The organism is Chroococcus sp. FPU101 (assembly GCF_017312365.1).
Classification (GTDB): Bacteria; Cyanobacteriota; Cyanobacteriia; order Cyanobacteriales; family Microcystaceae; genus Chroococcus.
The window spans coordinates 1-104,630 of sequence record NZ_BLJI01000015.1; the positions used below are offsets into that span (position 1 = coordinate 1).

At 38.0% G+C, this 104,630-nt stretch carries 90 protein-coding genes, 2 tRNA genes and 3 pseudogenes; 38 read left to right on the forward strand and 57 right to left on the reverse strand.

The window, feature by feature from the left end; translation table 11 throughout:
- Positions 1–410: 410 nt before the first annotated feature.
- Positions 411–608 (forward strand): hypothetical protein, encoded by a 198-nt coding sequence (locus CFPU101_RS14060; RefSeq protein WP_206815977.1) that lies wholly within the window; start codon positions 411–413, stop codon positions 606–608.
- 45 nt (positions 609–653) lie between these two features.
- Here CFPU101_RS14060 and CFPU101_RS14065 read toward each other — a convergent pair whose 3' ends face one another.
- From CFPU101_RS14065 to CFPU101_RS14120, 12 genes are all read right to left on the reverse strand, one after another.
- On the reverse strand, positions 654–833 hold the full coding sequence (locus CFPU101_RS14065) for a hypothetical protein (protein WP_206815978.1): 180 nt from the start codon (positions 831–833) through the stop codon (positions 654–656).
- A gap of 57 nt (positions 834–890) precedes the next feature.
- Positions 891–1,862 (reverse strand): Arm DNA-binding domain-containing protein, encoded by a 972-nt coding sequence (locus CFPU101_RS14070; RefSeq protein ID WP_206815979.1) that lies wholly within the window; start codon positions 1,860–1,862, stop codon positions 891–893.
- 175 nt (positions 1,863–2,037) lie between these two features.
- Positions 2,038–2,110: transfer RNA gene (locus tag CFPU101_RS14075), tRNA-Phe, on the reverse strand.
- Positions 2,111–2,173: 63 nt separating this feature from the next.
- A complete protein-coding gene (locus tag CFPU101_RS14080; RefSeq protein WP_206815980.1) occupies positions 2,174–3,415 on the reverse strand; it encodes a lipid-A-disaccharide synthase-related protein in 1,242 nt (413 codons plus the stop codon).
- 303 nt (positions 3,416–3,718) lie between these two features.
- Entirely contained in the window at positions 3,719–4,705 is a 987-nt protein-coding gene (holA, locus tag CFPU101_RS14085) for a DNA polymerase III subunit delta (protein WP_206815981.1), read from the reverse strand.
- A gap of 4 nt (positions 4,706–4,709) precedes the next feature.
- Positions 4,710–5,834 (reverse strand): hybrid sensor histidine kinase/response regulator, encoded by a 1,125-nt coding sequence (locus CFPU101_RS14090; protein WP_206815982.1) that lies wholly within the window; start codon positions 5,832–5,834, stop codon positions 4,710–4,712.
- Positions 5,835–5,839: 5 nt separating this feature from the next.
- Positions 5,840–8,248, reverse strand: a complete 2,409-nt coding sequence (locus CFPU101_RS14095; RefSeq protein WP_206815983.1) for an ATP-binding protein — start codon at positions 8,246–8,248, stop codon at positions 5,840–5,842.
- Between the two features lie 36 nt (positions 8,249–8,284).
- On the reverse strand, positions 8,285–9,634 hold the full coding sequence (locus tag CFPU101_RS14100) for a BamA/TamA family outer membrane protein (RefSeq protein ID WP_206815984.1): 1,350 nt from the start codon (positions 9,632–9,634) through the stop codon (positions 8,285–8,287).
- 59 nt (positions 9,635–9,693) lie between these two features.
- Positions 9,694–10,038, reverse strand: coding sequence for a helix-turn-helix domain-containing protein (locus CFPU101_RS14105; protein WP_206815985.1), 345 nt, complete (start codon positions 10,036–10,038; stop codon positions 9,694–9,696).
- Complete coding sequence (locus CFPU101_RS14110; RefSeq protein ID WP_206815986.1) at positions 10,035–10,613, reverse strand: flavodoxin family protein; 579 nt, start codon at positions 10,611–10,613, stop codon at positions 10,035–10,037. The genes CFPU101_RS14105 and CFPU101_RS14110 overlap by 4 nt, the downstream gene beginning before the upstream one ends.
- 60 nt (positions 10,614–10,673) lie before the next feature.
- Positions 10,674–13,151, reverse strand: a complete 2,478-nt coding sequence (locus CFPU101_RS14115) for a type II CAAX prenyl endopeptidase Rce1 family protein (protein ID WP_206815987.1) — start codon at positions 13,149–13,151, stop codon at positions 10,674–10,676.
- A gap of 358 nt (positions 13,152–13,509) precedes the next feature.
- A complete protein-coding gene (locus CFPU101_RS14120; RefSeq protein ID WP_206815988.1) occupies positions 13,510–13,737 on the reverse strand; it encodes a hypothetical protein in 228 nt (75 codons plus the stop codon).
- A 346-nt stretch (positions 13,738–14,083) separates the two neighbouring features.
- On the opposite strand from CFPU101_RS14120, the gene CFPU101_RS14125 reads away from it, so the two are divergent.
- The 5 genes from CFPU101_RS14125 (at position 14,084) to CFPU101_RS14145 (ending at position 20,137) form a co-directional block, all read left to right on the forward strand.
- A complete protein-coding gene (locus tag CFPU101_RS14125; protein WP_206815989.1) occupies positions 14,084–15,934 on the forward strand; it encodes an NAD(P)H-quinone oxidoreductase subunit F in 1,851 nt (616 codons plus the stop codon).
- Between the two features lie 58 nt (positions 15,935–15,992).
- Positions 15,993–16,727 (forward strand): carbonic anhydrase, encoded by a 735-nt coding sequence (locus tag CFPU101_RS14130; RefSeq protein ID WP_206815990.1) that lies wholly within the window; start codon positions 15,993–15,995, stop codon positions 16,725–16,727.
- Positions 16,728–16,820: 93 nt separating this feature from the next.
- Complete coding sequence (locus tag CFPU101_RS14135) at positions 16,821–18,311, forward strand: NADH-quinone oxidoreductase subunit M (protein WP_206815991.1); 1,491 nt, start codon at positions 16,821–16,823, stop codon at positions 18,309–18,311.
- Positions 18,312–18,452: 141 nt separating this feature from the next.
- A complete protein-coding gene (locus tag CFPU101_RS14140) occupies positions 18,453–18,791 on the forward strand; it encodes a NirD/YgiW/YdeI family stress tolerance protein (protein WP_242577985.1) in 339 nt (112 codons plus the stop codon).
- A 44-nt stretch (positions 18,792–18,835) separates the two neighbouring features.
- Positions 18,836–20,137, forward strand: a complete 1,302-nt coding sequence (locus tag CFPU101_RS14145; RefSeq protein ID WP_206815992.1) for a CO2 hydration protein — start codon at positions 18,836–18,838, stop codon at positions 20,135–20,137.
- A 90-nt stretch (positions 20,138–20,227) separates the two neighbouring features.
- Here CFPU101_RS14145 and moaA read toward each other — a convergent pair whose 3' ends face one another.
- Both moaA and CFPU101_RS14155 read right to left on the reverse strand, forming a co-directional pair.
- Positions 20,228–21,217 (reverse strand): GTP 3',8-cyclase MoaA, encoded by a 990-nt coding sequence (gene moaA, locus CFPU101_RS14150; RefSeq protein ID WP_206815993.1) that lies wholly within the window; start codon positions 21,215–21,217, stop codon positions 20,228–20,230.
- Positions 21,218–21,277: 60 nt separating this feature from the next.
- Positions 21,278–21,562 (reverse strand): ribbon-helix-helix domain-containing protein, encoded by a 285-nt coding sequence (locus tag CFPU101_RS14155; protein WP_206815994.1) that lies wholly within the window; start codon positions 21,560–21,562, stop codon positions 21,278–21,280.
- 102 nt (positions 21,563–21,664) lie between these two features.
- Here CFPU101_RS14155 and CFPU101_RS14160 point away from each other — a divergent pair, with 102 nt between their 5' ends.
- From CFPU101_RS14160 to CFPU101_RS14170, 3 genes and pseudogenes are all read left to right on the forward strand, one after another.
- Positions 21,665–22,573, forward strand: a complete 909-nt coding sequence (locus tag CFPU101_RS14160) for an alpha/beta fold hydrolase (protein WP_206815995.1) — start codon at positions 21,665–21,667, stop codon at positions 22,571–22,573.
- 23 nt (positions 22,574–22,596) lie between these two features.
- Positions 22,597–22,935: pseudogene (locus CFPU101_RS14165) on the forward strand (type II toxin-antitoxin system RelE/ParE family toxin).
- Complete coding sequence (locus tag CFPU101_RS14170; RefSeq protein WP_206815996.1) at positions 22,928–23,209, forward strand: DNA-binding protein; 282 nt, start codon at positions 22,928–22,930, stop codon at positions 23,207–23,209. Before CFPU101_RS14165 ends, CFPU101_RS14170 begins: the two are co-directional and overlap by 8 nt.
- 84 nt (positions 23,210–23,293) lie before the next feature.
- Here CFPU101_RS14170 and cimA read toward each other — a convergent pair whose 3' ends face one another.
- Complete coding sequence (gene cimA / locus CFPU101_RS14175) at positions 23,294–24,922, reverse strand: citramalate synthase (RefSeq protein WP_206815997.1); 1,629 nt, start codon at positions 24,920–24,922, stop codon at positions 23,294–23,296.
- A 227-nt stretch (positions 24,923–25,149) separates the two neighbouring features.
- Here cimA and CFPU101_RS14180 point away from each other — a divergent pair, with 227 nt between their 5' ends.
- A complete protein-coding gene (locus CFPU101_RS14180) occupies positions 25,150–27,501 on the forward strand; it encodes an ATP-dependent Clp protease ATP-binding subunit (protein WP_206815998.1) in 2,352 nt (783 codons plus the stop codon).
- Positions 27,502–27,630: 129 nt separating this feature from the next.
- Here the strand turns inward: CFPU101_RS14180 and CFPU101_RS14185 are convergent, their stop codons facing one another.
- The 4 genes from CFPU101_RS14185 to CFPU101_RS14200 all read right to left on the reverse strand — a co-directional run bounded on the left by CFPU101_RS14185 (position 27,631) and on the right by CFPU101_RS14200 (position 31,624).
- Entirely contained in the window at positions 27,631–27,822 is a 192-nt protein-coding gene (locus CFPU101_RS14185; protein WP_206815999.1) for a DUF2949 domain-containing protein, read from the reverse strand.
- A 378-nt stretch (positions 27,823–28,200) separates the two neighbouring features.
- A complete protein-coding gene (locus CFPU101_RS14190; RefSeq protein ID WP_206816000.1) occupies positions 28,201–28,683 on the reverse strand; it encodes a DUF192 domain-containing protein in 483 nt (160 codons plus the stop codon).
- Positions 28,684–28,763: 80 nt separating this feature from the next.
- Complete coding sequence (locus tag CFPU101_RS14195) at positions 28,764–29,882, reverse strand: acyltransferase (RefSeq protein WP_206816001.1); 1,119 nt, start codon at positions 29,880–29,882, stop codon at positions 28,764–28,766.
- Positions 29,883–29,950: 68 nt separating this feature from the next.
- On the reverse strand, positions 29,951–31,624 hold the full coding sequence (locus CFPU101_RS14200; protein WP_206816002.1) for a transglutaminase domain-containing protein: 1,674 nt from the start codon (positions 31,622–31,624) through the stop codon (positions 29,951–29,953).
- A gap of 446 nt (positions 31,625–32,070) precedes the next feature.
- Here CFPU101_RS14200 and CFPU101_RS14205 point away from each other — a divergent pair, with 446 nt between their 5' ends.
- Both CFPU101_RS14205 and recF read left to right on the forward strand, forming a co-directional pair.
- On the forward strand, positions 32,071–32,658 hold the full coding sequence (locus CFPU101_RS14205; protein WP_206816003.1) for a PRC-barrel domain-containing protein: 588 nt from the start codon (positions 32,071–32,073) through the stop codon (positions 32,656–32,658).
- A 254-nt stretch (positions 32,659–32,912) separates the two neighbouring features.
- Entirely contained in the window at positions 32,913–34,064 is a 1,152-nt protein-coding gene (recF, locus tag CFPU101_RS14210) for a DNA replication/repair protein RecF (RefSeq protein WP_206816004.1), read from the forward strand.
- Between the two features lie 21 nt (positions 34,065–34,085).
- On the opposite strand, the gene CFPU101_RS14215 is transcribed toward recF, so the two are convergent.
- A complete protein-coding gene (locus tag CFPU101_RS14215; protein ID WP_206816005.1) occupies positions 34,086–36,125 on the reverse strand; it encodes an ABC transporter ATP-binding protein in 2,040 nt (679 codons plus the stop codon).
- Between the two features lie 41 nt (positions 36,126–36,166).
- Positions 36,167–37,375, reverse strand: coding sequence for a glycosyltransferase family 4 protein (locus tag CFPU101_RS14220; RefSeq protein WP_206816006.1), 1,209 nt, complete (start codon positions 37,373–37,375; stop codon positions 36,167–36,169).
- An 81-nt stretch (positions 37,376–37,456) separates the two neighbouring features.
- On the opposite strand from CFPU101_RS14220, the gene gloB reads away from it, so the two are divergent.
- Positions 37,457–38,230 (forward strand): hydroxyacylglutathione hydrolase, encoded by a 774-nt coding sequence (gloB, locus tag CFPU101_RS14225; RefSeq protein ID WP_206816007.1) that lies wholly within the window; start codon positions 37,457–37,459, stop codon positions 38,228–38,230.
- A gap of 85 nt (positions 38,231–38,315) precedes the next feature.
- On the forward strand, positions 38,316–38,774 hold the full coding sequence (gene rplI, locus CFPU101_RS14230; RefSeq protein WP_206816008.1) for a 50S ribosomal protein L9: 459 nt from the start codon (positions 38,316–38,318) through the stop codon (positions 38,772–38,774).
- A 42-nt stretch (positions 38,775–38,816) separates the two neighbouring features.
- On the opposite strand, the gene cysH is transcribed toward rplI, so the two are convergent.
- The gene (cysH, locus tag CFPU101_RS14235) at positions 38,817–39,686 is read right to left on the reverse strand and encodes a phosphoadenosine phosphosulfate reductase (protein ID WP_206816009.1); all 870 of its coding nucleotides are present in this window, start codon (positions 39,684–39,686) and stop codon (positions 38,817–38,819) included.
- A 132-nt stretch (positions 39,687–39,818) separates the two neighbouring features.
- Positions 39,819–41,462 (reverse strand): alpha/beta hydrolase, encoded by a 1,644-nt coding sequence (locus tag CFPU101_RS14240; RefSeq protein ID WP_206816059.1) that lies wholly within the window; start codon positions 41,460–41,462, stop codon positions 39,819–39,821.
- Between the two features lie 219 nt (positions 41,463–41,681).
- Here CFPU101_RS14240 and CFPU101_RS14245 point away from each other — a divergent pair, with 219 nt between their 5' ends.
- Together CFPU101_RS14245 and CFPU101_RS14250 are read left to right on the forward strand one after the other, a co-directional pair.
- A complete protein-coding gene (locus tag CFPU101_RS14245) occupies positions 41,682–42,503 on the forward strand; it encodes a Cof-type HAD-IIB family hydrolase (protein ID WP_206816060.1) in 822 nt (273 codons plus the stop codon).
- Positions 42,504–42,573: 70 nt separating this feature from the next.
- The gene (locus CFPU101_RS14250) at positions 42,574–43,026 is read left to right on the forward strand and encodes a PPC domain-containing protein (RefSeq protein WP_206816010.1); all 453 of its coding nucleotides are present in this window, start codon (positions 42,574–42,576) and stop codon (positions 43,024–43,026) included.
- Between the two features lie 11 nt (positions 43,027–43,037).
- On the opposite strand, the gene cobS is transcribed toward CFPU101_RS14250, so the two are convergent.
- Complete coding sequence (gene cobS / locus CFPU101_RS14255; RefSeq protein WP_206816011.1) at positions 43,038–43,829, reverse strand: adenosylcobinamide-GDP ribazoletransferase; 792 nt, start codon at positions 43,827–43,829, stop codon at positions 43,038–43,040.
- Between the two features lie 142 nt (positions 43,830–43,971).
- Between cobS and CFPU101_RS14260 the strand changes: the two genes are divergently transcribed.
- Genes CFPU101_RS14260 through CFPU101_RS14270 form a run of 3 tightly spaced genes read left to right on the forward strand, consistent with a single transcriptional unit; the run spans position 43,972 to position 45,741 of the window.
- Positions 43,972–44,430: a hypothetical protein gene (locus CFPU101_RS14260; RefSeq protein WP_206816012.1), complete on the forward strand. Its 459-nt coding sequence runs from the start codon at positions 43,972–43,974 to the stop codon at positions 44,428–44,430.
- Positions 44,431–44,433: 3 nt separating this feature from the next.
- Complete coding sequence (tgt, locus tag CFPU101_RS14265) at positions 44,434–45,552, forward strand: tRNA guanosine(34) transglycosylase Tgt (RefSeq protein ID WP_206816013.1); 1,119 nt, start codon at positions 44,434–44,436, stop codon at positions 45,550–45,552.
- A 51-nt stretch (positions 45,553–45,603) separates the two neighbouring features.
- Positions 45,604–45,741 (forward strand): photosystem II reaction center protein K, encoded by a 138-nt coding sequence (locus CFPU101_RS14270; protein ID WP_206816014.1) that lies wholly within the window; start codon positions 45,604–45,606, stop codon positions 45,739–45,741.
- Between the two features lie 76 nt (positions 45,742–45,817).
- Here the strand turns inward: CFPU101_RS14270 and CFPU101_RS14275 are convergent, their stop codons facing one another.
- From CFPU101_RS14275 to CFPU101_RS14295, 5 genes are all read right to left on the reverse strand, one after another.
- Positions 45,818–46,885, reverse strand: coding sequence for a linear amide C-N hydrolase (locus tag CFPU101_RS14275; RefSeq protein WP_206816015.1), 1,068 nt, complete (start codon positions 46,883–46,885; stop codon positions 45,818–45,820).
- A 205-nt stretch (positions 46,886–47,090) separates the two neighbouring features.
- Complete coding sequence (locus tag CFPU101_RS14280; RefSeq protein WP_206816016.1) at positions 47,091–47,684, reverse strand: GNAT family N-acetyltransferase; 594 nt, start codon at positions 47,682–47,684, stop codon at positions 47,091–47,093.
- Between the two features lie 155 nt (positions 47,685–47,839).
- On the reverse strand, positions 47,840–48,898 hold the full coding sequence (locus CFPU101_RS14285) for a TrkA family potassium uptake protein (RefSeq protein WP_206816017.1): 1,059 nt from the start codon (positions 48,896–48,898) through the stop codon (positions 47,840–47,842).
- 78 nt (positions 48,899–48,976) lie between these two features.
- A complete protein-coding gene (locus CFPU101_RS14290) occupies positions 48,977–50,194 on the reverse strand; it encodes an ATP phosphoribosyltransferase regulatory subunit (RefSeq protein WP_206816018.1) in 1,218 nt (405 codons plus the stop codon).
- Positions 50,195–50,405: 211 nt separating this feature from the next.
- Positions 50,406–50,477: transfer RNA gene (locus CFPU101_RS14295), tRNA-Thr, on the reverse strand.
- Between the two features lie 56 nt (positions 50,478–50,533).
- Here CFPU101_RS14295 and CFPU101_RS14300 point away from each other — a divergent pair.
- Positions 50,534–50,794: a DUF3493 domain-containing protein gene (locus CFPU101_RS14300; protein WP_206816019.1), complete on the forward strand. Its 261-nt coding sequence runs from the start codon at positions 50,534–50,536 to the stop codon at positions 50,792–50,794.
- Here CFPU101_RS14300 and CFPU101_RS14305 read toward each other — a convergent pair.
- Positions 50,762–51,271: a TIGR00725 family protein gene (locus tag CFPU101_RS14305; RefSeq protein WP_206816020.1), complete on the reverse strand. Its 510-nt coding sequence runs from the start codon at positions 51,269–51,271 to the stop codon at positions 50,762–50,764. The two genes, CFPU101_RS14300 and CFPU101_RS14305, sit on opposite strands and share 33 nt — an antisense overlap.
- Positions 51,272–51,284: 13 nt before the next feature.
- Positions 51,285–52,130: a helix-turn-helix domain-containing protein gene (locus tag CFPU101_RS14310; RefSeq protein WP_206816021.1), complete on the reverse strand. Its 846-nt coding sequence runs from the start codon at positions 52,128–52,130 to the stop codon at positions 51,285–51,287.
- A gap of 155 nt (positions 52,131–52,285) precedes the next feature.
- Here CFPU101_RS14310 and CFPU101_RS14315 point away from each other — a divergent pair, with 155 nt between their 5' ends.
- A complete protein-coding gene (locus CFPU101_RS14315; protein ID WP_206816022.1) occupies positions 52,286–52,915 on the forward strand; it encodes an FMN-dependent NADH-azoreductase in 630 nt (209 codons plus the stop codon).
- A 62-nt stretch (positions 52,916–52,977) separates the two neighbouring features.
- On the opposite strand, the gene rnc is transcribed toward CFPU101_RS14315, so the two are convergent.
- Together rnc and CFPU101_RS14325 are read right to left on the reverse strand one after the other, a co-directional pair.
- Positions 52,978–53,679 (reverse strand): ribonuclease III, encoded by a 702-nt coding sequence (gene rnc / locus CFPU101_RS14320; protein ID WP_206816023.1) that lies wholly within the window; start codon positions 53,677–53,679, stop codon positions 52,978–52,980.
- Between the two features lie 5 nt (positions 53,680–53,684).
- Positions 53,685–54,491 (reverse strand): carbohydrate ABC transporter permease, encoded by an 807-nt coding sequence (locus CFPU101_RS14325; protein ID WP_206816024.1) that lies wholly within the window; start codon positions 54,489–54,491, stop codon positions 53,685–53,687.
- A gap of 349 nt (positions 54,492–54,840) precedes the next feature.
- On the opposite strand from CFPU101_RS14325, the gene CFPU101_RS14330 reads away from it, so the two are divergent.
- Positions 54,841–56,466 carry an alpha/beta hydrolase gene (locus tag CFPU101_RS14330; RefSeq protein ID WP_206816025.1) on the forward strand — a complete coding sequence of 542 codons (1,626 nt, stop codon included), beginning with the start codon at positions 54,841–54,843 and terminating at the stop codon, positions 56,464–56,466.
- Position 56,467: 1 nt separating this feature from the next.
- Here CFPU101_RS14330 and CFPU101_RS14335 read toward each other — a convergent pair whose 3' ends face one another.
- Positions 56,468–58,198, reverse strand: coding sequence for a mechanosensitive ion channel family protein (locus CFPU101_RS14335; RefSeq protein WP_206816026.1), 1,731 nt, complete (start codon positions 58,196–58,198; stop codon positions 56,468–56,470).
- A 158-nt stretch (positions 58,199–58,356) separates the two neighbouring features.
- The gene (locus CFPU101_RS14340) at positions 58,357–59,142 is read right to left on the reverse strand and encodes a DUF4198 domain-containing protein (RefSeq protein WP_206816027.1); all 786 of its coding nucleotides are present in this window, start codon (positions 59,140–59,142) and stop codon (positions 58,357–58,359) included.
- Positions 59,143–59,785: 643 nt separating this feature from the next.
- Here CFPU101_RS14340 and CFPU101_RS26290 point away from each other — a divergent pair.
- Positions 59,786–62,509, forward strand: a pseudogene (locus CFPU101_RS26290) (beta-ketoacyl synthase N-terminal-like domain-containing protein); the annotation flags it as partial.
- Positions 62,510–62,532: 23 nt separating this feature from the next.
- Positions 62,533–68,118 (forward strand): annotated as a pseudogene (locus CFPU101_RS26295) (alpha/beta fold hydrolase).
- A gap of 123 nt (positions 68,119–68,241) precedes the next feature.
- Here CFPU101_RS26295 and CFPU101_RS14350 read toward each other — a convergent pair.
- The gene (locus CFPU101_RS14350) at positions 68,242–69,531 is read right to left on the reverse strand and encodes a DUF917 domain-containing protein (protein ID WP_206816028.1); all 1,290 of its coding nucleotides are present in this window, start codon (positions 69,529–69,531) and stop codon (positions 68,242–68,244) included.
- Positions 69,532–69,641: 110 nt separating this feature from the next.
- Between CFPU101_RS14350 and CFPU101_RS14355 the strand changes: the two genes are divergently transcribed.
- From CFPU101_RS14355 to CFPU101_RS14375, 5 genes are all read left to right on the forward strand, one after another.
- A complete protein-coding gene (locus CFPU101_RS14355) occupies positions 69,642–69,866 on the forward strand; it encodes a Nif11-like leader peptide family natural product precursor (protein WP_206816029.1) in 225 nt (74 codons plus the stop codon).
- Between the two features lie 40 nt (positions 69,867–69,906).
- Complete coding sequence (locus CFPU101_RS14360; protein WP_206816030.1) at positions 69,907–70,944, forward strand: hypothetical protein; 1,038 nt, start codon at positions 69,907–69,909, stop codon at positions 70,942–70,944.
- Positions 70,945–70,992: 48 nt separating this feature from the next.
- Positions 70,993–71,790: a class I SAM-dependent methyltransferase gene (locus tag CFPU101_RS14365; RefSeq protein WP_206816031.1), complete on the forward strand. Its 798-nt coding sequence runs from the start codon at positions 70,993–70,995 to the stop codon at positions 71,788–71,790.
- Positions 71,791–71,832: 42 nt separating this feature from the next.
- A complete protein-coding gene (locus CFPU101_RS14370) occupies positions 71,833–74,313 on the forward strand; it encodes a filamentous hemagglutinin N-terminal domain-containing protein (RefSeq protein ID WP_206816032.1) in 2,481 nt (826 codons plus the stop codon).
- A 62-nt stretch (positions 74,314–74,375) separates the two neighbouring features.
- Positions 74,376–75,320, forward strand: coding sequence for a DUF6208 family protein (locus CFPU101_RS14375; protein WP_206816033.1), 945 nt, complete (start codon positions 74,376–74,378; stop codon positions 75,318–75,320).
- Between the two features lie 33 nt (positions 75,321–75,353).
- On the opposite strand, the gene CFPU101_RS14380 is transcribed toward CFPU101_RS14375, so the two are convergent.
- A complete protein-coding gene (locus tag CFPU101_RS14380; RefSeq protein ID WP_206816061.1) occupies positions 75,354–79,997 on the reverse strand; it encodes a glutamate synthase-related protein in 4,644 nt (1,547 codons plus the stop codon).
- 676 nt (positions 79,998–80,673) lie between these two features.
- Between CFPU101_RS14380 and CFPU101_RS14385 the strand changes: the two genes are divergently transcribed.
- Both CFPU101_RS14385 and CFPU101_RS14390 read left to right on the forward strand, forming a co-directional pair.
- Complete coding sequence (locus tag CFPU101_RS14385; RefSeq protein ID WP_206816034.1) at positions 80,674–81,159, forward strand: molybdenum cofactor biosynthesis protein MoaE; 486 nt, start codon at positions 80,674–80,676, stop codon at positions 81,157–81,159.
- Between the two features lie 158 nt (positions 81,160–81,317).
- Positions 81,318–81,953, forward strand: coding sequence for a DUF1003 domain-containing protein (locus CFPU101_RS14390; protein WP_206816035.1), 636 nt, complete (start codon positions 81,318–81,320; stop codon positions 81,951–81,953).
- A 34-nt stretch (positions 81,954–81,987) separates the two neighbouring features.
- Here the strand turns inward: CFPU101_RS14390 and CFPU101_RS14395 are convergent, their stop codons facing one another.
- On the reverse strand, positions 81,988–82,506 hold the full coding sequence (locus CFPU101_RS14395) for a DUF2996 domain-containing protein (RefSeq protein ID WP_206816036.1): 519 nt from the start codon (positions 82,504–82,506) through the stop codon (positions 81,988–81,990).
- 148 nt (positions 82,507–82,654) lie between these two features.
- On the opposite strand from CFPU101_RS14395, the gene CFPU101_RS14400 reads away from it, so the two are divergent.
- Positions 82,655–83,521 (forward strand): phosphodiester glycosidase family protein, encoded by an 867-nt coding sequence (locus CFPU101_RS14400; RefSeq protein ID WP_206816037.1) that lies wholly within the window; start codon positions 82,655–82,657, stop codon positions 83,519–83,521.
- On the opposite strand, the gene CFPU101_RS14405 is transcribed toward CFPU101_RS14400, so the two are convergent.
- The 3 genes from CFPU101_RS14405 to CFPU101_RS14415 form a co-directional block, all read right to left on the reverse strand.
- Positions 83,507–84,511: a zinc-dependent alcohol dehydrogenase family protein gene (locus CFPU101_RS14405; RefSeq protein WP_206816038.1), complete on the reverse strand. Its 1,005-nt coding sequence runs from the start codon at positions 84,509–84,511 to the stop codon at positions 83,507–83,509. The two genes, CFPU101_RS14400 and CFPU101_RS14405, sit on opposite strands and share 15 nt — an antisense overlap.
- Positions 84,512–84,654: 143 nt before the next feature.
- On the reverse strand, positions 84,655–86,145 hold the full coding sequence (locus tag CFPU101_RS14410) for a UDP-N-acetylmuramoyl-L-alanyl-D-glutamate--2,6-diaminopimelate ligase (RefSeq protein WP_206816039.1): 1,491 nt from the start codon (positions 86,143–86,145) through the stop codon (positions 84,655–84,657).
- A 140-nt stretch (positions 86,146–86,285) separates the two neighbouring features.
- A complete protein-coding gene (locus CFPU101_RS14415) occupies positions 86,286–86,462 on the reverse strand; it encodes a hypothetical protein (protein WP_242577987.1) in 177 nt (58 codons plus the stop codon).
- 238 nt (positions 86,463–86,700) lie between these two features.
- On the opposite strand from CFPU101_RS14415, the gene CFPU101_RS14420 reads away from it, so the two are divergent.
- From CFPU101_RS14420 to CFPU101_RS14440, 5 genes are all read left to right on the forward strand, one after another.
- Positions 86,701–87,501, forward strand: coding sequence for an SIMPL domain-containing protein (locus CFPU101_RS14420; RefSeq protein WP_206816040.1), 801 nt, complete (start codon positions 86,701–86,703; stop codon positions 87,499–87,501).
- A gap of 152 nt (positions 87,502–87,653) precedes the next feature.
- Positions 87,654–88,997 carry a nicotinate phosphoribosyltransferase gene (locus CFPU101_RS14425; protein WP_206816041.1) on the forward strand — a complete coding sequence of 448 codons (1,344 nt, stop codon included), beginning with the start codon at positions 87,654–87,656 and terminating at the stop codon, positions 88,995–88,997.
- Positions 88,990–89,556, forward strand: a complete 567-nt coding sequence (locus CFPU101_RS14430; protein WP_206816042.1) for a nicotinate-nucleotide adenylyltransferase — start codon at positions 88,990–88,992, stop codon at positions 89,554–89,556. Before CFPU101_RS14425 ends, CFPU101_RS14430 begins: the two co-directional genes overlap by 8 nt.
- On the forward strand, positions 89,553–90,269 hold the full coding sequence (locus CFPU101_RS14435; RefSeq protein WP_206816043.1) for an NUDIX domain-containing protein: 717 nt from the start codon (positions 89,553–89,555) through the stop codon (positions 90,267–90,269). The genes CFPU101_RS14430 and CFPU101_RS14435 overlap by 4 nt, the downstream gene beginning before the upstream one ends.
- Positions 90,270–90,273: 4 nt before the next feature.
- A complete protein-coding gene (locus CFPU101_RS14440) occupies positions 90,274–91,968 on the forward strand; it encodes an NAD+ synthase (protein WP_206816044.1) in 1,695 nt (564 codons plus the stop codon).
- Here CFPU101_RS14440 and CFPU101_RS14445 read toward each other — a convergent pair.
- The 12 genes from CFPU101_RS14445 to CFPU101_RS14495 all read right to left on the reverse strand — a co-directional run bounded on the left by CFPU101_RS14445 (position 91,961) and on the right by CFPU101_RS14495 (position 98,780).
- Positions 91,961–92,308: a 4a-hydroxytetrahydrobiopterin dehydratase gene (locus CFPU101_RS14445; protein ID WP_206816045.1), complete on the reverse strand. Its 348-nt coding sequence runs from the start codon at positions 92,306–92,308 to the stop codon at positions 91,961–91,963. The two genes, CFPU101_RS14440 and CFPU101_RS14445, sit on opposite strands and share 8 nt — an antisense overlap.
- A 34-nt stretch (positions 92,309–92,342) precedes the next feature.
- On the reverse strand, positions 92,343–92,597 hold the full coding sequence (locus CFPU101_RS14450; protein WP_242577989.1) for a hypothetical protein: 255 nt from the start codon (positions 92,595–92,597) through the stop codon (positions 92,343–92,345).
- A gap of 203 nt (positions 92,598–92,800) precedes the next feature.
- Positions 92,801–93,364, reverse strand: a complete 564-nt coding sequence (locus tag CFPU101_RS14455) for a Uma2 family endonuclease (protein WP_206816047.1) — start codon at positions 93,362–93,364, stop codon at positions 92,801–92,803.
- A gap of 17 nt (positions 93,365–93,381) precedes the next feature.
- The gene (locus CFPU101_RS25625; protein ID WP_242577991.1) at positions 93,382–93,639 is read right to left on the reverse strand and encodes a hypothetical protein; all 258 of its coding nucleotides are present in this window, start codon (positions 93,637–93,639) and stop codon (positions 93,382–93,384) included.
- A gap of 9 nt (positions 93,640–93,648) precedes the next feature.
- Positions 93,649–93,909 (reverse strand): hypothetical protein, encoded by a 261-nt coding sequence (locus CFPU101_RS25630; RefSeq protein WP_242577993.1) that lies wholly within the window; start codon positions 93,907–93,909, stop codon positions 93,649–93,651.
- Positions 93,910–93,937: 28 nt separating this feature from the next.
- Positions 93,938–94,816: a DNA-formamidopyrimidine glycosylase gene (locus tag CFPU101_RS14465; RefSeq protein WP_206816048.1), complete on the reverse strand. Its 879-nt coding sequence runs from the start codon at positions 94,814–94,816 to the stop codon at positions 93,938–93,940.
- 38 nt (positions 94,817–94,854) lie between these two features.
- Entirely contained in the window at positions 94,855–95,094 is a 240-nt protein-coding gene (locus tag CFPU101_RS14470; RefSeq protein WP_206816049.1) for a photosystem I reaction center subunit IV, read from the reverse strand.
- Positions 95,095–95,173: 79 nt separating this feature from the next.
- Positions 95,174–95,815, reverse strand: coding sequence for a DUF6391 domain-containing protein (locus tag CFPU101_RS14475; RefSeq protein ID WP_206816050.1), 642 nt, complete (start codon positions 95,813–95,815; stop codon positions 95,174–95,176).
- A 105-nt stretch (positions 95,816–95,920) separates the two neighbouring features.
- Positions 95,921–96,415: a DUF29 domain-containing protein gene (locus tag CFPU101_RS14480; RefSeq protein ID WP_206816051.1), complete on the reverse strand. Its 495-nt coding sequence runs from the start codon at positions 96,413–96,415 to the stop codon at positions 95,921–95,923.
- 11 nt (positions 96,416–96,426) lie between these two features.
- The gene (locus CFPU101_RS14485) at positions 96,427–97,527 is read right to left on the reverse strand and encodes a tetratricopeptide repeat protein (protein WP_206816052.1); all 1,101 of its coding nucleotides are present in this window, start codon (positions 97,525–97,527) and stop codon (positions 96,427–96,429) included.
- A gap of 5 nt (positions 97,528–97,532) precedes the next feature.
- The gene (locus tag CFPU101_RS14490; RefSeq protein WP_307730452.1) at positions 97,533–98,165 is read right to left on the reverse strand and encodes a 16S rRNA (uracil(1498)-N(3))-methyltransferase; all 633 of its coding nucleotides are present in this window, start codon (positions 98,163–98,165) and stop codon (positions 97,533–97,535) included.
- A gap of 174 nt (positions 98,166–98,339) precedes the next feature.
- Entirely contained in the window at positions 98,340–98,780 is a 441-nt protein-coding gene (locus CFPU101_RS14495; protein ID WP_206816053.1) for a hypothetical protein, read from the reverse strand.
- Positions 98,781–98,921: 141 nt separating this feature from the next.
- On the opposite strand from CFPU101_RS14495, the gene CFPU101_RS14500 reads away from it, so the two are divergent.
- The gene (locus CFPU101_RS14500; RefSeq protein WP_206816054.1) at positions 98,922–99,332 is read left to right on the forward strand and encodes a hypothetical protein; all 411 of its coding nucleotides are present in this window, start codon (positions 98,922–98,924) and stop codon (positions 99,330–99,332) included.
- A 30-nt stretch (positions 99,333–99,362) separates the two neighbouring features.
- Here the strand turns inward: CFPU101_RS14500 and CFPU101_RS14505 are convergent, their stop codons facing one another.
- The 4 genes from CFPU101_RS14505 to psbC all read right to left on the reverse strand — a co-directional run bounded on the left by CFPU101_RS14505 (position 99,363) and on the right by psbC (position 104,594).
- Positions 99,363–100,001: a Uma2 family endonuclease gene (locus CFPU101_RS14505; RefSeq protein ID WP_206816055.1), complete on the reverse strand. Its 639-nt coding sequence runs from the start codon at positions 99,999–100,001 to the stop codon at positions 99,363–99,365.
- The gene (locus tag CFPU101_RS14510; protein WP_206816056.1) at positions 99,998–102,661 is read right to left on the reverse strand and encodes an efflux RND transporter permease subunit; all 2,664 of its coding nucleotides are present in this window, start codon (positions 102,659–102,661) and stop codon (positions 99,998–100,000) included. The genes CFPU101_RS14505 and CFPU101_RS14510 overlap by 4 nt, the downstream gene beginning before the upstream one ends.
- 79 nt (positions 102,662–102,740) lie before the next feature.
- Positions 102,741–103,058, reverse strand: coding sequence for a hypothetical protein (locus CFPU101_RS14515; RefSeq protein WP_206816057.1), 318 nt, complete (start codon positions 103,056–103,058; stop codon positions 102,741–102,743).
- 153 nt (positions 103,059–103,211) lie between these two features.
- A complete protein-coding gene (psbC, locus tag CFPU101_RS14520) occupies positions 103,212–104,594 on the reverse strand; it encodes a photosystem II reaction center protein CP43 (protein WP_206816063.1) in 1,383 nt (460 codons plus the stop codon).
- Between the last annotated feature and the right edge of the window lie 36 nt (positions 104,595–104,630).

A 104,630-nucleotide genomic window follows, 5' to 3' on the forward strand; every position in this document is an offset into this window, starting at 1 on the left:
TTCAATAATTGGTATAAGATGAGTTGCGATCTTTGTTGCAAGTTCGGTTGGCACAGATGACTCAAGAGGTGATTGCTTCCCTTGTTGGATGGCAGTACATTCTGGAGGCTTTATCTGTAGCCAACATTTAATGAATTGGTATTACATCCTGATAGGTAATGACTAAAGCAAGTCTCCTAAAACTTCTTTTAAGATAGAAATTGTATAACTATAACTAATAATAAACTTGCTCACTCGACTGGTAGACTACATAGTTGAGAAAAAATTTTTGAGCTAAAATTCAAATTTTTTGTACCTCGCTTGCGATGGCTTGCTTAGATCAAACGAAAGACTGAAGACTGTTTTTTATCTTGATTGAAGAAGCTATAATAATCGGTTACAGTAGCGATCAGTTTTCCGATCCACGTTGAATGATCAGAACAATTGAAATTCTTCCAGAAATTACAAATGAGCGAACGATTTATCGGGCGATTTGTGGTTCGGTTCAAACTACAGGTTTAACGCCAGGTCAAGCATTAGATTCAACGCTACAAAAACTCTCCGCTTCTGAGGATACGATCGTCATCCTACAACGCTTTAGCTCTGATGACCTGTTTACCGAAAGATAGCAAACAAGATTACAGGATTGATCAGCCAATGTCAAGAATCTGTCGCTACCGATAATGTACTGTCTCCTCAACGGGAACAAGAGTTAGAAAACTTAATTGAAGCGGAATGGGAAGCGGTCTGAGATTTGTAAAATTAGTAGCACCATAATGTTTATCGATCATTTTAGCGGATGTTCCTGTCCATCGTCTGATCGCTGTACTATTAATGTTTGCTTCTACGCACAAAGTGATAAAAGTATGTCGCGTCTGATAGCTTTTTCGATAAGGAACGCCGCATTTAGCTCAAATTGTTTTCCAAGCGCGGGTAGAAAAGTTGTGATGATCGATTAATTTCCCTTTAGGACTGACAAAAACGAATGATTCAGGATTTACGATTTCTGGTCGAATATCCTTCAAAAAAGTTTGCAATTCTGAATTTATGGGAAAATCTCTTTTTTTCTGAGTTTTCAGCCCTTCTTTTACCACCAATCCATCTTCAGAGATGACAGCCGATTCTCGAAATTGAATGACACTATCTCTAATATGTTTCCATTTTAAAGCGATAGCCTCAGATGGCCTACACCCTGTAAAGAATAAAAAGCGGACATAGTTGGTGTAATGCTTGTAATAGCGATCATTGGCAAAAGTGTTAATAATTAAATCTCGTTCTTCTTTACTAAAAGGATTAATGTCTAACTCCTCAGAGGAACTTTGTGAGGTTTGAAATTTCATTGATGCAAAAGGATTCACATCGATTAGTTTTCTTTCTACTGCCCAGTTGCAGCAAGCCTTAATCTGGGTCAAACAACGTTTAGCGGCATTATGGGTTAAATTATTCAATAACCAATCTTGAATAGCTGATGCCTCGTTTAGTGAGCGTGTTGGTAATTTAGCAATATGATTACGGTGTTTGATAAAGTCTTTGGCAAAAGTACTGGGGCTGATCTGAGGTTTTTTAAATTCACTGTACTTACTCCATAGTTCATCTAAGTCAGGTTTCTGTTTCTGAATTGGTGTAATTGGTGTAATGGTACTCAGACTAGCTTTTGGTTTATATTTCTGTAGAGTTTCGTCAAAGCGTTCGTAAAGAATATCTTTCTCAATCTCTGATGCTTTTAGTTCTGCGAGTTTTCGATTCGTAGAAGTATTTGCCAATCCTAATGAGAGGTAATGACGTTTTCCACCATAGCTAAATCGTAACTGTAAGCGATCATTAGAGCTAATAACAGATACCGAACCTTTGGTTAACCGACCTGTGGGAGTTGTAGAGAGCATGAGAGTTGATGGTGTAATGACTCCTCTAGTTTAGATTTTTTACACCATCTTTACACCACTTTTTTGTCTAAACACCTCTAAAAATATCCAAAGTTTGAGACATAGGAGTAAGAATTAAACCTGTAGCAATGCCTTGAAAAGCTTTCTAGGACTTAAAAGTGTTGATGATTGAAGATGCCAGGACGGAGATTTGAACTCCGGACACGAGGATTTTCAGTCCTCTGCTCTACCAACTGAGCTATCCCGGCGAGAATTTATTTTTCACGTTTTACCACCATAGCAAAAAAAAATAAATAATACAAGCCCTATTTTTAAAATAATTTTTCGAGGACTAAACGAGCGATCCGTAAAGCGGCCCCTGGTTTTCCCATGCGACGCTTACCTACGATGTCGATTTCTTGCCAACGATCAGGATCATTTAAAATGGCTTTTAGGGTTTGCCCGGCTTGTTGAGGTTGCGGGACTAAAATCACAGAACAACCGAGTAAACGGGTTTGATTTTGGGCGAATTGCAGGGTAAATTGTGGCCCCTCACCAGGTATAGTCATGGCAGGTTTACCCAGTCCAACAAACTGTTCTGTAGCGGTTCCAGCCATAGCGATCGCTATATTAGCCACACTCAAACACTTCGAGTAAGCATTTTGTGAGAGGATCAAATTGATCTTATGATTGTATTTAAAGGCTAAAGCTTGAGGATCATCGAGAGCAATGGGGAACATATCTAACGGTTTTGGGTGCCAGTGATGGGCTAGAAGTGGAACTTGAAACGAATCAATAGATAAGGATGGAGCGATCGCAGCTAAAAAAGTAATACGATAACTTTTGAGTGCTAAAATAACTCCTTCAAGAGATTGTAAAATAATTTGCCAGTTACGATAAGCTTCGGGCGCACGAGAACCGGGTAATAAAACAACGGTGAGAGATTCCTTGTTTAGATTCGTCGTCAAACTCGCGTTATTGTCTAATCCATCCATCATCGGATTACCCACATCATAAACGGGAATTGACCACTGTTGTAAGATCTTAGAAGTTAGGGTATCTCTAGGAAAAACTGCTTTACAGCGAGAACGACTCATCAACCATCGTTCCCAAGGAAAATAATAAGATCCGAAACGACGTTCTAAACTCGATGCTTGAGGTAACCATCCTTGTTCATCACGCAAGTAATATTCAGATTTAGCGGTTCCAACAAAGGCATAATCAGTATGACTTAACCAAGCTAACAAAACGGGTAAAATATCGCCAACTGCTAGAATTTTTCCGCCTTCATTCCCCCAGCGACGGACTGTTTGATGTTGTGCTAAAGTCAGTTTCAGTAAACCTTTTTGGACATCTCCTAATAATTGTCGTCCATCCATGTAAATAAATCCACCCGATGGCATGGGTTTAACAGGGCCGATGATAGGAATTTTTCGAGAATGATAAGCTTTTCCTGTACCGACTAGGGGTAAAGCGGCTAATTGAAGCTCATTTGACAATAATTGTAATTGTTCGGCAATACGGGCGGCAATGATATCCTCACCGTGACCATTGCTCAAAATCAATAATTTCATCGCTCTATAGGGAACTTGGAATAAGGCTATTTTAAAGAAAAACTTATTAATCTAACAGCTTTCTTTGCTTAAGATCCTAAACTTCGGTTGTACTGCTCTAAAATTTTTACGAGAATGATGGATGGTTAGGGAACAATCAAAAAAACAGTTAGCCATCCTAGCAGAAGATAGACTGGTCTAACAGTGGAGTCTCAAACAAATTTGTTTGATCCTGTAATTCGTTTGCCTTTCAAACTATTGCAGTGAAAACAGAGCAACCCCTGTAAGCTAAGTCTATCGACAAAAAAGCTAACTGTCTTTTTTTTAGTTTTTTTTAAAAAGATGACACAGTTCAATGACGAAGGTTTGTAAGGTAGCTAAAGGTTCGGCACCTCGTTTTAAGTTCAGTTCTAGTGTTAATAATACTGATAAACTGTCTAATAATTTTTGACATGAGATCGCTTGTACTTCTTTTTTGAGAAAATAGATTCGTTTTGGGTTATTAATTTCGGCTGTTTTTGCAATGACGGTATCATCTTTTTCATCTGCTTCTATCATCAGCTTAATAATTGTCCAAGTCCGAAACTGTCCTACTAATGTCGCTACAATTCTTAATGGTGCTTCGTTACAGTTAATTAAGTCAGAAACTAATAAGAGTGCTTTTCCTGCGTCTCCTTGGCGAATGGTCGTCGCTAATTGTAAACTACTCTGGGTTGCGATATTGATTAGAGAAATAAGTTCATTTTTCTTGAGTGGTTTAGAAAAAGACTGACTATAGAGTGATAGCTTTTCTAATTCTTGATAAATTTGTCGAGTATTATTACCAATGGCTTCGGCTAAAAATTGAAAGGCATCAGGGGTTAATTTTACACCCACCTCTTGAGCGATTTTTTGGATTTGTTGATTAATTTCTTCGACTTGCCAAGGTGGAATTAAAGAAAATTCACGAACTTCTGCATAGTCTTGTACCAGTTTAGTCGATTTAATCCGTCCATCAGGTTTTTTACTGGTGGTAAACAGTAAATGTGATGTTACAGGAAGATTGACTAAAGTTCTTTGTAATTCTTTTAATAAATCTTCTGAGCAATTTTGAAAAATCGTTGTTTCCACTAACCAAATTAAACGCTCACCCATCCCAAAAACAGGTGTCATCGCTTGATTGAGTGCTTGGAATAAACTATCTGTTTGATGTCCAGAAATTTGATCGTAATTAAATTGTATCCAATTGGGATCGAGAACTTTTAAGCGCAGTTGTTGTACAGCTTTATTTAAACTAAAGTCATCTTCGCCCCAATATAAATAAATCGGCATTTTTTTAATTAGCTACAGGTAAAGTAAACCAAAATTGTGTCCCTTGTTGCGGTTGTGTAATTACTTCAATTGTACCGCCATGAGCTTTAATAATTTGATGGCATAAATATAAACCTAAACCTAAACTTAAGTTACCTTGTGTACCTTCTCCTCGATTATAGGGAGTAAATAAAGTTTTTGCTTGTTCGACGGTCATTCCTACACCATTATCGGAGACTATACAGCATATCATTTGAGGGGTATCTATTAAATTATTTTGAATTATTTCAGCGTTAAATGTAATTTCTAAGTTTGATAAATTATATTTGAGTGCATTGGCTAATAAATTTTCATAAACTCGCCAAATTTGAGATAAATCAGCTTGAACTAAAGGTAAATCTGGAGGAATATTGTTAATTAATGTTGCTTGTTTTTCTTGAAGCCTTGGCAACCAAACTATACTAATTTCTTGCGCTAGTAAATAGAGATTTAAAGCTTGACATTGGAGGGTAATTCCCCAGATTTCATGTTGTTGAGTTTCAACTAATGAGTTAATTAATTGTATTTGACGATCGCAACTATTTTCCATACGTTCTACTACCGAACGTAAAATTGAGATTGTTAATGATTGATCTTGTTGTAAAATATTCTTAAAAATCATCGATAGTCCAATAACAGGATTGCGTAAATCATGGGAAACTGCATGGAGATAAAATTTTAAACGTTCTTCTGTTTTTTGTCGTTGCTTGATTTCAGCTTCGAGTTGTTTTTGTTGTGATCTAATCGTTAGTTGATTTTCTACTCTGGCGATGACTTCTTCTTTTTGAAAAGGTTTAGTAATATAATCTAATCCCCCAAGTTGAAAAGCTTTTACTTTATCTATAACATCATCCAATGCACTAACAAAAATAATGGGAATATTTTGAGTTTCGAGATCAACTTTGAGGATTTTACAGACTTCATAACCATTGATTTCAGGCATATTAATATCTAATAAAATTAAATCTGGTGGTTTAAATTTTATAGTATCAATTGCCATTTTGCCGTTAATCGCTTTTCTAACTTTGTAGCCTTTTTCTGTGAGAATAGCTGATAAAATTCTAATATTATCAGCTTGATCATCGACAATTAAAAGACTTTCCTTTAACATAAATTTTATTTTTTTGCAACTAATTCAAGGATTAAATCAAAGCGAAAATTATCAGCTAGTTCTTGTAGATAATTTGATAGATCTGTAGAATCTAAAGGGATTTGCGGGAGCAGTTGCAAAATACTATCATCACTACATTCTTGAGTAGCTATCTTAACTTTATTTTGCCATTCATCAGGCATTAATTTAAGTTGAGATAAGACTTTGTCTTGTTGAACTACAGTAAAATTTTGTTGTTTTTGGTTCTCATAAATATACTCTACTTTTAAATATTGAGCGATTTTTTGTAACAGTACATCTTCTTGAAATGGTTTAAGCATAAAATCATCATACTCAATCGCTAAAAATTGCTTCATATCCTCTTGAAAAATATTAGCCGTTAAAGCAATAATAAAAGTTATTTGACTATGGTCAAAATTTCTAATCTGCTGAATTGCTTCATAACCATTCATAATCGGCATTTTTAAATCCATAAAAATTAAATGAGGTTTCCAACTTTTCCAGAGCGCGATCGCTTCTTTCCCATTAGTTGCTTGTTCAACTAAAAAGCCAACTGAACTTAATAATTTAACCAACAAAAGACGACTTTCTAAGACATCATCGACGACCAAAATACGATAGATGGGTTGATTGGGTGCTAAACGAATAATTCTACTCGATAAATTGTGATGAGCGATTTGTTTTGGTTGAACAACTTTAGCAACAATATCAAATCTAAATAAACTGCCTTCTCCTAAACTACTTTGAACTTTAATTTGTCCTCCCATCAATTGAACAAATTTTTGGCTAATAGATAAACCTAAACCTGTTCCTTCTTGAGAGTTTAAACCCGCTAAGGTTTGAGTAAATGGCTCAAATAATTGGTCTTTTTCACTTAAATCAATGCCAATCCCTGTATCTTCTATTTCAAAAGATAAAATAATTTCTTGATATTTTTTCCTAATCTCTAATTGTTTCACTCGTAGTGTGACTTTTCCTTTTTCTGTAAATTTAATCGCATTACTCAATAAATTAATAATAATTTGACGCAATTTTCCTTCATCGGTCGAGATATATTGAGGAACATCAATCGATTTTTCAAAGATTAACTGTAAATGTTTTGTCTTAGCTTTAAGACTAAACATATCTTGTAAACTTTCTAATAAAGCATATAAATCAAAAATAGTCGGATGAAAAGTTACGCGACCTGCTTCAATTTTAGACATTTCTAAAATGTCATTAATTAAAACTAATAAATGTTCCCCACTTCGATTAATTATCTTTAAGTTTTCTCGTTGTTCTTGACTGAGTGATGTGTCTCTATTCATCACCTGAGTAAACCCCAGAATAGCATTTAAAGGCGTTCTTAATTCATGACTCATATTGGCCAAAAATTTACTTTTAGCTTGATTAGCGAGATCAGCGTTTTCTTTAGCAGTCAATAGTGCCTTTTCTGCTTCTAATCTTGCTTGTGCAATAGCAATAAATTCACCTACTAATTTTAGCCAGTTAACATCTTCGGTTGTCCAATATTTAATAGAATTAGCTTCTAAACCCAAATAACCAACAATTTTTTTAGAACTGATCATTGGAACAATCAGCAAATGGGGTGTTATACTTTTGCTAAAAAACTCTTTTTCTATAATGGCTTGCTCAGGAAAATCATCGTTACTATTAATGATAATCGGTTGTCCCTTTAATAACTGATCAGCAAACCAGGGAAATCGATTAACCGTTTGATTTTGATAGTGTTCTAAACTAGATTTTAGCTGCTCATTTCGCGGATTACACCATTCATAAAACATACTCCATTCTTCTTGATTGTCGGAATAACGAATGATATAACTTTGCTCACTTTCGGTAAACTTACCAATTTTTTGTAAAATAAACTGAATCACACTCTCAAAATCTTGATCCAATAATTGTCTTGCAATATCACTGAGTAGATGTTCTCTTTTTGCCAAATTCTGTAGCATTTTTTCACGATGCTTTCTTTCAGTAATATCGGTATGAGAACCTGCCATCCGTACTGGTTTTCCATTTTTATCCCAGACGGCTTTACCTCGCGATAAAATCCATTTATAGTCACCATTTTTGCAGCGTAGGCGAAATTCTAGACGAAAGGGTGTAACTTTGCGTTCTAAATAAGATTGTAGAAAATGAACTGCATAATTACGATCGTTCTCATGGAGTAAATTAACCCACGTTTCGTATTGATTGGTTAAATCCTCCTCAGCATAGCCTAACATTTCTTTCCAGCGCGGCGAAAAAAAGAGTTTATTGTTTTGCAAATTCCAATCCCAAATCCCATCATTATTAGCATTGAGGATTAAAGAAAAACGTTCTTGACTCTCTTTTAATTCATCTCGAATTTGACTCAGCTTTTTGAGTTCTGCGGTTAAAACTTCGATATCTGTGCGTTGTGTTGCATCCATCGTCAGACATAACTCAGGCTAATTAGTAATTATATTTTAAAAGCGATCGCCTACTTTAACCACAAAAGCATAATCCCCACAATTCCCCCAACCTGATTCTAAGCGAAATAAACCAATAGAACTTTGTATATGTAATCCAAAACCATAACCGATACCCCAACCTGGTTTATCACGAACTACACCAGGGCGACCGATTACACTATACTGTGATCCTAAATCAGTTCCGTAATCTAGAAAAACAATTCCTCTAGTATCAATGGTTTGCTTAAAAATATTAAAAGACAAAAACACGGGTGAACGATATTCTACTGTACCTTGAATAAAACTACGACCTGAACTAATTTGACCATCACTATAACCTCGAATTGATTCACCTCCTCCTAAACTAAAGGAATCATAGGGAGGAACATCACCTAAATAGGTTCCTGCTTGCACATTGAGAACTAAAGTATCTGAAGTTTGACGATTCTTAAAAATATTGAGTGGAATAAATTGGGAAACATTACCCGCAACTCGTGTATAAGCAATACTCCCCTCTCCAATAGGGATCGCTTGTTCTACTCCGACTCGAATTCTAGTCCCTGAAGTTGGATAGGCTTCATCATTAACAGTAGAATATAAACCAGCAAGATTAAATGTTACTAAATCATCTTGTCCTTCTCCACTGACGGTCATGCGATTTCCGAATTCATCCCTAGCAAAAACTTGATTAGAAAACATAGCATCATGAATCGAAATGCGTTCATAGTTAATCGCCACCGCTAGATTAATATTATCAATGAGTTGAGCATATTCAACACCACCGCCATAACGATGAACCCAAGCATTATCATTATTAGGTAAATCTACATTCCTTTTACCTTCATCAAAAACAGTAGAACGTCCGCGCTGAGTTTGAATATTAATAGAATAAATCCCTTGTGAACCAATAGGCGCAATGCTATAACTTAGATCACCGCCTAATGATCTTGTCTCTCCTCTTCCTTCAAAGACAATTCTTTGATTTTCTGCTAATCGATATCCAATAAAACCAATAATTGGGAATGCACTTTGATAAGTAGACAAGGACTGTACAACAGGTTCACGTGTTCGTCCTTTGAGTGCGGTATTATCGGGAAGAGTACGACCAAAACCAAATAAAAAATTTCCTGTTTCCTGATTACCAAATATAGAAAATCTCAGTCTTGTTGGATTAGGAAGAATGATTTCTCGGCGCGTATCTGATGGCTGTTCTGGAATTATTTCAGTTGGTTGAAGACAATTTGCAGTCGTACAGGTGGGAGATTCTGGTTCTTTTTCTTCGATGGTTTGTCCCTCTGAAGACGCAATTAAAACCAGATTTAGAACTGAGTAAACATAGAAAAATAGAATTTTTTTGATAAACATTGATATAAAAAATCAATCATTAAACTGTACCCTAATTTAATCATTGATTTTTTTTAAATTCAAGCGTTATCGTCTGGAATCCTTGTATTAGGTAAATGTTTAAGTCCCCATGCAACCATCGTTTTAATAAGTGGGCGCAGGCTTTGACCTTTTTCGGTGAGATAATAATTCATGCGACGAGAATGATTACTGTAGGGTTGTTTCTCAATTAACCCATATTCTTCAAGTAGCTTCAGACGGTTGGCTAGAATATTGGTCGAAATTCCTTCAGCCGATTCTAGAAATTCCTCAAAACGCTGTTTATTGAAAAACATCATATCTCGGATGATCAGAAGCGTCCAACGATCGCCAATTAGATCCAGTGTAGCAGCGATCGGACAGCTAGAGCGTCGCAGTTGGGTCATTTGTTAAAACGTTGCGTGAGTTCTGCAATACGTTGTCCATAGAGTTCAGATGTTTTGAGATCACCTGGGTCTACTTCAACGGGTTTAGTTCCAGTAAAATCAATATCAGCTTGTCCCATCACTCCTAGATAAGATCCTAAACGGTTTGTCCCGTCGCTTTGTCGCATCTCCCCAGCACCAATCCAGATCATACTATGTTGAGCCGCATTAGTGACTAAATAAAGTAACGTTCCTTGTTTATCACCGCTAGGGGAACTCGAATGCGTAAAACCCCCTGCTATTTTATTTTTCCAGCCCTGACGCGCCCAAATGCTACTCGCTGCATCAATAAAAGCTTTCAACTGTGCTGCCACACCTCCCATATAAGTCGGTGAACCAAAAATGATGGCATCTGCTTGATTGATCTTTTCCATCATTGCATCATCTTTCCACCGTCCATTAACAATCTGTTCACCAGTAATACGATGTACTTCCACTGTAGTTTCCGAAACCTTTTTTGCCCCTGCTGCAACCGCTTCAGCCATGAGATGAGTATGTCCTGAACCTGAAAAGTATACGACTGCTACTGTTGACATGATTTTCCTTTTTTGAATAATTGGGAACGTTCTTTCAACCTACAATATACTATCTGTTTATTACTGTTGTCTTGGGATGAATTTGGAATGACCGTTCAAAAAAAGCAACCAAACCACGACAATAACCCAATGAACGATCGCAATTGTCCACAAAGAACCCGTCAGTAAGTAGACGACTGTACAGGTTAAGCCCAATAATGCAGTCAAAACCAAAAAGACGGGATTAAAAAAAGTGGGATTTGCAGCATGATAAAAAACAAGGGCATTGAGGGGATGATACAGAATAAAAAGGATTAAACTGATTATCACCAAGCCAGAGGTCATCGTCAAAGAATTGAGTCGATCAGGATAGGGTAACAGCATAACGCGAAAAACCACTTCTTCCCATAAGGCTGGTGACAAAAATAGAAAAAATAGGGTTTGAATCAACTGAAACGGTTTTTGTTTAATCGGTTGCCATTGTAAAAATCTTGATTTTAAACCGATGGGAATAGCGATCGCTGCATATGCACATAATAACAAAATTGTCAATCCCCACTCCCAAGACTGAGGAATAAAAATAATAGAAGCGAGAATACGACGTAGAACACCAGAAATAATCGGCATTTCTCCAAAAAGATTAGTCGGGGCGATGGGTAAAATCTCTGGCATGAAACCGCCAACTTGATTAGTACGCATGAACCAGAGCATTGCACCCTGTTCGAGAAAAATCCGACTAATGACATCATGAGAAACGCGAGGTAGCATCGATGTCCAACTTAAAAGGGCATTAGCGAGGGTATCTTGATTAGTAAACGTATAATTCTCGCGTCCTTGTACACCTGCTAGAATTTCGGCATTTTTTCGCCAATCTGGACGTATGACACCTCTAGGAACTAAAAGTTGTTTAAGACGCTCACTCAGTTGCCCTAATCTTTGAAAGCGTTGAGTTTCGGGGTCATCGGGATGATTTTTCAACCAGTCTACGATTGCGGAATTGGTGACTATCTGATTTTTGAGAACTTCGATCGTAATATATAGTGCTTGGTTAGAGTCTTGCACACAAGAGGCCGCAGGAGTAACACTTGCATTTCCTGTACCGTCTCCAGTACGATAGCGGGCCATCATGACTTCGAGTTGCCGTTTAAATTCGGTGATAGGTGATACAAGAATACTACCAAAATGATAATCTTGCAGTAGATCTGATTTAATGATTACATTGGACGTTGGACGCGAATTAAGCCAACCTCGTTGTAAATTCCCCTGATAATTTTCCCAACTTTGGTGTCCTGCAAGAATGCCTTGGGGATTGTGGGCATATACCTGATCGTAGGAAATATCCCATTGTAATTCATTGGTAAAAGGATCGCGCACTACTTTATATAAGAAATAAGAAAAATGTCCTGTTACTGTACCACCTTGAATCGATTCACCGTTTTTACCGCCAATTCCGCCAAATAAATGTATTCCTAAACCAGAATCGCCTTCTTTCCAGTTTGCTAGGGCGACTTTGGGGGAATCGCTACGAGGATCGACTAAAACTTGTTGGGCGGTTCCTCTGCGATCGGGGGTATTTTTCCAGTTATCATGAGTAATATAATTTAATCCAGAATTTAATCCGAATACGTTTTCTATCGGTTTGAGTTGAAATAGCGATCGCGGTCGGATCGCCTGTACTGTAAATAAGCCGTCTTTCCCCTGTGCGCCATAAATATACCAACCTGCTTTACCTTCGCTTGAATTGGCTATCTGACGGGGTGTAGAAATAAAGCGATTTCCTGATATTCTCGGTTGTTGAGGTATCCGAATTATTTCTGTAATACCATCAAATTGTTTTGTTTTAGAGTTATAGTGTTGAACACGCAGTAATTCACTTGGACAAGGTGGCGAACCTGGACAAGTGAGAGGAATATCGGTTTTAGATTTGGCTGGGGCTTCTGATAGAATTTTTACTAAACCCACAAAACGACCTGTTACCATTAAAGGCATTTGCTCAATTAAAAGACTTGTTTGATCAGTTTCCGTCGTGATTTGAGCTTTTTTAAAACTGACGATGACATCATCATTCGGTCTTGCACCTGCTAATGCTTGTAACGGCCCCACCTGTGAACGACCATTGAGACGAACGGGTACTACATTTCCTTGTTTTTCACTTTTTTGGGCGGCTTCGGTGAATTTAATATCAGTTGTAACCAGTTGTAAGTATCTATCTAATGATGGTGAGTGCTGCCAGCCTAATTTTATCTTTTTACCGATTAAATTTTGTTGGTCTGGGGGAGTTTGATAGATTTCTAACCAAGTCCAATCAGCTTGTTGCAATTCTTCTAATTTAGGTAGAATAAGACGACCGACCCAATTATTGATTGGTCGATACAAATTAGGGTCAAGGGTTTGTTTAATGGGATAAAAACTCGGTTGATTAGCGGCTAATTGACTGGTGATGGTATAATCTGAGACTCTTGGAACGGGCGGCTTTGTCGGGGTAAACAGGATAGCAGCAGTAGCAACCCCAACAGCTAGAAAAAGTAAAATGAGAATTCTAAGTATTGTCTTTTTCATAAAACCGCCTAAACCCTGATCAAGAATCGAAGTCGTTTTAATCTTAAACCGACACGTGTATGTCTACAGTATTTAGGCATTTAGAAATTTTTAAAAGAAATCTAAAAAGCCAACAGCCATGAAAGATGAATGTTGGCTAAAACTCTAAAAATAGGCACGAATCCCGCATTTATCGTCAAAATACTTTAAATTTTCTAGAGTGGGAAATTCGCGAATTTTTTCGCCATATTCTCGGTAAAATGCCTCTGCTGAAGCAGGGACTAACATTTTCACACTAGGTGATCAAACTTTGAAGGTATGGGGTACATTTCACGGAACAAACATCATACATCTTGTTTTGGCGGGGGTTTTGACTTGGTTAACTTGAACTTCCATTTCCCCTTCTGTGAATATATAAAGTTTCATCCCAAGGATGAGAATGAAGTGGGGGTTCATGTCCAGCAGGGGTTACAATTTCATACAGGAGCCATTGTCCCTCTGTTTCTTGTCCAAAAATCTTGATCGTGAATGTACTGTCTAAAACCTTGTATGATTCACCTTCATGGGATGAGAGAAATTTAGGGGCTGACATTAGTTGGGAGGTCATCACAGTTCTCCGATTTTTATCTTAAAGTGAATTTCTTTTTCTAAGAATAAGAATAGCCATCAACCCTTGAAGAACTAGGTAACCTTCATCGTTTGACGGTTAAGCTAAACTTATATATTATTTATTCTATGTTGATTGATTTAACTATTGACTCTTGTCTATTAAGACGGTAGGATAAAAATTAATCTAAAGCTACCAAAAGCCTAGACTATCCTTGTGAGGGGTTCCATCATCTTTTTAAGTAGGCTACCAGTCAGGTCTATAAAAAAGGCAAGGATTAGGCCAATAAAGTTTTATCTCTATCATCTGGACTCGTTTATCCATCACATCAAAGTGAGGTCGTTTTATGCTGGATACATTTAGCCAGAGTATCTGGTTAGTACCTTGTTACGCCCTTATCGGGGCGGTTTTAGCGATTCCTTGGTCACCAGGCATCATTCGCCAAACGGGGCCTCGTCCATCAGGGTATATTAATCTTCTGATGACACTGATTGCTTTTGTCCATAGTTTATTAGCTCTATTGGCAGTTTGGCAACAACCGATTCAAAATCTCTCATTTAACTGGCTTCATGCGACTAATTTAACTATTTCCTACGAAATACAACTTTCTGTAGTTAATATCGGCGCATTACTGGTGATCACTGGTTTAAATTTTGCTGCCCAAGTCTACGCGGTAGGTTATCTAGAAATGGACTGGGGTTGGGCTAGGTTTTATTCCTTGATGGCGTTGTTTGAAGCGGGAATGTGTGCCTTAGTGCTGTGTAATTCTCTCTTTTTTAGTTACGTTATCCTAGAAATTCTGACTTTAGGTACATACTTACTAATCGGTTTCTGGTTTAATCAATCTTTAGTCGTCACTGGGGCCAGAGATGCCTTTCTAACCAAACGGATTGGCGATTTAATCTTATTAATGGCCGTTGTTGCTCTATTACCTCTTGCTGGAACTTGGAACTTTGATGAGTTAGCCAAGTGGGCAGCAACCGCAAAAATTGACCCAACAGTGGCAAATTTAGTTTGTTTAGCTCTTTTAGCGGGGCCGTTGGCCAAATGCGCTCAATTTCCCTTACATTTGTGGCTAGATGAAGCAATGGAAGGCCCGATGCCTGCCACCATTATCCGTAATTCGATCGTTGTTTCGACGGGTGCCTGGTTATTGGTGAAACTGCAACCCCTGTTTGAATTATCGCCTTTAGCCAAAACGGTAATGATTACCATTGGTTCAGTAACAGCCATTGGCGCGGGGTTAATTGCGATCGCACAAATCGATGTTAAACGTTCAATCTCCTATTCTGCTAGTGCCTATATGGGATTAGCGTTTGTTGCAGTGGGAACTGGACAAGGACAAACCGCCTTGACATTATTGTTTACTTATGCTATAAGCATCGCTATTCTTGTCATGAGCATCGGTAGCATCGTTTTAAACAATATCAGTCAAGATTTAAGCCAATATGGCGGTTTATGGTCACGTCGTCCCGTTACAGGTCTATCTTACCTGATTGGGGCTGCTACTTTGGTCGCTTTACCTCCTTTTGGTGGGTTCTGGGTATTAGTCGAGATGGTGAATCATCTCTCACACATTTCACCTTTATTAGTATTCGTTGTTCTGTTGGTCAATGCTTTAACCGCGTTTAGTACCACTCGTGAATTCTGTATGATTTTCGGTGGCAAACCAAAACAGATGACAGTACGCTCACCCGAAGGTTTATGGGCAGTTGTTTTACCAACGACGATAACCGCAGGTTTTGCGCTTCATCTTCCGATTTTATTGTGGAAATGGAACCTATTACCGAATTGGGGAACGATTAATCTAGCAATTGCTGGTTTAGTAGTTAGTTCTACTTTAATCGGTAGTTTTGCTTCTGCATCGATTTATCTCAATGACAAGATTGCTAAACCCGTCGTACTTAAACCTAAAGCTTTACAAGACTTTTTTGCTTACGATCTTTATACAGCAAAACTCTACAAAAATACCATTGTTTTAGTAGTCGGTTTAGTATCTCAAATCGTCGCTTGGTTTGACCGTTTTATTATCGATGGTGCGGTTAACTTTGTCGGTTTAGTTACGGTTTTTAGTGGACAAAGCTTAAAGTATAACGTTACTGGGCAAACTCAGTCTTATTTTCTCACGATCGTTCTTGGGGTTGCTTTGCTCGTTGCTATTATTGGTTGGCCAGTTTTATCTCAATTTTTACCTTAAGAAAGAACGTTTTTGTGGGACAATTCAAGTCAGCTTCAAATCTTAGTTAGGAGAACTCATGAATACTGAAAAAAAATCATTTAATATCTCGCGTCGTTCGGCAATTAAATACGGTGGTAGTTTAATTGGAACTGGACTAGCAGCCACAATTTTAGGAGGTAATCTTAACAATTCTCAAAATGTCGCTGCTCAATCTATTGTTGCTCAAAATAAAGATCTAACACCCGATGAAGCTTTAAAAAGATTAATGGAGGGTAATGAGCGTTTTATTAATGAGAAAAGAATCAGTCCCAATCAAACTCGAGAACGCATTATAGAAGTATCTGAAAGTCAAGCCCCTTTTGCTGCACTCCTGAGCTGTGCTGATTCAAGAGTTCCATCAGAAATTGTTTTTGATCAAGGATTAGGTGATCTTTTCGTCTGTCGAATTGCGGGAAATATTGCGACATCTGAAGAAATTGGTAGCCTTGAATTTGGCACAATGATCTTAGGAGCTAAAGTTCTGATGGTCATGGGCCATGCTCGTTGTGGTGCCGTTAAAGCAGCTATTGAAGGCGGTAGATTTCCTGGGCGAATTGGTAGTTTAATTAGTAGTTTAAGAGTTGGTGTCGAACGCGCTCAAAGAATGCCTGGCTCTAACAAATTGCAAAATGCTGTTGAAGCCAATGTTTTATATCAAGTAGAGATTTTAAAAGATTCTGCAATTATGGGGGAATTGATTGATAAAAATCAACTTAAAATTGTTGGTGCTTATTATGATTTAAGTACTGGAAAAGTCAATATGTTAGGTTAAAAACTGATTTTTAACTAAACTTTTAAGAGGGGGTTTGGCAACCAAATCCCTACACAAAAAAATATTCCTTTTTTACTACTTTTGTAATTAATTATGCTCAGTGCTTTACTTTTAATCCCGATGATTGGTGCTTTGATTGTCTGCTTTGTTCCAGGCAATCCATCTGCTAGTAAATTGCGCCAAATTACTGCTATTTTTGCCTTTGTTAGTTTAGCTTTATCCGTTTTTGTCCTCACACAGTTTGATTTAACTAATGGGGGTTTTCAATTTCGAGAATATCTCGCTTGGGCGCAACCCATCGGTTTAAACTACAGTTTAGGGGTTGATGGTTTATCGTTGCCTTTATTAGTTTTAAACGGTTTACTTTCTTGTATTGCTATTTATAGCATCGGCGAAACTTTAGAACGTTCTCGCTTGTATTATGCTCTAATTCTCTTGATTAATGGTGGAATTGCAGGAGCATTGATGGCAGAAAACTTACTTCTGTTCATCATTTTCTATGAATTAGAACTGATTCCCTTTTACCTAATGATTGCCATTTGGGGGGGTGAAAAACGGGGTTATGCTTCGATTAAATTCCTTCTTTATACTGCCCTTTCAGGATTATTTGTACTCGCGGCCTTTTTGGGAATTGGTTTACTCAGTGGTTTAGCCAACTTTGATTATGCAACACTCACGACTCAAAGTTTCTCCATTAATACCCAACTTATTCTCTTATCCCTTCTACTCGTCGGTTTTGGGATTAAAATTCCCCTTGTTCCTCTACATACTTGGTTACCTGATGCGTATACTGAAGCTTCACCCGCAACCGCCATCCTACTCGGTGGAATCTTAGCTAAATTAGGAACTTATGGACTCATTCGCTTTGGTTTACAACTCTTTCCCGAAGCGTGGTCGATTGTTGCCCCTGGTTTAGCCATTGTTGGTACGATTACTGTATTATATGGGGCCTTTAACGCGATCGCACAAAAAGACATCAAACGGATGGTTGCTTATAGTTCTATCGGACACATGGGCTATATCATCGTCGCAGCCGCAGCAGGAACCGATTTAAGCGTCTTAGGTGCCGTCACTCAAATGATTAGTCATGGTCTAATTCTAGCCCTGTTGTTCCACCTAGTCGGTATCGTTGAACGCAAAGCAGGAACCAGAGACCTAGATGTACTTAATGGTTTAATGAACCCCATTCGCGGTTTACCCCTCACCAGTGCGTTACTCATCACTGCTGGAATGGCAAGCGCGGGGATTCCAGGTTTAGTAGGATTTGCGGCCGAATATCTCGTGTTTCAGGGTAGTTTCTCGATATTTCCCGTTGCTACCTTATTATGTATCATTGCATCGGGTTTAACGGCGGTTTACTTCGTCATTCTCCTCAATCGTACTTGTTTTGGGAAACTTGATAATCAACTCGCCTATTATCCCAAGGTTTTAGCATCAGAAAACATCCCTGCATTAGTTCTAACAGCGATTATTCTGTTCTTAGGCATTCAACCTAATTATCTAATTCGTTGGATTGAACCTACAACTAATTCAATGGTGTCCGAAATTTTAGTTACTCAACAAGTCGCCAGCAATCTTAAGTAAATACTCATCTCTTGATTAAGTATTGCTCTATCTTTAGTTCATAGCATATTCTCTAGATTTTGGATATAAGGAAACAAGTAAAAACTTTACATTAATGATTGAATGATGAATCGACCCAATAAGCTTATCCTAGTAACCTCCATGATGCTTTCGTCTGTTATTTTTCCTTCTATGGGAATAACACAAACGCCAATACGAGAGTTACAAAATCGTCAAGGAATTACAGTTTCAGGAGAAGTGAAAAGTATTGTTGGAAATCAATTTATTCTTGAAGATTCGACTGGACAAATTATAGTGGATGCTGGCCCTCGTTGGTGGCACTCTATTAATTTATCTCCAGGTGAAAGAGTAACGGTTATAGGGGAAATGGAAAGAGATGAATTAGATGCTTTTTCCATTACTCGTAATAATGGTGCTGTTATTGAAATTCGTTCACCCCAAGGTAGACCCCCTTGGGCAGGACAAAACCCCAAAAAATAGAATACATCAAGTCTTATTCAATTTAGGACAACAAAATTAAAATTATGGTACAAACACCCGTCAAACCTGAAACGCTTATCCCTCCTTCTAATCATGAATTTGCTGAAGTGATACACCGCTTAGAAGCTGGTGGTTCTATGTTACCCGATACGCCCGAAAACTTGATGCAAATCATCGGAATTTATAAAGCATATGCGGTACCGATGGACTTCTACTGGCGAGATTTATTGTATATCGCGGAACGAGTCTTTTTAGAACCCCTGCCCTTCTTTAAATATTTCTTACCCCAAGAATATTTAGATTTACATAATCATTATGCAGGTGATGACGCTGATCTCCGAATTTGGCGCGGAGTAGCAACAGCACATCCAGAATTATTAGAATTCATGGAAAACGGAAAAACGAAAAAAATGCCGAAATTGTTCCATCATTTGTGGCACGATCGCATTAATATGGAATTTGCTGAAGCTTGTATGCAAGCGATGTTATGGCATGGTCGTGATATGGGATGGGGTAAATTCGATGCTTATCTCGATAGTGATGAGTATAAAGCCAATGCAGACCGAGCAATTAAGGCTTATTTTAAAAAGAATCCTGCCATGTTGGGTTTATATAAACTATTTCCCGATATGTTCTTAGAACAGGTACGGCAGTTATCCTATTATTCCAACTTAGGATTATTCTGGGAAGTGATGGCACCCGTTTTCTTTGAAATGTCGGATATCTATGATGAGGGTGGTTTTAAAGGAGTTCCAGATGCAATGGATTTTTTAGTTAATGGAATCTTTGCGATTGCGGGACGACCCATTTATCATCATGTTTATATCGATGGGGAATGTTTTGAAATTATCCCAAAATCTAAAGCGTTTACTTGGTTGTATGAAGCAGCATTACCTTATGTAGAAGCAGTGTTCTATCGTACTGCACCCTTTAGAGGAACAAAATCTTATAATGCTCAAGCAAAACAAGTTCCCGATGAACAAAAAGATTTCCATTATGGCATTTTATACGCTGATGTTTTCCCTGTTGGAACCGCAGGAATTCCACCAACATTATTGATGGATGATATGTATCATTTCTTACCCGATTATCTCAAAGATTATTATCAAAAACATTGTCGGGGTGAAGAAGATGTCTTAATTCAACTCGGAATTACATTTCAACGTTCAATGTATAATGTCACTTCTGCCGTTATCCAAGCCCTCAGATGTGCCTTATTGTATCCCTTAGATGACCAAAATCCCAAACATTTGATGAAAAATCGTCAGTTTTTCGAGGCACAAATGGATCGTTTTAAACGTCCTGAAGCCAGATTACGAGATATCCAAAGTCCAGATTATCGTTAACCTCACCCTAACCCTCTCCTTTTAGGAGAGGGAATTATGAGGAAGACTTTTTATATATTGGAGAGGGAAGGAGGAAAACTTTTATCTCTATTAACCACCAATTTGTGACATCGTACGGGTATAAGTTCCTGTTGATGTGCCAGAATCTCTCAGTTTAAAATTAATTTCGGGTTTAAAATCTAATAAAAACTGTACTTTGTCTCTGAGTTCAGCCAAAGGAACACCACTGCGTAAAGCGGTTTTAAGATCAATTTGACCTGTTTCATTGAGTAAGCAAGGACGTAACCAACCATCAGCAGACAGACGCATTCGGTTACAACGATCGCAAAAACATTCCGACATCTGACTAATAAATCCTAGTGTACCTTTAGCATTATTGATTTGAAAGATATCGGCAGGCCCATTTCCTTTAACCCTACCCTCACTCAGTCCCCATTTACTGCGAATTCTTTGGCGTAATTCTTCTGAAGGTATCCATTGTCTATCCCCAAATAAATTAGAATTCCCAATTGGCATAAATTCAATAAATCTAACGTGCCAATTTCGTTCTAGGGTTAAAGCAGCCAAGTCCTCTATTTCATGATCATTCACATCTGGTATCACCACTACATTAAGTTTAAGCGGATCAAAGCCCACCTGATAAGCTTTTAAAATTCCCTTCCAAGTTTTTTCCCAACGACTGCGCCCATGATTACCGATAATGTGATCAAAGGTTTCAGAATTAAGAGAATCTAAACTAATATTGACCCGTCTTAAACCCGCTTGATATAAATCTTCGGCTAAATTTTCTAGTAAATAGCCATTGGTTGTCAAAGATAAATCTTGAGTTTCTTTTAAACTTGCAATTTGACGAACTAAGTTGACGACATTAGGACGGATAAGGGGTTCACCTCCAGTCAGACGAAACTTTCTAAACCCCACTGGAATAAAAACCTCTTTAAGCAAAATCATCAATTCTTCATCCGTCAGCAGGTCTTGACGCAGAATATAGTCTAATTCTGCATCCTCTGGCATACAGTACAGACACCGAAAATTACAACGGTCAATCAAACTGATACGCAGATAGTCAACTTGGTTCATACACTCATCTATTTTTTCTCTCTATCTTAAAGGATATCCACTTTAACAACTTTTGTGTTGTCAATCTAGCTTATCTCTTGTTCCCCTAACTGAAAAGCCTCCCAACTCGAAGACAGCAAATTCAGCTTTTATCTGTATAGCTAAAGCTTGATATTCCGTATCATGAGCCATTTGAGCAAATTCTGCATCAATTTCGCTTCTTTTTAAAGCAGCTAGTTCATTTTTAATCGCTTTAGTAACAAATTCATCACGACTCTTAGCCTTACCTTGATTGACAATTTGATTTATTGCCGCTAAAAGTTCAGTTGGTAAAGTTAAGCTTGTGCGAGTCTTTGAGTGCTTCATAATTGATTGAACCTAAATAGAGATATACCCGATGTCGGTGGCAAGACACTAGGATATTTGTCAGGATAGTTAATAAAGACGAGATTATCATTATTTATTAGAATGACCACTCAACAATTAATTCCCTCCCCGAATTTAGAAAAACTAACTTGGATGTGGCGCGGACACTCGATTCAATATACAGTAATGGGACAAGGTAAACCGTTGCTTCTAATACATGGTTTTGGGGCTTCTATTGGTCATTGGCGCAAGAACATTCCCCCACTCGCTGATGCAGGTTATCGCGTCTTTGCGATCGATTTACTGGGCTTTGGTGGGTCAAATAAACCTGTACTGAACTATACGATCGAACTCTGGCAGCAACAGTTAAGAGATTTTTGGCAAGAACTGATTAAAGAACCGACTGTATTTGTTGGTAACTCCATTGGGGGTTTACTGTCGATGGTGATGATGAGTGAATATCCCGAAATGACCGCAGGTGGTGTTTTAATTAATTGTGCAGGTGGACTAAATCACCGTCCAGAAGAATTTAATTTCCCCCTACGGACGATAATGGGAATGTTTACTAAAATTGTCGGTTCTCCAGTCGCAGGAAAAGTCCTGTTTAATGCCATTCGTCAAAAAGAACGCATCCGTAATACTTTGCATCAGGTTTATTACGATCGTAATGCAATCACCGATGAATTAGTTGATATGCTCTATGAACCCTCTTGTGATCCCAATGCACAGCAGGTATTTGCTTCTATTTTAACGGCACCCGCAGGGCCAAAACCCTCGGAATTATTACCCCGTATCCAGCAACCTTTACTTATTCTCTGGGGTGAAGCTGATCCTTGGACACCGATACAAGGTGCATTCCTCTATCAAGAACGAGCCAAAAATGGTAAGGATACTGAATTTCATTCGATTCCAAATACGGGTCATTGTCCCCAAGATGAAAACCCAACAGTTGTTAATCAATACATTTTAGATTGGTTACAACGTTTTTTTGCACAAAGTAAGATAGTGTAACCCAGATCAATAAAAGTAAGGGGATGGAAGCACAAGAGAAGGTTATTCGGACTTACGAGAAGGCTGACGGGACAGTGCCGTTTAACGAGTGGCTTGAAAGGTTAAAAGACAGGCAAGCTCGTGGGGTCATTCGTACCCGTCTCAACCGAATTAGGCTAGGATTGATGGGAGATTGTAAACCCATTGGTTCTGGGGTCAGTGAGTTGAGGATTGATTTTGGACCAGGATATCGGGTTTATTTCGCTTAAGAGGGAGACAGGATTATTATTTTGTTATGTGGTGGTGATAAAGGCAGCCAAGATAAAGATATTGCTGAAGCTAAAGAATATTGGATTGATTATAGGAGGCGTGCTGATGCCTAGAAGCCGAAGTTATCAAGAAGATTTGTTTGAAGCTTTAAGAGATCCAGAAGAAGCCCAAGAATACTTAAATGCGGCTTTAGAAGATGTTAATCCAGAGGTATTTCTTTTAGCTTTAAAAGATGTGATTGAGGCGAATCAAAATATAATGCGATCGCTTCATGATAACAATAAAGATGAGATTTTATCGATGCAGGGAAGTTCTGAGTTAACAAATCTTCAGAAAGTTTTAAGTAGCTTAGGCTATCGTTTAATGATTGAAAAGTTATCGGCTTAAGTGTATAAAGGAAAATTCAGCTAAAATAGCAAGTTTCCTCAACCTGCCCTTCTAAGCCGTAAAAATCATTTAATCGCAGAAATTTTAATTTGTTACACCCGCTAGACTTGGAACGTCTTTGAGTAATAACCCGTATTCGATCCCTTCTACCACTGCTTGATAGGAAGCGTCTAGAATATTGGCTGATACACCGACGGTTGTCCAATGTTGATGTCCATTACTCGACTCGATTAAAACTCTGGTTTTTGCAGAAGTTCCCGCACCGCTATCGAGAATTCTGACTTTATAATCAACTAGATGAAAGTTAGCAATTTCAGGATAGAACTTAACTAATGCTTTGCGTAATGCTAAATCTAATGCCGAAACAGGGCCATTTCCTTCAGCAACTTCAAGCAAGTCAACCCCATCGACTCTGACTTTAATCGTGGCGACTGCATTACTTATTTCGGCGGCTCCTTGAAGCATATCACAGTGTACCCGAAAGCCTTTGAGTTCAAACATCTGTTGACGTTGCCCTAATGCTTCTCTCATCAGTAATTCAAAACTCGCTTCTGCGGCCTCAAATTGATAGCCTTCGCTTTCTAAGGTTTTTAAACGCTCTAAAATATGACGGCACGTGGGATCATTTTTATTTAAGTCAATACCGAAATGACTCGCTTTAGACAAGACATTACTTAAACCAGATTGATCCGAAATAACTATTCTACGCTGATTTCCGATCGCTTCGGGTTCAATATGTTCATAAGTAAAGGGATTTTTTGCCACCGCAGAAACGTGAATCCCTCCTTTGTGAGCAAATGCCGAACGTCCGACAAATGGCGCGTGTTCATCGGGAGCAAGATTCACAATTTCACTAATATGGCGACTGGTTTCGGTTAACTGAGATAATTCGTCTTCATCTAGACAGGAATACCCCATCTTTAACTGTAAATTGGGAATGACTGTACAGAGGTTCGCATTGCCACAGCGTTCACCGTAACCATTCATCGTACCCTGCACCATTCTCACCCCTTCAACAACCGCCGCGAGACTATTGCCAACCGCTAACCCTGAATCATTATGAGTATGAATACCGAGTTTGGGGGATGTCGGATCATCTGGAGTAATGTTTAATGCTGTTACAACTTCTTGAACAATTTGGCTAATTTCATGAGGTAGAGTACCGCCATTGGTATCACAAAACACGAGCCATTCTGCCCCTGCTTGCAGTGCTGTTTCTAGGGTAGAAAGTGCGTAAACAGGATTTTTCTTATAACCATCGAACCAGTGTTCTGCATCATAAATCACCCGTCTACCCTGACTGGTCAAATATTCAATGGTATCCCGAATCATCGCTAAATTCTCTTCGAGCGTGGTTTGAATGCCCTCTAAGACGTGAAGATCCCACGATTTGCCAAAAATAGTCACCCAAAGAGTTTGAGCCGCTAAAATGGCTTGTAACATTTTATCTTGGGCCGCCGTACCATTCGGGCGACGAGTTGAACAAAAAGCGACTAACTCCGCCTGTTTTAAAGGTTCTTCTTGCAGTTTCCAGAAAAATTGAACATCTCTAGGATTAGCCCCAGGCCATCCTCCCTCAATAAACGGAATACCTAAACTGTCTAACTTGCGGGCAATTTTGATCTTATCTTCTAGTGAAAGAGAAATCCCTTCTCTTTGCGCCCCATCTCTTAATGTTGTATCATACAACCAAATTTTATTAGCACTATCCATGAAAATTGTCAATAGATATGAATGAATCTTCAAATACGGGCGGAGAATCTAGCCTTATTAGCCTACAATAACAGTTTGAAATGACTTTTAAAAGTCATAGGAGAAAAGATCACTGATTTTTGTACCCAACCCTTGAGATTACGGGTATTCCCACTGCTCAGGGTTTAGGCAATCGCGGTACATTTGTAAGTATAAAGAAACGTTAAGTACCCGGAAATCCTAACATCATGTTTGAATATTTCAACGAAAAAGCCATTAAAGCGGTGATGTTTGCCCAAGAAGAGGCTCGACGCACAGGTCATAACGTCGTTGGGACAGAACAACTCTTACTAGGGATCGTCGGCGATGGAACGTCCTATGCTGCAACACTGCTAAAGGATCTAGGGGTTGAGCTACACGCTACACGACGCATCATCGAAAACATGACGGGTAGAGGGCCGGGGTACAGTCCAGCCAACATCCCGTTTACACCCAAAGTCAAGCGGATTTTTGAACAAGCATTCCAAGAAGCGCGTCAGTTAGGCGACAAAATTATTACAGTCGAACATATCTTACTCGCGATCGCAGTAGATTCAGAAACCTTAGCCGCTAAAGTCCTCATTCAGCAAAATGTTGATTTAGACGAGTTACGAACCACACTGATTAAAAAACTCAGCGAAAAAGTACCCGCTAGTGTATCTTCGGGTAATCCTTTTCAAGCCGGATCAAATAATCGTCAATCGATCCTCAAAGATTTTAGTACAAACCTAACCGAACTCGCTGCACAAAATAAAATCGATCCCGTCATCGGTAGGGCAAATGAAATCCAGCGAACCATCCAAATCTTAGGCCGTCGCACGAAAAATAATCCTGTATTAGTCGGTGAACCTGGTGTCGGTAAAACAGCTATTGCCGAAGGACTCGCTCAACGCATTGTTGAAAGAGATGTCCCTGAAACCCTGTTCGATAAACAAGTCATTAGCTTAGACATGGGTTCACTCCTCGCGGGAACTCGTTTTAGAGGTGACTTTGAAGAACGACTCAAAGGCATTATAGAAGAAGTTAGAGCGAGTGGTAATATCATCCTCGTCATTGATGAACTTCATACCCTCATCGGTGCAGGTGCATTAGGTGGCGCGATGGATGCTGCGAATATGCTAAAACCGGCTCTTGCTCGTGGTGAATTACAATGTCTCGGTACCACAACCCTTGATGAATACCGTCAGCATATCGAAAAAGATGCAGCCCTAGAGCGTCGTTTTCAGCCTGTAATGGTTGGTGAACCTTCTGTTAGTGAAACGATTGAAATTCTCTACGGTCTACGCAAAGAGTACGAAGACTATCATAAGGTTAAGTATTCTAATGCAGCCCTTGAAGCAGCAGCCCAATTAGCCGATCGTTATATTAGTGATCGTTTCTTACCCGATAAAGCGATCGATCTACTTGACGAAGCAGGTTCACGGACGCATTTAAGATATTCGACCAAACAAAAAATGACTTCAGAAGAATCACCTGTGATTAACCCTGAGTCTTTAGTCCCCGTCGTCGATGAAGAAGAAATCGCTCAAATCGTGGCATCTTGGACTGGTGTACCCGTTAATAAATTAACCGAAACCGAGTCAGAAGCGTTAATCAATTTAGAAGATCATCTTCATGAACGCATTATCGGTCAAGATGATGCCGTCAAATCTGTATCACGTGCGGTACGTCGGGCGCGTGTTAAACTCAAAGATCCCAACCGTCCTACTGGAAGTTTTATCTTTGCTGGCCCTACTGGAGTTGGTAAAACAGAACTCGCCAAAGCCTTAGCAGCCTTCCTATTTGGCTCATCCGAGAACCTGATCAGAGTGGATATGTCAGAATTCATGGAATCTCATACCATCTCTAAACTCATCGGCTCGCCTCCTGGATATATTGGCTACGATGAAGGTGGACAATTAACCGAAGCCATCAGACGCAAACCCTATACAGTCGTTTTGTTTGATGAAATCGAAAAAGCTCACCCCGATGTCTTTAATCTCTTGCTACAACTGTTAGATGATGGTCGTCTGACTGATGCTAAAGGTCGTACCGTTGATTTTAAAAATACATTGATCATTATGACTTCTAATATTGGGTCAAAAGTGATTGAAAAAGGCGGTAGTAGCTTTGGTTTTGAAGCTTCCGAAGATGCAGACGCACAATACAACAACATCCGTAACCGCGTTACTGATGACATGAAGCAATATTTCCGACCTGAGTTCCTCAACCGTCTCGATGAGATTATTGTGTTCCGTCAACTGAGTAAACCTGAAGTGACTCAAATTGCTGATATTCTTTTAGACGAAATTGCGAAACAGGTCAAAGAACAGCGTGAGATGATTCTAGAAGTGACAGAAGCGTTTAAAAATCTAGTCGTTAGCGAAGGATATGACCCCAGTTATGGTGCTAGACCGTTACGCCGAGCCATTACCAGACGCTTAGAAGATAGTTTAGCTGAAGCCATTCTTTCAGGTCAAATTAAAGATGGTGATACGGTGAGCGTTGATGTAAATGAAGCAGGACAGGTTAAAGTCGTTCCCTGTGGGGCCTCTGTTTTGCAGTTACAACCCGTCGGTTAGATCATTCTAGATAGACATCAAAAAAGCAGGTTAGTGAATAGCCTGCCTTTTTTATTGATTTGTTGGGAGTTCATATCGTTTTCGTTTACGGTAATTTGCAATCTTAGGATTAAGCATAATTCATCTGTATTAGATTTCTTCAAACCGTTCGTAAATTCGATCAAGTTGTTCTAGGGTCACTAAACCATATTGCCAGAGGATCATCGGTAACGGGCCTTGCTGTTTTTTGATAGAACGTTCCGCGATCGCAATTGATTCATGAGACAGGTCTAGATCCTCGTGCAAAAAACGTAAAAATTTAGCGTAGGGTGTATTTAGCATTTTTTCTCCTTTACTGTTTTTCTTATTGGCTCTTAAATTATTTTTGTATCCGATTTTGTTTGTCTTCCGAATTCATCTAAGGTATGAGTTTTGGGTCATCATAAGATAGAAGGACTTATAATAATTATCTAAAAACATCACTTTAGACAAAATTATTAATTATTTTTTAAGATTTCTAATATTTGATGACTCAGTATATTTACGGATGTCAAAAGCTAAGTTATTAGCTTGGCTTTCCTTAAATCTAGAGCGATCTAGCGGATGCTAATATTAGACTACCCAATAATAATCGATCAAATAATCTTCTATTTAATGAATGATACAAAACTTTGTCTTTGCTGATTAAATCAATTATGAAGTGAGCTATTAAAAGTAAACTCAATAATTAATTTTAACGCGATCGCCTTTTTTAAGTCCTAATTCGGCTGCTCTGCCACCAGGTAATTCAATCACTTGATCAATTAAAGTTGGTGGGCCGTAAGTTGGACAAGGTTCAGCCGCACAGGGAGGAACATCGGAAAAAATCGCTTGAATTACGCCGTCTCGAAGAAAAATCATGTCTAAAGGAATTGTTACATTTTTCATCCAAAATTGAGTATAACGGGCCTCTTTAAAAGGAAATAACATCCCACGATTGTCGGGTAAAGAAGTACGATACATTAATCCCATAGCCTGCTGTTCGGGAGTTTGTGCAACTTCTAATTCGATCACTGCTTGTCCTAAAGAAGCTTTCTTCGTGACGGGTAACATTTGTCCTAATTGTTCGGTTTGAATTTGTTGAGCGACGGGAGCGTTGATTGCTACACAGCCCATAAGGATGATGTTTAAACCAATAATTGTACTAATTTTTTTCCACGACATGGCTTTTCTTTATATTATTATTAGATTTAATGAATTTAAGTGTTTCAAATGATATCATTAAGAACAGAGTAAGCCTAGCTTTACGCTAAAAAACTAATTTTCCTCATGATCCCATTTTCCAAATGAGTAAACATAATAACATAGGCAATCAGCAGAGGAATAGTAAGACCCAAAACACTAAAAAATTTAACATAACTATTGACATTAATTGGTTTGACTAAAATAGCAAATATGACCAAATATAAAGGCTGATGAATTAAATAAATTTGATAAGAATAAATACCTAGTAATGATAATTTATCCCAACCAAAATTCATGAATTTGAAGGCTTTTAAACGCTCTTTGACTACTGTAAAAAATAAATATACAAGTAGAAAGATTAAAGGACTTACAAAAAGATCAATTCCTAATTTATAGATGACATTAATTCCTAAAGATGGCAAAATAAAAAATAAAGCACTTCCGAGCGATAAAGAAATAATGGATACAAAATAATCAATTTTACGAAAATCATTTTTGTAATAATATATGGCTCCCCAATATAAACCTAAACACAACTGTAGCCAGTAACTTCCAATAGAATTATTCTGTAAAAAATAAGGATATACCCAAGAAGTATGGGGTAGAGATAAGCCAATTATTTTGACAATTGCACCACCCAAAATACCAATAAAAAGAATTATCTTTGGATTTCTGATGGCAAGTGGTAAAATAAGAGGCATAATTAAATAAGCTTGTAATAAAACTCTAAAAAACCAAAATCCAGGATTAATAACTTGAGTTTTATAATCAGCTAAACCTAATATACTAAGAATAAGATCAAGATTAAATGGCGGAAATTTTTTAAATATAAAATAAAGAAGTAAACTACAAAATCCAGCTAGAAGATAAGCTGGATAGACTCTAAACAAACGTTTAATCAGCCATGATTTAAAATCGATTGATGAAACTGACAAATTATGTTTTTGCAATTGTCGAATCATCATATAACTTGTCGTAAAACCAGCAACCACAAAAAATAGATCAACAGCCGCTAAAGCTATTCTCGCTCCTAAACGGTATAAAACAGCAATGAATTCCAATTCTTTAGGATAAAATTGAAAAAAATGAAAGATAACAATACTGAAAATTGCTAAACCTTTCATTTGGTCGAGCCAATCTAACCTTCTTGAGGTTTGTACAAATTGCTTTTCAATCATTGAGAGAATTCAAGCTAATTTTGCGTCCCAATTATAGCAGTAAGTTTTCAAAAAGAGTAAATTTAAGTTTAAAATTTTTCTGGAGGTTGTAATTCTTCTAAAATGGTAAACTTAACATGATTAATTGCTAAATCGCCAATTGAAACTATTGTTTTTGCGATAGGAGATCCTTCATTGATTAAACGTTCAAAAGGTATTTCTTTAGCCATTTCTGCATGATACCAAGCTAAACCCATAAAAAAGCGGGATGGATAAGGCCCACCTTCAAAAATATCATCAGGGTTTGATTCCATAGGAACCCACCCAAAACCAGGTATATAAAACTCCATCCAAACATGATTATAATCTGGTTCTAAAGGAACTCCTTTAGTAAAGGTAAAATGAGGACATTTATAACGTCCAACAGTACGGCAAGCAATTTTATTTAAGCGAGACAAAGCGAGTAAAATCCCTAAATACTCACCACAAGAACCAACCCCTCTTTTTAAGGCAACATCGGGTGTATCAATATGGGGTTTAATGCCATAGGAAAGACGATCATAAACATAGTTACGAATGCTGTATACTTTGCGTAGTAAATTGGTTTCAGTACCGATCGCCTCAACTGCTGCACGACGAATAATCTCAGTATCCATTGCTAGATCATCATTATCGACTAAATAACGTTCAGCAAATTCTGTTGATAACGGGGGTAATTTTTCACAATCTCTAGGTGTAATTTTATACTTAATTCCCCACACCTCTAAAATCGCTTTCCAACCAAAAATATAACGCTCTTGATTGGTTAATGTTTCAAATTTAAAAACAGCTATTTTTTGTCCGTCTTGAATTTCTTCAGTAAACGGTAATCCGACTGCTTCAATATACTTAATTTTTTGACGATGGGTTTCTACAGGCAAAGCAATTCGCCATTCCACATTTTTTAAAGAGACTACATCCAGTGGTGCTAATTCTTCAACATAGGTTAATTCAATTAAAAAGCCATTTGATAAAGAAAATTTCTGCTCAGGATAATATTGAAAATAAAGGGGATGAATCAGTGTTTTCTGGCTATATAATAATTCGTGTTGAGGCTCTGCGTTTGGGTTATCCCTAATGCTTGGTTCTAAGAAAGTATAAGAGACATATAATAATTCTTTTTCGGTTTTGGGATCGTAATAAAAAGCTAATCCCGTAGGCGACTCAAACGGAGTGATCACGCTATAATTAATTTCCCCAGTTGCTCGATCTAAACAATAAACCGTTTGTTCAATGGTATCCGTAACCCATAACTCCTCACCTCTGATGGTCAAATTTTCTACACCAATTCCAGGAGCGTAAAAACGGGTGATTTCTTTTCCAGTCTCACGACTTAAAACAAAGATATAACCTCGTTTTTGGCTAGAAACATAGACAACTGATTGATAAACAGTTACACCTTCAACCGAATAAGGAAGTTTAGTAAATAACTGAGGTGTTAAATCGCCTTCAATTAAAGAGCAAAAATAAATACTGTCTCTAACCGTAAACCAGAGTGTATTATCAATAACGGCTAAACCACTAGCACCGACAAACTCTGACCAATGATGAGAATTCAAGATCGTCGTCTGCTGGTTTAACATTTCGATTTGTAACAAATAACCCTCCCTACCATCAATAGCTAAAAGGCGATCGCCATAAAAGGCAATTCCATCAATAGAGGAAGCTACTAAGGGACGAATCGTTTGACCAATCAACTGTTTTGGGGAAAAACTTAAAGTCATGCTTATTTAAGCGCAAAATGGTCTGTATTTACTAACAATAGCAAAATTCATCACGATGGTGCTGCTCATCATGAACTGAATGATTGTACAACCCATAGTCAATCTAGCTTTGCTCACGAGATTTGACAAATTCTTAGGTTATTATCATTTTATTTTTGTCTTTAATCATTTTATCTGTCTAGCGTTAGAGAGCTTTTCAGGTTTTCTGTCATTCAAGTTGCTTAAAAATCGAATGAAGCTTAATTATTAATTAAATTCATAACTAAAGAGTAGTTTTTCAAAACTCAAGATCTCTATTTAGTCTGATTTTACTCAAACTGTGTTAGCTCGAAAACTATTCTAAAAGAGTGATATTAATCTTATCTCAGTCTTTAGGTATATCAAATTATCTAAATCGTTTTTTAGGATAAAAATAACTAAATTAACTTTATTTGAGGTAAAACAGGATGTCACTTTATAGAATAAAAGATTTTGTCAGTAATTATAATCAATCTTTTGACGGTAACGATATTATCGGCTTTTCTCTCTACGCTAATTCCGATAAAATTGGCTCAGTCGATGATATTATTGTCGATGATCATGGACAATTTCGTTATTTAGTCATTAATACTGGTGTTTGGGTGTTTGGTAAAAAAGTCTTATTACCAATTGGTCGCGCTCGGATTGATTTTTCAGACCATCGAGTTTATGCGGATACCTTGACTAAAGAACAGGTAGAACATTTACCTGAATACAGCGATAAAATGACTATTGATTTTGCTCACGAAGAATCTGTTAGAAAAGTTTATCGGAAGCCACAAAGAAGTGCTAACCCTGCGGCATTTGGTGTAGGATACGGCGGAATTGATACAGCACCTCCTAGTCGTACTGATGCTCCAAAAATTGATTTAAGTGCGGGCTACGCGGGCTATGATCATAGTGATTATAATTATGATCTAGATCCTGATTTATATAATCTAAATGACCAACATCATACAAATTTAAAGCAGTATCAAGAACGCTTAAAAGCCAGCAGAATAAATAAGACCGTATAAGCTTAATGATAAGCTTATTAAAGAGGAGAGAAATTGAAGTATTTTCCTCCTCTTTAGATTTAATAAAAAGTATATTTTAGGTTAAGCGTTGTTTCAAACCTTTATTACAAAACTGATGGGAAGCTGTGCCTTAAGCGAGACTAAATACGAAAGGCAATAATAGTAAGCTTTAAAGAATTTTAATTAAATGTTTAGGTTAATGAGTCGCGAGTTATTGCTATCATTTTAGATGATAGCACTTAATCACTTTACTAATGTATTTAAAAAGCCTCGATCTTCATTCCTTTCGCAATTATTCTCACCAAAACGTACAATTTAAGGCTCAAAAAACGATTATTGTCGGCAACAATGCTCAAGGCAAATCGAATTTATTGGAAGCAGTAGAACTGTTAGCAACATTAAAAAGTCATCGTGTAAATCGAGATCGAGAATTAATATTAGACGAGGCAGAGACGGGACAAATTTTAGCCACTTTAGAGAGAAGTTATGGCGTGTCTGAACTTGCCTTGATTTTAAGGAGTACGGGACGCAGAACTGTGATGTTAAATAAAGAGCCGTTGCGTCGCCATATTGAATTTCTAGGAGTACTTAATGCTGTTCAATTTTCTAGTTTAGATTTAGAATTAGTTCGAGGTTCACCAGAAGTTCGACGGAATTGGGTGGATACTTTATTAATTCAATTAGAGCCAATTTATGCTCATATTTTACAACAATATAATCAAGTTCTTCGACAAAGAAATGCTTTATTAAAAGAACTTCGTAAAAAAGAAATTGCTAATCAAAATGAAGACGTTATTTTAGAAGAATTTAATACTGATGTCGCTCAATTAAAATTATGGGATCTACAGCTTGCCGAAGCCGGTTCAAGAGTGACTAGACGACGCGCTAGAGTGATTGAAAGAATTATGCCTTTCGCTCAAGCGTGGCATTCTAGTATTAGCGGAAAAACCGAAATTTTACAGCTTAAATATAAACCTAATGTGGAATGGCTCGAAGATGATGCAATTCTGGTGCAACAAGCTTTTTTAGATAAAATCGAACAACGTCGCATCGCTGAACAACAATTAGGAACAACGGTTATCGGCCCCCATCGAGATGAAATTGAATTTACAATTAATCAGACTCCAGCTAAATCTTATGGATCACAGGGACAACAACGAACCTTAGTTCTTGCTCTAAAACTAGCCGAATTAAAATTAATAGAAGAAATTATTGGCGAACCCCCTTTATTATTGCTAGACGATGTTTTAGCTGAATTAGATGCTAATCGACAAAATCAATTATTAGAAGCGATCCAAGATCGTTTTCAAACTTTGATTACAACAACTCATCTTAATTCATTTGATGCCCAATGGCTGAAATCATCGCAAATTTTATCGATTGAGCAAGGACAGATTTATGAGTAAATCATTAGAAGTGTCTTTATTTCAAGAAACTTTGACAAGATCATTTTTTTGATCAAGACGTTCAATAACACTGAGTAATTGCATAGCCGAAGCGCAAGACTCTTCAATTAATTCATGTTGTTCTTCTGGAGAGTCTATTAAACCGTCAGCAACCAGACGCAAAGAACCTAACAACGTATTTAAGCTATTACGAGCTTCATAAGATAAATAAGCTTGGGATTGAAGTTCTTTTTTATTTTCAGTTGTGGCATGACCATTTTGTGAGGCGGCTTTGTTAGAAAACTGCATTGAGTATAAATTGGCATAATATCCACCCTTATTTAACAATTCTTCATGATTGCCGATTTCTACGACTTTGCCTTTATCTAAAACGACAATAGAGTAAGCTTTTTGAACAGTTGATAAGCGGTGAGCAATCACTAATGTAGTTCGTTCTTGACAGAGTTCATCGAGTGCTTGTTGTACCAGTCGTTCTGAAACCGTATCTAGTGCGCTAGTTGCTTCATCTAGGATCAAGATTTCGGGGTTTCTTAATAAAGCTCGTGCGATCGCAATCCGTTGTCGTTGTCCCCCTGAGAGTCTGACACCTCGATCACCGAGTTCTGTATCTAAACCTTCTGGTAGATTAATGATAAATTCATAAGCATTTGCTCGTTTAGCCGCTTCGATAACTTCTGCATCAGTTGTTGAAGCTAAACCGTAAGCAATATTATAACGAACAGAAGCGTTAAATAAAAAGGTTTCCTGACTGACAACTCCTATTCTTTCTCTAATCGTTTTGTAATCATAATTTCTCAAGTCTTGCTCATCAAACAAAATTGCTCCACCAGTGGGATCATAAAATCGCGGCACCAAATCAGCGATCGTCGATTTTCCTGCACCTGATGCACCCACTAAAGCAATCATTTTACCTTTAGGTATCCATAAATCAATCCCTTTGAGAACCAATTCATCATGACCAGGATAGGAAAACTTTAAATTTTCTAAGCGAATGCCTTCTTTTAAACCCGAAAATGGAATTTCACCATTCTTCATGACAGGTTTGTTATCTGTTCTAATAAAATCCTGTACAATTTCAACGGATGGCCTACTGTTAGAAAGTTGACTACGGGTGCTATTAATTTGACTGACGAATGGCAACATTCTAAAAAGTAGAAATAAATAAGTTAACAAAATTGCCGATAACGCCTGAACTTGAGATGAAAAAATATAACGTCCTGCTATAACAATCAAGACAACAATGATAATTCCGCCAATTTCATTAAGAGGGCTAATAATCGCTTGATTCATTAAAGTATCAAAGCCAGCTTTCTCTCTTTTAATGATGTATTTTTTCATTGCTATATATTCATAGTCTTCATTCCCTACTGATTTAATCAATCTGATACCCGTCAAAATTTCTAAAGATTTATTGGTTAATTCTTTAGCAACGATGGATACACGTTGACCGAATATTTTAGATCTTTTGATGAACCATTGATTGAGAATTGCTAATAATAGTAATAATCCACTTGCTATTAAGGTCAACTGCCATGACAAAGACAGCAACATAAATAAAAATATAAAGATTGTTATAATATTCTGGATTAGGATTAGACTAGATCTGATCGAATTATTGACTCTAAATACTTCTGAAGCAAATCGATTAAATATATCGCCTAATTTAGTTTTTGCATAATAGTCTATATCAACTTTTAAAAGCATTCGCAAAGCTTCTAATTGTAATTCTCTGGTTGAAACCCGACTTAAATAACCACTGGTTAAAGCACTTAAATAATTGGTAACATGACGCAACAGAATTAATGTAAAAACGAGGCCAAACATCGCAACTATTCGTGAACTCTCTGGCCAACTATCAAAAGCGGACATAGCCTTGCGTAAAATTGGCGGCCCACTATTTAAAGCTGGAATAGACTGCCCTAAAAAAGCTAATAATAAAGGTACTAATAAAAGAGTACCCACTCCATTAAAAATAGCACTTAAAAATCCCAAAAATACGGAAAGAATTGATAAATATGGTTGTTTGAGAATAGACTTGATAACGAGTTGATTAGAAGACATATTTAAGGCTCTTTGAACAAATAATAAAAGTTATAAATAAATTAAACAAGGGATTGAATCACTTGAGATAAACTTGTAGCCATTGTTTCTAAACTGTAAAACTGTATACAACGTTGTCTAGCTTGTAAACCTAAGAATTGAGCTTCATCGAAATGAGTAAAAATCCATTGAATTTGAGTTGCTAATTGTTCTGGTGAATTAGGTTCCACCAAATAACCTGTATCATCTAAAATTTCTGGAATGTCTCCAACTTTAGTCGCTAAAATGGGTTTAGCCATCGCCATTCCATCTGTTAATTTTAAAGGAAATTGAGCTAAAGAAGCAGGTGTATCCATTTGAGGAACAACAATAACATGAGCAGCCGAGACAATTTCAGGCATCAATTCAACGGGAGTTTTAGGTAATTTAATAATCCAGCGTCCCCATTGTTTGAGCAGTTGTTGGTCATAATCATCATAAGGACTACCACCGACTATGACTAACTTTAAATCAGGTTGATTGAGTATATCTAAAGCAGTTAAAACGCTTTCTAAACCTTTGTTAGCACGTGGCGCACCTGGAAACATTAATACTTTATATTCACTTAGTCCATATTTAGTTCTAGTTTCTTCGGGATTATATTTTTGAGGATCAAATAAAGAAATATCTTTCCCATTCGGAATGTAAACACCTCCAAAACGCTTACCAATAAAATTAGTATGACGTGTCACCAAATCGGCATAGGTTAATAAACTTTCCATCCATTTTAAATACAAAGGATGATCGGGGTGTTTTAAAAAACCCTTGGGCTTAAAGACATCTCGGTAAAGTTGTTTTAAACTCATTTGATATTTCCATTTGTCGCCACCATACCAACTCATTTCCCAGTCATCGATATCCACAATTAAAGGACGATGACTTGCTATTTTTTTGAGTAAAGCGAGTCCAAAACTGGTCGGTTTAAGTTTAACTGCATACAACAGATCTCCATCAATTTGAGATAGAAGTTGTCTAGCAATTGGGAGAAATTTAGGTAAACCAACATAATAAGGACAGGGTAACGAAACAATCGAATAATTCTCAATTTTTACTGGTGGTGCGTCATTTTCATAAGCTAGACCAAACAATTTAACGTGATGACCCAGTTTTTCTAAAGCCTGTGTCAAGAGAAAGGGACGAATTGCCCCACCCCAACGACCCGCACCCGAACTCGATAGATCGCTGACAATAATCGATATGTTTAAGGGCTTTTGTTTGCTGTCTAATGCCAAGGTTTCACCACATCCATTAGTTTTTTACAGTTTAATATGAAGTTAGGTTAAGTTGTAATTGTTTGAGTTTAAATCAAAAACATGGAAATCACAAGACTGGCAGCTTTATCCGATAACTATATCTTTGTGTTATCCGATCAAAAGCAGAAAATTGCCGCCGTCGTCGATCCAGCATCAAGTCAACCCGTTTTAGAGCTACTCCACCGCCAAAAATTACAGCTAGTCGCTATTTTTAATACCCACCATCATCGAGATCATGTTGGCGGAAATCAAGATCTAATTGAACAGTTTCCCCAAGTTTGTGTTTATGGAGGATCTGAAGATCAAGGGAGAATTCCAGGGCAACAGGTTTTTTTAAAAGATGGCGATCGCGTTACTTTTGCTGATCGCTTTGCTGAGGTTCTTTTTGTCCCAGGACATACTCGCGCCCATATTGCCTATTATTTTCCGCCTCAAAACGATAGCGGTAGTGGTGAATTATTCTGTGGTGATACTATCTTTTCTGGAGGGTGTGGACGCTTATTTGAAGGAACACCCGCTCAAATGGTCGCCTCTTTGACAAAATTGCGATCGCTTCCTGACCAAACTAGGGTTTGGTGCGCTCATGAATACACCTTAAAAAATCTACAATTTGCCTTAACCGTTGATCCCAATAACGCAGACTTACACAAGCGTTATCAGTTCGTTAAAACAGCCCGCCATAACGCTCAAGCAACGATCCCCACTTGGTTAGGAGTTGAAAAACAAACCAATCCTTTTTTACGTTGGGACAGTTCTCCACTACAGTCAGCCATGCAAACAACAGATCCCATTCAGACTTTCGCCCGTTTGCGCGGTCAAAAAGAGCAATTTTAATAGTTTTTCTTGGGCAAAAAAGTGTATGATGTTAGTTTTGGGAGTATTTTCACAAGACTAAACAACAACCTTACTGGAGAGATTAATGTCTAAAAAATTACAAGTGGTCTTAAGTAAAAGTGTCAATAAACTGGGCAAAGATGGGGATCTAGTCGAAGTTGCGCCTGGTTATGCTACTAATTATCTCATTCCTCAAGGAATCGCCAAATTAGCAAGCCCTGGGATTATTAAACAAGTCGAACAAAGAAAAGCCAAAGAACAACAACGAATTTTAGCCGAACGTGAAGCGGCTGAAGCATTCCAAACCGCTTTACAAGCCGTTGGGCGTTTTGTTGTTCGTAAACAAGTTGGAGAAGGAGAATCAATTTTTGGTACAGTAACGGCTCAAGATGTCGTCGATGCAATTAAAGCCAGCACAGGTCAAGAAGTGGATCGTCGTGGGGTTACCCTTCCAGATGTTGGTAAAATTGGCTTTTACAAAGCACAAATTAAAATTCATCCAGAAGTTACCGCAGAAGTTGAAATTCAAGTGGCTTCACTGTAAACAATCTTTGATACTGACAGGGGAAAGTACCCCTGTGTATCCCTACAAACTACTAGCATCAAGACTTTGAGCTTCTTCTGGGGTCAGAGGTAAGTGTAGTCCGCACTCTTGTTTAAGCCCGTTAAAACGTGTATTGCGCTCATTTTCATCTTCTGCCATCAAAGGGCGACTAGAATGCCAGTCACCGACCGACACATAACCTAAATCAAAATAGGGATGATAGGGCAAGTCATGGGCAGTGAGATACTGATAAATATCTTTGGCATTCCACGATAGAATCGGATGTACCTTGTAGCGATCCCCTTGTTCTTCTACCCGTCGCAAAGTCTTGCGGTGGTTAGTTTGGTCACTCCGTAAGCCCGCTAACCATGCTGTCGCCCGTAATTCTTTTAAAGCCCGTTGCATTGGTTCGACCTTACGCATTTTATCGTAAAGATTAAAAGAATCTACATCATTTTGATCCCACAATTTTCCGTAAAGGGCTTCCATACGGGCAGGACTCAGATTAGATTGATAAACTTTTAAATTTAGATTCAGACGTTGTGTTAAATTTTCAGCAAAACGATAGGTATCCGCAGGTAAATAGCCCGTATCGATCCAAATCACAGGCAGAGCGGGAATAATTTGAGTGACTAAATGAAGCATGACGGCGGCTTGAATTCCGAAACTGGTACTCATCACTAAACCATCACCAAAAGTAGCCTCAGCCCAAGTCACCATCGAGTGAGCATCTGCATTTGATAATTCTTGGTTAACTAACTCTAAATCGAGTTGTGGTTTAGCGATTTCCACTGCGATTTTAGAAGAAGAGTTTGAATCGCTCGTACCATTTTTTTGAAAAGTGTGACCTACCTGAGTCTGTCCTGATTCGGTCATCGTCAGGTTAGAATCAATAACTTTTAGCTGTTGCATTTGTGACAGTATGTACCTTTACACTCAACGAACTGAATATTTTTGAGGGAGGCTGAATCTATTCGAGAGATAGAATTCTTCATCCTATTCTACCGTAGTTGGTTCTTTCACAAAAACGATTTAAGTTACGGTTTAGTAACCATGTTCAGACCGATATTTTTTAAGTTCTGTTTTTAGTTCCTCAGACGAAGCCTCTGTAATCACATAGAATTTAAAAGGTTGATCTTGACTCAAATAAGCCGAGTAAGAGGCTCTCAGAAAGGGACGGTAATCCTCATTGTTCGCAATATACACCTCAAAAAAAGCGACCATCGTCGAATCTCCATAGGCTGAAATCAGATTCGGTGAGGGCAGTAAAATATTACTCGAATCAATTAATGTGGTCAAACCTGCATCTAAAGCTGAAAAATCTACGTGTGCTTGTCCTTGCATCATTCCCAAATATTTATTTTCAGTAGTTAACCAGGGAAATGACCTTGCTTGCTCAAATACAAAAGGTGTTGCGGGATCATAGCTACCTGCACCAATCCAAACGGGAATTTGGATCTTAGCGAGACCTTTAGGCCCGAAAAGACTACTATTGACAGGATTGGCGGCGAGAACGGCTTGCACACGCGGATCACGGAAATTGTATTCTTGACGGGGTAATTTGAGAGCGCGACATTGTAACAATAAAGACAGATTAAAATACTGATTGTCATCGTTACAAGCATCTTCAAGATAATCAAAATCAATGGTTGCACCTGCTAAGGCAAGAGCCGTATAACCGCCAAAGGAATGACCCATTACACCAACGGATTTTAAATTCAAACGTCCGTTAAACTCAGACGGGTTGCGGCGTTCAAGTTCATCAATGATAAAACTAATATCTAAAGGACGATCAATAAATTCGTTGCGGTTGAAAACTTGGTTGGAATAACCGTCTAATAAATTTTTCACCTGGTTAAAATCACTGCCTGGATGCTGTGGTGCTGCGACAAAATAGCCATATGAAGCTAAATGAGATAATTGTTTCTCAAAATCTTCTGGACGCGAGGCTAGTCCATGTGAAAAAATCATAACGGGTGTTTGACCACTGCGCCAACGTCGGGGTTTATAGACATCCATATAAAAGGTGCGTTGACGTTTTGGATCGGTTAATGTCCAACGTTCTTTAATTACGTCATAAGTCCCCGCTTGCCGTAAATCCGTCATTGACGCATAGTTGACGAGCGGGTTTTTTGCGGCTTCTTCGGCTGATAATTGAGCTAAATTTTGACTAAAAGATTCTGTTGCTTGGACAACAAGATTAATCATTCGAGATAATTTCAAAACGTCATTGACATTAATCTCAACGTTAGTCGGCAGTTTCTGTAAAAAGTTTAATAACGTCAATCCTTGAGGATCAAGGGATGCTTGAATAATGGCTCCTCGCAACGCTAATTTTCCATTAATCCCGCCTTGAATCTTGATATATTCACCAAAAAATGTTAGAATCTCTTCTCCAGTTTCAGTATTAAAAAAACGAGATATTTGTAGAGGATTGATATTTGCTTTTTCAACTAAAGCTCTGCGAAATTCGGCTTGTTGGCTTGGTGTAGTGCCTTTGAGATAAGTTCTTAAATTTGCGTCGATCGTACCATTAAGAGCAAAAGCTTCTAGGGAAGACGTTTTAAGCTGTAGTTGTACAGGGCCATAATTAATTAAAATTACTTCTGCTGCTTCGAGGGGAACAGAGGTTAGAACAGATATGATACCAAAAATAAGCGATGCCGCAGGTACGCGAAGCGCACGCAAAACGCGACGAAATCCTAAACTTTCCAAAGCTTTCTCCTAGTAATCACAGATTAGAGTCAAAATCTAGCTTATTTAGGGTTAACAATCAGCATTTTAATATAAGTATTGATCTTAACATTTCCATTTTAGCCTTCTTCAAGAAGTGAAATGTTTAAGCAACCCTTGCTGATTTATCCTAGATCACGGATGCTATTAACGGAATTAATCAAAGGTAAGAACGTGGATATTCGATTATTAGCATTAGATTTAGATGGTACGATCGTTGGACATAATAACCAAATCAGTCCAAGAGTTCAAGAAGCGATAACAGCAGCACAAAGCAAAGGAATACAGGTGGCAGTGGCTACGGGAAGAATGTATACTTCAGCCCGTAAATATCATCAAACGATCGTTTCTGCTCTACCGCTTATTGCTTACAATGGAGCCTTAATTCAAGATCCGTTGACCGAAAAAATACTTTATCATCTTCCCGTTCCCTTAGATACAGCCCTAGATTTAATCAATGAATTAGAAAAACCGCAATGGCGATCTAAAGTTAATATTCATCTCTATCTTAATGATCAACTGTATGTTAGCCAAATCACCGAGGAAACAGAACGCTATGCAGCTAGATCGAATGTACCAGTGAATGCAGTGGGCAATCTAGAAACTTTCTTAAAAAATAACGCAGAGCCGACTAAAATTCTAGCGGTGGGAACTTCTCCTAAAGTGATCAAGCAACTGATGAGTACTTTACAAGGATATTTTACGAGCGATCAACTCTATCTGACTCAGTCTACTCCAGTCTTTTTTGAAGCGACTCATCACAACGCAAATAAAGGAACGGGTGTTTGTTATCTTGCTGAACAAATCTTAGGTTTAACCGCAGAACAGGTAATGACGATCGGTGATAATTATAATGATGTTTCGATGTTGTCCTATGCTGGTTTTAGTGTAGCGATGGGGAATGCACCAGAGCAAGTTAAAGAAGTTGCCCAATGGGTTGCCCCTACTATTGAATTAGAGGGTGTAGCAGTCGCCATCGAAAAATTTTTACTTTGAACTTTTTTTAATCCTTTCCTAGGTTGCTCATATAATAAATGGGAAACTCAACATTAACCTTGTAGTCTTTATGACAAAATTTTTAGCCCATCGCTGGTTAACTTCGTTTTTACTAGGATTTATTTCATTTATTGTTGGATCTCAAACACTACCGACACAAGCAGAATCATTATATAGTCCAATTCCTCTAACTTCAGTTAATGAAATCTCTGACACGCTTTCTGATAAAGATATTCCAACTGGTGAAGGTGGGTTTGCTAGAGACTATGCCCTAGAACTTAATGAAGGCGATCAAGTTGCGATTGATTTAATTTCCGATGATTTTGATGCGATCGTTGTTTTACTCTCTGATGATGGCACAACCGTCGCTGAAAATGATGATGGCCCAGATGGTAGTACAAATTCACTACTTTTTTCACGGATTACAGAATCAGGTAAATATATTATTCGCGTTCGAGCTTTTGGCGAAACAGGTAGCGGAAAATTTGTCCTCAAAGTGTCTCGTCTTCGCCCCACTAAATAAAAATTGATCAATCAAAAAAATCTAGTTAGACAACAAAGATAAATCACTTCTGTCCATTCCACAACTGCCCCATAAGTATCGCCTGTGTGTCCCCCTAATTGACCATTAAACCAAAATCCAGTCAGATAAGAAATGGTCAAACCTAAAACGATGATCAATAAATTGACAGTCCATTGCGTCGGATGAAAAAATTGATAACTGATAGTAAGTCCGAGTAGTGGCAATAGTCCCAACCAAACATCTTGAGGTAAACGGATATTTTGTTTATGAAACGCCCCTTTTCCAGTCGGTTTGAGATAGGGATAAATAGCGATCGCTATAAGCTGTCCCCAACGTCCCCACCCCGCAGCAAACATCAAGACTAAATACCGATCCGATGTTAGATCACTAACCGCCAAAGTTTTCAGTAATAAAACGATCACCCCAGCCATCACCCCAAAAGCCCCGCTATGACTATCCTGCATGACTTCTAAACGACGTTTTGGCTCGGTTACGGCTAACCCGTCTGCTGTATCCATCACCCCATCCAAATGTAAGCCACCAGTGAGATAAAGCCAAATTGCGACCATTAAACCACTGCGAGTTAGATTCGGCCAGCCTAACTGAGCTAAAATAATATCTAGAATTCCTAAAAAACTACCTAAAAGGATTCCTATCCAACTACTCCAACGAGCAATTCTAAAATAATTAGGATGCCAAGTCGTCGGTAACCAGATAATCGGAATTGGTATTATAGTATAAAAAGATACAGCACCTAAAAAAGATTGGATCTGTTCTTTGATGAATATTTTTGCTCTAGGCACATTAATCAGTGAAAATTTAAGGAAGAATTCAAACAATTTGCGTTAATATTGTATCGTAGCCTACTCAGCACAGAAATCAAATATGTAGCAGGTTTCTCACAGATTTTAAGCATTATATTAAATTTTTAATAGGTAATTTCTCATGAATTACGACAACTCATCTCATTCGTTCCCCGCTCCTTGTATTATCGATTTTGGCACAATAATTAATAAAGACGATATCCGACGGTTGCTCAATGATTTAGGACGTGTTAGATACATACACACCCTAGAGGGAAAAATACAAAGTGAAGGGGAAGGATGGATAGTAGAAGTTTTTACAGATCCTCAACAAGCAACCATTGTTGCTAATCATACTTTATATTTAAACGTTCAAAGTTTTGATTATTTAACATTACACCAATCCCCTGAAAACAATACCTATTTTGATTTAGTGCAAGATAATCGCCAATTACGATTAATTCCCCTCAGTAGTCCTCTAGAAGAACAAGAAAACAGGCGAACAATCGATGTAGATACGCTAGAAGTTATGATGAATCAAGTATTATCCGCTAAATGGGATGTTCAAATTGATGATGACGATGAGGATATTCCTTTTTAAAAAATGGGATTTTCATATCAATTAGTTGCAAAATCTAGACAAACTCAAGCACGAGTCGGGATCTGGCATACGCCTCACGGTATTGTAGAAACTCCCCGTTTTATGCCTGTTGGAACTGTAGGAACGATTAAGGGTCTAACGCCAGCACAAGTCGAAACAACTGGCGCACAAATGATTTTAGCGAATACCTATCATCTTCATCTACAACCAGGTGAAAGCATTGTAGAAAAAGCAGGTGGACTTCATGCTTTTATGGGATGGAAAGGGCCAATTTTAACTGATTCTGGCGGTTTTCAGGTTTTTAGCCTTAGTCAGTTGAGAGATATTAAAGAAACTGGTGTAACGTTTCGTTCTCCCAGAGATGGGCGTATCATTGAACTAACACCCGAACGCTCGATCCAGATTCAGAATAAACTAGGGGCAGATGTCATTATGGCATTTGATGAATGTCCTCCCGCAAATGCCACGCGAACCGATGTCACGAAAGCCACAGAAAGAACGTATCGTTGGCTAGAACGCTGTATAACTGCTCATGAACGTCCTCAAGATCAAGCCCTTTTTCCCATTGTACAAGGGGGGATTTTTTTAGATCTCAGAGCAAAAGCCGCTTTTGATTTAATCGCTTTAGATCAACCAGGGTATGCAATAGGTGGGGTAAGTGTGGGAGAAGCACCCGAATTAATTCATCAAATTGTTGCTCAGACAGCCCCTTTATTACCAACCCATAAACCTCGTTATCTAATGGGTGTGGGTACCTATCAAGAAATGGCACGTGCGATCGCATCTGGAATTGATTTATTTGATTGTGTGATTCCGACTCGTTTTGGGAGACATGGTACAGCAATGGTACAAGGTGAGCGTTGGAACCTCAAAAATGCGCGATTTAAAGAAGATTTTACCCCTCTTGATTCAAGTTGTTCTTGTTACACTTGTCAGACGTTTACACGGGCATATTTGAATCATTTAATCAAAGCAAGGGAAATGTTAGGGTATATCTTATTGTCTTTGCACAATATTGCTGAATTAGTCCGCTTTACAACCCAAATTAGGGAAGCCATTTTAGGCGATCGCTTTGTCGAAGAATTTGGTCACTGGCTCAATGATCCACATGACAAATCGTGATACAATTTGAGTCATCTTTAAAAAACAAGTCTTGGATAGGTAGATAGATCAATGGATGCGGCACTCTTGTTAGCAAAATTACCCGAAGCGTACCAAATTTTCGATCCGTTAGTGGATGTTTTACCTCTGATTCCCTTATTTTTCTTATTACTTGCTTTCGTATGGCAAGCGGCTGTAGGTTTTAGATAATTTGTCTAAAAAATATAAAAAAAGTAAAGGGCATCTTGATTAGATGTCCTTTTGTTTTTCTTAATTTTGAATAATTTTACTTGACTTCAGCACGAAGAAATTTAAAAGGTTCGGCGGGCTTAAACTGATCTGCCACATTGCCAGCTAAAATAACACCATTCGTTAAAGTTAGCTTTTTCGTCAGACTTCCTTCAGCAAAATCAAGATCAGAAAGATTTACCCAAAATACATTAGGACTACGAGTCGATTCAAAAAAATAACGTTTGTTCTTTTGATCTGATACGGTACGCCACACCGTCGAGGAAATTTCAGGCCGATCAGGTGTAGAGATGCCTAACGGAACTGATACACTGCGGATCACACTAAAAGCGGCTGCAACTGCTTCATTGATATCCGATGTTTTTGGGATTGCATTAATATAAAATGAAGCTCGGACAAAGCGATCGGCCGCTCGATTAGTCCCTGGTAACATGGTCAATCCGCCAATCTGTTTCCAATAATCAGTGAGGGCAAGTTGTTGCTCATATACTGGAGAATTGGTCATCACCTGATAGTCTCGACTATGGTGAATCACCAGTTTTCCACCTATATATTCAAAGATAGCAGAGTCGCCAGTCGCGTCAGAAATCGACAAATGTACCGTCCCTGGTTTGCCGTCTGGGGACATCGATGGAACAACATAAAATGGCTCTTTCCGTAAAGTGTCTACTGCTTCTGCGACAGTAGCAAAGTTATCTAAAACGTACTGTGTCCATATCGATACAGCTAGAGGTTTTCGGGGATCATTGGGGGTAGGTTTAACATATTCGGATTCAGAAAGATAATTTAGATTAGCAACTAAACCCTTCTCATTCATGCCATCGGCTGTACCCGCATCGAATCCTGCTGCAATCACGCTACCATATTTAGAAGTCCATTGAATCGATTTGGGGCCTGCTGCACCATCACGCTTGACTCCACGTGGAAAAGCCCAGAGATTTGTCCCAAGGTCGTTATACCAGTCCATGCTACGTACGGTAATAACCGTATTTTCTGGCCCTAAATAAACCGCCCGCGTACAAGCTTGTAGTTTTGTGTGGGGAATCATCCCAACCAATAATGTAGACAGCGCAATACTTAATACTTTATTAATTGTAGTTTTCATGATTGGTTAATTTTGGATTATGAATGCTCATGTGCCAGATGAGCCGCACAACTTAATTATTAAATGCAGAAATTTATTAATATGTTACTCACTAATAAGAAGGATCAAATATTAATTTATTTTTAAAAATTACATTAAGTTTATTGAAGTAAATGTAAGTTTTTTGATTTACTTTTTTCACAGATTAATTTCATCTATTGGAAATTTATGAATACAAATGTTCGATCTGTTTAGCCAGATAAAGACGTTTGGGTTGTTTAAACAGCCAACTGATTAGGCCATGCTCTACTTTTTGCAGTTGATAACCATGACTAAAATAAAGTTGCTGTGCAGCTAAATTATCTTCGAGAACGTGTAGCGATAATTCGTCAAACCCCCATTCAAGGGCAATGCGATCGCATTTTATTAATAATTGTCGTGCAACTCCTTGACCACGATATTCAGGTAACACCGCCAAATTAGAAATATAGGGAATTTGTTTAGACATGATTTGATGTCGTAAACCTAGTTCAACCGTTCCCACAAGGGTTTCTGATTTTGTGCCATGATTAGAGGGGTTGGAAAAAGCAACTATACAACGGTAGTTTGGTTTAGTAGAACGTAAACGTCCTCTGATATCCTCAGTCATCCCCAATTTAAATAAGGGTTGTAGTCCTAGTACGGTTGTTTGAGGTGGATAAAAACTACGAGATAGAACCTCAACTAACCCCTTAAGATCCTTGGGTTGAGCCGATCGAATATTGAGTGATAAAATTACTGGTACTTGCTCCTTCTTATCTAATTGGCAAGATTTAGACACAGGTTTTACACTGGGATTAAAAATTTGTTTTAATAAAGGACACGAAAAGAGTTTATAAAGCAAGAAAATAACCTAAATGATTGATAGTTGTATCTAATTATCTGCTTTATATTATAAACCTCTGATCATACCCTGTTCTGTCCAAGCTATCAGTCTTAAATCGTTGTGCCTCGATAGGTTAAGCCACTGCGTTTCATCGAAAATCGTCGAGCAAATTGAGGAAGATCCCCCTGATGTCCGAGCAAAATGACTGTATCCCCTTCTTGCAAGATAAATGAATGTGAGGGATGAATTAAAATTGTTCCATCAAGTTGACGAAGTGCGACGACGACAAAAGCTCCTTTTCCTCCTGTTTCCATTTCACTAATCGGTTGGTTGACAAAAGGTGAATTAGATGTGATTGAAAGTTCTTCAAGTTTGAGATCAATTTGCGCGAGTAATTCATTAAGATTCCGTCTACCTTCATCTTCTTCAAGAAAATCAATAGCCGCAGGATGGGTAATCATTTGAGCCATCCGTTCGGCCCCGATCGTCGCTGGTAAAATAACTTGATTAGCCCCCGCTAACTTCAGTTTTTTTTCAGTAGAGGGTAACTCCCCTCTAGCAATAATCATTAAATTAGAATTCAATTCCCTAGCGGTTAAGGTAATAAAGACATTTAGAGCATCATCAGGAAGAACGGTCGCTAAATATTTCGCTTTTTGGATTCCTGCTGTATATAGACTATTTTCATCGGCGGCATTGCCTTCTACAATTAAATAGCCTTTTTCTTGAGCTTGTATAATTCTTTCAGAGTTGTTATCAATAATAACAAACGTGGCTTGTGATTCTTGTAGCCTTCGGGCTAAAATCTGTCCTAAACGACCATAACCACAGATAATCACGTGATCTTGTAGCGATTCTATTTCTCGATTCATGCGTCTTGATGCTAACATTTGATTGATTTGACCCTCGGTGATCATTTGAAAAAATCCACCGACTGCATAAACGGCTGAAGTTGTACCACAAATAATCACCAGTATAGTTAAGATCCTAAGTCCTGGTGTATTAATCGGTCTAATTTCTCCAAAGCCAACGCCAAAAACCGTAATAATGACTTGATAAAACGAATCCAAAAAATTCCAGCCGTACAACATATATCCTATTGTCGCGCCAACAACAGTAGCGAGAAAAAACAGAATACCTAATAAAGTACGCTGGAGCGAACTTAGCACCTTTAGCCCTCCAGAGCGAAAAGATCAAATCTATCTCATGATAGTTGTTGATTAAGTTTAAGGGAGTATAGAGGAATGCTATAATGACTCATCTTCAACTTGTCCATCCGAGCCAATCCAAGCTAATTTTTTGACTCTCACCCGACGGGCATATTCTCGAATCGCTTCAGGAGAACGCCCACCAATTTCAAGAGCAACTCGCAGGAGTTCTGGCGATTTTCTTAAGTGTTGAGCATGAATTAAAGCCGCAATTTCCGCATCAGGTGTTTGAGGAATCACTAACCAATCTAAAGGGGGCGTTTCTTGGGGTAAAAGAGTAGTCGAAAGTAAACAAGTGTGTAAATTTTCTAAATTAAGCGAAAAGCCAATACCTGGGGCGGCTTTTGAAAGAGGATGATACACGCTTAATAATTGGTCATAACGTCCGCCTTGAGCTAAGATGCGGAGTTGCTGATCGGTATAACTAACGGCTTTAAAAATAATTCCCGTATAAAAATCAAAGGTTTGCACCAAACTTAAATCTAATACCCAGGGAAGGGGTTTAGCAAAGCTATTCTGTACTAATTCTAGTAAGGATTTAAGATTATTAACGGCTTGTTGTGCGGATTGATCTAAATCAAGAGTGAGGATTTTTTGCAGAACATCGCTAGGATTACCTCGTAGATTAAATAATAGTAGGGCTTGTTCTCGTAGGACTGCACTTGGATAAGACAAATTTTCTAAACTGACATAATCTAAGTTAGCAAGACAGTGACGGACTTGTTGTTGCAAAGGAAGCGGAAAAGGAGAGAGTAAAGAGCGAGTTAATTCGGCTTCTCCTAAGATTAAATGCCATTGAGGTACACCCAGTTGCTCTAAACATTGAGCCAATAACAGCAAAATTTCGGCATCTGCTAACACACCACCTGCAAAAAGTAGTTCTACACCCGCTTGATGAAATTCTAATTGTTGTCCATGATGTCCAGTGGGAGGATTACGAAAAACATTAGCACGATAACAGATGCGTTGTGGATGAGAATGATCTGCTAAACGAGTGACGGCAGTACGGGCAATAGAGGCGGTTAATTCGGGGCGTAATCCTAATGCTCCTTCGCTGGTTTCTTGTAGTTGAATAACCGTAGAACGTTCAATCGCGCCACCTGCTATTAGTGTATCAAGCCATTCGATGCTAGAGGTGACAATACGTTGATAGCCCCACCGTTGAAAAATCTCTTGTATGCGATCGTTGATCCATGATTTTTGAGTCACTTCAAGGGGGAGTAAATCTCTTGCGCCAGACGGTGCTTGATGAATCATTGTTTTGATGCTAATTGAATGGTGTTTTGACCAATCGTAAATTTATATTTGGTCGTTGATTTGCTACCGCCATTGTGTTTATGACATAAAAAACCCTAGTTGTTCAACTGGGGTTCTCGTAGTATCTACATTTTACATTTACAGTCGTCCCCAATCAATTCTTTAAACAACATCTTGATTGATGCTCAAAAATTAATAGTTTTTTACACTAAGCCGATGATGGGATTTGAACCCACGACCAATTGATTACGAATCAACTACTCTACCACTGAGCTACATCGGCATTGCCAATCTCAAATTATACTATAAAGAAGAATAAAAAATCAAAAGATTTAACGCATGACGAATCCTAACAGACAAAAACTCGATCCTGAAAAATACGCTCGTCTAAAAGCAGAAGCGAAAGCACCTTATAAAGGATTGCGACAATTTATGTATATTGGTTTTGGGGCTTCTGGTTTAATCGGGGCTTTTATTTTTCTAGCCCAATTAATAGCAGGTAAAAATGTGATGGGTGTTTTGCCTAATTTTGCTTTGCAGGTGGGTGTTGTCGCGTTAATGGTTTGGTTATATCGTCTCGAACAAAGAAAGTCTAGCTAAAATTTTGTGGGTTAATTGAATGGTTTCTTGCGGTGTGGTTGCCTGAAACAGTTGATCGCGAGCATAAGATCGAAAAAACTGATAACTGATTGAATCAGTGGTCAACAAAATGACAGATTTTTGATTTTTTAAGGCTAAAGCTACTTCTGATGCCGTTCCTAAGCCCATACCGCAAGCAATGACCACATCGGAAGATAGTACATTGATATTATTCCGAGCTTGACCGAGATCAGTAACGATCGCAATATCTACTGCTTCTGATGCTTGTGAATTTGTACTCGGTAAAATCCCAACGGTTAATCCTCCCGCTTGTTTAGCCCCTCTACTAGCTGCATCCATAACACCGCTCGCTCTACCTCCTGTCAATAACACCCAATTATTGATAGCAATGATTTGACCCAGTTCGTAGGCATTTTTAAGGTCTTCTGAACTAGCATTTTCACCAGGCCCCATCACTCCAATTATTATGTTTCTCATTGCTCCTCATTCCTTAAAGGTAAGTTCTGTAAGCTTTTGGTGTGATCCCTGTCAGTTGACGAAACTGTTTAGTTAAATGACTGTGGCTATTGAACCCGCATTCTAAAGCAATATCGATAATAGAACGATCGGTCTGTTTTAATAATTGTTTGGCTCGTTCGATCCGTTGGTGGATTAAATATTGGTAGGGAGCTATACCGATCGACTGTTTAAACAGATGACTAAAATGATATTGACTCATTCCGAGTAATGTCGCTAAATCAGCCAGTTTAATTTCTTGATTTAGATGTTGGTTAATGTAGTCCAACACCTGTAACAATTGACGCTCTGTTAAACCACCTTCATAAATCCCAAGACGAGATTTAGAAACAGCATATTGTCTGAGTAGATGAACTGCTAGAACATTAGCAAGTGAATCAGTATATAGTCTGCTCCCTACATTGTCTTGTTTGAGTTCAGAAAATAGTAACATTGCGATCGCCTCAATCTGGGGATCACGAGTCCGAAATTCTGGAATTAATTCAAGCTGATCAGGATTTATAGAGAGGGTTTCTCTAGCAACACTCTGCAAAAAACGAGATGCAATGCGAATCTGCAAATAATGATCTTCATCATCCCAACGCGCAAAAACCGACATCTGAGCAGGTATTAGAGAAATGTGACCTTTACCATATAATCCAGTGTAAGTTTTATTTCCTTGAATGAGCAAGCGTACAGGACGGGGTGCAAGAGACAGATAAATCGTATGTTCATCACCGTAATGACAAATCGCTTCACCTGCTGGTTGTTGGAATTGCTCGACTAATATATTCTCCCAACAGTGAGCCGTTTCTATCTGATCAGTAGCTAGATTCATCATGCAAAACCCAATTGATCTAATTTGATTTTATTCACTTTGAGAAAAATTTTGCTTTTCCTAAAACCGATCGCAAGATTGTGATAGTAACACAAAAATCAGATAGCAGAACTGAAGTCAACTTCCTAAGCTGGAATGAGATTTGATTAAGTAAAACTATGGCACACTTATTACACATTGATTCTAGCCCACGTGGTGAACGCTCTCACTCGCGCCGTTTGACCAGAGAATTTGTTGAACTTTGGAAGCAGACACATCCTAATGATCTCGTGACCTATCGAGATCTGGGTCGAAATCCAGTGCCACACGTCGATGAACCTTGGATTGCTGCTGCTTTTACACCCCCAGAACAACGCACACCAGAACTCTGGGAATCAATAAACACGAGCAATCAACTGGTAGACGAATTTTTAGCGGCTGATCTCTACATTATTGGTGTTCCAATGTACAATTTTAGCGTTACCAGTACGTTTAAGGCATATATTGACCAAATTGTGCGTCCTGGGCGAACGTTTGCTTTTCAACCAGAGAATGCGATAAACCCTTACAAACCTTTGGTACTGGGTAAGAAAATGTTTGTGATCACAGCGCGAGGAGGTTCTGGGTTTGGTACGGGTGAGTATAATGAGAAAATCAATTTTCAAGACCCTTATTTAAGAGCAATCTTTGGCTTTATTGGGATCACCGACATTACTTTTATTCATGTGGAGAATGTCGAATTAGGAGAGCCAAGTTTAGCACAATCGATCGCCAATGCTCGTAGCCAAATGACTCAACTGGTAGGATGATAAGCTAAGGCAGCTATTCAGATAATACGCTTACTGATGCTGCCTTTAAACCCTCAAAAATACTATCTATTTTCTTCAATATGATTTAATTCTATTTGTTTTAATGCGTCTTCGGCGGCGGCTTTCGTTGCTTCTTGTTTGCGTTTTCCCTTGCCTTGACCATATACAGTTTCTTGTACTTTGACAATGGCGATAAACTCTTTAGCGTGATCTAAACCTGTTTCGCTAATGATTTCATATTTTGGAGTTTGAGTAAAGTTAGCTAATGCCCATTGTTGAAAGCGATTTTTCGGGTCAATTAATGGTTTTTTCTCAGTATCTGATTCAGGTACAATAATTTCAGCCGCAACGCTAGTAAAAATCGGCTGAACATATTCTCTAACTGCTTCAATTCCTGCATCAAGATAATAGGCACCAATCATCGCTTCAAATACATCACAAAGTAAAGCAGGGTTATTTCTACTACCGTCTTTAATTGCTCCTTTTCCTAGACGTAATAATTCACCTAATTTTAGTTCTTTTGCTAATTTGGCTAACTGTGTTTCATCGACTAAATTCGCACGTAAACGAGTTAATTGGGCTTCACTTAAATTCGGATAAGTTTGATAGAGTAATTCTCCAACTAAAAAAGCCAGAATAGCATCACCCAAGAATTCTAGACGTTCATTATGTTCTAGAAAATCTGAATATTCATTGACATAAGAACGATGGGTTAAAGCAGATAACCAAAGAGTTTCATTTTTAAACGTTGGTAAACTTAACATAATCTTTAGTTTTTGAGTCCTGTTGTACCAATTCCTCTAATAAACTGTTTTTGTCCAAAAAGGAATAAAATGATAATGGGAAGCGTCACGATTACAACTACTGCCATTAAAACTGACCAACTATTTGTAAATTCTTCTTGAAAAGCGGCTACGGCTAATTGAACAGTTCTGAGTTCGGGGCGTGTGGTAAAAACTAAGGGTTTAAATAAGTCATTCCATTCAGCTATAAAACTAATTAAAAACAGAGTTACTAAGGCAGGACGTGATAAAGGTAAAAGAATGTTCCAGAGAATTTGAAAACGGTTAGCACCATCTAATAAGGCTGCTTCTTCTAGTTCTATTGGGATGGTTAAAAAGAATTGTCGCATCAAGAATATACTATAGCCACTTGCTGCTGTTGGTAAAATTAAAGCCCAATAGGTATTAATAAGATTACCGATTTTAAGAATCAGAAAAATTGGAATCACTAAAAGTTGAAAAGGAATGACTAGAGTTGCTAAAACTAAAAGTAATATGCTATTGCGTCCTGTAAACGACAAACGAGATAAAGCATAACCCGCAGTTGTAGAAGTAATAATTTGAAAAACAGTAACTGCGATCGCTACTATTGTAGAATTCGTAAAGGCTAAAATAAAGTCACCCTGCTGCCATGCTTCTTGATAATTATTCCAAGTATAGTGATTTTGATTTACTGCCTCTTTTAAATTCATTCCAACTGGAATAATAGACGTTATCAAAACAACTCCTAAAGGAAATAAAACTAAAATACCACATAAAATTAAAATTGATAAAAGAATTAGTTTTTTATTCATAACTTATACTCATTAATTTTATGAAGAATAGTTGCGGAATCAGTTGGACTATCTGCCAGTATATACCAACCTATAAAAATTAATATAAAAGGCAAAATATATTTAGAAGACAGTTTAATTATCAAAAGCAAACGAAGGTTATTCAAAAATATTCTAGCTATGACGCTCCGCAACAAACCCATAACCAAAGCTGTAACGAATACAATCCATCTTAAGCCTTTTTAGGTATTAGACATGAAAGCTAGAAAAACAGCCCAAGTATCTCCACTATTTGCTAACATGATTTAAAATTAAGTCTGTAAAAACTTTAATTTAAAGTTAAATTATAGAAGCAACATTTTAGATCTTTATGCTTAAAACACTTGCAATTAGTCTTTTTTCTACATTACTTACTGCTCTGCCAGTTGTCGCTGCTAATGAGATCTTGTTATCTTATGGCCCTTGGAAAGGAGGAGTAAAAGTCGAATCATTAGAAGCCTTTGCTAAAGATGGCACAGTTAATAGTAATTTAAGATTTTATTTAAGACCATTAAATCCAGAGCAACGAGAGCAGTTTAGACAAGCTCTAAATAAACGTATTGATATCAGTCCTGTTTTGCTTTCTCGTTTTTTTAACAGTGCGATGGGTGCAGATATTTTAACTCGTGCGGGTCGAGGCATTACACTTCAAGGAGGAAGTAATGGTAAATTTGCCTTACGCGGTGCCATGATTCAAGCTGCTTTTGAACCCGAGGGATTGACCTTACTCAATGTTTTGCGTAACTTTCCCACCAATATGCAAATTCAGGGAGAATATGTCATCGGTCTGGCAAACACGATCGATCTCGTTGTTGAAGCGACAAACTACTTTACGAATCAAATGGCTGAAATAGCCACACAAGAAGCCGAATCTAGCACCATAGATTTTAGCCAACTTCCAGACCCTCGCCAACGTGGCTCATATCAATTTCGTCAAGAAACCCTGACTTTAACCGATGCGAGTCGTCAGCGTACTTTTTATATGATTCTTTTTGCTCCCAAAACCTATCGACCAGGTAAAACTCCAGTCGTTATTATCTCTCATGGGTTAGCGTCTCGACCAGAAGATTTTACAGCAGTTGGCGAACATTTAGCCTCTCACGGTTTTGTCGTCGCTATTCCACAGCACCCAGGGAGTGATACACTACAAAAACAAGCGTTACTCAATGGTCTTTCACGAGAAGTTTTCGACAAGAGCGAATTTTATAACCGTCCTAAAGATATTAGCTTTGTAATTGATGAACTTGAACGTCGTAATCCAAGTGAGTTTGGTGGACGATTAGATTTAGAAAATGTTGGCGTTGCGGGGCATTCTTTTGGTGGCTATACTGCTTTAGCTGTTGCGGGTGCTGAGATTAATCTAAACTATCTTAAAGAAATATGCGATCGTCCTTTTACGGGTATTAACGTCTCACTATTACTGCAGTGTCGTGCTTTAGATGATGTTTCATTTCCGACCTATCAGTTTAGAGATCCTAGAGTAAAAGCTGTCTTGGCGAAAAACCCAGTTAATAGCACCATTTTCGGACAAACTGGACTAGCACAAATCCAGATCCCTGTGGGGATTTCTGGTGGCAATTACGATCCAGCGACACCCTTTGTTTTAGAACAAGTTCGCGCTTTTACTTGGTTAACCACACCGAATAAATATTTAGCTTTAGTAGAAGGACAAGCTCATGTAGACTTTTCTCAACTTGATGCAGGTATCACTCAAGTATTAGATTCCATGCCTGGACTCATTTTACCTGAAACTGAATTACTTGACAGTTATCGAGATCCGACTATACTTGCTTTTTTTGAATTATATTCTGCTAATAATGAGCAGTTTCGTCCTTTTATAAGTTCTGCTTACGGAAAATATCTCAGTCAAGAGCAGAAATTTAGATTTTTGCTGATTGATTCTTCCGCACAGTCAGCTTTACAGGAATCAGTCAATAAATTTCAGCGTAGGAGATAAATTAATTTTGGGTCGGGTTCCCATAAAAGAATAAACTTTGTTGAGGAATACCGATCGCAATTCCTTGTTCATCAAAAGCCAGTTTCAGACGACGACGGAACTCGCGTTCTACATCCCATTGACGCAACCGTTTAACCGTGATCCGCATCATGATTTCAATTCCAGTATGAGCGACACGACTGACACCAATGAGGCTGACTGGATCGATAATATCATCCTGCCATTGTTGATCCCCTGCCATTTCTTGAGCAACTTTTTTCATTAACTCGATTACTACTGTCGAATCAGTCTGATAAGCGACTTCAATTGTAAAATTAACGCGTGACCAATCTTTACTCAGATTGTGGGCTACGGTAATCTGGTTATGGGGAATTGTACTTAAGCGTCCATCGGCACTACGAAACTGGGTGGCTCGTAAACTCATCTGTTCAACAATTCCGATCAATCCCTCAAACTCGATCATATCGCCGACTGCATATTGATCTTCAAAGATAATCAGAAGACCATTAACCCAATCTTTTAATAAATTCTGAAACACAAAAGTAAGTGCAGCACCGACTAAACCTGCTCCCGTTAACAAAGAACTTGGTAAAAAGCCTTTCCAAGCCAAAAACCAAATAATACCAATACACCACGAAACAAAATTAATAATTCCCCGTAAGACTGTGAGTAAAGTCGGTGCGCGTAGAATTCGCCGTTGAGGGTCACCAGAAACGACTGAGCCTTGTTCAACCCATTCTCGTAATTTATAATTAACATACAAGCTTGCTAAGTTGCTAATCAGCGTTAAGATTAACCAGATAATAAAAATCGTTAAAGGTATCCGAATTACGCCACGCCCTTCTAAACGAGTTTCAGGAAACACATATAAGATAGCCGCTACACCACCAAACCAGAGTAAGATCAATCCGATTTGATCAAGTCTTTGTAGCAAGATATTGAGAATTAGCTGTTGTTGAATGTTAGCTTGTTTGTGAAACGCACTCAAAACCCCTAAAGGCTCATAAAAAAAGTGATCGGCTTGATTGGATGGCGAGATCGCTTTTAATTCTTTTGTTAATTGCTCTTTAGCTCTTTTTTTAAGCCGATTAAAACGAGTTTTTAATAATTTATGTACCCAGGTGAGAAAACAACTTATAACAATTACTCCGATTGCTATTGTCACCACTGTTGTAAGCTGGCTTTTTCGGGCATCAGGCTGACGAGCTTTCCAAGCTTGAACCAGAGCATTGTCAATAATCTGACTCCATCGCTCGGCTACAATAGGAACCGAAGAGGAATCGATTAAAGCATCTATTTCGGTTACAGTTAGGATCACCTTTCGAGATAACTGCTTTTGATCGTAGGCAATAATGACCGTTAAGTTATTGAGAGTCGCCGTTTTAACTTCTAAGGTTTTTGGATCAAAACCTGTGTTAACAATGCTGTGTAGTGTTCTTTCAATACGCCTCGCTCTTCTTTGAATGGGTGATAAACCTCCATTTGGTTCGGCTTCTGCGATCGCAACATCCTGGGAAGCGATTTGAAAAAGGGAATATCCATCTAAATATACAGAAGCGTATTCTATGTCTCCAGTAAAAAAAATCCGATTACTCGGTTGCGTTAAGGTAAAACGAGGTTGTGAGGGTAGCGAAAAAGTCTGTGCTGATGCTGGTATTTTCCAAAATGCGATCGTACTGATAATCCATAGACTAATTAGACCTAACGTAATCTTTTTAACCATTTGATCCATAATCAGAAAGTCTGCTTTTTACAGCACGAGTCATTAAACATGAAATCGCCATTTCTTATCTTGACTGATTTTGTGTACAAAAGTGGCTTTAAGAATAAAAATAGAAAAAAGGCTAGTTTTAAATCTAACCTTTTAACTATCTTTAAATTATCTAGATATTAGCTTTTTTCCTTTTTTCCAACTAAAAAACTAAATCCTAAAACTCCTAAACCTAAAATAAAAGAGGGTTCTGGAACAGAAGTGGGTTGCACACTCAGCGTCGTCGCATAAGAAATTCCTGGATTAATGGTAGCTAAATTTTGATAACTCGCTTCAATAACTTGTAATCCGCCTGCACCAATGGGAATAATAGCTACTCCATTGGCATCAATTGAAAGTGTTTCTCCTAAATATTCTACGGTTGGATTAGCAAGAATATTTCCATTGAGTAAAACCTGAATAGGTAGCTCATCTCCTGATTTTAAACCAAGAGGATTGCCTAAAGGCATAATTTCTAATGGTAATCCAAAAGATTCCGAAATGTCATCCGACCAAGCCGCTAAATATTTTGTGTATTTAACGAAATTGGTTGTATTCACATAATTAATTGCTGCTGCTTCTTCTTGAGTTAAATTACTAAAAGTGCCATCTACATTTTCAATCCAATAACCATTATCGTAAAAAGCAGTTAAAGCTGATGCTGACGATTGTGGAGTAACAAACAGATTTTCATTAACAAAATCAATAGTTGTGGGAATGGTATTTTTATTACTATCATAGGCAGTTGCTCCCTCAAATTTACTGAAGATTAAGGGTTCTCTTTCATTAAGTTCTGGATGTCCAAATAATAGTTCATAATTGCTTGTCTGACTTTCAAACCAAATGACGTGAGCTAAAACAGGCTGACCAAGTAAGATGGGCAATCCAGTTAGGACTGTTGCTAGTAAAGTTGATAATTTCTTCATGGTTGAAAGTAATTCTTAGTGCTGTAGTAGGTCTTAAAATAACACTTTCAATTTAGTTTAGTAATACTATGGAGCAGGATACGTTATCCTCTAGTGGGGTATATTTTCAAGAAAAATTGTCAGATTAAATTAAGATTATTAAATCAATCATGTAAATTATTAATCTTTGAGTCTAACGTCATCGATAAAAATTTCTCATAAATTTTATGGTTATTTTAGCATTTAATAATTTTTGGTAGAATTATCATTGATTGTTTTAACAACAAATCATTAGTAAATTTCTGATTTCAATCTGGATAGTTTTAAAATTTTAATAATTTAAGTTCTATTTTTCGGAAAAAAGCCGCTTGGTGTAGCACCACAAAGTCAAGCTAAATAATAGCTTTGAACTTTGAGAGCTAGGATCGCGTATCCCTAAAAAGAGGCGAAAATCAAGCTAAAATACTTATAGTGCAAAATCATCTCTAGAAAATACATCAATAGTTGTTTTTAATGTACATTTATTTCTAATGTACCTCTATCCAACGGTTGATCTGTGATCCTTCCATAGGAGGAACACTAACCTGTAGACTAGAGAGGATTATTAATAAATCATCCCTAAATAGCACTTTGAATGTAGCTTAACCCTAACAATAAACCATAGATGAGCCGCAAATTCGCCAATTTTGTTAATTTACTGCGTTATCGAGCCTCAGAAACACCTCAAAAAGTTGCTTTCACCTTTTTGTCTGACGGGGAAACTGTCTCATCTTCCCTAACCTATCTACAGTTAGATCAACAAGCTAAAGCGATCGCTACAAAACTCCAGCAGTTGAACGCCCAAGGGGAACGCGCTTTATTACTCTATCAACCAGGATTAGAGTTCATTGCGGCTTATTTTGGCTGTTTATATGCGGGAGTGATTGCTGTTCCAGCCTATCCACCTCGTGCTAATCGCTCTTTTGAACGTTTACAGGCGATCGTGTCAGATGCAGTGGCTCAACTCGCCTTAACAACTACCTCCCTAGTAGATACCATAGAAGGGAAATTAACGCAATCCGTATCCCATGAAAATTTACAATGTGTAACAACAGACGAAATTAATTTAGATCTCGCTTCATCGTGGCAAGAAACAGAACTTAATGACGATCAACTCGCTTTCTTACAATATACCAGTGGCTCAACGGGAACCCCAAAAGGAGTCATGGTCAATCATGAGAACTTAATTCATAACTCCCGCATGATCAATCAATGCTTTCAAGATACATCAGAAAGTATTGCCGTTTCTTGGTTGCCACCCTATCACGATATGGGTTTAATTGGTGGCATTCTACAACCTGTTTACGTGGGTGCAACTCAGATTTTAATGTCTCCAGTAGCGTTCTTACAACGTCCCTTACGTTGGTTGGAGACGATTTCTCAGTATCGAGTCACGACAACTGGGGGGCCAAATTTTGCCTATGATCTTTGTATTAATCAAATACCCATTGAACAACGAGAAGCCTTAGATCTTAGCAGTTGGACACTCGCATTTAGTGGTGCTGAACCTGTTCGTACACAAACGTTAATCAATTTTGTTGAAGCTTTTGGGCCTTATGGTTTTCGCTTAGAATCATTCTATCCGTGTTATGGCATGGCGGAAACTACCTTGTTAACATCGGGTGGAAAAAAAGAAGTTTCCCCAATTTTAAAAACATTTGATAGTAAAGGAATTGAAAAAAATCAGGTCATTATCCAAGAGACAGATAAACCAGATAGTATTACTTTGGTGGGGTGTGGAAAACTGGTAGAAGGGAAAATACGCATCGTTAACCCCGAAACCTTAACCCTATGTTCTCCCGATGAAATTGGAGAAATTTGGGTCAGTAATGATAGTGTAGCTCAAGGCTATTGGAACCGTCCGACTCAAACCAAAGATACGTTTCAAGCTTATATCGTTGATACTCAAGAAGGCCCTTTTTTACGGACAGGTGATTTAGGATTTATTCAAAAGGATGAAATTTTTGTTACAGGTCGTCTCAAAGATTTAATCATCATTCGAGGAAGAAATCACTACCCTCAAGATATAGAATCTACCGTTGAACAAAGTCATCCTGCATTAAGAGAAGGATGTGGCGCAGCTTTTAGTGTTGATGTTGCAGGAGAAGAAAGATTAGTTATTACCTATGAGGTAAAACGGAGTTATTTAAGAAAATTAGACGTAGCAGAAGTGACAAAAGCGATCGTCAAAGCAGTCTTACAAACCCATGAATTACAAGCATACGCTATTGTTTTACTCAAAACAGGTAGCATTCCCAAAACCTCTAGCGGAAAAATTCAACGTCACGCTTGTAAAGCAGAGTTTTTACAAGGTTCTTTATCCAATGTAGGGGAATGGAAAGGAGACAAAGCTACAAAAGGACAAGGAGACAAGGAGACAAGGAGACAAGGAGACAAAGAGACAGGAAAAGTTGATCAAACAACACAAAAGATCAAAACTTGGTTGGTGACGAATATTGCACAACGTTTAGACGTATCACCTTCTGAGATTGATATTAGAGAACCGCTAGCCAGTTATGGTTTAGACTCAGTACAAGCGGTTCGTTTATCGGCTGAATTAGAAGATTGGTTAGGACGCAAATTATCACCTACTTTAGCCTATGATTATCCCACCATCGAAGCTCTAGCGAATTATTTGGGAGGTGTAGAGACGCGACATGACACGTCTGTACAGAGAAAAAAATTAACCAAAACCAAAAAAAATACTCTTAACGAAAAAATTGCCATTGTTGGAATGGGATGTCGTTTCCCTAATGCAAAAAATCCCCAAGCATTTTGGACACTATTACGCAATGGTATGGATGCAGTTAGTATCAGCGCTCGTTTTGATCATCAATCTTGGGGAGGATTTTTAGAGCAAGTGGATCAATTTGATCCTCAATTTTTTGGAATTTCCCCCAGAGAAGCACAAGAAATAGACCCACAACAACGGTTACTCTTAGAAGTGAGTTGGGAAGCATTAGAAAATGGGGGTATTGCCACAGAAAAACTCGCCAAAAGTCAAACAGGTGTTTTTATTGGCATTAGTAGTTCAGATTATTCTCAAATTCGGCTGAAAAATGATTTAGAAGCGAATGCCTATGCAGGGACAGGCAATGCTCACAGTATCGCAGCGAATCGGTTATCCTATTGGTATGACTTTAATGGGCCTTCTTTAACGGTTGATACGGCTTGTTCTTCTTCGCTGGTTGCGGTACATCTAGCGGTGAGAAGTTTACAGATGGGAGAATGTGAACAAGCTCTAGCAGGAGGTGTTAATCTACTATTATCTCCAGAATTAACGGAAACCTTCACCCAAGCGGGAATGATGTCCCCTGAAGGACGTTGTAAAACCTTTGATGAAAGTGCCGATGGATACGTTAGAGGGGAAGGATGCGGAGTAATTGTTTTAAAACGTCTCACAGATGCAGTTCGTGACGGTAATCCGATTTTAGCAGTGATTCGAGGCTCGGCAGTTAATCAAGATGGACGCAGTAACGGTTTAACGGCACCAAATGGACTTTCTCAGCAAGCAGTCATCAAAGATGCGTTATTCGATGCTGATGCGATACCAAATGATATTCAGTATATCGAAGCACATGGCACTGGGACTATTTTAGGTGATCCGATTGAAGTTAATTCTTTAAAAGAAATTTTTACCGAAAAACCGTTATGGTTAGGTTCAGTTAAAACCAATATTGGACATTTAGAATCAGCCGCAGGGATCGCAGGTTTGATTAAAATAATTTTAAGCTTGCAACATGAAGAGATCCCACCGCATCTACATTTACAAAAACTCAATCCTCATATCGATTTACAAAATACACCGATTAGAATTCCAACTCAAGTTCAATCTTGGGCAAAAAGTGATCAACCTCGTTTAGCGGGTGTTAGTTCTTTTGGTTTTGGTGGGACTAATGCACATATAATTCTAGAAGAAGGAATCGTACCTCACCCTAGCCCTCTCCACCTCACCCTAACCCCCTCCACCTCACCCTACCCTCTCCTACAAGGAGAGGAGACGAGGGAAAAACTTTTATATTTGTTCACTTTCTCGGCTAAAACTGAACTTGCGTTACAAGAATTAATTAAGTCTTATAAAGATTATTTGACAACAGCGACAGATATTAATCTAGCCGATTTAGAATTTACTTTAGCGACGGGACGAACTCACTTAAATCATCGTCAAAGCTATATTGCTAGTACGACTGAAGATTTAGTACAACAATTAAAAAATGAGTCGCAAAAGCAAACGACTTTAGGAGTAAATAACCCAAAAATTGCTTTCTTATTTACGGGACAAGGATCGCAATATTTAGGGATGGGACATCAATTATATCAAACCCAACCCACTTTTAAGAAAGCATTAGATCAGTGTGCGGACATCTTAAAAGCTTATCTCGATAAACCGTTATTAGAGATTTTATATTCAGATGGTAAATTAATTCATGAAACTCTCTACACTCAGCCTGCAATTTTTGCCTTAGAATACGCTTTAGCTCAATTATGGCTGTCTTGGGGAATTAAACCAAGTGCTGTCATGGGTCATAGTGTGGGAGAATATGTTGCAGCAACCTTAGCAAGTGTATTCAGTTTAGAAGATGGCTTGAAATTAATTGTTCATCGTTCTAAATTAATGCAAGATTTACCTCAAAATGGTGAAATGGTTGCTATTTTTGCGGCTCAGAAAATAGTACAAGAAGCGATAGAAGGTTATGGAGATGAAATAGCAATAGCCGCGTTCAATGGAAATCATATTGTTATTTCAGGCACTAGAGAAACTGTAGAAAAAGTTACTCAGAGTTTTAGAGAAAGAAATATTAAAACGAGAAAACTACAGGTTTCTCACGCTTTTCATTCTCCTTTAATGCGTCCGATTTTAGCTGATTTTGAGAAAGTCGCTCAAGAAATTAATTATAATCAGCCAAGAATAGAGATTATTTCTAATTTAACAGGAAAACAAGTTACCACAGAAATCACTAAACCTGAATATTGGGTTAATCATATTATTGAACCTGTCAAATTTGCCGATAGTATTGATTATTTAGCCAAACAAGAGTATCAAATCTTTGTAGAAATTGGTTCACAACCGACACTCCTTGGAATGGGACGTTTAGTTTTAGAGTTGGATAAAAATACGACACAGCATTATTGGCTACCTAGTTTAAGAAAAGACCAAAGACGGACATCTTACGATTTGGAACTTGTTCCAAATTCGTGTCCTCATGAATGGCAGCAAATTCTACAGAGTTTAGCTAAATTATATGGTTTGGGGATTTCGATAGATTGGCAAGGATTTACACAAGACTATCAACATCAAACCATTACAAATCTACCTACTTATCCTTTCCAACGTCAAAGATATTGGTTAGAAGGATCTCAGAAAAAACGAGAATCTAATAATCTTGATGACTGGTTTTATCAGATTAACTGGGTTAAAAAATCGAATCCGTCAGCATCCTCTTTTAAACCAATTGTAGGAAACTGGTTAATTTTTGCAGAACACTCGCAAGTCTGTACAGCTTTAGTGCAAGAATTGTCTAAACTTAATCAGTCTTGTATTCTTGTTTATCCTGCAGAAACCTATTATAAGAGTGAGGCAGAAGTTTATCAAATTAATCCTGCATCCAAAGAAGATTATCAAACCCTATTCAGTGAGATTAAATTAAACTTACAGGGTATTATTCATCTGTGGAGTTTAGAACAACATCAAGAATTATCCGCAACTGTTTTAGAAAATAGTCAGACAACAACAACCCAAAGCATTTTATATCTTCTGCAAACTTTAACCGAATATTCAATTAATGCTCAACTGTGGATCACAACTTGTCAGACTCAACGTATTACAGAACAAGATCAAATTTCTTTAATAGGTTCTTCACTGTGGGGACTGGGTAAAGTGATCGCGTTAGAATATCCTGAATATTGGGGGGGAATTATTGATCTTTCCTCAACAACCGATACCGATGAAGTCGCTTTATTGTTAAATGAGATTATTAACTCAGATAACGAAAATCAGATCGCTTTTCGCAAAGGTCAGCGATATGTTGCTAGACTACAAAATACGATCGCACCTAAAGTTAATCAAAAAATAGATTACAGTCAAGGAACCTATTTAATTACAGGTGGTTTAGGTTCAGTCGGTCTAAAAGTTGCTCAATGGTTAGTAACTCAAGGTGCGAAATCGTTAGTATTATTAGGACGTAATAAACCGTCGGCAAACGTTAGCCAAGTCTTAGAAAATTTAGAGGCGCAAGGCATAAATCTGCTAGTTTGTCAGTAGATATCGCACAAGAACAAGAATTAAAAGATGTTCTGACGACCGTTAAAAATACCATGAGTCCGTTACGGGGAGTTGTTCACTGTGCAGGACTGTTAGATGATGGTTTGTTACAGGGGATGTCATGGGAAAAATTTAGTAAAGTTCTATCCCCGAAAGTTCAAGGAACATGGAATTTACATGAATTGACTTTAGAAGATTCGTTAGACTTCTTTATTTTGTTTTCTTCGGCTGCATCCCTACTCGGTTCCCCTGGACAAGGAAACTACGCGGCGGCTAATAGTTTCTTAGATACGATCGCACACTATCGTCACACTCAAAACCTTAGAGCTACTTCGATTAACTGGGGAATACTTTCTGATGGGATGGCGACTCATTCTCGTGTTGCAGTCAAAGGACTAAAACCGATCTTGACAGAAGACGCATTAAATGTATTACCGCAATTATTCAATACAGTACAAACGGGGGTTATTTCAGCTTCTTGGGAAGCAGTCAGCCAACAGTTTCCAAACCTTACCGAGTCACCTTATTTCCAAGATATCTTAAAACCGATCGCTCAACCGCCTAAGAAAACCACATCCAGTATTTTTGAAACACTTTTAGCTACACCCCAAGAAAGTCGTGAAGCATATTTAGTCAACTATTTACAAACGACGATTTCTGGGATTATGCAGACGATAGATGGACAACTCTCGCCTAGTGATAGTCTACTGGATTTAGGAATGGATTCGTTGATGGTCATGGAAGCCATTAACCAACTCAAAACCGATCTTCAGTTAATGCTATATCCCAGAGAATTTTATGAACGTCCTCGCATCAATAGTTTAGCCAAATATTTAGCGGGTGAATTTGCCAGAACCTATGAGAAGAAAACACAAACTAACCCTGAACCACAAGAAGAATTTTTCGTCTCATCTTCTCCGACTCCCTATACTTTAGACAAAAAACTCCCTGGAATTGTTTTTATTCTCTCAAGTCCCAGATCAGGATCAACTCTCTTACGAGTTATGTTAGCAGGACATCAAGATCTTGCATCACCTCCAGAACTCCATCTACTTCCCTTTGATACGATGGAACAACGGGAAAAAGAATTAACCCGATCTCATTTGGGTGAAGGGTTACAACGTGCCTTTATCGATCTAAAAGGACTTGATGCAACACAGAGTGAAAATTTAATTGCAGACTTAGTGAAAGAAGATCGATCCATTCCCGAAGTATATGCGTTGCTACAGGAATTAGCAGGCGATCGCATTTTAATCGATAAGTCGCCTACTTATGCCTTTTACCGCGAAACCCTCGATCGTGCTGAAGCGATGTTTGACAATGCAAAATATATTCATTTAGTACGTCATCCCTATGCAGTGATCGAGTCATTCTATCGTCTGCGGATGGATAAGCTAGTGGGTTCAGGCGATAGCGATCCCTATCAAGTTGCGGAATTAGTCTGGACAAAGAGTAACCAGAATATTCTAGACTTTCTGAAGAGTATTGATCCAAATCGTCATCATTTAATTGTGTATGAAGAGTTAGTGAAAAACCCCACTCAAGTCATGCAAGGGTTATGTGAATTCTTAGAAATACCTTTTGATCCATCTTTGGTTAACCCCTATGAAGGGGAACGTATGACAGACGGAGTTTATAACCAGTCAATGTCAGTCGGTGATCCAAATTTCCTTAAACGCAAAAAAATCGACCCAACTCTAGCTGATACTTGGAAAACCATTCGACTACCGCAACCACTTAGTGAAACATCCCGACAAGTTGCAGTATCTTTGAACTACGAGTTACCCGAACCAACTGTCGTCATTCCTCAAATAAGTGAAGAAGTGATTTCTGTTCGTGGGTTAAATCTTTGTTTATGTAATTGGGGAGGACACGGGTCTGCCACCTGCGGGCAGACCGTGAGTGTCCGTAGAGACAAAAATAAAGAACTTATTCTCTGCTTACATGGCATCCTCGAACAAGGTTTAGCTTGGGAAGATGTCGCTATTCCACTTGTTGAACAAGGTTATCGCGTGGTGGCGCCAGACTTACGAGGTCATGGAAAATCAGATCATGTGGGTGTCGGTGGATCTTATAATATGTTAGATTTCTTGGGAGATATTGATGCAATAGTTAATAACATAACGGATCAAGAATTTACGCTAGTTGGTCATTCTTTTGGTTCGGTTTTAGCGGCGATGTATGCTAGTATCCGTCCTCATCAGATCAAAAAACTGATTTTAGTTGATCCTGTGATTCCTTCCCAAACGAATGAAAGCGAAGCAGTAGAACAATTAGCCACTCACTTAGACTATCTTGCATCACCCCCAGAACATCCCATCTTTAATAACATAGAAGAAGCAGCGTTACGTCTACATTTAGCCACTCCAGCCATGTCCGAAAAATTATCCTTAAGACTGGCTGAACGCATTACAGAACCCTATCAAAATGGTCTACGTTGGTCTTGGGATGCAAATTTAAGAACTCGTGCAGGTCTAGAATTTAATGGAATTACACGATCGCGTTATTTAAGTATTTTAAAATCGATTTCTACTCCAATTACACTGATCTACGGTGATAAAAGTGAGTTCAATCGTCCCGAAGATTTAATCATACAAGAAAAAGCCATGCCAACTGCTAAGAAGATTATTTTATCGGGCGGTCATAACTTACATATCGAACGCCCGACCGATTTAGCGAGGATTATTTTGAAATAAATGAAGGTAATCTGAATAAAATTATTTAATAAATTTGAAAGATGTGGTTGATTCAGTATAATTATGCCTAAAGCTTAATATCAGAATCAACCTTAATTGTTAAAGACTTTAAATTTGTTGATATTAACGTAGCTTGTCAATTGTTAGATGTATTCCATAATAACCTGCTAACTCGTGAAATATTTGACGAATTTGCTCATTTTGTATCTCTTTTGGAGCTTTAATACCGATCAGAACTAACTCATCTCCTTCTTGAATATCAGCGTTAGTCAGAGGAACTCCTTTTGGGGTTAAATAGCATATTAGATCAGGCCCCATCACTAAAGGCTCAAGTTTATTGCTTTGCCATGCAATCAAATTTTCATTTTTGTAAAGAATTCGAACTTGGATGTTATCCTTTTCAAGAATGACGATCCCTTCCATAAAACCAGATTGGACTTTTTTGGGTAGTATTTTAGTAATTATTCCTTGAAAAATCTTGTAAGCCGATTTTTGTTTAGAAGTGTCAGAGTTCGCGTTTAAAAAATCAAGAGCAGCCTCTACTGGATCTCTTCCTTGCATTTTTGCTTTACGTAAAATTGAGCCTAATGACTGTGCCTTGCTTAACGTACCAGGAATAATCGGCTTTTTCGTTTTTAAGGTTTGACCAGTCATGGCATAAGTAGCCAGAAGTCCATAATTATTAAATTCTTCTAAGGAGACAATTTTTCTAACCAGTTGCTCAAAAGCTTTTACTTCATAAGAATTAAGTAGCATTTCTATTTCTTTGCCATCAAAACGATTCATCGCAGTAGAAGTCTGGAGCGAACTCGTGCTAATTAAAACAGCAGGTTCAGGGGAGATATCGGAAAAAGCATAAGTTGTCATGTTCAATTGAGGAACTGATCTACCTGCTCCACAACCATTAATCAAACGGATTTTTTTAATTGCTGCTACTAATATAGCAACTAGAACATTGCCTGCTCCTGTTTCGATGGCTAAAGAAAAAGAAAATTTATTATTTTTTAGATTTAAAGCTTTTTCTAAAAGCTCAAAAGGCTTGCTCAAAAGCCTAACTAATTCAGATACATCGAGTGAAGAATTATTAGATAAGGGTTGACTTTCCAGACAGCTTTCAAGATAATTAAGTGCGGCTGGATTAAGTAAGACCGTATTATGAACGCCCAAAGCCAGAGAATTTTGCGATGACATAGCAAATTCATCAGTAGATGAAGGAGGAGCACCGACAGCAGCAACAACAGCACCCCATTCTTGATCATTCACCTCTTGGATGTCGATCAGTTCAATAGGAGGAAACTGCTTTAACAACTCGACATATTTTAAAGCCAACTGAAGTGAACCACCTCCTCCACTGCCAAAAAAAGCTGCTCCATTTATTAGATCTGTTAATTCTTCTGCGCCTAGTTTCTGCATAAAAAACGTCTCTCGCCATCAAAAATGTGTTTTTTGTTTAAAAAACTATGTTTTTTTAAAATTAACGCATATAATGACATATATTGTTCTTAGTTACTAAAAAATTAAGTATGTCTAAAGAAAGTTTAAAAGAATTCCAAAAATTGTTTTTACAGTCACCTAAGTTACAAGAAGAATTAAAAGCGGTTAAAGATCAAGAGCAGTTTCTGTGTTTAGCTGTTGAGCGAGGAAAAGAAAATGGATATGAGTTCACAACCCAAGATATTAAGGATCTTTTGACAGAAGAAGCAATTAATGATTTTACTGGTAATACACCACCACAAGAAGTTTACTAAGTAGCTGAACTAAAGCCGAACAAGATAAGTAAACATACTTATGACGAAATCAATGGTAGATTATCTCAGAGTTGTAACTCCTTATCTAGACTCTGAGTTATTTTCACTTAAATCTTTAGGTGAAATTCAAAAAATAGCAAAGTACTTACCGCACTCTTCTTTAGCTGGTTTTGAATGTCGCCTAGGAGAAAGCCAAACTAAAGTAGATTTCCAAATTAGTGTTAACCCACACTCATTCAAGATAACCAAAGAGTTTATGGAATCTTCAACATGGAAAAAAATCTTAAATTTTTTTCAAGATTTGCAGATGTCATTTTTGTTGAAGGAACAAATTAAGAGAATTGGTTTAGAATTCGATTTGCCTAATGATCAGCCTTGGGTTCTGCCTATTCCTTGTATTTTTTTTCATCTGAATCCACTATCTATAGATGAGACTCAAGCTCTTATAATACTGATTTTAAAATCGCTGGATTATGAATACTCCTCATCCCTCCAGCATAATTTACAAACTTGTTATAATTCTTTGCCTAACGGTGCAAACATTAAATATGTTGGCCTAATGCTATCTCGTTCCAATCAAGCACTTAGAATTATCATTAACGGCCTTGTCAATGAGCAGTTAATACAATATTTAGAAAAAATTGGCTGGTCAGCATCAACCGAGCCTTTATATAAATTAGTATCACAGCTTACTCTATTCTCAGACATGATTGCTTTGGCACTAGATGTTGGCAAGACTATACAACCTAAGATTGGACTAGAGTGTTTTATTAATAAAAGTCCCTCGGAAGATCCGCGCTGGAATCTATTGTTAGATTATTTAGTTGAACAGAGATTATGTACCTTAGCCAAGCATCAAGCAATATTAGCTTGGCCTGGAATATGTATGAAATCTGATCATCCAGATTTATGGCCAAGTAACCTACTTTGGGGTGATCGTTTTGTTAATTCTCAAGGAGTGAGTGTCTTTTGGAGAAAAATCAGTCACATTAAGTTATCTTATCATTCAAGTCTTCCACTAGAAGCAAAAGCTTATTTAGCTTTTGGACATTCTTGGTTAACTGTCATTACCCCCTAAAACAGATCGGGTTTGTTTAAATACAATATTTTTAACTCTAGAAAAGCTATGAAAGATCAAATTTCTGAATATCTAACTAAAGTAACTGATTATTATGATCGTATGAATGCCATCATTCTCAAACACGTAGGTGCAACTTATCAGTCGTGCTTACTTAAAGATGAGTTTAATGATCAGGATACATATCGTGCAACTAATATTTATTGTGCTACTCAAGCAGGTATCCAACCTAGACATTATATTCTCGACGCGGGTTGTGGTGTTTGTGGGCCTAGTATTGATATTGCTCAAGCCTTTGAAGGTGTAAGAATTGAGGCTATTACTTTATCTTCAGCACAAGCCGATACCGCCAAATATTTGATCAAGCAAGCTAATTTATCTAATCAGATACAAACACACATTGGTGATTTTCATCATTTGCCTTTTTCAGACAAAACGTTTGACATTGTGTTATTTTTAGAGTCTATAGGATATTCTTATAACCTTTTGCATCTGCTAAAGGAGGTCTATCGCGTTCTGAAACCTGGAGGGATTATTTATATTAAAGAACCTTTTAGTAAAGAACCACCTTTATCGAAAGAAGAACAGAAAGAAATAGAAGCAGTAAATGATATTTATATTTATCATGTTACACCAATGAGTTTAATTGCTGATTTATTAGAAAAAGCTGGTTTTCAATCAATCTCTTGCCGTAACCTCAGCAATAGCTTTAGCATCAAGATGTATGGTCAGGCAATGGTTGAGTACAAATATGGTTTCCCTTTTTTAACTGATTTTGGTAAGCATCACTTTTACCCTTTTCAGATTTTTCCATTATTTCTTGGAGATATAAAAGCATATAAATAAAATTAAATTAATATGAAATTATTTTTAAAAAATTCATCAAAATTGTTAAAAATCACTATTTTTGTTATTATTCTTTATTTTTTAGAGCAGAAAAATTCAAATGCTCAAATTATTCCCGATCAAACTCTTCCAATTAATTCTAGAATTAACCTTGAAGGTGATACAACTAAAGTTAATGGTGGTACTTTAGCTGGAAAAAATTTATTTCATAGTTTTGAGCAATTTTCTATTATTACAGGCTCTTTAGTATGGTTTAATAACGCCCAGTCGGTTGAAAACATTATTAGCCGTATTACGGGTAGTAATGTCTCAGTAATTGATGGGTTAATTCGAGCCAATGGCACTGCTAATCTATTTTTACTTAATCCTAATGGAATTATCTTTGGCCCTAATGCTTCTCTAAATATAGGAGGCTCTTTTCTTGCTACTACAGCGAACAGTATTCAATTTGCTGATGGCAATAAATTTAGTACGATTAATGCTAGTCAAACTCCACTATTATCGGTAAATTTACCTGTAAGCTTGCGATTTGGTATGAATCCAAAACCTATTGTTGTACAGGGAACGGGTCATACTCTAGGCGGTGGATTTTTTGCTCCCTTGACAAGAGATCCTCAAAATACTGGATTAAAAGTTCGTCCGACAAAAACTTTAGCCTTAATAGGAGGTGAACTAAACCTATCAGGAGGGTCTTTAATAGCAGAGGGAGGACGGATTGAACTAGGAAGTGTCAGTTTTGGTAATGTCAGTCTTCTTCAAACAGCAGAAAGTTTAACTTTAGGCTATGGAAATATAGACTATTTTCAAGATATTCATCTGTCTCAAAAAGCCCTATTAGATGCAAGTAGTGATTCTTTTATGACAAATGGGGGGACTATCCAAATCCAAGGTAGAAATATATCTCTAGCAGATGGCTCATTAGGATTGATTCAAAATTTGGGTCTTCAATCAGCAGGTAATATTAATATAAGAGCCTTAGAATCCTTAACTCTTATTGGCACTACTGCCGATGGAAAAATTCCAAGTAGTTTAGTAAATGAGACAGTTAGAGGTAAAGGAGGTAATATTTCGATTGTTACTAAACAGTTAAATTTGCAGAATGCAGGACAAATTGGTACAAGAACTTTTAGTCAGAACACTTTAGATATAAGTGGAAATATAGATTTATCTGTTTCTGAGGCTATCAAAGTAATTGGATTCTCATATATTAATCCAAGTTTTCTTAGCAATATCAGTGCAACATCCTTTCTGGCGGCAAAAGCTGGAGATATACAAATTTCAACTAGACAAATGAGCCTTGTTAATGGAGGTTTTATCTCTTCTGGAACTTTAGGTACTGGTGATGGTGGAAATCTTAATGTTACGGCAGAAGCTATCAATTTGATAGGAATAAATCCATTTACTTTGTTTCCTAGTAGTTTAGGATCTTCTACTTTAAGTATTGGCAATTCTGGTAATTTAACCATTAACACATCTACTTTATATATTCACGATGGAGCAACTATCTCGGCTTCTACTGGAGCCTATGGAAATGCGGGAAATGTTATTATTAATGCTTCTCGAAGTATAGAGATTAGTGGTAGAAACATTGCAAGTTTTAATCCTAGTTCAATAATTTCAGCCGCTCCTATTCAACCAATTGAACTTCAACAATTATTTAGACTTCCTGCAATTCCCACGGGAAATTCTGGAAATGTAATTATTAATACTGGTCACCTAAGTATTATTGATAAAGCTCAAGTTAATGTTCGTAATGATGGCCCAAGTAATGCAGGTAACTTAATACTTAATGCAAATTCGCTTTTTTTATCTCATCAAGGAGAAATCAGTGCATCATCAGTATCTGGAGTAGAGGGAGATATTACGTTAAATATACAAGATGTTTTACTGCTAAGTAACAATAGTCAAATCACTAATACTGCTGCGGGTACTGGTAATGGAGGTAACATTAAAATCGATACTAGCTTCCTCATAGGCACAGGAAATAGTGATATTACTGCTAATTCGCGAAGTGGTCGAGGTGGAGCGATTAATATTAATGCACGAGGAGCGCTTGGATTTTCTGTTCAAGATAAGCGGTTGACTTTAGGTAACGATATCACTGCATTTTCCGAACAGGGTGCTGATCTAAGTGGTACTGTAGAACTAAATACGCCAGAAATTGATCCCAGTCAAGGATTAATCAAATTTCCCGAAACCATAATTAATCCAACTACTTTAGTGGCTCAAAATCCCTGTCAACAAAGGAGAAAAAGCGGATTAACGATTACTGGACGAGGTGGGTTGCCTCCTAGCATCAACGAAAATTCTGATAGTAGTGCAATTCAAGTCGATTTAGTCGAACCAGTACCCTCACAAACTCGACAAACTGAACAAACCACAATTCCCACACCTACAACCCCTGAACCTGCTCAAGGATGGATTTTTAATAATAAAGGTGAGGTGATTTTGACGGCTTATAATCCTACTGTGACTGAATCCCAACATTTACGAGAAGAATCGCTGATTTGTCCTACACCCTAAATCAAGTGAAAAAGAATAGAAATGGTAGGATCTAAAGATATTCAAAGATTGCTCAATTTGAAATGACTACGATTATTGAAATTCCTTTAGCTATTCTTTCCTTTATCTTCTACAAAATCATTAAATTTATTATTGGCATTCTCTATACTATTTTCCTCTTCATTAAAAAAGATAAAGCCTCACAATGGCGGGTGTTATCCAGCGAAACTCTAGAAACATTTCTGAGTTTACCTGTTTTGATGACCAAAGGCCCGCGCTGGAATACTCACGCAATTATCGGAACGCTTGGCCCGTTTAAAGTACAAGAATCAATTTCTTTAGATTTGAATATTCTTAAAAAATCGGCTCAATCTTGGATTGTGGTTGTTTATAATTTTCCTGAATATGCAACGATTACTAATTTAGATTCCAATAAAATTGATTCTCAAAAAGACTGGATTTCAATTCCAGTCCAATCGGGTTTATATAGTATCGGTTTACGCTATTATCATTGGTCAGATTCTTTGGAATTACCTACGGTTAAAGTCGATGATCAGTTATTGGTCAAAGCGACAAGTATTTCGCCCAATGTCAATTATTTTTATAAAAACTTAATACAAAACAAAAATGGGTTTTATCTCGCATTACATTATTATATTTTTACGATTTTAAAATACAGAAAATGGTTAGGCGAATCTTTTGTTAGACAAGAGTTTTTACCTGTTGGCGCACCCGATACAGAATTTATTTATGGATATTTAGAAAAAGGCGAATTTTTAAACATCACTAGTCCTGCACTGCTGATTAATGACTATGATATTTATTTTACGAGATACGATCGCTCTAGTCTCCCTTTAGATTGGTGTCAAATTAAAGATGAAACTCATCTGACTCAACCTACCGAAAATAATGGCTATTATTTATTGAGAATTCGACCCAAACCGTTAACAGAAATCAAAGATTTTTCAATTGGGTCGGAACTAGAACAGGATGATTTAATCAAAAAACTTAAATTGTCGTTAATTTAAAGGGTGAGATTAATTCCCACCCTATTAAACGAATTAAACAGAAGTTAAGGTTTTTTCCTCTTCTAGTTTAAAATCGGGATTTGTTTCTGGGCTATTCGCCTCACTTGGCGGTACTGCTTGCCAGAATTTAGGCAGATAGGTTGACCAATTTTCGAGGATCATTTTTCCTTTTTGGCTATTAGTACGAGCCACATGAGCTTCGATCAATCCTTTTAATTGTTCCTCACCTGCTGCGGTTTTAACCCGTTGAATTTTAATAATTTCGGGGTTAATTTTGTCAGTGAAAGAATCATCTTCATCAAGGAAGTAGCCGATACCGCCCGTCATCCCTGCACCAACATTACGCCCTACAGTACCGAGAACCACAATCACACCACCTGTCATATACTCACAACAGTGGTCGCCCGCGCCTTCGATGACCGCTTGTCCTTTCGAGTTACGAACTCCAAAACGCTCTCCTGCTCGTCCATTGGCATACAGAACACCACCCGTTGCACCATATAAACAAGTGTTGCCGATAATCACATTCAAAGAAGGATCATAAGTTGCTTCTTGATGCGGAACAATGACGATTTCTCCGCCATACATTCCTTTACCAACATAATCATTGGCTTCCCCTTCGAGAAACATTGACATCACTGGGAGATTAAACGCCCCAAAACTTTGACCCGCCGCGCCTTTGAATTTCAGGTTGATTTCGCCCGTCATGCCATCATTACCGTACTTCGAGGCAATAACACCTGCAATTCTGGCTCCTACAGTGCGATCGGTGTTGACTATTTTATATTCTTTAGTAACGGTACCATTAGATTGAATAGCATTCTGAATATCTGGATCGGCAAGAATTTCATCGTCGAGAACTGGGCCGTTACTGTGAACTTCTTCGTGTCTTAACCAATGGCGATTTTCTTTCACATCTGGCCCTTTTAAGAGACAATCGAGGGATAATGATTCAGTTTTGGTTATTTTCACATCTTCTTTAGCTTTTAAGAGGTCACTACGTCCGATGATTTTATCTAACGAACGATAACCGATTCTTGCTAGTAAAGAGCGTGTTTCTTGTGCGATGAAGTAGAAGAAATTTACCACGTGTTCGGGGGTTCCGCTAAAACGTTGGCGTAGGCGTTCTTGTTGGGTAGCAACTCCGACTGGACAATTATTTGTATGACAAATACGCGCCATGATACAACCTTCGGCAATCATCGAGATGGAACCAAAGCCATATTCTTCGGCCCCCATTAATGCGGCCATCAGCACATCCCATCCTGTTTTTAGTCCGCCGTCAGCCCGTAATATGACCCGTTCACGCAGTTGATTTTCCATCAAGAGGCGATGTACTTCAGTTACCCCAAGTTCCCAAGGCCCGCCCGCGTGTTTGATACTCGATAAGGGTGAGGCTCCAGTTCCGCCATCATGTCCCGAAATCTGAATAATATCGGCGTTGGCTTTAGCGACACCTGCGGCTACGGTTCCGATACCAATTTCGGCGACGAGTTTGACCGATACTTGGGCTTTGGGGTTAATTTGATGAAGGTCAAAGATCAACTGAGCAAGATCTTCAATTGAATAGATATCGTGATGAGGTGGCGGAGAAATCAGGGAAACACCTGGTTTAGAACGCCGTAACATGGCGATGTATGGGCTGACTTTAGGCCCTGGCAGTTGTCCACCTTCACCTGGTTTCGCCCCTTGAGCCATTTTGATTTCGAGTTGTTTGGCACTCATCAGATATTCTGGGGTTACGCCAAATCGTCCAGAAGCAATTTGTTTAATGGCAGAACTGGCGATATCTCCGTTTCTTAATCCTTTAAGATGGGGGAAGATTTGAGAACGACCGTTTTCATCGACATCTGAAAGGGTGATGTAACGGGTGGGATCTTCGCCGCCTTCTCCTGAGTTGGATTTCCCGCCTAAACGGTTCATGGCGATCGCTAGTGTTTCATGAGCTTCTCTGGATAAGGCTCCTAGTGACATCCCACCCGTACAGAAACGAGCAACGATTTTTTCAATGGGTTCGACTTCTTCAATGGGGATGGCTGGGCGATCGCTATTAAGATCAAGTAAGTCTCTTAAAGCGGTAACAGGACGATTTTCTAGATACTTGTGATAGAGTTCATAGTGATCGTAGGCTTCGGCGTTGGCTCCATTGGCTCCAATTTTATAAGTGGCGACGGCTTTGTGTAAAGATTTGGCCATTTCTGGTGAGTTCATGTGATACTCACCGCCTGGACGATAGTTAACAAAGCCAAAGTTTTCGAGTTTTTTTGCGGTCAAGTTCGGAAAAGCGCGACTGTGGAAGTTAATCACTTCTTGGGCTACTTCAACTAAGCTTAAGCCTCCAACGCGGCTAGTCGTTCCATTGAAGGCTAAACGAATGACCTCGGCCGAAAGTCCAATGGCTTCAAAAATCTGTGCGCCTTGATAGGATGAGAGTAAAGAAATTCCCATTTTTGAGAGAATTTTCAGTAATCCTGCTTCGACTGAAACCCGATAGTTTGCTAAAGCTTTCTCAAGAGTGATGGTAGGGAGTTTGCCATTTTCCATCAGTTTTTGAGTTTTGGAGTCGTACCACCATGCTTTAATCGTTTCCCACGCCAGATACGGACAAACGGCGGATGCTCCATAGCCTATTAAACAGGCGAAATGATGGGTACTCCAACATTGAGCGGTATCGACGACTAAAGAGGTCGAAAGACGTAAACCCGTACGGATTAAGTGATGTTGAACGGCACCAACGGCTAAGAGAGGCGGAATGTAACTGGTATGTTCGCCGATGGTTTGACCCGCAGCACGATCGCTTAAGATTAAGATTCTAGCCCCTGCTTTAACGGCTTTACTTGCTTGTTCGCATAGATTAGAAATTGCTGTTTCTAAGCCCTTTGGCCCACTGGTGAGATCATACAGAGTTGATAATTCGACGGTTTTAAATGAAGAGGCTTTAATCGTATCTAGCTCGGCTTCATTTAGTACTGGTGTATTTAATTGCAAAACTTGAGCCGCTTCAGCACTCTCGATCATCAAGTTACCCCGTTCTCCTAAATAGGCATTTAAGGACATGACGAGACTTTCACGTAGCGGATCGATCGGAGGGTTCGTAACTTGAGCAAAACGTTGTTTGAAGTAGTCGTACAACAGACGGGGTTTATCAGAGAGAACCGCAAGCGGTGTATCATCCCCCATACAGAAAGTTGGTTCTTTGCCTTGGGAAGCCATTGGGATGACGATCATCTCGACATCTTCGGCAGTATAGCCAAAAGCGGTTTGTAGCCCTAGTAATTCTCCTGTAGCGATTTTGGGTTCAACTGCAAAGGAGTGAGCATTAAGGACGACGCGCTGAGATTTTACCCATTCCCCATAGGGATGTTGTTGAGCGATTTGTTGTTTAATTTCCCAGTTTTTCAGGATTTTATGACTTTCTAGATCGACGACGATCATTTGTCCAGGCCCGAGTCGTCCTTTTTCGATGATTTCTGATTCATGGAGGTCGACGGTTCCCGCTTCAGAAGAAACGACAATATAATCATCTTTGGTAATGCTATAACGAGCAGGACGTAAACCATTACGGTCTAAGGTTGCTCCGACCATTTTTCCATCACTAAATACAATTAATGCAGGGCCGTCCCAAGGTTCTTGTAAGCCACTGTAATATTCATAGAAATCCGTAATTTCTGGGTTGTTTTTTAAGTCTGGCTGATCTTTATAGGCTTCTGGAACAAGGATCATCGCCGCTTCTGAAGGGCTGCGTCCTGCTCTAACCAAGAGTTCCATCGTACTATCGAGGTTATAGGAATCGCTATTATTCGGATTAACAATGGGGGTTAGAGCCTCTAATTCTTCTTTTGTCCAGCCTGGGACTTTAAGATTAAGTTCTCTGGCTGACATCCAGTTAATATTGCCCAAAAGGGTATTAATTTCACCGTTATGACCGAGAAGACGCATCGGGTGAGCGAGGGGCCACTTCGGCATCGTGTTCGTACTAAAACGACGATGATAGATAGCGAAAGGACTGCTAAAGAGGGGGTTTTTCAGGTCAGAATAGAATTCACCCAAAACGACTGATCTGACCATCCCTTTATAGACGATCGTGCTACAAGAAAAAGTACAGATATAAAAATCATCGGCTAATCGTTTGCCCACTTTTGAACGAGCGATGTAGAGAACTCGATCTAAATCTTTACTCTTTAGTCCATCTGAGGTGACTAGGATCTGTTCAATATGAGGCTGATTTTCTTTCGCCTGTTTACCCAAAACTTCTGGACGGACTGGAACTTCACGCCATCCTAGGATCTTAAGATTTACATCCTTGACAACTTCTTCAATATATGACTTGCCTTGAGCGCGTCGGTTAAGATCTTGGGGTAAAAAAACCATTCCGACACCGAGTTGATCTTTTGGTGGCATCTCGATCTGATGTTCGGTGAACCAAGACGCTAAAACCTCGCTGGGGATGGCTGTCATCACACCAGAACCATCACCCGAATCATAGTCGGCACTACATCCGCCGCGATGTTCCATACAGCCTAATGCTAACAGGGCTTGTTCGATCAGTTTGTGGCTTCCTTTCCCTTTAACATCGGCAATAAACCCGACTCCGCACGCATCTCGTTCTTCTACGAGCCATCTGGGCCCCCAAAAAGGATCAATTGAGTGAGTGGATTGGCGATCGTCTTTATTCATTCTAATTCGAGGCTCCATTCTGGTTATAGAAACTGATTAAATAGATTAAGTGATACAGAAAAAGCAGTAGATGAGTTTAATTCATCCATTCCCAAGGAAGAATTTTGCACCTTTACGACAGAAAAAATCGCTTTATCTTATTTTTATCCCAAATTAATGAAGGCAGAAAAAAAATCATAGTAAGAATAAATACCTATCTAGTATTTGTATCAAGCGGTTGACCCGACAAAAGAAGCAACAGATCTGATTAGACTTTACTTTTCGCGCCTTAAGCCAAGAAGTCCAAAAAGCCAAACCGAGCAAGCTTTTGTTGTAGATATCACACCCTAGCTTTGAGAGCGTGAAGATTGGGTAGATGATTGTTAATTGGTCATCCATTATACCTTAACTGTCTGTTGGTAGTACGCCCAAAGACATAGATTTGGCGGACTCGTGTCAGATGTCCGTCATAACCTTTAACAATTTTTCTTTGTCCCGTCGCATTTTATCGAGCCGACAAACACAATGTAGACTAATTTAATTATGTCGCTAAAATTAGAATGTTTGCATCAATAAAGTCACTGATTCTTGATTTTTTAATTTCTTCTGTCGAATCGCTATCTGTTGGTATAGGAGAACTTCAGTTAAATCTGCAAAGATTGATACAAATAACAAAATTACTTTTCTCAAAAGAACCATGAATTTACCTTCTGTTTCTGCACCCCAAACAAATGTTACTCAAGATCACTTTAAAATTAGTTTTGCGCCGCTATCGTTAGAAGAAGTCTATAGTTTAGCCGATGATCCCGCGAATGGTGCGATCGTGGTGATGAGTGGTACAGTTCGCAATCAAACGGATGGAAAGCCAGTCGTATATTTAGAATATCAAGCCTATGAACCAATGGCGATAGAAGTTTTTCGGGCGATCGCAGCTAGTATTCGTCAACAATGGAAAGATGCGAATCAAGTAGTAATCCATCATCGCATTGGTAAACTCAAAATTGGTGAAATTAGTGTTTTAGTCGCTGTGGGTTGTCCCCATCGTGGTGAAGCGTTTGAAGCGTGTCGTTATGCAATTGATACTCTTAAACATAATGTACCCATTTGGAAAAAAGAATTTTGGTCAGATGGTTCTAGTAATTGGGTGAGTATTGGGGCGTGTGAACAAATGCACAATAAATAATTCTAAACTTTAAAATAAGATGAGTTTATCTTAGTCTAAAGACAGATAAAAAATGCAGTGAAATTTTGTCTAATATCTATCTGTGTGTAGTATAAGTCTGTTGTTCAGTTTTGTATCCTATGACTATTACTAAGACTATAAGAAATGTTTAACTAAAGATGAGTACTCGTTTTCAAGGTGCCAAAGATTCACACAAGCCTTCTGGTTCAGTATACATTAAAGGAGAAAAATATCCTTTACCACAGCAAGTCATTGATAATATAGAAACGATTATTGGTTTTCAAGCCAAACAAGAACAAAAAGCACCTCGGCACGAGCAATTATTACATCAAGTGTCCGTTATTTTTGGAAAATCTAGTTTTTTATACGCTCAGTTAATTCTCTTTGCTATTTGGATCGCTTTGAGTTATGTTGTAGGTGATGCAGCCCTACCCTTCAATTTTCCTAAATATAACTTTCAAGACCAAACGCTTGATATGGCTGCTTTGTTAATTTCAACGGGGGTTCTAGTTCGTCAGTCACATCAAGAAAATTTAGCCGAACAACGATCGCATTTAATGCTTCAAATTAATCTTCTCACCGAGCAGAAAACCGCTAAAATTATTGCATTACTTGAAGAACTGCGTACCGACTTACCGAATTTAAAAAATCGTCACGACTGGGAAGCTGAGATTATGCAGCAAGCAACTGATCCTCAAGTCGTTCTCAATATTTTAGAAGAAAACCTTAATTCTGTCAGTGATTCAGAAGAAATGCCTGATGTTAATTCAGAATCATTAGTGACTCAAGCTTAAACAGTAAGGCGGGAAAAACCCCACCTTACACCGTTTAGTTACCTGAAAACCATTTTTGAGCGTTTAATCGTTGCATCGTATACAGCAACAATAGATCTAATGGGGCTTTCTTTTCATCAATCATGAAAGACTCTAGAGTACTCGGTTTTAAGCCATTCACTGCATAAGAAAAGGCTTTTTTACCGTTAATATCTTCATCAAAGAAATAAAGATTAAATTGACGTGTTCCTGCTTCTAAATTTCCCTTTACTTGCCAGTATTGCTCATTGGTGGACAATCCGGCAATGGGAAGCGGTTCTTTTTTAAAAGACACTTCTACATCAGAAATTCCCTTTTTAGCGATCGCTTCTTTTAACGCAGGTATAAAATGTTGTTCGATAAACTCGGTAAACGGTTTATCTTCTATTGCTGGTGCTTTGGGTTTCTTCGCGGCGGCTGGTTTTTCTCCTGCTGCTTCTGCTGGTTTAGCTTTTGGTTCTGGTTTTGCTTCTACGACTTCCGCAACCTCTGAGGAGATTTCAGAGTCTGGAGTTCGAGTAGTTTCTTCTGGCATAGGATTAATGGTGATGGCTCTTAACTGGATAATTTCTAGTATTAATTATCCTAAAAATATACTGTATTGCGTCTGATAAGTCTGTACACAAAGTCTTAAAGTCTTTTTTGGGTATTCTATTTAAAAATATCTATACATTCAAGCTAATATGAAACTGATCCATTTTTTCCGTATCGCATCTTTATCTCTAGGATTGAGCATTACTTTACTAACTTGTTCAAATTCTAATCAACTCGTTCGGGATCAGATTCTTTATCAAAAAAAAGATTTACCGAACAGTATTGCACATATTTTGTCAATCCCTCTTGATAATTCTTATTCAATCAAGCTCAAAGTTTCGCCCCAAGTTGATTTTGTTGAACAATTTGCTACCCAAGGAAATACGATCGCTGCCCTCAATGCGGGTTTTTTCGATCCAAAAAATCAGAAAACTACTTCTTATATGATCCAAAATGGCGTAATCACTGGAGATCCGAAACAAAATGAACGTTTAATGAATAATCCTGATTTACAAGCCTATCTAAGAGCAATTTTAAATCGAAGTGAATGGCGACAGTATCAATGTCAGAATACAGTAAGATACTCAATCGCTTTTCATCAAGATCCCATTCCAGCAAACTGTCAGTTAATTAATTCTATCGGAGGTGGGCCCCGTTTATTACCCTCTCTAACGGCTGAAACCGAGGCATTTATCACGATGCAAAATGGTCAGATGATTCGAGATGCTTTAGGCTATAATCGACGCAATGCTAGAACAGCGATCGGGATTGCTGAAAATCATATAATCTGGGTGATGATTGCCCAAAAACCCAAATTAGCGAAAGATTCTGGAATGTCTTTACCTGAATTAGCTAATTTTATGAAAAGTTTAGGGGCAAAAGAAGCCCTAAATTTAGATGGCGGTAGTTCTTCTAGCCTTTATTATCAAGGTAAAACTTTTTATGGCAAAGTCGATTCAGAAGGAAAAACAATTAAACGCCCTGTTAAATCCGTCTTAGTTTTAATCGATAATTAAAACAATTTTTCCTGTCACTGAACCTGTTTCGATGAGTTTGTGGGCTTTTATTGCGTCTTTTAGCCCAAAAGATTGACTTAAATGAATTTTTAGTTTTCCTTGATCTAACCATCTCGCGCATTGTTCTAATATCTTGGTTTGATGTTTTTGGGCATCGACCAAACCTTTAAGTGCAGGCGTTAACATTAATTCTAAGCTAATGCGTAAGTTACGATTACGGGCATCTTTAAGGCTACCAATTTTGGAATCTGGTTCCAAAATAGTTACGAGATCTCCGTAGACTTTCACCGCTTGACAAGTATCAAAAAAAACCTTGCCACCTACTGTATCAAACGCCACATCAACCCCATTACCATCCGTCCAATCTAACACCGCTTGGATAAAATCAGTTTGTTTGTAGAAAATCGGATAATCGGCACAAAATTGACGCGCTAATCGTTCCTTATCGGGTGATCCTACAGTGGTACAAACCTTAGCCCCTTTTAGTTTAGCAAGTTGAATCGCCACATGACCGACACCACCCGCACCTGCATGAATGAGGACTTTTTGACCTGATTCTAGTCTAGCGCGATCGTATAATGCTTCCCATGCGGTTAGTAAAACGAGAGGGGCTGTCGCTGCTTCGGCAAAAGATAAAGATGCGGGTTTTCGGGCAACTAAATATTCTTCGACAACGGCATATTCTGCATAATTTCCTGTTCCTTGTTTACCCAAACCTCCCGCACAAAAATACACCTCATCCCCAACTTTAAAACGTTGTACCTGTGATCCTACCGCTTCTACAATACCCGAACCATCACACCCTAAAATGGCTGGCATTTGTTCAGGGTAAAATGTCCCGCGCTGACGTAATTTCGTATCAATTGGGTTAATTCCTGCCGCTTTTAGACGAATTAAAATCTCAGTAGGATTTTTAATTTTAGGGGTTGGTATCTCCTGTAATTGTAAAACGTCTGGATCTCCAGGGGTTTTTATAACAATAGCTTTCATCTAATAAAAATCTTCCTTGTTATTTTGCTGATAGGGGTTAGGAACAGTAATCAGTAAAAGAAAAAAACTTTTATACTGATCACTTGTAGGGGTTTAGTCTCCAAACCCTCATCTTATCTGGATTTGGTAACCAAATTTCTACATTATTTTAACCTCTTCATTAAAGCGTCTCTAGCTTGTTCACGATCGTCAAAATGAATTTTTTCTGTTCCTAAAATCTGATAATCTTCGTGTCCTTTTCCTGCAATAATCACACCATCACTGGGTGAAGCTTGTAGAATCGCTGTATGAATAGCAGTAGATCGATCTTTTTCTACCAATGGCTCAATAGATGTGGGTATACCATCTAAAATATCGCGTAGGATCTGATCTGGATTTTCGGTTCGAGGATTATCTGAGGTAACTACTGCTACATCGGCTAATTCTGCGGCAATTTTACCCATTTTCGGGCGTTTGGTACGATCGCGATCCCCTCCACATCCAAACACACAGATCATTTTACCTGAAATAAAAGGGCGAGATGCTTTAAGGAGATTTTCTAAACTGTCGGGGGTATGTGCATAATCGACAATAACGCTAATATCTTGAGTATCACTAATCTGAACCCGTTCCATTCTACCTGGAACGCCAGAAAATTCGGGTAATTTTTGTAACAAAGTGGGGATATCTAAACCAAAATGTGTAGTAGATGCGATCGCGGCGAGTAGGTTAGATAAGTTATACTGTCCAACTAGGGGAGAACGAAAATTAAACGCACCAATGGGAGTATGTAAAACACCACTGATACCCGTAGAACCATAGGTTAAAGCATTGGTATAGAAGTCTGCATCACTGTTATTTACGCTATAACTCCAGACTTGATTTTTAGGCAAAGAATTAATTAAACGTTGTCCGTAGGGATCATCTAAATTAATGATTGCTTTTCCCGTGAGATAATCAGGATCGAATAATTTTGCTTTTGCACTAAAATAGTCTTCCATATCTTTATGAAAGTCTAGGTGATCCTGTGTGAGGTTCGTAAAAACGGCTACATCAAAAGTACAAGCTTTGACTCGTCCTTGGGCTAGTGCGTGTGAACTAACTTCTATGACTGCATATTCATTACCTGCTTTGACTGCATTAAAAAATTGTTTTTGTAAGTCTGCAGCAAAAGGTGTAGTATGCGTCGCTGTCTCTTGATATCCTTTCCAACGAGTGTATAAAGTTCCGAGTAAAGCGGTGGGATGGTTGGTTTGTTCCAAAAAGTATTCAATTAAATGGGTGGTGGTGGTTTTGCCGTTAGTTCCTGTAATTCCAATGAGTTTTAAAGTTTGTGTGGGATGTTGGTAAAAAGTGGCGGCAATATTCGCGCAAGCTGTCACCAGATCAGCACATTGAATCACACAATCATTCGCGGTTGGGGGGTATTTGGTGGCTGCTTCTGGTGAAATTATAGCAGCGCTCGCACCACTACTGATCGCACTTTGCCAAAAATCTCCGCCATCGACGCGGGTTCCAGGCATTCCGATAAATAAATCTCCTGTGTGGCAAGCGTGGGAATTGGTACAAATTCCCGTAATTTCGTTGTCTAAAGCGGGATGATCGCTTATAACGGAGTCAGAAGAAATGTTGAGTAACAGTTCGCGTAGTTTCATAAAAGCAAAGTTCGATCTTTCTTTTTGCTTTCTAGATTATCGAAAAAGAGGGGATGTTCCATATTTATTCTTAAAAAAAATCAGGTGGGGATGAACCACCTTTATGATCATGATATCGAGGCAAACACAAAACTAGCTATCTAACTCTTCGGGGCTGCATAGGGTTCGCTATCATATGGCTGCACTCCAGTTTCGGGATAATGATCATCGGTAGGGCTAAATATTCTGGCAAAACCTTCGGTTAGATATTGAACAAGACCAAAGAATATAACTAAGATTGCTGTTAATTTTAGAAAAAGACTGGGCGATACGTTCATAATTTTGACCTCCATCTTCTTGTTTAATTGTTTTCTTCTAACTTTATTATCTAAAAAAAAATAATGCTCTTGTTATTCAGACATAAATATTGAAGGATCGACATAATACTTTATACTTTCTATTTAGTTTTAAATCTAGTAAAAATACTTATGTTTTCGAGAATTGTATTTAGTTTAGTTAAATAATGGTATCGTATTGAAGATCAATGAGTTCTCAAGCTTCACTCCTTTAAAAAGTATGGCAAAAACTGCTATTCTTCCTCTAATGTCAGGTTTATTGTTACTAATAAGTTCAATACCAGTCAAAGCGAATCCTCTCAATCCTATCGCACAGTTTTTTTATCCACCTGCTAATAATCCACAGACTTTTATGGTAGTCGGTAAGGGTAAAGCTAAACAAAAGGCTGATACTGCTGTACTCAAATTTACTTTAAGTGCGGTTTCTCCAACAGATGACAATACAGTAGCTTACTTTATCAAGGCGCAAAAAAAGACCCCACTAGAAACTCAGGTTAAAGATATTGTAGATGCTCTTTTGGCGATCGGCATTTCTAAGACTGATATAGAAATTCAATATCCGCAAAATAGTACATCGGGTTTTTCTTTGCCTTTTCCGCTACCGACTCCGACGAATAATACTAACACGAAAATTTTTGTGACTGTAGCTAACCCGACTCATCCGCGTCTACAACAGATTATCACAACGGCGGGTAGTGCTATTCGTAAGGATCAGCCCTTTAAGTTTGATCAATTTGAAGTACGCTATAGTGTGAATGATTGTCAGGCTTTACAACGCGAAACGTATAAAAATGCGATGAAAGATGCCCAAAATCGAGCTATTGCGCTTGCAGATGCAGTGAATGCTGAATTAAACCCCATTCCTTCGGTAGCTGAACCCTTTTATGGCGTTTTCCTACCCGAAGAATGCGCGACGGGTGAAGGTTTTTTATTTGGCAGTTCAAGTGTACCTTATGATGCTAATGATCCGCTTGAAGTGGAAGTCAGCAAGGAGATTTTTGTCACTTTTTCCGTGCGTTAAATTTATATCAGTTTTCAATTCATGAAGCATCTTGTAAGGGTTTGGTAACCAAACCCCTACTAAAATCTGTAATTTAAATAACAGAAACCTTATTCTAATTTTGGTAATTTTTACTATAATTAGAATAACCTCACTTTCAAGCAATAACATCAATGACACCAGATGCACAAACACTAAATCCTACCCCTGATGATTACAGTCTTCTGACAGACTTGTATCAATTGACGATGATTGCTTGTTATTGTGGTGAGGGGATCGAAAATGATCCCGCCAGTTTTGAACTCTTTACTCGTCGTTTACCCCCCAATTATGGTTATTTGATAGCAATGGGGTTAACGCAAGCTTTAGAGTATCTACAGTCTTTTCATTTTACCGCCAGCCATTTAGAAGCCCTAGAAAAAACAGGTATTTTTACTCATGTTCCTGAGCGATTTTGGACAACTCTCGCATCGGGAAAATTTACGGGAGATGTTTGGGCAGTTACAGAAGGAACACCAATTTTTGCCAATGAACCCATTTTGCGGATTGAAGCACCTCTTTGGCAAGCCCAATTAGTAGAAACCTATTTATTGAATACGATTAATTATCAAACCCTAATTGCGACGAAATCAGCTAGAATGCGCGATGTAGCGGGGGATGATGCCATCTTGTTAGAGTTTGGCACCAGAAGAGCTTTTAGTCCACAGGGGGCAATGTGGGGGGCGCGGGCAGCCGTTGCCGCAGGTTTAGACAGTACCTCTAATGTAGCAACAGCCCTTAAATTAGGCATTAAACCAAGTGGTACAATGGCACATTCTTTTATCATGGCAGCTGGGGCATTAGAAGGGGGAGAAGATGAAGCGTTTAGAATTTTCCATCGCTATTTCCCCAATGCACCTCTATTAATTGATACCTATGACACAATAGATGCAGCCAAACGGTTATCCGAACAAATTCAAGCGGGAAAAATACAGGTTTCTGGTGTCAGAATTGATTCAGGTGATTTAGTTACCCTATCGCAGAAAGTGAGAGGTTTTTTACCCGATAGTTTGTTATTTGCGAGTGGTGATTTAGATGAATGGGAAATCACGCGTTTAAAAGACTTGGGGGCGTGTTTTGATGGCTACGGCATCGGAACCAAATTAGTCACAGGAACACCCGTTAATGGAGTTTATAAATTAGTCGAAATTAATGATATTCCTACTATGAAGAAATCGGCAGCAAAAGTAACTTATCCTGGGCGTAAACAGATTTTCCGTCATCAGGATGATTTGAAAATTTATAGCGATCGCTTAGGATTAATCACCGAATCACCAGATTTAGAAGAAGTTCCTTTATTAGAATTAGTGATGAAACAAGGAAAAATAATACAACCTTCCGAATCTTTAACAACTATTCAACAACGTACTCGAATGAATGTTACTAAACTTCCTCTAAAAACTCGTCAAATAACTCAACCCGATTCGATTTTTGTTACTTTAACTAACGCTTTAGAAAGCCTGATTCATCATGCTTAAAATTGCTCTTTTTGGTACCAGTGCCGATCCACCAACCGCAGGACATCAAGCGATTTTACAATGGTTATCTTATCATTTTGATTGGGTAGCTGTTTGGGCTTCCGATAACCCGTTTAAAGAGCATCAAACATTATTAGAACATCGAATGAAAATGCTTGATTTATTAATTAAAGAGATTAAACCAGATATAAATAATCTTGAACTAAGAAGAGATTTAAGCCATCGCCGTAGTTTAGTTAGTGTAGACAAAGCTAGAAAAATTTGGGGTAATGATGCGGACTATTATTTAGTGATTGGTTCAGATTTAATTCAACAGATTCGATGCTGGTATCAAACCAAAGAATTACTACAAAAAGCTAAACTCATTATTATTCCAAGACAAGGATATTCAATTTATCCCGAAGATATTACAGAATTAGAAAAGTTAGGCGGAATTTGTCAAATTGCTGATATGAATGCGCCTGAAGCTTCTTCTACAGCCTATCGAGAACAACATGATTATACGGTTGTTACACCACATATTAGAGAATATATCTATCAAGAAAAATTATACGCATGAATTCAGTTACATCAAAAGATTTAGCTAATTTTAAAGTCGGTGTGGATAATGTCATCTTTTCAGTTGATACTCAACAAAATCGTCTGTTGGTTTTATTAAGTAAAAGATTGAAAACACCGTTTCTAAATTCTTGGAGTTTACCAGGGACTTTAGTTCAAGAAGGAGAATCATTAGAAAAAGCAGCGTATAGAACTTTATCAGAACTGATTCGGGTTAATAATCTTTATTTAGAACAATTATATACATTTGGTGGGCCCAATCGTGATCCCAGAGAATCACCCGAATCTTTTGGAGTACGCTATCTTTCAGTTAGTTATTTTGCTTTAGTTCGATATGAAGAAGCAGAATTAATTCAAAAGTCGAGTTCACCTAGTTGGTATATGATTGAAAAAATACCTCAATTAGCCTTTGATCATAATCAAATTTTGGAGTATGGACATCAACGTTTAAAAAGTAAGCTTAAATATAGCCCGATTGCTTTTGATGTTTTACCAGAATTATTTACTTTAAATGATTTATATCAATTTTATATTACTATTTTAGGTGAAAATTTTTCTGATTATTCTAATTTTAGAAACAAGCTATTAAAATTAGGATTTTTGTCAGATACAGGTATTAAAGTGTCTAAAGGTGCTGGTCGTCCCGCTAGTTTATATCGCTTTGATGAACCTTCTTTTACTCCTTTAAAAGATAAACCTTTATTATTTATTTAACATTATGAAAATTGCGATCGCTCAACTTAATCCTACTATTGGTGATTTAAACAATAATGCTCAACAAATTTTACAAGCAGCACAAGAAGCAGCAAGTCAAGGAGTTAGATTATTATTAACACCCGAATTATCATTATGTGGCTATCCTCCAAAAGATTTATTATTAAATTATAGTTTTCTTCAAAACATGAAGATACAACTAGAAGATTTAGCAGCCAAAATTCCTAGTAACTTAACTGTTTTAGTCGGACTAGCAACGATTAATCCTCAAGCTAATTTGTCGGGCGAAAAACCTCTATTTAATAGTGCTGCTTTACTAGAAAATGGCGAAATTAAGCAAATTTTTTCTAAACGTTTGTTACCAACCTATGATGTTTTTGATGAAGATCGCTACTTTGAGCCTGCCGATGAAAGCGACTTTTTTAAAATTGAACTTTCCTCCAACAAAGATGATTATCTATCAGTAGGTGTTACGATTTGTGAGGATTTATGGAATGATGATATTTTTTGGGGTAAACGTCAGTATTTAGTGAATCCCATAAAAGATCTGACTCATTTAGGTGTTGATTTTATTGTTAATTTATCGGCTTCTCCTTACAGGTATAATAAACAAAAACTAAGAGAAGCGATGTTATCTCATAGCGCAAAATATTATAATATACCGATTGTTTATGCTAATCAAATTGGTGGCAATGATGATTTAATGTTTGATGGTAATAGTGTTGCTTTTAACAGAGAGGGTATAGTCGTTTGTCGTGCTAAATCATTTGAATCAGATTTAGTGATTGTTGAATTTGATCCAGAAAAACAAGATTTATTACCTGCTTCTATTGTAGAACTTCCAGAAACCGAAGAAGCAGAAATTTGGTCGGCTTTGGTTTTAGGCGTAAGAGATTATACTAAGAAATGTGGTTTTACTAAAGTAATATTAGGATTAAGTGGTGGAATTGATTCATCTTTAGTCGCAGCTATCGCCACAGAAGCAATAGGAAAAGAAAATGTATTAGGTGTCTTGATGCCCTCTCCTTATAGTTCTGATCATTCTATTAGTGATGCAGAAAAATTAGTCAATAATTTAGGAATTAAGAGTGAAACAATTGCTATTAGTGAAGTGATGAATAGCTATGACTCTGTATTAGAACCAATTTTTACAGGAACAAGTTTCGGTATTGCTGAAGAAAATCTACAATCACGCATTAGAGGCACGCTTTTAATGGCTATTGCTAATAAATTTGGTTACTTGTTACTTTCAACGGGTAATAAATCAGAAATGGCCGTAGGATATTGTACATTGTATGGTGATATGAATGGAGGATTAGCCGTTATTGCTGATGTGCCAAAAACAAGAGTTTATTCCCTTTGCCATTGGTTAAACCGCGATAGAGAAATTATTCCCCAAAATGTCTTAATTAAACCACCAAGCGCAGAATTAAAACCAAATCAATTGGATCAAGATTCATTACCGCCTTATGAAATATTAGACGACATTATTGAACGCTTTGTTAATGAACATCAATCCTTAACTGAAATTATACAGGCAGGACATGAGCCAATGGTGGTACAACAAGTGATTAAATTAATTACACGTGCCGAATTTAAACGAAAACAAGCCCCCCCAGGACTTAAAATCACAGATAGGGCTTTTGGAACAGGTTGGAGAATGCCGATCGCTAATCGTTGGTTAGATACAATTAATTAAAAGCTTCTTTAATAGTATCTGTCTTGGCTGCCATAATAAAATCATTCTTGTGTAGACCATTAATCGCATGAGTCCACCAGCTTACCGTTACCTTACCCCATTCAGTGAGTAAAGCGGGGTGATGTCCTTCTTTTTCCGCCTCCTCTCCCACTGCGTTAGTAAATGCGATCGCACTTTTAAAATCAGGAAATTTATAGACTTTTTCTAATCGTAATTCTCCCTCATATTCAATAATATTCCAGCTAGGAACCTGTAATTTTAGTTCGGCAATTTCATCACTTGTTGCTGCTGCTACAGCCCCGTGACAAGGTACGCATTTAGATTGTGTTAGATCGCTCATAGTCTCTTATGGTTAAAATATAATTTTATTATTCCTAAAATCGTCCTTGCAGCAAAGATAAAGGAAAACTGCGAGATGAGATTTTTTGATGTTTAGACTGTCTTCGCCAAAAACGAACCCCTAAAGAAAATAAAATAAAAAACGGTTGAACGCTTTCAATTTGTAGCCCTAAAATCTGATAGTATGCCCTAAGTCGTTGTATTCCTTGCTGTTCAATAATGATATACTCTGGCGCGGGATATAAAATACGATGGATACGACGTTCTACATAAATTAAGGTTTTTGTCACTCGTGCTAAGATCTTTCGGAGTTGCATCAGACGAAAGACTAGATAGAGATTGAATAAAGTTAATAGAAAATTGCAGCAGATGACAAAAAGAAACATCACAGTACAAGAACGCTATCTCAATTCTGCCATCCTTGTTGTAAAAAATGTGATTCTTTAAAAATACGATGGGAAACTTATCTTATTCTTTTTTGCTTAATCTGCGCTTAATTCAATAACCACGCAAATAGCTCGTGTACGGTTAATTTTAGCTCACTTGCAAAAGATGGCACAGACAGTAATTGCTCAGGTTCATCAAAAACTTCAGCTTGTTTATTGGGATAATAAACGAATACCGTTTGTTCATCTGGATCGATTAACCAACCGATTTGGGTGTCATGCTGCAAACAATGTAAAATTTTTTTAGTGACTTTGGTTTGACTTTGATCGGGTGATAAGATTTCGATAGACCAATCTGGAGCTACCAAAAAATTATTAGCTATCTCACCATTTTGCTCACGAGGAATTCTATTCCAAACAAAGACCGCACTATCAGGTACAATTGAACGCCCTCCAAAAGTACAACGTAATTCTGAAAATGCTCGTGCAATTTTTTGAGGTCTTATAATAGTATTAATAGCAGTTGCCAAATTACCTTGAATTGCACTATGTTTTCTTTTTGGCATCGGTTTCTGGATAATTTGACCATCAATATATTCACTAGCGGGTTTAGTTTCTGGTAGCTTTAAGAATTCTTCTAGTGTTAAGTTTTTAGAAGGTGTTTGTACCATTTGGGTTAACCTCAATTTTATTTCATAACTAACAATTCATTTAATTTATTTTTTAAATGAGACGAAACTAACAACGGTTTATATACTTCTCCTTCGTAGGGTTTCCAGACGTATCCTAAACTAAAATCTCGACAAGTGGAAGGTTTACCAATTTCAGCCCAAATTGTTTTAGATAAAACTAATCCAGAAAAAGATAAAATCGCCGAATCTTCTATTAATTTACTATAAGTTCTAAACTCGTCTACTTCTACACCGACTAAGGCATAGCGAAACACTGGAGCAGATCACAAATAATGATAAAGTACAATACCTATTTCTGTCATTATATAAGCCGTCTCAGGTGTATTAATACCAACTTCACTAATTTGATCAGGAGTAACTCGACACCACCAATTTTCCTCAAGATCCTGAAATAGATTAGCATGACATTGCGATCGCATCCCATTTGAGAGAACAAAAGAAATCTGAGCAAAATACTGAGCAAACTTTTCTGCATCCGATTGAGTAGTACCACATTCGGCTGATAAACTAAATAGCCATACCATTTTTATCACTTGTAGATAGTCTTGTTCATCATTTTAGTTTCTGACACTGGGGGCAAAAATGAGACGATCGCCCTGCTAATTTCATCCGTTCTATTGATGTACCACAAACCCGACAAGATTGACCAAAACGACCATAAACCCAAGCGACACCGCTATAATTTCCATTGACTCCCATGACATCACGGAAATAACTAAAGGTTGTTCCCCCTTCGTCGATTCCTTTTTGTAAAACTTCTAAAATGGCTTGGTGTAAACGTTCGATTTGAGTTGGAGTTAAATTACTTGCGATCGTTGTTGGTGGAATGCCACTTTTAAATAGTGCTTCATCGGCGTAAATATTGCCAATTCCTGCCACTAATTCTTGTTCTAAAAGTAGCGTTTTAATAGCTCTGTGACGTGTTTTAAGACGTTTTTTTAGATATTCTACGGTAAAATCATTACTAAAGGGTTCTGGCCCCATTTTCTGCAAACCAGTGATGATCTTTTCTGGGGGGGTGTGGGGTGGAATGCCCCAGACTTTGCCAAATTTTCGCGTATCAATAAAGCGTAATTCTTGGTTGTCACCGAAAAAGAGCCGTATCCGAGTATGTTTCGAGACAGGTTCACTTTGTTCTAACCATAGTAGTTGCCCTGTCATTCGTAGGTGTACCCCTAACATTCCTTGAGGTTCACTATCAGCATTGACTAATTGAGCGAGTAGATATTTACCACGTCGGTGCCAATGTGCGATCACCAAAGGTGCGCCGTTGGCGTTCACCTTCCCTGTGATTATAGATAAAAATTCATCCACAGAAAGAGGGTAGGCTAGTGTACTGTTTAGTAACACTTCCCCACCCTGAATGATTTTTGCTTGGGTTAATTGATTTAAACCCTTGCAAACCGTTTCTACTTCCGGTAATTCCGGCACAGTAAGTACAGTTCCTTAAAAAGAGCAGTTATTTAACTTTAGGCTTTTGCTTTTTTGGGTGCAGCTTCAACGACTTGTAATTCGCTTTCAGCAAAGTTATTGGTATTAACTCCAGTCGCACTACCACTAATACCATTGTAGTTGACTGTATCAAAACGAACAATTATAGGGTAAATAATACCGCTTTTGTCTACACTAGCGACGGTTCCCACATCGCCAAACCAGTTAGACTCTTTCCGCAGTATTTTAACCTTAGCTCCACGTTCAATAGCAGACATAGGCGTTTTGTTAAAAAAACCGTTCAGATAACAGATTACTACTGGATTGGGCATCTCTCTACAGTAATAACTTTAATTTTTATTGCGATTCATGCCATTGTACCCGAACAAAATAGGCTGAACGTCCCCAAAAATCCTTAGTTGGTGTGACATCCACCAATTCTAGATTAAAGGGAATTGAAGTTGTTAAGTATTTTTGCGCGTCTCTACCTAAATCGGGGGAAACTTGAAAAGCACAAGCAGCAGCAACTCCTAAACCTAATAATTGTTCAATGGGGCCTTTAGGTAATAATAGATGAATCCCAAATGCCAAGCCCCCTGTAACCAACATTGCAACTGATAAATTAGTTCCACAGCGCGGATGTACGGCTAAATTCCATTCGCCCTCTTTGAAGCGATGGAGTGCCTGACGAACCGCTTTTTTTAAATCAATTGGGTTAACCTGACCATAGAGGTAAAATCCTTGATCAGTCGATAAACCCCCTAAATTCTCATTATCGGGTTGTGCTTCTCTATCCCAGTCTAAACGGTTTTTGTCTTGCATTTCACTCAAGACCCAAACCGTCGCGTGTTCTAGTGCATGAACTTGACGCAGCATTAAGATTTCTTTAAGTCCAGGAAGAAAGCCAATTTGCTTGAGAAGTGCGCTATCTTGGTCAGAACTGGGTTTAAACCAATCTGATTCCCAACCTGTGCCATACGTTGTAGAGTTATTGCTCATAGAATTTTATAATTCTTGTTCGTTCATTGCGGTGTCTGTCTCTCTGGCAGTCCATCCTAAAGTTAGAATTTTCTGATTTAAGATCGCTCCCTAGATCCATTGTAATCAATCCAACTTTAAACGCCCGAAAAAGTCTTCATCTAAAATTTGTTCAACTGAAAAAGGACAAGAATTTGGATATTCATGCTCTTGTGGGATGCGTACTCCAAATGAGGCAATTTTTCCTTCTTTGATTGCTATTTTTCGTCCTCTACTATAAGCTGTCTCAACAATAGTCGGTAAGTAATTGTGAAGTGATGGTGTATCGTCTAATGCTTTGATCACTCTTTCTCGGTGTTCAATAATTGAGCGATACCAACTATTTTTCATTGTTTCGGGTGCATCGGATTGAACGAATACTTTAAGTAAATGAGCGAGTAAAATCATGACATTACTCTCTAAAGCATTTTTTTCGGATTTCCCCAAGTCAATTAATTCCTCAACCAAATGCTTGATATCAAGTGATTCATAATCTCTCGTTTCTAATTGCTGAATTGTTTGCTCAATCCATTTTTGGAAATCTTGCTCATATAAGGTGAGAGGAGTTTGATTAATCGTCATGGACAAACTTCCTAATATTTTTCTTTTAAGAAAGCTAAACTACTATATAAGTGAAAAGCTTGATCCCAAAGTGTATCTTCTCGTCGCAGTAGCTCAAGATTAGGCTCAATTAATTTTAGCGTTTCGGGAAAATTAAAGGCTGTTTCGGCAAAGGGGGTAAACTCTAAATAGACCGACTGCTGCGGAAAGCGTTCTTTAAAATAAGTGATTAAATGATTCCAATGATCTCTAGAGGTTGCTGCATCAATAGTGTTTTTACCTGAAAAAGCAAATCCTTGATGGTATTTGTAGGTTTGAGCGCACAGACGTAAGATAATATTACGTTCCTTTAGATGCAAATCACAAACTTGTATATAGTCTAGAGTTCTGGTTCTACGTTCCATTTTTCGTCTAATTCCGACTTCTAAACATTCTTCAAAAACAGGTAGTATTCCCTCTACTCGTTGTACTAATTCTGAGCGATCAAATTTAAAAAGTGTTGGTTTGCCATGAGTAGTATGACAAACAACTGTGACAATCGGATAAATTTCTAGAAAATAATCAATTTGATAAACCTTGATCTTCTGAATATCTTTTAATGTGGCGCAAAAACAAGGAATGGTGACTGATTTTAGCGTTTCTTTTAAAATCTGCAATTCTCCAATTGTACCCGTTCGATAGAACCGCCATGCTCGACTCGGTAGCTGTAGACGTGCTGTATAAGGATCGAGTTGCATGATTTGTGCAAACTGTTGCGCTGCTTGTTTTTTAGCTTCGTTAGGAATGGGTTCTAAGATTAAAATTCCTGCCTCTTGGTTTGCGGGATCTCGGTTCGCTTGTGCAATGGCTTTTAACCGTTCTTCCTTGACTTTTTGCTGATTTTGTGCATCAATCTCATCTAAACACTCAATCCTTTGACGAATTTGGCCAATTAGTTTAAGGTTAGTGGTTTTTTGCAATAATTCTCGATATTGTTGACTTGCGCTCTTTAAATGTCCCTTAACTTCTGCTAAACGAGCAGTATAGAAAACAACCCAAGGATTATCTATTTCTTGTTGTTGCCACGTTTGTAATAAATATTCAGCCGTTTTGTAATCGTGACGCTCAATCGCTTCGGCAACTTCTTTTAGCATACTTTTTATTCTATCTTTGGATTTTCAATGATGGCGGCTGTGATCGATAGAGCAACTACAGGTGCAGTAACAGCGCGAAGAATTCTTGAACCTAAAGAGACAGGTTGAAATCCTTGATTGATTGCGTGTTCTACTTCCTCAGATGTCCATCCCCCTTCAGGCCCCGTTAGTAGCACAATAGATTGAGCAGTGTTTTTTTTAAGTGCTTGTATCAAATGGTCTGATTCAATGCGAGTAACACAAATATAACTGCTTCTAGACGGATCAGCCATCTTTGTAACAGCATCTCTTAAAGGAATTACATCACTAATAATCGGTGTGTTTTGACGTTCTGATTGTTCGCTTGCTTCTATGGCAATTTTTCGCCAACGTTCTATTTTGTGCTGACTCGGTTGAACTAGGGTGCGTTTACTAATAATTGGCATAATTTCAGTGACACCAATTTCGGTACAACAGCGTACTATCTCATCAAACCCATTCCCTTTCGGAATTGCCACCATTAAAGTAATACTGATGGGTAATTCTGTCAATTCTTGTAACAATTCAAGTAAATTTGCTGTATTTTCTGCTAGTTCAGCATTCCACGCGCTCCCCTGTCCATCCATTACGACAAAGCGATCGCCTGTTTTCAGTCTCAGAACTCGTTTTAATAATGTTGTTGTTCGACCGTCAAAATAATTTGACCGTCTTGATTTTGATTGGAATCAATAACTAAACGATAAACCAAAATTTTTATTATCAGTTATTTGTGCTTTCTATATTTTATTGCTAAACTAACATAAACCGTTAGCCAATCTTTTAAGCTAAAAAAATTATTTTTTCCGACAGTGTTTATTTAACAAAGAAATAACTAAATCTACGCTATTGGGTTGTACTTGTATGGTATAAGCTTCTGCTTCAATTTGCCGAGTAAAAGAATGATAGCGCATGAAATAAAGTCGCGTCATGGGTGGTGGTTCGATATCTAATCCTAATGCTTGTACTTCTGTCTTTCCATAACAAAATTGGGCTGCGTGTACCGCTTCATGAACTAAAGTCGGTTTAGCAATTCCTAAATCAAATACAATCGGATTAATCCAAATTGTTCTTGTTTGACTCTCAAATGCTCCATAAGCTTCTCGTACTGGTGGTGTTTCTAATTTAATCTTAAATCCATATTGTTCTAAAACAGTTTGTAACCGTAAATAATCAGCATCTTTTGACGGTGAAGTTAAAGATAATAGAAGTGTTCCTAGAATCAGACTTGTTTTCATTTTTTAATTAAATCTAGAGATTGATAAACCAAACCCTTTATAAAATTAGATTTTGATTAAATGTATGGGGTTTATCTCCAAACCTTTTTATATAATTCAATAAAAAATAGTATAATTTATAAATAGAGTAGTAATTGTCTTATGTTACGTTTATTATTATTTTTCGTAGTTCTTAGTGTTTTTGCTCCCATATCTGTTAGTAGTTCAAAACCAATTCAAACACAAATTATCGCGCAATGTCAGAGTCAAGATAAACCGATAATCAAATCACTTCGATTTGCTAGAGGTGCAATTGGTACAACCATTCAAGATAAAATAGCAGTCTGTACAACTCATGATTATCTATTTCGCGCTCGTGCAGGTCAGCAAATTGATATTAACTTAATAACAGGAAATCAAACAAGTTTTACGGTTTATAGTCCTTCTCAATTAATTGATGAAGCAGATGGGGTACAATTTTGGTCTGGAAGATTACCAGAAACAGGTGAATATAGAATAGTGATTGGAACTGATGTAACTGCTAATTATACGTTAGAAGTAACAATTCGATAAAATATTTCAGAGTGTTTGGAGATCAAAATTCTACAGTATTTTATTAATTTTATTTTTAGCCCATTCGCGAATTGCTTTTCTCATGGCTAAACGGCTAACTGTTCTATATTCTTCGATGACAACTAAGATTTCTTTAATAGGAAGTTCTGGAAATACTAAACTATTTTCAACTTCTACATACTGATTATCTTGTAATAAATAGATTTTTAGTTCACCTTCGTCATAACTCCAAATCTCTGGAACACCTAAACGTGCATAAATAGGAAAACGATTTAAAGATTTACTCGTTAAGTCTATTTCTAATGCTAAATCTGGAGGTGGGTCTTGACTTAAATCAAATTCTAATTTACCTCGAATTCTAGCAGCATTTTGGAAATAAAAACAGTTATCGGGTTCTAATCCTGCTTCTTTAAACTTTCTTTTCCAAGTGGTTGAACCATAACATTCAAAATCTCGATTAATTCCCTCTGCTATATCTTTAATTGCATCACCAATTACTTCTTTAAAATATTCATGTTCAGGTAAAGGGGTCATGATTTCTAATGTTCCTTCATAATAAGCGACTCTTGAACCACGAGTTTGACCAAGTCCATCTAAAATCATCTCAAACTGTTCCCAAGAGATATTATGTAATAGAATACTATCTAATTTTTTTGATATCGTTTTCATCCTGTTTTACCTTTTCCTATTTTTAGCCATACATCTTCTAGAATTGTATAAAGAACGGGTACAACAATTAAACTTAATAACGAAGAGGTTAGCAAACCTCCACTAATTGCAACCGCCATCGGTTGTCTTAATTCAGCCCCTGCACCTAATCCTAACGCAATGGGTAACATTCCTAAAATAGTTGATGCAGTTGTCATAATAATAGGACGAAGACGAACATAACCCGTTTCTAAAATGGCTTCTTCGCGGTTCATACCTTTCCGTCTAAGTTGCTTAATATAATCAAGAAGTAAGACTGCATTTTTATCGAGTAAACCGACTAAAAAAATTAAACCAATCAGAGAAATAATTCCAAAAGCACTCCGCGTTATTAATAATCCGAGCATTGCCCCAACAACGGATAAAGGTAGTGATAAACCAACAACAATCGGTTCTAAAAGTCTACCAAATAATGCTAATAAAACCAGTAGCATCAACAAAATAGATAAGCTTAAAGTTCTTCCAAAACTGGAGAGAACATCATAACTTTGTGATGAGCTTCCCCAACGTTTTAAAGTAATATCAGCAGGTAAAATAGATTTAGCAGTATCCTCTACAATTTGTGTAGCATCTTCTAACCCTTGCCCTTGACTTAAATTCGCTTCTAAATAAACGGTATTTGTTCCACTGAGTCTTTCGATTTGAACAATTTCACCTGTATCACTTAGTTGACTTGATAACTCGACATCTTCAAACCCTGGTAACTGAGCAATCTTATTTTTTAAGGTTTCTGCGCTTTGATATAATTCTTTTAAATCTTGTCCTCGAATGGCAATTTGTAGAGGTTTTTCGGCTTCAGTTTGCACAAATGGGATATCTTCTACACTAACGGTAACTCCTTTTAATTGAGGTAAATTTTGGCGAACTTGTTCTTGTACTTGGGCGGTTTTTAGCTGACGTTCATGTTTTAATGTAACATAAAGTTTACCTTTATTGGGTGTCCCTTGAATTCCTGAAACAGTAAAAACAGATTCGACATCTGGAGATTTTAAAACAGCTTCTTCTATTCTTTCGCCGATGCGTTGAGTACGTCTTAAAAGAATGCTTTCAGGTGATTTAGCGATTTCAGAAATCCAGTCAAACGCGCCACTATTCGAAGTTTGGGTAGGAGTATTTTCAGGTTTTGGAATGACTGAAAGTTTGGGTAAAGGTACAGTATAAACAATATTAAATTCCCCTCTATCTAACTGTGGCATGAAACCTTTAGGAATTAGAGGAATTAAACCAACACCGACGACAAAACTAAGAATGGCTAATCCAATGACGATTTTTCGATGATGAAGTGACCATCTTAATAGATTACGATAAGATTGCCCGATCGCCCAATTTTGTTCATGATTCTGATTTGTATTGTTCCGTCGTTTTAACCAATAAACGGCTAAAACAGGTGAAAGAGTACGCGCAACCAGAAGAGAGATTAAAACAGCAGCAGAAACGGTTAAACCAAAGGGTTTAAAGAATTTTCCAATGGCACCCCCCATAAAAGCAACGGGTATAAATACCGCAGCGATCGTAATGGTAGAAGCAGTCACCGATAAACCGATTTCATCTGTTCCTAAAATCGCCGCTTCTTTTGGGCTATATCCTTCTTCGATATGACGTGATATATTTTCGACATCAACAATCGCATCATCAATTACAATACCAATAACTAAGGTTAAAGCAAGTAGGGTAATGGTTTCTAAATTAAAGCCAAAAATTGCCATTACAATACAAGTTCCTAGTAAGGATAGAGGAATGGCTAAAGCAGTAATTAGGGTGGCACGAAAACTGCGTAAAAACGGAAAAACAATTAAGATAGAAAGTATAATTGCTAAGATTAAATCTTCAATGGTTGCTTGGGTTGCTTCTCGGATAAAACCTGCTTGAGTTTCGCCTAAGGTTAATTGTATTTCTTTTAATTGCGGTTGTAGAGTTTGGATGACTTTTTCAACTTGACTGACGACTTCTAGAGTATTTGCTTTGCTGGTTTTAATCACCTGTAAAGCGAGTGCATTTTGCTGATTAAAACGAATTAAAGTGGGAAATTGTGTTTTAATCGTCGTAGATTGTTCAGAGGTAATCGAAGCATCACCTAAAAGATTAACCTTTAAAACACCTGATACACCTTGCAGTTTAGGAAGAATCGTTGTTTTAGCTATTTGACTGAGTTCATCTAAACTTTTTGTCTCACTTAAGAGCGCGTAACTAATGACAGGTGATTCATTGAGATTAACAGGTATCACGTCATAAGTCGTATTAGGTGGTAAAGAAATTTGTGATAATTTTTGTTTAACAATTTCCGTCGATGTTTCTAAATTATCGCCAATATCAAACAAAACATTAACAACAGCCCGCCCAGGGTAGGTCATTGATGAAACATCTCTAACGGTTTCGATGTTATTTAGTGTTGTTTCTAAAGGCTGAGTTAGCTTTGTTTCGGTTAAAAGCGCAGTTTCTATAGGGTTTTGTGCGTTGACAACAACGACGGGGAAACTAATTTCAGGAAATAGCCCGTATTTAAGAGAACTAAGGGCTAAAAGTCCCGCGATAGCCACACCTAGCCAAAAAGCGATAGTGAAACGAGGATGACGGATGGCGATACGGGAAATATTAAACTGTTTTCTAATATTGTTAGTCATGTATTTAAAAATTAAACTAAAAAGGGTTTGAAAACCAAACCCCTATCATAGACATATAGTTCTAAACTTTTTAAGTTTACTATTCATAAAGAACTGAATCTAGACATGATTCACCAATAGAACTTAATCGTTGTGCGGTTGCTCTATCGTTTTTAGATTTTTGTACTAAGGTTTGAAATTGTTGAATCGTATATTGCGAGCGAATTTTGCTCATCGTACAATTACATAGATCATTAGCTGAAGCTACCGCTAATCCTTGTTGAGTGGCTTGTTGTAAACATTCTTTACGATAATCGTCAAAAGAAACCCTAGAAGCTGAATTCTGTGCGTACATCGATGGATGTCCAATCAAAACGCCTAAAACACTGCTCAAAACTAACAACGAAACTTTTTGCATAAACCTGATAATACTGTCCTTAAAATTTTAGCCTAGCAATTTTTGAGCGAAAATAACATCCCTATTGGTTGGAGTCGAAAAGATAATCATTTTGGGTTAAATAAAAACTCCCGCCATTTAGACGAGAGTTTCCAAAAAATTTAGAAAATAACCTTAGTCAAGGTCAGGCATCGATAATACTGGCTCAGACTCACGGTCAATACCTTTTTCAAAACCAGCCGAAGCAGCCCGCGCACGTCCTGCGTGCCAGAGGTGTCCGATAAGGAAGAAGAAAGCAAGCGTAAAGTGAGAAGTTGCTAACCAAGCGCGAGGAGATACATAGTTGAAAGAGTTAACATCAGTGATAACTCCACCCACAGAGTTTAGAGAACCTAAAGGAGCATGGGTCATGTATTCAGCAGCGCGGCGAACTTGCCAGGGTTGAACGTCATTTCTGATTTTGTCGAGGTCTAAACCATTAGGGCCACGTAGCGGCTCTAACCAAGGGCCACGGAAATCCCAGAAACGCATGGTTTCACCACCAAAGATGATTTCACCTGTGGGGGAACGCATTAAATATTTACCTAAACCTGTGGGGCCTTGTGCAGAAGCAACGTTAGCACCCATCCGTTGGTCACGAACGAGGAAGGTAAAAGCTTGTGATTGAGAGGCTTCCATACCAGTGGGGCCGTAAAACTCGCTGGGGTAAGCGGTGTTGTTAAACCAAACGAAGACGGAAGCAATAAAGCCCATCATCGACAACGCACCTAAACTGTAGGAGAGATAAGCCTCACCAGACCAGATTAAAGCACGACGCGCCCAAGCAAAAGGCTTAGTTAAGATGTGCCAGATACCGCCAGCGATAAGAATTAAACCAACCCAAATATGACCACCAATGATATCTTCCATGTTGTTAACGCTAATAATCCAGCCTTCGCCACCGAAGGGAGCTTTTAGCAGATAACCGAAGATAGTCGCAGGGTTTAAAGTGGGATTGGTGATAACTCTGACATCGCCACCCCCTGGAGCCCAAGTATCATAAACACCACCGAAGAACATCGCCTTAAAGACCAATAGCAACGCACCACATCCTAAAAGAATGAGGTGATAACCGATAATATTGGTCATTTGGTTTTTGTCTTTCCAGTCGTAGCCAAAGAAGTTGGAATACTCTTCTAAGATTTCGGGGCCACGTAGCGCGTGATAGATGCCACCAAAACCGAGAACAGCCGAAGAAATGAGGTGTAAAACACCAACGACGAAGAAGGGGAAGGTATCAATTACTTCACCACTAGGGCCAACACCCCATCCAAGGGTAGCAATGTGGGGAAGTAGGATTAAACCTTGCTCATACATCGGTTTTTCTGGAATAAAGTGTGCTGTCTCAAATAGAGTCATCGCACCAGCCCAGAACACGATTAAACCTGAGTGAGCAACGTGTGCGCCAAGTAATTTACCAGAAAGGTTGATTAAACGGGCATTACCAGCCCACCAAGCAAAACCGGTAGAATCTTGGTCGCGTCCACCTGCAACGGACATATTAGAGAGCGTTACCACGTGGAAGTACCTCCTCTGGGAATACAAATTTCTCGT

Bases quoted from the DNA above. Each gene is read 5' to 3' on its own strand.
- CFPU101_RS14060 (WP_206815977.1), top strand. From the start codon at position 411: ATGATCAGAACAATTGAAATTCTTCCAGAAATTACAAATGAGCGAACG.
- CFPU101_RS14070 (WP_206815979.1), bottom strand. From the start codon at position 1,862: ATGCTCTCTACAACTCCCACAGGTCGGTTAACCAAAGGTTCGGTATCT.
- CFPU101_RS14080 (WP_206815980.1), bottom strand. From the start codon at position 3,415: ATGAAATTATTGATTTTGAGCAATGGTCACGGTGAGGATATCATTGCC.
- holA (WP_206815981.1), bottom strand. From the start codon at position 4,705: ATGCCGATTTATTTATATTGGGGCGAAGATGACTTTAGTTTAAATAAA.
- CFPU101_RS14090 (WP_206815982.1), bottom strand. From the start codon at position 5,834: ATGTTAAAGGAAAGTCTTTTAATTGTCGATGATCAAGCTGATAATATT.
- CFPU101_RS14095 (WP_206815983.1), bottom strand. From the start codon at position 8,248: ATGGATGCAACACAACGCACAGATATCGAAGTTTTAACCGCAGAACTC.
- CFPU101_RS14100 (WP_206815984.1), bottom strand. From the start codon at position 9,634: ATGTTTATCAAAAAAATTCTATTTTTCTATGTTTACTCAGTTCTAAAT.
- CFPU101_RS14105 (WP_206815985.1), bottom strand. From the start codon at position 10,038: ATGACCCAACTGCGACGCTCTAGCTGTCCGATCGCTGCTACACTGGAT.
- CFPU101_RS14110 (WP_206815986.1), bottom strand. From the start codon at position 10,613: ATGTCAACAGTAGCAGTCGTATACTTTTCAGGTTCAGGACATACTCAT.
- CFPU101_RS14115 (WP_206815987.1), bottom strand. From the start codon at position 13,151: ATGAAAAAGACAATACTTAGAATTCTCATTTTACTTTTTCTAGCTGTT.
- CFPU101_RS14120 (WP_206815988.1), bottom strand. From the start codon at position 13,737: ATGACCTCCCAACTAATGTCAGCCCCTAAATTTCTCTCATCCCATGAA.
- CFPU101_RS14125 (WP_206815989.1), top strand. From the start codon at position 14,084: ATGCTGGATACATTTAGCCAGAGTATCTGGTTAGTACCTTGTTACGCC.
- CFPU101_RS14130 (WP_206815990.1), top strand. From the start codon at position 15,993: ATGAATACTGAAAAAAAATCATTTAATATCTCGCGTCGTTCGGCAATT.
- CFPU101_RS14135 (WP_206815991.1), top strand. From the start codon at position 16,821: ATGCTCAGTGCTTTACTTTTAATCCCGATGATTGGTGCTTTGATTGTC.
- CFPU101_RS14140 (WP_242577985.1), top strand. From the start codon at position 18,453: ATGATGCTTTCGTCTGTTATTTTTCCTTCTATGGGAATAACACAAACG.
- CFPU101_RS14145 (WP_206815992.1), top strand. From the start codon at position 18,836: ATGGTACAAACACCCGTCAAACCTGAAACGCTTATCCCTCCTTCTAAT.
- moaA (WP_206815993.1), bottom strand. From the start codon at position 21,217: ATGAACCAAGTTGACTATCTGCGTATCAGTTTGATTGACCGTTGTAAT.
- CFPU101_RS14155 (WP_206815994.1), bottom strand. From the start codon at position 21,562: ATGAAGCACTCAAAGACTCGCACAAGCTTAACTTTACCAACTGAACTT.
- CFPU101_RS14160 (WP_206815995.1), top strand. From the start codon at position 21,665: ATGACCACTCAACAATTAATTCCCTCCCCGAATTTAGAAAAACTAACT.
- CFPU101_RS14170 (WP_206815996.1), top strand. From the start codon at position 22,928: ATGCCTAGAAGCCGAAGTTATCAAGAAGATTTGTTTGAAGCTTTAAGA.
- cimA (WP_206815997.1), bottom strand. From the start codon at position 24,922: ATGGATAGTGCTAATAAAATTTGGTTGTATGATACAACATTAAGAGAT.
- CFPU101_RS14180 (WP_206815998.1), top strand. From the start codon at position 25,150: ATGTTTGAATATTTCAACGAAAAAGCCATTAAAGCGGTGATGTTTGCC.
- CFPU101_RS14185 (WP_206815999.1), bottom strand. From the start codon at position 27,822: ATGCTAAATACACCCTACGCTAAATTTTTACGTTTTTTGCACGAGGAT.
- CFPU101_RS14190 (WP_206816000.1), bottom strand. From the start codon at position 28,683: ATGTCGTGGAAAAAAATTAGTACAATTATTGGTTTAAACATCATCCTT.
- CFPU101_RS14195 (WP_206816001.1), bottom strand. From the start codon at position 29,882: ATGATTGAAAAGCAATTTGTACAAACCTCAAGAAGGTTAGATTGGCTC.
- CFPU101_RS14200 (WP_206816002.1), bottom strand. From the start codon at position 31,624: ATGACTTTAAGTTTTTCCCCAAAACAGTTGATTGGTCAAACGATTCGT.
- CFPU101_RS14205 (WP_206816003.1), top strand. From the start codon at position 32,071: ATGTCACTTTATAGAATAAAAGATTTTGTCAGTAATTATAATCAATCT.
- recF (WP_206816004.1), top strand. From the start codon at position 32,913: ATGTATTTAAAAAGCCTCGATCTTCATTCCTTTCGCAATTATTCTCAC.
- CFPU101_RS14215 (WP_206816005.1), bottom strand. From the start codon at position 36,125: ATGTCTTCTAATCAACTCGTTATCAAGTCTATTCTCAAACAACCATAT.
- gloB (WP_206816007.1), top strand. From the start codon at position 37,457: ATGGAAATCACAAGACTGGCAGCTTTATCCGATAACTATATCTTTGTG.
- rplI (WP_206816008.1), top strand. From the start codon at position 38,316: ATGTCTAAAAAATTACAAGTGGTCTTAAGTAAAAGTGTCAATAAACTG.
- cysH (WP_206816009.1), bottom strand. From the start codon at position 39,686: ATGCAACAGCTAAAAGTTATTGATTCTAACCTGACGATGACCGAATCA.
- CFPU101_RS14250 (WP_206816010.1), top strand. From the start codon at position 42,574: ATGACAAAATTTTTAGCCCATCGCTGGTTAACTTCGTTTTTACTAGGA.
- CFPU101_RS14260 (WP_206816012.1), top strand. From the start codon at position 43,972: ATGAATTACGACAACTCATCTCATTCGTTCCCCGCTCCTTGTATTATC.
- tgt (WP_206816013.1), top strand. From the start codon at position 44,434: ATGGGATTTTCATATCAATTAGTTGCAAAATCTAGACAAACTCAAGCA.
- CFPU101_RS14270 (WP_206816014.1), top strand. From the start codon at position 45,604: ATGGATGCGGCACTCTTGTTAGCAAAATTACCCGAAGCGTACCAAATT.
- CFPU101_RS14275 (WP_206816015.1), bottom strand. From the start codon at position 46,885: ATGAAAACTACAATTAATAAAGTATTAAGTATTGCGCTGTCTACATTA.
- CFPU101_RS14290 (WP_206816018.1), bottom strand. From the start codon at position 50,194: ATGATTCATCAAGCACCGTCTGGCGCAAGAGATTTACTCCCCCTTGAA.
- CFPU101_RS14300 (WP_206816019.1), top strand. From the start codon at position 50,534: ATGACGAATCCTAACAGACAAAAACTCGATCCTGAAAAATACGCTCGT.
- CFPU101_RS14305 (WP_206816020.1), bottom strand. From the start codon at position 51,271: ATGAGAAACATAATAATTGGAGTGATGGGGCCTGGTGAAAATGCTAGT.
- CFPU101_RS14310 (WP_206816021.1), bottom strand. From the start codon at position 52,130: ATGATGAATCTAGCTACTGATCAGATAGAAACGGCTCACTGTTGGGAG.
- CFPU101_RS14315 (WP_206816022.1), top strand. From the start codon at position 52,286: ATGGCACACTTATTACACATTGATTCTAGCCCACGTGGTGAACGCTCT.
- rnc (WP_206816023.1), bottom strand. From the start codon at position 53,679: ATGTTAAGTTTACCAACGTTTAAAAATGAAACTCTTTGGTTATCTGCT.
- CFPU101_RS14325 (WP_206816024.1), bottom strand. From the start codon at position 54,491: ATGAATAAAAAACTAATTCTTTTATCAATTTTAATTTTATGTGGTATT.
- CFPU101_RS14330 (WP_206816025.1), top strand. From the start codon at position 54,841: ATGCTTAAAACACTTGCAATTAGTCTTTTTTCTACATTACTTACTGCT.
- CFPU101_RS14335 (WP_206816026.1), bottom strand. From the start codon at position 58,198: ATGGATCAAATGGTTAAAAAGATTACGTTAGGTCTAATTAGTCTATGG.
- CFPU101_RS14340 (WP_206816027.1), bottom strand. From the start codon at position 59,142: ATGAAGAAATTATCAACTTTACTAGCAACAGTCCTAACTGGATTGCCC.
- CFPU101_RS14350 (WP_206816028.1), bottom strand. From the start codon at position 69,531: ATGCAGAAACTAGGCGCAGAAGAATTAACAGATCTAATAAATGGAGCA.
- CFPU101_RS14355 (WP_206816029.1), top strand. From the start codon at position 69,642: ATGTCTAAAGAAAGTTTAAAAGAATTCCAAAAATTGTTTTTACAGTCA.
- CFPU101_RS14360 (WP_206816030.1), top strand. From the start codon at position 69,907: ATGACGAAATCAATGGTAGATTATCTCAGAGTTGTAACTCCTTATCTA.
- CFPU101_RS14365 (WP_206816031.1), top strand. From the start codon at position 70,993: ATGAAAGATCAAATTTCTGAATATCTAACTAAAGTAACTGATTATTAT.
- CFPU101_RS14375 (WP_206816033.1), top strand. From the start codon at position 74,376: ATGACTACGATTATTGAAATTCCTTTAGCTATTCTTTCCTTTATCTTC.
- CFPU101_RS14380 (WP_206816061.1), bottom strand. From the start codon at position 79,997: ATGAATAAAGACGATCGCCAATCCACTCACTCAATTGATCCTTTTTGG.
- CFPU101_RS14385 (WP_206816034.1), top strand. From the start codon at position 80,674: ATGAATTTACCTTCTGTTTCTGCACCCCAAACAAATGTTACTCAAGAT.
- CFPU101_RS14390 (WP_206816035.1), top strand. From the start codon at position 81,318: ATGAGTACTCGTTTTCAAGGTGCCAAAGATTCACACAAGCCTTCTGGT.
- CFPU101_RS14395 (WP_206816036.1), bottom strand. From the start codon at position 82,506: ATGCCAGAAGAAACTACTCGAACTCCAGACTCTGAAATCTCCTCAGAG.
- CFPU101_RS14400 (WP_206816037.1), top strand. From the start codon at position 82,655: ATGAAACTGATCCATTTTTTCCGTATCGCATCTTTATCTCTAGGATTG.
- CFPU101_RS14405 (WP_206816038.1), bottom strand. From the start codon at position 84,511: ATGAAAGCTATTGTTATAAAAACCCCTGGAGATCCAGACGTTTTACAA.
- CFPU101_RS14410 (WP_206816039.1), bottom strand. From the start codon at position 86,145: ATGAAACTACGCGAACTGTTACTCAACATTTCTTCTGACTCCGTTATA.
- CFPU101_RS14415 (WP_242577987.1), bottom strand. From the start codon at position 86,462: ATGAACGTATCGCCCAGTCTTTTTCTAAAATTAACAGCAATCTTAGTT.
- CFPU101_RS14420 (WP_206816040.1), top strand. From the start codon at position 86,701: ATGGCAAAAACTGCTATTCTTCCTCTAATGTCAGGTTTATTGTTACTA.
- CFPU101_RS14425 (WP_206816041.1), top strand. From the start codon at position 87,654: ATGACACCAGATGCACAAACACTAAATCCTACCCCTGATGATTACAGT.
- CFPU101_RS14430 (WP_206816042.1), top strand. From the start codon at position 88,990: ATGCTTAAAATTGCTCTTTTTGGTACCAGTGCCGATCCACCAACCGCA.
- CFPU101_RS14435 (WP_206816043.1), top strand. From the start codon at position 89,553: ATGAATTCAGTTACATCAAAAGATTTAGCTAATTTTAAAGTCGGTGTG.
- CFPU101_RS14440 (WP_206816044.1), top strand. From the start codon at position 90,274: ATGAAAATTGCGATCGCTCAACTTAATCCTACTATTGGTGATTTAAAC.
- CFPU101_RS14445 (WP_206816045.1), bottom strand. From the start codon at position 92,308: ATGAGCGATCTAACACAATCTAAATGCGTACCTTGTCACGGGGCTGTA.
- CFPU101_RS14455 (WP_206816047.1), bottom strand. From the start codon at position 93,364: ATGGTACAAACACCTTCTAAAAACTTAACACTAGAAGAATTCTTAAAG.
- CFPU101_RS25630 (WP_242577993.1), bottom strand. From the start codon at position 93,909: ATGGTATGGCTATTTAGTTTATCAGCCGAATGTGGTACTACTCAATCG.
- CFPU101_RS14470 (WP_206816049.1), bottom strand. From the start codon at position 95,094: ATGTCTGCTATTGAACGTGGAGCTAAGGTTAAAATACTGCGGAAAGAG.
- CFPU101_RS14475 (WP_206816050.1), bottom strand. From the start codon at position 95,815: ATGAGCAATAACTCTACAACGTATGGCACAGGTTGGGAATCAGATTGG.
- CFPU101_RS14480 (WP_206816051.1), bottom strand. From the start codon at position 96,415: ATGACGATTAATCAAACTCCTCTCACCTTATATGAGCAAGATTTCCAA.
- CFPU101_RS14485 (WP_206816052.1), bottom strand. From the start codon at position 97,527: ATGCTAAAAGAAGTTGCCGAAGCGATTGAGCGTCACGATTACAAAACG.
- CFPU101_RS14495 (WP_206816053.1), bottom strand. From the start codon at position 98,780: ATGAAAACAAGTCTGATTCTAGGAACACTTCTATTATCTTTAACTTCA.
- CFPU101_RS14500 (WP_206816054.1), top strand. From the start codon at position 98,922: ATGTTACGTTTATTATTATTTTTCGTAGTTCTTAGTGTTTTTGCTCCC.
- CFPU101_RS14505 (WP_206816055.1), bottom strand. From the start codon at position 100,001: ATGAAAACGATATCAAAAAAATTAGATAGTATTCTATTACATAATATC.
- CFPU101_RS14510 (WP_206816056.1), bottom strand. From the start codon at position 102,661: ATGACTAACAATATTAGAAAACAGTTTAATATTTCCCGTATCGCCATC.
- CFPU101_RS14515 (WP_206816057.1), bottom strand. From the start codon at position 103,058: ATGCAAAAAGTTTCGTTGTTAGTTTTGAGCAGTGTTTTAGGCGTTTTG.